The sequence below is a fragment of the Pantoea sp. FN0307 genome (assembly GCF_050113815.1).
Classification (GTDB): Bacteria; Pseudomonadota; Gammaproteobacteria; order Enterobacterales; family Enterobacteriaceae; genus Mixta; species Mixta alhagi.
In genome coordinates this window covers 346,030-461,223 of record NZ_JBNJSO010000004.1, presented here as the reverse complement: position 1 = coordinate 461,223, position 115,194 = coordinate 346,030, and the positions used below count along the sequence as shown (strand labels likewise).

The 115,194-nt window shown below is 53.4% G+C and carries 103 protein-coding genes, 3 tRNA genes and 2 pseudogenes (1 of these 108 only partly in view); 33 read left to right on the top strand and 75 right to left on the bottom strand.

Annotated features, from left to right (window positions below):
* From ACQE3Z_RS14810 to ACQE3Z_RS14800, 3 genes are all read right to left on the bottom strand, one after another.
* Positions 1 to 8,842, bottom strand: an 8,842-nt coding sequence (locus ACQE3Z_RS14810) for a hemagglutinin repeat-containing protein (RefSeq protein WP_426974365.1), incomplete at its 3' end; no start/stop codon positions are given.
* Between the two features lie 46 nt (positions 8,843 to 8,888).
* Positions 8,889 to 10,598 carry a ShlB/FhaC/HecB family hemolysin secretion/activation protein gene (locus tag ACQE3Z_RS14805; RefSeq protein WP_426974364.1) on the bottom strand — a complete coding sequence of 570 codons (1,710 nt, stop codon included), beginning with the start codon at positions 10,596 to 10,598 and terminating at the stop codon, positions 8,889 to 8,891.
* A gap of 576 nt (positions 10,599 to 11,174) precedes the next feature.
* On the bottom strand, positions 11,175 to 11,723 hold the full coding sequence (locus ACQE3Z_RS14800) for a glycine zipper 2TM domain-containing protein (RefSeq protein WP_426974363.1): 549 nt from the start codon (positions 11,721 to 11,723) through the stop codon (positions 11,175 to 11,177).
* 488 nt (positions 11,724 to 12,211) lie between these two features.
* Here ACQE3Z_RS14800 and ACQE3Z_RS14795 point away from each other — a divergent pair.
* A pseudogene (locus tag ACQE3Z_RS14795) lies at positions 12,212 to 12,382 on the top strand (alpha/beta fold hydrolase); the annotation flags it as partial.
* A 59-nt stretch (positions 12,383 to 12,441) separates the two neighbouring features.
* On the opposite strand, the gene ACQE3Z_RS14790 reads toward ACQE3Z_RS14795, so the two are convergent.
* From ACQE3Z_RS14790 to hinT, 7 genes are all read right to left on the bottom strand, one after another.
* On the bottom strand, positions 12,442 to 13,746 hold the full coding sequence (locus tag ACQE3Z_RS14790) for an NAD(P)/FAD-dependent oxidoreductase (RefSeq protein WP_426974362.1): 1,305 nt from the start codon (positions 13,744 to 13,746) through the stop codon (positions 12,442 to 12,444).
* Between the two features lie 221 nt (positions 13,747 to 13,967).
* Positions 13,968 to 14,510 (bottom strand): alpha/beta hydrolase YcfP, encoded by a 543-nt coding sequence (gene ycfP, locus ACQE3Z_RS14785; RefSeq protein WP_426974361.1) that lies wholly within the window; start codon positions 14,508 to 14,510, stop codon positions 13,968 to 13,970.
* 38 nt (positions 14,511 to 14,548) lie between these two features.
* A complete protein-coding gene (nagZ, locus tag ACQE3Z_RS14780) occupies positions 14,549 to 15,586 on the bottom strand; it encodes a beta-N-acetylhexosaminidase (RefSeq protein ID WP_426974359.1) in 1,038 nt (345 codons plus the stop codon).
* A gap of 57 nt (positions 15,587 to 15,643) precedes the next feature.
* The gene (gene thiK, locus ACQE3Z_RS14775; protein ID WP_426974358.1) at positions 15,644 to 16,495 is read right to left on the bottom strand and encodes a thiamine kinase; all 852 of its coding nucleotides are present in this window, start codon (positions 16,493 to 16,495) and stop codon (positions 15,644 to 15,646) included.
* Positions 16,455 to 17,030 (bottom strand): penicillin-binding protein activator LpoB, encoded by a 576-nt coding sequence (gene lpoB, locus ACQE3Z_RS14770; protein ID WP_426974384.1) that lies wholly within the window; start codon positions 17,028 to 17,030, stop codon positions 16,455 to 16,457. The genes thiK and lpoB overlap by 41 nt, the downstream gene beginning before the upstream one ends.
* 41 nt (positions 17,031 to 17,071) lie before the next feature.
* The gene (locus ACQE3Z_RS14765; RefSeq protein WP_426974357.1) at positions 17,072 to 17,440 is read right to left on the bottom strand and encodes a YcfL family protein; all 369 of its coding nucleotides are present in this window, start codon (positions 17,438 to 17,440) and stop codon (positions 17,072 to 17,074) included.
* Positions 17,441 to 17,460: 20 nt separating this feature from the next.
* Complete coding sequence (gene hinT / locus ACQE3Z_RS14760) at positions 17,461 to 17,811, bottom strand: purine nucleoside phosphoramidase (protein WP_085072095.1); 351 nt, start codon at positions 17,809 to 17,811, stop codon at positions 17,461 to 17,463.
* A gap of 363 nt (positions 17,812 to 18,174) precedes the next feature.
* Between hinT and ACQE3Z_RS14755 the strand changes: the two genes are divergently transcribed.
* The 8 genes and pseudogenes from ACQE3Z_RS14755 (at position 18,175) to ACQE3Z_RS14720 (ending at position 25,013) form a co-directional block, all read left to right on the top strand.
* A complete protein-coding gene (locus ACQE3Z_RS14755) occupies positions 18,175 to 19,767 on the top strand; it encodes an MFS transporter (protein WP_426974356.1) in 1,593 nt (530 codons plus the stop codon).
* Positions 19,768 to 19,777: 10 nt separating this feature from the next.
* Complete coding sequence (locus tag ACQE3Z_RS14750) at positions 19,778 to 20,917, top strand: glycoside hydrolase family 88/105 protein (RefSeq protein WP_250652701.1); 1,140 nt, start codon at positions 19,778 to 19,780, stop codon at positions 20,915 to 20,917.
* A gap of 219 nt (positions 20,918 to 21,136) precedes the next feature.
* Positions 21,137 to 21,977: pseudogene (locus ACQE3Z_RS14745) on the top strand (YPO3983 family protein).
* Positions 21,974 to 22,435 carry a DUF943 family protein gene (locus tag ACQE3Z_RS14740; protein ID WP_426974355.1) on the top strand — a complete coding sequence of 154 codons (462 nt, stop codon included), beginning with the start codon at positions 21,974 to 21,976 and terminating at the stop codon, positions 22,433 to 22,435. The pseudogene ACQE3Z_RS14745 and the gene ACQE3Z_RS14740 overlap by 4 nt, the downstream one beginning before the upstream one ends.
* Before the next feature lie 154 nt (positions 22,436 to 22,589).
* A complete protein-coding gene (locus ACQE3Z_RS14735) occupies positions 22,590 to 23,039 on the top strand; it encodes an Hcp family type VI secretion system effector (RefSeq protein WP_426974354.1) in 450 nt (149 codons plus the stop codon).
* A gap of 100 nt (positions 23,040 to 23,139) precedes the next feature.
* Complete coding sequence (locus ACQE3Z_RS14730) at positions 23,140 to 24,021, top strand: YPO3983 family protein (protein WP_426974353.1); 882 nt, start codon at positions 23,140 to 23,142, stop codon at positions 24,019 to 24,021.
* Entirely contained in the window at positions 24,005 to 24,469 is a 465-nt protein-coding gene (locus ACQE3Z_RS14725; RefSeq protein WP_426974352.1) for a DUF943 family protein, read from the top strand. Before ACQE3Z_RS14730 ends, ACQE3Z_RS14725 begins: the two co-directional genes overlap by 17 nt.
* Positions 24,470 to 24,560: 91 nt before the next feature.
* Complete coding sequence (locus ACQE3Z_RS14720; protein WP_426974351.1) at positions 24,561 to 25,013, top strand: Hcp family type VI secretion system effector; 453 nt, start codon at positions 24,561 to 24,563, stop codon at positions 25,011 to 25,013.
* A gap of 111 nt (positions 25,014 to 25,124) precedes the next feature.
* On the opposite strand, the gene ptsG is transcribed toward ACQE3Z_RS14720, so the two are convergent.
* The 14 genes from ptsG to yceD form a co-directional block, all read right to left on the bottom strand.
* Positions 25,125 to 26,558 carry a PTS glucose transporter subunit IIBC gene (gene ptsG / locus ACQE3Z_RS14715; RefSeq protein WP_426974350.1) on the bottom strand — a complete coding sequence of 478 codons (1,434 nt, stop codon included), beginning with the start codon at positions 26,556 to 26,558 and terminating at the stop codon, positions 25,125 to 25,127.
* Positions 26,559 to 26,847: 289 nt separating this feature from the next.
* Complete coding sequence (locus ACQE3Z_RS14710) at positions 26,848 to 27,648, bottom strand: metal-dependent hydrolase (protein WP_426974349.1); 801 nt, start codon at positions 27,646 to 27,648, stop codon at positions 26,848 to 26,850.
* Positions 27,649 to 27,662: 14 nt separating this feature from the next.
* Positions 27,663 to 28,661 (bottom strand): DNA polymerase III subunit delta', encoded by a 999-nt coding sequence (gene holB, locus ACQE3Z_RS14705; protein ID WP_426974348.1) that lies wholly within the window; start codon positions 28,659 to 28,661, stop codon positions 27,663 to 27,665.
* Complete coding sequence (gene tmk, locus ACQE3Z_RS14700; RefSeq protein WP_426974347.1) at positions 28,661 to 29,293, bottom strand: dTMP kinase; 633 nt, start codon at positions 29,291 to 29,293, stop codon at positions 28,661 to 28,663. The genes holB and tmk overlap by 1 nt, the downstream gene beginning before the upstream one ends.
* Positions 29,283 to 30,305, bottom strand: a complete 1,023-nt coding sequence (gene yceG / locus ACQE3Z_RS14695) for a cell division protein YceG (RefSeq protein ID WP_426974346.1) — start codon at positions 30,303 to 30,305, stop codon at positions 29,283 to 29,285. Before yceG ends, tmk begins: the two co-directional genes overlap by 11 nt.
* Before the next feature lie 13 nt (positions 30,306 to 30,318).
* Complete coding sequence (gene pabC, locus ACQE3Z_RS14690; RefSeq protein WP_426974345.1) at positions 30,319 to 31,122, bottom strand: aminodeoxychorismate lyase; 804 nt, start codon at positions 31,120 to 31,122, stop codon at positions 30,319 to 30,321.
* A 132-nt stretch (positions 31,123 to 31,254) separates the two neighbouring features.
* Positions 31,255 to 32,496 carry a beta-ketoacyl-ACP synthase II gene (gene fabF, locus ACQE3Z_RS14685; protein WP_250652371.1) on the bottom strand — a complete coding sequence of 414 codons (1,242 nt, stop codon included), beginning with the start codon at positions 32,494 to 32,496 and terminating at the stop codon, positions 31,255 to 31,257.
* 85 nt (positions 32,497 to 32,581) lie between these two features.
* Positions 32,582 to 32,818 carry an acyl carrier protein gene (gene acpP / locus ACQE3Z_RS14680; RefSeq protein ID WP_085072106.1) on the bottom strand — a complete coding sequence of 79 codons (237 nt, stop codon included), beginning with the start codon at positions 32,816 to 32,818 and terminating at the stop codon, positions 32,582 to 32,584.
* 154 nt (positions 32,819 to 32,972) lie between these two features.
* The gene (gene fabG, locus ACQE3Z_RS14675; RefSeq protein WP_250652370.1) at positions 32,973 to 33,707 is read right to left on the bottom strand and encodes a 3-oxoacyl-ACP reductase FabG; all 735 of its coding nucleotides are present in this window, start codon (positions 33,705 to 33,707) and stop codon (positions 32,973 to 32,975) included.
* Positions 33,708 to 33,719: 12 nt separating this feature from the next.
* Positions 33,720 to 34,649: an ACP S-malonyltransferase gene (fabD, locus tag ACQE3Z_RS14670; protein WP_250652369.1), complete on the bottom strand. Its 930-nt coding sequence runs from the start codon at positions 34,647 to 34,649 to the stop codon at positions 33,720 to 33,722.
* Between the two features lie 15 nt (positions 34,650 to 34,664).
* Positions 34,665 to 35,618, bottom strand: coding sequence for a beta-ketoacyl-ACP synthase III (locus ACQE3Z_RS14665; RefSeq protein WP_426974344.1), 954 nt, complete (start codon positions 35,616 to 35,618; stop codon positions 34,665 to 34,667).
* A 6-nt stretch (positions 35,619 to 35,624) separates the two neighbouring features.
* A complete protein-coding gene (gene plsX / locus ACQE3Z_RS14660; protein ID WP_426974343.1) occupies positions 35,625 to 36,659 on the bottom strand; it encodes a phosphate acyltransferase PlsX in 1,035 nt (344 codons plus the stop codon).
* A 26-nt stretch (positions 36,660 to 36,685) separates the two neighbouring features.
* Positions 36,686 to 36,856, bottom strand: a complete 171-nt coding sequence (gene rpmF, locus ACQE3Z_RS14655) for a 50S ribosomal protein L32 (protein WP_038626789.1) — start codon at positions 36,854 to 36,856, stop codon at positions 36,686 to 36,688.
* 14 nt (positions 36,857 to 36,870) lie between these two features.
* The gene (yceD, locus tag ACQE3Z_RS14650) at positions 36,871 to 37,392 is read right to left on the bottom strand and encodes a 23S rRNA accumulation protein YceD (protein ID WP_426974342.1); all 522 of its coding nucleotides are present in this window, start codon (positions 37,390 to 37,392) and stop codon (positions 36,871 to 36,873) included.
* Positions 37,393 to 37,534: 142 nt separating this feature from the next.
* On the opposite strand from yceD, the gene ACQE3Z_RS14645 reads away from it, so the two are divergent.
* The gene (locus ACQE3Z_RS14645) at positions 37,535 to 38,125 is read left to right on the top strand and encodes a Maf family protein (protein WP_426974341.1); all 591 of its coding nucleotides are present in this window, start codon (positions 37,535 to 37,537) and stop codon (positions 38,123 to 38,125) included.
* 58 nt (positions 38,126 to 38,183) lie between these two features.
* On the opposite strand, the gene rluC is transcribed toward ACQE3Z_RS14645, so the two are convergent.
* Positions 38,184 to 39,137, bottom strand: coding sequence for a 23S rRNA pseudouridine(955/2504/2580) synthase RluC (rluC, locus tag ACQE3Z_RS14640; RefSeq protein WP_426974340.1), 954 nt, complete (start codon positions 39,135 to 39,137; stop codon positions 38,184 to 38,186).
* Between the two features lie 572 nt (positions 39,138 to 39,709).
* On the opposite strand from rluC, the gene rne reads away from it, so the two are divergent.
* Positions 39,710 to 43,102 carry a ribonuclease E gene (gene rne / locus ACQE3Z_RS14635; protein WP_426974339.1) on the top strand — a complete coding sequence of 1,131 codons (3,393 nt, stop codon included), beginning with the start codon at positions 39,710 to 39,712 and terminating at the stop codon, positions 43,100 to 43,102.
* A 371-nt stretch (positions 43,103 to 43,473) separates the two neighbouring features.
* Here rne and flgL read toward each other — a convergent pair whose 3' ends face one another.
* From flgL to flgB, 11 genes are all read right to left on the bottom strand, one after another.
* Complete coding sequence (flgL, locus tag ACQE3Z_RS14630) at positions 43,474 to 44,439, bottom strand: flagellar hook-associated protein FlgL (RefSeq protein WP_426974338.1); 966 nt, start codon at positions 44,437 to 44,439, stop codon at positions 43,474 to 43,476.
* A gap of 25 nt (positions 44,440 to 44,464) precedes the next feature.
* A complete protein-coding gene (gene flgK, locus ACQE3Z_RS14625) occupies positions 44,465 to 46,102 on the bottom strand; it encodes a flagellar hook-associated protein FlgK (protein WP_426974337.1) in 1,638 nt (545 codons plus the stop codon).
* A 125-nt stretch (positions 46,103 to 46,227) separates the two neighbouring features.
* Positions 46,228 to 47,196 carry a flagellar assembly peptidoglycan hydrolase FlgJ gene (gene flgJ, locus ACQE3Z_RS14620; RefSeq protein WP_426974336.1) on the bottom strand — a complete coding sequence of 323 codons (969 nt, stop codon included), beginning with the start codon at positions 47,194 to 47,196 and terminating at the stop codon, positions 46,228 to 46,230.
* The gene (locus ACQE3Z_RS14615) at positions 47,196 to 48,305 is read right to left on the bottom strand and encodes a flagellar basal body P-ring protein FlgI (protein WP_426974335.1); all 1,110 of its coding nucleotides are present in this window, start codon (positions 48,303 to 48,305) and stop codon (positions 47,196 to 47,198) included. Before ACQE3Z_RS14615 ends, flgJ begins: the two co-directional genes overlap by 1 nt.
* A 9-nt stretch (positions 48,306 to 48,314) precedes the next feature.
* A complete protein-coding gene (gene flgH, locus ACQE3Z_RS14610; RefSeq protein ID WP_426974334.1) occupies positions 48,315 to 49,019 on the bottom strand; it encodes a flagellar basal body L-ring protein FlgH in 705 nt (234 codons plus the stop codon).
* 84 nt (positions 49,020 to 49,103) lie between these two features.
* Positions 49,104 to 49,886, bottom strand: a complete 783-nt coding sequence (flgG, locus tag ACQE3Z_RS14605; RefSeq protein ID WP_085072120.1) for a flagellar basal-body rod protein FlgG — start codon at positions 49,884 to 49,886, stop codon at positions 49,104 to 49,106.
* A gap of 17 nt (positions 49,887 to 49,903) precedes the next feature.
* A complete protein-coding gene (locus ACQE3Z_RS14600; RefSeq protein ID WP_426974333.1) occupies positions 49,904 to 50,662 on the bottom strand; it encodes a flagellar basal body rod protein FlgF in 759 nt (252 codons plus the stop codon).
* Positions 50,663 to 50,683: 21 nt separating this feature from the next.
* Positions 50,684 to 51,883: a flagellar hook protein FlgE gene (gene flgE, locus ACQE3Z_RS14595; protein ID WP_426974332.1), complete on the bottom strand. Its 1,200-nt coding sequence runs from the start codon at positions 51,881 to 51,883 to the stop codon at positions 50,684 to 50,686.
* A 29-nt stretch (positions 51,884 to 51,912) separates the two neighbouring features.
* A complete protein-coding gene (gene flgD / locus ACQE3Z_RS14590; protein WP_426974331.1) occupies positions 51,913 to 52,587 on the bottom strand; it encodes a flagellar hook assembly protein FlgD in 675 nt (224 codons plus the stop codon).
* A 12-nt stretch (positions 52,588 to 52,599) separates the two neighbouring features.
* Positions 52,600 to 53,004 (bottom strand): flagellar basal body rod protein FlgC, encoded by a 405-nt coding sequence (flgC, locus tag ACQE3Z_RS14585; RefSeq protein WP_085072124.1) that lies wholly within the window; start codon positions 53,002 to 53,004, stop codon positions 52,600 to 52,602.
* 3 nt (positions 53,005 to 53,007) lie between these two features.
* Positions 53,008 to 53,421: a flagellar basal body rod protein FlgB gene (flgB, locus tag ACQE3Z_RS14580; RefSeq protein ID WP_085072125.1), complete on the bottom strand. Its 414-nt coding sequence runs from the start codon at positions 53,419 to 53,421 to the stop codon at positions 53,008 to 53,010.
* Between the two features lie 156 nt (positions 53,422 to 53,577).
* On the opposite strand from flgB, the gene flgA reads away from it, so the two are divergent.
* From flgA to flgN, 3 genes are all read left to right on the top strand, one after another.
* The gene (gene flgA / locus ACQE3Z_RS14575) at positions 53,578 to 54,237 is read left to right on the top strand and encodes a flagellar basal body P-ring formation chaperone FlgA (RefSeq protein ID WP_426974383.1); all 660 of its coding nucleotides are present in this window, start codon (positions 53,578 to 53,580) and stop codon (positions 54,235 to 54,237) included.
* 102 nt (positions 54,238 to 54,339) lie between these two features.
* Entirely contained in the window at positions 54,340 to 54,642 is a 303-nt protein-coding gene (flgM, locus tag ACQE3Z_RS14570; RefSeq protein WP_426974329.1) for a flagellar biosynthesis anti-sigma factor FlgM, read from the top strand.
* Between the two features lie 5 nt (positions 54,643 to 54,647).
* Positions 54,648 to 55,079 carry a flagellar export chaperone FlgN gene (gene flgN, locus ACQE3Z_RS14565; RefSeq protein ID WP_085072127.1) on the top strand — a complete coding sequence of 144 codons (432 nt, stop codon included), beginning with the start codon at positions 54,648 to 54,650 and terminating at the stop codon, positions 55,077 to 55,079.
* A gap of 99 nt (positions 55,080 to 55,178) precedes the next feature.
* Here the strand turns inward: flgN and murJ are convergent, their stop codons facing one another.
* The 3 genes from murJ to rimJ all read right to left on the bottom strand — a co-directional run bounded on the left by murJ (position 55,179) and on the right by rimJ (position 58,404).
* Positions 55,179 to 56,717 (bottom strand): murein biosynthesis integral membrane protein MurJ, encoded by a 1,539-nt coding sequence (gene murJ / locus ACQE3Z_RS14560; protein WP_426974328.1) that lies wholly within the window; start codon positions 56,715 to 56,717, stop codon positions 55,179 to 55,181.
* 122 nt (positions 56,718 to 56,839) lie between these two features.
* Positions 56,840 to 57,760 carry a Gfo/Idh/MocA family protein gene (locus ACQE3Z_RS14555; RefSeq protein WP_426974327.1) on the bottom strand — a complete coding sequence of 307 codons (921 nt, stop codon included), beginning with the start codon at positions 57,758 to 57,760 and terminating at the stop codon, positions 56,840 to 56,842.
* A gap of 53 nt (positions 57,761 to 57,813) precedes the next feature.
* Positions 57,814 to 58,404, bottom strand: coding sequence for a ribosomal protein S5-alanine N-acetyltransferase (gene rimJ, locus ACQE3Z_RS14550; protein ID WP_426974326.1), 591 nt, complete (start codon positions 58,402 to 58,404; stop codon positions 57,814 to 57,816).
* A 292-nt stretch (positions 58,405 to 58,696) separates the two neighbouring features.
* Here rimJ and mdtH point away from each other — a divergent pair, with 292 nt between their 5' ends.
* The 8 genes from mdtH to solA all read left to right on the top strand — a co-directional run bounded on the left by mdtH (position 58,697) and on the right by solA (position 65,171).
* Positions 58,697 to 59,902: a multidrug efflux MFS transporter MdtH gene (mdtH, locus tag ACQE3Z_RS14545; protein ID WP_426974325.1), complete on the top strand. Its 1,206-nt coding sequence runs from the start codon at positions 58,697 to 58,699 to the stop codon at positions 59,900 to 59,902.
* Positions 59,903 to 60,012: 110 nt separating this feature from the next.
* Positions 60,013 to 60,660: a glutaredoxin 2 gene (grxB, locus tag ACQE3Z_RS14540; RefSeq protein WP_426974324.1), complete on the top strand. Its 648-nt coding sequence runs from the start codon at positions 60,013 to 60,015 to the stop codon at positions 60,658 to 60,660.
* 149 nt (positions 60,661 to 60,809) lie between these two features.
* Positions 60,810 to 61,373: a lipoprotein gene (locus ACQE3Z_RS14535; RefSeq protein WP_426974323.1), complete on the top strand. Its 564-nt coding sequence runs from the start codon at positions 60,810 to 60,812 to the stop codon at positions 61,371 to 61,373.
* A gap of 258 nt (positions 61,374 to 61,631) precedes the next feature.
* Positions 61,632 to 62,675: a dihydroorotase gene (gene pyrC / locus ACQE3Z_RS14530; protein ID WP_426974322.1), complete on the top strand. Its 1,044-nt coding sequence runs from the start codon at positions 61,632 to 61,634 to the stop codon at positions 62,673 to 62,675.
* Positions 62,676 to 62,813: 138 nt separating this feature from the next.
* Positions 62,814 to 63,059 (top strand): DNA damage-inducible protein I, encoded by a 246-nt coding sequence (gene dinI / locus ACQE3Z_RS14525; RefSeq protein ID WP_426974321.1) that lies wholly within the window; start codon positions 62,814 to 62,816, stop codon positions 63,057 to 63,059.
* Positions 63,060 to 63,206: 147 nt separating this feature from the next.
* Positions 63,207 to 63,482 carry a hypothetical protein gene (locus ACQE3Z_RS14520; protein WP_085072136.1) on the top strand — a complete coding sequence of 92 codons (276 nt, stop codon included), beginning with the start codon at positions 63,207 to 63,209 and terminating at the stop codon, positions 63,480 to 63,482.
* Between the two features lie 216 nt (positions 63,483 to 63,698).
* Positions 63,699 to 63,953 (top strand): biofilm formation regulator BssS, encoded by a 255-nt coding sequence (gene bssS, locus ACQE3Z_RS14515; protein WP_084970930.1) that lies wholly within the window; start codon positions 63,699 to 63,701, stop codon positions 63,951 to 63,953.
* 102 nt (positions 63,954 to 64,055) lie between these two features.
* Positions 64,056 to 65,171, top strand: a complete 1,116-nt coding sequence (gene solA, locus ACQE3Z_RS14510; protein ID WP_426974319.1) for an N-methyl-L-tryptophan oxidase — start codon at positions 64,056 to 64,058, stop codon at positions 65,169 to 65,171.
* Positions 65,172 to 65,266: 95 nt separating this feature from the next.
* Here solA and proP read toward each other — a convergent pair whose 3' ends face one another.
* Entirely contained in the window at positions 65,267 to 66,727 is a 1,461-nt protein-coding gene (proP, locus tag ACQE3Z_RS14505) for a glycine betaine/L-proline transporter ProP (RefSeq protein WP_426974318.1), read from the bottom strand.
* A gap of 770 nt (positions 66,728 to 67,497) precedes the next feature.
* Here proP and ACQE3Z_RS14500 point away from each other — a divergent pair.
* On the top strand, positions 67,498 to 68,073 hold the full coding sequence (locus tag ACQE3Z_RS14500) for a cytochrome b (protein ID WP_426974317.1): 576 nt from the start codon (positions 67,498 to 67,500) through the stop codon (positions 68,071 to 68,073).
* 4 nt (positions 68,074 to 68,077) lie between these two features.
* Positions 68,078 to 68,653: a YceI family protein gene (locus tag ACQE3Z_RS14495; protein ID WP_426974382.1), complete on the top strand. Its 576-nt coding sequence runs from the start codon at positions 68,078 to 68,080 to the stop codon at positions 68,651 to 68,653.
* Positions 68,654 to 68,829: 176 nt separating this feature from the next.
* On the opposite strand, the gene ACQE3Z_RS14490 is transcribed toward ACQE3Z_RS14495, so the two are convergent.
* Positions 68,830 to 69,888, bottom strand: a complete 1,059-nt coding sequence (locus ACQE3Z_RS14490) for a rhodanese-related sulfurtransferase (protein WP_426974316.1) — start codon at positions 69,886 to 69,888, stop codon at positions 68,830 to 68,832.
* Between the two features lie 208 nt (positions 69,889 to 70,096).
* Between ACQE3Z_RS14490 and ACQE3Z_RS14485 the strand changes: the two genes are divergently transcribed.
* The 3 genes from ACQE3Z_RS14485 to ACQE3Z_RS14475 all read left to right on the top strand — a co-directional run bounded on the left by ACQE3Z_RS14485 (position 70,097) and on the right by ACQE3Z_RS14475 (position 72,797).
* Positions 70,097 to 71,194, top strand: a complete 1,098-nt coding sequence (locus tag ACQE3Z_RS14485; RefSeq protein WP_426974315.1) for an NADH:flavin oxidoreductase/NADH oxidase — start codon at positions 70,097 to 70,099, stop codon at positions 71,192 to 71,194.
* Between the two features lie 134 nt (positions 71,195 to 71,328).
* The gene (locus ACQE3Z_RS14480) at positions 71,329 to 72,249 is read left to right on the top strand and encodes a Kdo(2)-lipid IV(A) acyltransferase (RefSeq protein WP_426974314.1); all 921 of its coding nucleotides are present in this window, start codon (positions 71,329 to 71,331) and stop codon (positions 72,247 to 72,249) included.
* 146 nt (positions 72,250 to 72,395) lie between these two features.
* A complete protein-coding gene (locus ACQE3Z_RS14475; protein ID WP_085072142.1) occupies positions 72,396 to 72,797 on the top strand; it encodes a MysB family protein in 402 nt (133 codons plus the stop codon).
* Positions 72,798 to 72,805: 8 nt separating this feature from the next.
* Here ACQE3Z_RS14475 and ACQE3Z_RS14470 read toward each other — a convergent pair whose 3' ends face one another.
* From ACQE3Z_RS14470 to mdoG, 3 genes are all read right to left on the bottom strand, one after another.
* A complete protein-coding gene (locus tag ACQE3Z_RS14470; RefSeq protein ID WP_085072143.1) occupies positions 72,806 to 73,045 on the bottom strand; it encodes a YceK/YidQ family lipoprotein in 240 nt (79 codons plus the stop codon).
* Between the two features lie 173 nt (positions 73,046 to 73,218).
* A complete protein-coding gene (gene mdoH / locus ACQE3Z_RS14465; protein ID WP_426974313.1) occupies positions 73,219 to 75,783 on the bottom strand; it encodes a glucans biosynthesis glucosyltransferase MdoH in 2,565 nt (854 codons plus the stop codon).
* Positions 75,776 to 77,311, bottom strand: a complete 1,536-nt coding sequence (gene mdoG / locus ACQE3Z_RS14460) for a glucans biosynthesis protein MdoG (protein WP_426974381.1) — start codon at positions 77,309 to 77,311, stop codon at positions 75,776 to 75,778. Before mdoG ends, mdoH begins: the two co-directional genes overlap by 8 nt.
* A gap of 269 nt (positions 77,312 to 77,580) precedes the next feature.
* Between mdoG and mdoC the strand changes: the two genes are divergently transcribed.
* Positions 77,581 to 78,702, top strand: a complete 1,122-nt coding sequence (mdoC, locus tag ACQE3Z_RS14455) for a glucans biosynthesis protein MdoC (protein WP_426974312.1) — start codon at positions 77,581 to 77,583, stop codon at positions 78,700 to 78,702.
* A 24-nt stretch (positions 78,703 to 78,726) separates the two neighbouring features.
* On the opposite strand, the gene ACQE3Z_RS14450 is transcribed toward mdoC, so the two are convergent.
* Together ACQE3Z_RS14450 and ACQE3Z_RS14445 are read right to left on the bottom strand one after the other, a co-directional pair.
* Entirely contained in the window at positions 78,727 to 80,199 is a 1,473-nt protein-coding gene (locus ACQE3Z_RS14450; protein ID WP_426974311.1) for a phospholipase D-like domain-containing protein, read from the bottom strand.
* Positions 80,200 to 80,230: 31 nt separating this feature from the next.
* A complete protein-coding gene (locus ACQE3Z_RS14445; protein WP_426974310.1) occupies positions 80,231 to 80,782 on the bottom strand; it encodes an O-acetyl-ADP-ribose deacetylase in 552 nt (183 codons plus the stop codon).
* A 105-nt stretch (positions 80,783 to 80,887) separates the two neighbouring features.
* Between ACQE3Z_RS14445 and ACQE3Z_RS14440 the strand changes: the two genes are divergently transcribed.
* Positions 80,888 to 82,048, top strand: a complete 1,161-nt coding sequence (locus ACQE3Z_RS14440; RefSeq protein ID WP_426974309.1) for a beta-glucosidase — start codon at positions 80,888 to 80,890, stop codon at positions 82,046 to 82,048.
* Here ACQE3Z_RS14440 and ACQE3Z_RS14435 read toward each other — a convergent pair.
* The 5 genes from ACQE3Z_RS14435 to ACQE3Z_RS14415 all read right to left on the bottom strand — a co-directional run bounded on the left by ACQE3Z_RS14435 (position 82,045) and on the right by ACQE3Z_RS14415 (position 87,156).
* Complete coding sequence (locus ACQE3Z_RS14435) at positions 82,045 to 82,242, bottom strand: hypothetical protein (protein WP_426974308.1); 198 nt, start codon at positions 82,240 to 82,242, stop codon at positions 82,045 to 82,047. The two genes, ACQE3Z_RS14440 and ACQE3Z_RS14435, sit on opposite strands and share 4 nt — an antisense overlap.
* A gap of 337 nt (positions 82,243 to 82,579) precedes the next feature.
* Positions 82,580 to 83,953, bottom strand: coding sequence for an efflux transporter outer membrane subunit (locus ACQE3Z_RS14430; RefSeq protein WP_426974380.1), 1,374 nt, complete (start codon positions 83,951 to 83,953; stop codon positions 82,580 to 82,582).
* Positions 83,953 to 85,041, bottom strand: a complete 1,089-nt coding sequence (locus ACQE3Z_RS14425; protein ID WP_426974307.1) for an HlyD family secretion protein — start codon at positions 85,039 to 85,041, stop codon at positions 83,953 to 83,955. Before ACQE3Z_RS14425 ends, ACQE3Z_RS14430 begins: the two co-directional genes overlap by 1 nt.
* On the bottom strand, positions 85,038 to 86,723 hold the full coding sequence (locus ACQE3Z_RS14420) for an MFS transporter (protein WP_426974306.1): 1,686 nt from the start codon (positions 86,721 to 86,723) through the stop codon (positions 85,038 to 85,040). The genes ACQE3Z_RS14425 and ACQE3Z_RS14420 overlap by 4 nt, the downstream gene beginning before the upstream one ends.
* 1 nt (position 86,724) lies before the next feature.
* A complete protein-coding gene (locus ACQE3Z_RS14415; RefSeq protein WP_426974379.1) occupies positions 86,725 to 87,156 on the bottom strand; it encodes a MarR family winged helix-turn-helix transcriptional regulator in 432 nt (143 codons plus the stop codon).
* 543 nt (positions 87,157 to 87,699) lie between these two features.
* Between ACQE3Z_RS14415 and ACQE3Z_RS14410 the strand changes: the two genes are divergently transcribed.
* Together ACQE3Z_RS14410 and ACQE3Z_RS14405 are read left to right on the top strand one after the other, a co-directional pair.
* On the top strand, positions 87,700 to 87,963 hold the full coding sequence (locus ACQE3Z_RS14410; RefSeq protein WP_426974305.1) for a biofilm/acid-resistance regulator YmgB/AriR: 264 nt from the start codon (positions 87,700 to 87,702) through the stop codon (positions 87,961 to 87,963).
* Positions 87,964 to 88,185: 222 nt separating this feature from the next.
* Positions 88,186 to 89,688, top strand: coding sequence for a SulP family inorganic anion transporter (locus ACQE3Z_RS14405; RefSeq protein WP_426974304.1), 1,503 nt, complete (start codon positions 88,186 to 88,188; stop codon positions 89,686 to 89,688).
* A 21-nt stretch (positions 89,689 to 89,709) separates the two neighbouring features.
* Here ACQE3Z_RS14405 and ACQE3Z_RS14400 read toward each other — a convergent pair whose 3' ends face one another.
* The 24 genes from ACQE3Z_RS14400 to uvrY form a co-directional block, all read right to left on the bottom strand.
* Positions 89,710 to 90,435 (bottom strand): YoaK family protein, encoded by a 726-nt coding sequence (locus ACQE3Z_RS14400; RefSeq protein WP_426974303.1) that lies wholly within the window; start codon positions 90,433 to 90,435, stop codon positions 89,710 to 89,712.
* Positions 90,436 to 90,804: 369 nt separating this feature from the next.
* Positions 90,805 to 90,891 (bottom strand) — tRNA-Leu (locus tag ACQE3Z_RS14395).
* A gap of 11 nt (positions 90,892 to 90,902) precedes the next feature.
* A tRNA-Cys gene (locus tag ACQE3Z_RS14390) sits at positions 90,903 to 90,976 on the bottom strand.
* Positions 90,977 to 91,330: 354 nt separating this feature from the next.
* The gene (locus ACQE3Z_RS14385; RefSeq protein WP_426974302.1) at positions 91,331 to 92,332 is read right to left on the bottom strand and encodes a hypothetical protein; all 1,002 of its coding nucleotides are present in this window, start codon (positions 92,330 to 92,332) and stop codon (positions 91,331 to 91,333) included.
* Positions 92,333 to 92,339: 7 nt separating this feature from the next.
* The gene (locus ACQE3Z_RS14380) at positions 92,340 to 93,260 is read right to left on the bottom strand and encodes an ACP S-malonyltransferase (protein WP_426974301.1); all 921 of its coding nucleotides are present in this window, start codon (positions 93,258 to 93,260) and stop codon (positions 92,340 to 92,342) included.
* Between the two features lie 9 nt (positions 93,261 to 93,269).
* A complete protein-coding gene (locus ACQE3Z_RS14375; protein WP_426974300.1) occupies positions 93,270 to 94,409 on the bottom strand; it encodes a hypothetical protein in 1,140 nt (379 codons plus the stop codon).
* A gap of 215 nt (positions 94,410 to 94,624) precedes the next feature.
* Entirely contained in the window at positions 94,625 to 95,395 is a 771-nt protein-coding gene (locus ACQE3Z_RS14370; protein WP_426974299.1) for an outer membrane lipoprotein-sorting protein, read from the bottom strand.
* Between the two features lie 10 nt (positions 95,396 to 95,405).
* Complete coding sequence (locus tag ACQE3Z_RS14365) at positions 95,406 to 96,713, bottom strand: ABC transporter permease (protein ID WP_426974298.1); 1,308 nt, start codon at positions 96,711 to 96,713, stop codon at positions 95,406 to 95,408.
* Complete coding sequence (locus tag ACQE3Z_RS14360; RefSeq protein WP_426974296.1) at positions 96,714 to 97,361, bottom strand: hypothetical protein; 648 nt, start codon at positions 97,359 to 97,361, stop codon at positions 96,714 to 96,716.
* Positions 97,348 to 98,046 carry an ABC transporter ATP-binding protein gene (locus ACQE3Z_RS14355; RefSeq protein ID WP_426974295.1) on the bottom strand — a complete coding sequence of 233 codons (699 nt, stop codon included), beginning with the start codon at positions 98,044 to 98,046 and terminating at the stop codon, positions 97,348 to 97,350. Before ACQE3Z_RS14355 ends, ACQE3Z_RS14360 begins: the two co-directional genes overlap by 14 nt.
* A 10-nt stretch (positions 98,047 to 98,056) precedes the next feature.
* Entirely contained in the window at positions 98,057 to 99,037 is a 981-nt protein-coding gene (locus tag ACQE3Z_RS14350) for an ATP-binding protein (RefSeq protein WP_426974294.1), read from the bottom strand.
* On the bottom strand, positions 99,030 to 100,256 hold the full coding sequence (locus ACQE3Z_RS14345; protein WP_426974378.1) for a beta-ketoacyl synthase N-terminal-like domain-containing protein: 1,227 nt from the start codon (positions 100,254 to 100,256) through the stop codon (positions 99,030 to 99,032). The genes ACQE3Z_RS14350 and ACQE3Z_RS14345 overlap by 8 nt, the downstream gene beginning before the upstream one ends.
* The gene (locus tag ACQE3Z_RS14340; RefSeq protein ID WP_426974293.1) at positions 100,249 to 102,819 is read right to left on the bottom strand and encodes a beta-ketoacyl synthase N-terminal-like domain-containing protein; all 2,571 of its coding nucleotides are present in this window, start codon (positions 102,817 to 102,819) and stop codon (positions 100,249 to 100,251) included. The genes ACQE3Z_RS14345 and ACQE3Z_RS14340 overlap by 8 nt, the downstream gene beginning before the upstream one ends.
* 96 nt (positions 102,820 to 102,915) lie before the next feature.
* Positions 102,916 to 104,067 carry an aminomethyltransferase family protein gene (locus tag ACQE3Z_RS14335; RefSeq protein ID WP_426974292.1) on the bottom strand — a complete coding sequence of 384 codons (1,152 nt, stop codon included), beginning with the start codon at positions 104,065 to 104,067 and terminating at the stop codon, positions 102,916 to 102,918.
* Between the two features lie 24 nt (positions 104,068 to 104,091).
* Positions 104,092 to 104,385, bottom strand: coding sequence for an acyl carrier protein (locus ACQE3Z_RS14330; RefSeq protein ID WP_426974291.1), 294 nt, complete (start codon positions 104,383 to 104,385; stop codon positions 104,092 to 104,094).
* A 20-nt stretch (positions 104,386 to 104,405) separates the two neighbouring features.
* Positions 104,406 to 104,954 carry a 3-hydroxyacyl-ACP dehydratase FabZ family protein gene (locus ACQE3Z_RS14325; protein WP_426974290.1) on the bottom strand — a complete coding sequence of 183 codons (549 nt, stop codon included), beginning with the start codon at positions 104,952 to 104,954 and terminating at the stop codon, positions 104,406 to 104,408.
* Positions 104,955 to 104,957: 3 nt separating this feature from the next.
* Positions 104,958 to 105,713, bottom strand: a complete 756-nt coding sequence (locus ACQE3Z_RS14320; RefSeq protein ID WP_426974289.1) for an SDR family oxidoreductase — start codon at positions 105,711 to 105,713, stop codon at positions 104,958 to 104,960.
* A gap of 17 nt (positions 105,714 to 105,730) precedes the next feature.
* On the bottom strand, positions 105,731 to 106,126 hold the full coding sequence (gene acpS / locus ACQE3Z_RS14315) for a holo-ACP synthase (protein WP_426974377.1): 396 nt from the start codon (positions 106,124 to 106,126) through the stop codon (positions 105,731 to 105,733).
* The gene (locus ACQE3Z_RS14310; protein WP_426974288.1) at positions 106,126 to 107,769 is read right to left on the bottom strand and encodes a ShlB/FhaC/HecB family hemolysin secretion/activation protein; all 1,644 of its coding nucleotides are present in this window, start codon (positions 107,767 to 107,769) and stop codon (positions 106,126 to 106,128) included. Before ACQE3Z_RS14310 ends, acpS begins: the two co-directional genes overlap by 1 nt.
* Before the next feature lie 56 nt (positions 107,770 to 107,825).
* Positions 107,826 to 110,492, bottom strand: a complete 2,667-nt coding sequence (locus ACQE3Z_RS14305; RefSeq protein WP_426974287.1) for a filamentous hemagglutinin N-terminal domain-containing protein — start codon at positions 110,490 to 110,492, stop codon at positions 107,826 to 107,828.
* Positions 110,493 to 110,995: 503 nt separating this feature from the next.
* Positions 110,996 to 111,071: transfer RNA gene (locus ACQE3Z_RS14300), tRNA-Gly, on the bottom strand.
* Between the two features lie 144 nt (positions 111,072 to 111,215).
* On the bottom strand, positions 111,216 to 111,764 hold the full coding sequence (gene pgsA, locus ACQE3Z_RS14295) for a CDP-diacylglycerol--glycerol-3-phosphate 3-phosphatidyltransferase (protein ID WP_250652316.1): 549 nt from the start codon (positions 111,762 to 111,764) through the stop codon (positions 111,216 to 111,218).
* A gap of 71 nt (positions 111,765 to 111,835) precedes the next feature.
* Positions 111,836 to 113,668 carry an excinuclease ABC subunit UvrC gene (uvrC, locus tag ACQE3Z_RS14290; protein ID WP_426974286.1) on the bottom strand — a complete coding sequence of 611 codons (1,833 nt, stop codon included), beginning with the start codon at positions 113,666 to 113,668 and terminating at the stop codon, positions 111,836 to 111,838.
* Positions 113,661 to 114,320, bottom strand: coding sequence for a UvrY/SirA/GacA family response regulator transcription factor (uvrY, locus tag ACQE3Z_RS14285; protein WP_426974285.1), 660 nt, complete (start codon positions 114,318 to 114,320; stop codon positions 113,661 to 113,663). Before uvrY ends, uvrC begins: the two co-directional genes overlap by 8 nt.
* A gap of 478 nt (positions 114,321 to 114,798) precedes the next feature.
* Between uvrY and ACQE3Z_RS14280 the strand changes: the two genes are divergently transcribed.
* Together ACQE3Z_RS14280 and ACQE3Z_RS14275 are read left to right on the top strand one after the other, a co-directional pair.
* A complete protein-coding gene (locus tag ACQE3Z_RS14280; RefSeq protein WP_085072161.1) occupies positions 114,799 to 115,023 on the top strand; it encodes a DUF2594 family protein in 225 nt (74 codons plus the stop codon).
* Positions 115,024 to 115,090: 67 nt separating this feature from the next.
* On the top strand, positions 115,091 to 115,194 hold the beginning of the coding sequence (locus ACQE3Z_RS14275; protein ID WP_250652315.1) for a GlpM family protein. It continues 232 nt past the right edge of the window; only the first 104 of its 336 coding nucleotides appear in the window; it begins with the start codon at positions 115,091 to 115,093; its stop codon lies off the right edge, out of view.

Genomic DNA, 115,194 nt, shown 5'->3' with positions numbered 1-115,194 from the left:
GTATCACGAGGCGGCCTTCACCTACCGCCGCTTTCGTCACCGAGTCCGCGCGGCCGCTGCTGTTCAGCCCCGCCAGCATCCCGTTCGCCAGGTTTCCGGCAAACTGACTGCCAATGCTGCCCCCGGTGCTGAGGCCCACGCTCTGATGCTGCGTCTTATAGTCTGCGTGATTATGAATGTCGCTGAAGCCCAGCGTGCCGGTGTCGAGCCGGTTTTTATCCTCCTGCGCCGTCGAGGCCATCACCGCCCCGTCCAGCTGCGTGTGCTGGCCGGTGAGGATATCAAAGCCGCCTTTCCCGGCAAAGACACCCGTCTGCTCCGCCACGCTCTGCCAGTTGCTGTGCATGTTGTCACGGCTCAGGTTCACGCTGGCCGAGACGGTCATTGAGCCAAAGGTAAAGCTGCCGCCCGCGCTGGCGCTCCGCTGTTTGCTGTCGTAACGGTCACCGTCCTGCTCTGAGGCCAGCGTCAGATTGCGCCCGGTCTCCACCTTCACGCTGTCGCCACGCACCTGCGCACCCCGCAGCGTGGTATCGCGTCCGGCCTTCAGGCTCAGCGCCTCGCCCGCCTCCAGCACGCTCTCTGTATGGGTCACACCGTTGCCGTTCTCCCGGCCCCGACTGCCGTTCACGCTGGCCGACACGCTGATGCCCCAGCCGCCGGATCCCGCCGTCAGACCCACACCGAGACTGCCGCCCTGGCTGCTGTTTTTTCCGTCGGTGCGCTCCGTGTTCTCTGCCGACAGCAGGCTCATATCATTCCTCGCCGTCAGCGCCATATCACCGCCCGCCTTCAGCTGGCTGCCCTGCACGCGGATATCGCCCCGGCTCTTCGCGTCTTCTCCCGTGGCGGTTATTTTCATGTGGCCGCCCGCGCCCAGCGTGCTGCCCTGCGCCTGGTGGCTTTCGGTGCGGGTTTCGCTTTTCGACGACTGGCTGCCATAGGAGAGGCTGATGCCCACCGTCTCCGTCGCGCCCTGCTCTGCGCCTTTATCTCCTGGTGCCAGGCCCGCCGCGCTGTTTCCGGCGTTCGCCGCGTCGGTACTGGCCCCATCCATCTGGTACGCCTGTAAGCCCTGGACGCCGGTCAGCGCCATTTTTGTCGCCTGCAGAGCCTTCAGGCGGTCATCGCCACTCTCCTGCAGGGCGTGCGCCATTTGTGTCATGGAATTGAGCGCCGAACCCACCGTGCCGGAGAGGGCCAGCGTCAGCCCGCTCTGCTTCTGTTCGGTTTTTGTCAGCGCCGTGTGGCTGTTTTCCGCCGCGCTTACCGCGACATCGCTGCCACTCAGCGTCAGATCTTTGCCGGCGATAACATCGCTGCCGTGTACCTTAAGTTGATTATTCGCGCTGAGGATCACGCTGCCGTCGCTGCTGCCGACCGCACTGCCTTTGCTGAACGTGCCGGTCGCGTCGGTGGTGCTTTTCTGCGATGCTTTTCCGATGGTGAAGCCGATACCACCGGTCCCCATCAGGCCCGATGTTTTCTCCTCACGCTGATGATTTTCCTCGCGGAATTCTGCGGCGGTGGTTACATGCAGATCACGCCCCGCCACCAGACCAACATCCTGCGTCCCCGTGACGTTGCTGCCCGTGACGGCAATATCCCGCCCCGCCTGCAGCTGTATGCTCTCCCCGCTGAAGGTGGTGCTGATCCCCTGACGATCGCGCAGTGCATCATGGGTTTCCAGGCTGCTGCGCGACAGCAGCCCGCTGCTGCTCTGTTTACTGTGTTCGGTCAGGTCAGTCACGCTGTTGCCCGTGTTCAGCGCAATATCACGCCCGGCAGCGGCACTCAGCGCGCCGTCCACCATGACGTCAGCCGCGTGGGTACGGATGTCGCGTCCGGCGCTGAGCTGCAGATCCCCGGCGGTGGTAATACGCGTTCCCACATCCGTCTGCTGCGTGAGGCGGCGATAGTTGTCGCTTCCCCAGCTATCGTTCTCGCTGTGGCGGGTTGTCAGGGTGTCCAGCGTCAGATCGTTACCTGCCTCGAGCCGGGTGGTGCCGCTTTTCCCGGCATTGCCGAGGTCGCTGGCCGTAAGCGTGATGTTGTTCAGCGCGCTCAGCGTCAGCGCGCCGTCCGGCGCCTGTACATAAATACCCGCCGGGCGATCCATCCAGCGATCGGCACCCTCACCGCGCAGCGTCGCCTGGCTGGTAATATCGCGTCCGGCCAGCAGTGAAACTCGCTTATCGCCGCCAATCGTACCACCTGTATTGATAATATCCTGGCGAGCGGTGAGGCTGACCTGATTGCCACCGATATAGCCGCTGTTAGCCAGCGTCTGCGCAGTGAGCTGCGTCACCTCACGCCCGTGAATGGTGCCGCTGTTGGTCATATCCCGCTGAACATCAAAAGCTACGTCGCCGCCGCCGAGCAACGCGCCGTCGCCGGTCAGATCGCCCTCTTTCACTTTCGCATAGACCTGCGGCACCAGCACAGTCTGCTGCGTACCGTCCGGCAGCGTCACCTTGTGATTAACCAGCCAGACGATGTCGCTGGTCAGCAGCGCCATCTGCGCAGGCGTCAGCGCCACGCCCGGTTCAAGCTGATATCTTTCACCAAAAGCCACGCCGTTATTCATCAGTCCACGGAATTGCTCCTCGTCGCTGTGATAGCCGCTGATATAGCGATTGCCGGTAAGCTGAACGATCTGATCCCGCACCAGGCGCTGTTCATAATAGCCGTCCCCCAACCGCTTGAGGGTCTGGCTGCCGTCCGCTGACAGGGCGTTCTGCATATAGTCGCTGCCCAGCCAGGTCTTCTGATTAACAAAGCGCGGATCGGTTTCCACCAGATAGTGGCTGTCGCTGGCGGGCTGTAGTGCGAACAGGCTGTTATCTGGCAGGTGGATGTTCGGTGAAATAGTGCGGATAACCGGCCTGATGGATTGCCCGTCCGCCACGGTAGCTGGCAGCGTCAGGGAAAACTGCTCTCCCGCGGGTAATACCAGGGGGCGATCTTTGATGCTGTCCAGCGTGGCGGCGCTGCTGTGACGCGGCGAATTTATCACCGGTGAGGTGGCCGGTTCGTTATGGGTCGGCAACGCTACCGCCATTGCCGTCTGCGGCATGTTAACCGCACTGACAGCGCCAGCCTGAGTAGCCACCCCCTGTTGTTGCCGGTTACCGGTCTGGTAACCCGTACCCTGCGCGGTGGTATTCGCCTGCCATGACAGGGTATTAAGATCGATAGTTTGCGTAACTGCCGCCGGGCGATAGTTGCTGGTGCTTTTGCCCTGCGAAGTTTTGGTACCGCCTAATTTCCTTTTCTTTTTTTTGGCATACCAACGTCTTACGGTTCCGTTATCGGTTGTGACGCGCGTTCCTTTAGTGGCCTGATTATCCAGTTCGCCTATCTGACCACCCAGCGTGGCTCCAGCCAGAATTTGACTGTCATGGTTAGCCAGACGATCGGCGGTAAAGAACATATTCCCGCCCGACAGAATTTTGCCCGGATCGCTCTCTTTGACCTGCGTTTCCTGGACAACACGCTGGTAGCTGTATTCATAGAATTCACTGCCGCTGGTACCGTCCGGCATAATGGCTTTGTGAACTCCATACTTGTTTTTATGGCTGGTATCCACTTTTCCCCAGTCGAAACGATCGGCGTGCCCTTTTAATGCCGCCTCGTGATGCCGGGCGTTCTCGGTTGTTACCGTTGTGGTCGTCAGCTGGTTGTTGGAATTGTTTACCTCCGCCATCGCGATAGAGGCATTCCGTCCCGCCTCGATAGTCGCGCCAGCGTTATTAAGCTGCTCTCCCTGCCCGGTGGCGTGATAATGGTTATCCAGCTGCCTGCCGAACTGCATATCTCCCGCACTGTAAATAAGGGCGTGATGACGATTGTTGATGGTGCCGGCAGCGATATCAAAACGCTCGCGCGCGGCGATAACGGCCGCTTTGCCATTTTCACTGAGGTTATTCAGTATGCTGACCGCCATGGCGATATGATCGCCATAAATACGTCCCGTGCCGGTATTATTCAGTACGTTTGCCACCAGATGTGTCAGCGCGCCATCGATCAGTCCGGTATTGTTCAGGTTGTTAGCGGCTTTTACGTGCGTGTCCTGGGCGCTGATCTCGCCCGTCGCTCTGTTGTCGATATTGCGTGCACTGAGAAAAAGCGCCTGCTGAGCGCCGATGGTGCTCTCGTTGGCCACGTCACCTTTTGCCGTGAGTTGCAGCGTACCGTTGGCTTTCACGTCAGCCACATTATGGAAGTCCCCGTTGAGGGTTATGCCCAGATTGCCCTTTGACAGTACCTGCCCATCTCCGCTCAGAGAAGCGGCTCTGATCTGCCCCTCTTTATCAACAATCAACGTTCCCTGGCGGTTGTTGATCTTCAGCGTCTGGCCTTGAGCTGCGTCCTGAACGATTAGCCTCGCTGCGGATGAGATAAGACCATTGACGTTTTCCAGCTCCTGCTGCACGGTCAGTTCCAGTTGATCGGCTGCCCGCAGTGCGCCCTGGCTGTTGTCCAGCTTATTCGTCTGTAGCGTCAGCGCTGCTCCCTCAATGCCTTTACCGTCCAGCCCCGTGTCACGGTTTATTAGCCAGGGCGTGATGATATCCAGCCCCTGACCGCCATGTATGAATCCACCGCTATTATCAAGCTGCTGAGCAAGAACAAGGCGTCCTGTACCGATACTTTGTACTTGCCCCGACTGGTTATCAAGCTGACCCGCCGTCAGTGTCAGCGTGTCCGCAGAAAGCAGCCTGCCGCCCTGGTTGAGCAGCCGGTTCGCGCCGGGGTTCAGCGTCAGATCTTTTCCACTCTGAATCTGCCCCTGTTGGTTATCCAGCAATCCGCTCCCGATATGGGCATCTCCCGATGCGGCAATCAGGCCACGCTGATTAACGAGCCTTTGCCCCGCGGTATCGATCGCAACATCACCCGCCGACTGCAGTTTACCGTCAGTGTTATCCACAGCCTGACCGTTAAAGGTCAGCCCACCGTTGCCCGCCACCTGCCCCAGGACATTATTCAATTTATCCGCTGTCAGTATGGCCCGGTTTCCGGCTGCGATAAAACCGCCCTGATTGTTAATGTCCGCGCTGTGCAAATCAAGATTATTCAGCGCGACAATGCCGCGCTGGTCACCGCTCTGGGTATTGATCAGCGTGTGACCTTGCGTATCAAGCGTCAGATCGCTTCCCGCCTGCAGCAGCCCGCCCTGGTTTTGCATCTCGCCCACCGTCAGCGTCAGCGATCCGGTGCCGCTGGCCAGCGTACCCGCACGGTTGTTAACGTTACCCCCGGTAATGTCGGCCGCGCGCTGACCGGTAAGCCGACCATTTTGATTATCGATTTCTCCCGCATGGATTATCAGCCTGTCACCGCCGATCAGCCGTCCATCCCGGTTGGCCAGGAGGTTGCCATGCGTATCCAACTGGAGCTCCTGAGCAGAGGCAATTTCTCCTGCGCGATTATTCAGCGTACCGCTATTCAGTTGCAGGATGCCCAGAGCACCCAGTTTTCCCTGCTGGTTATCAAAAGCCTGTTGATGGGTATCGATAATGACGTTCTGCCCAAAGATTGCGCCACGGTCGCCGCTGATTTGTCCAGTCGATAGCTGTAGATCGCCACCGGCTATAATACCGCCGGTATCGCCGCTATCGGTATTGATCAACTTCGCGCCTTGCGTATCAAGAGAGAGCTGGCCCCCCGCCTGCAGCAAACCACGCCCGTTATCCAGGCGGTCGGTCACCAACGTCAGCGCCTTATCTGCAGCCAGGATGCCGTCGCTATTGGCCAGCGTACCGCTGTTCAGCTGCATATCCCCCGCTGAGGCCAGCATGCCCGCATCATTATTCAGTTCGCCGCTAGTCAGGATGACATCACCGCCCGCAATAATGCCGCCTTCCGGCCCGCTTTGTTGATTAATCAGGGCCTCGCCGTGGGTATTAAGCTGCATCTCCCCCTCAGCCTGAATACGTCCGGCCTGGTTATTAAACCTGCCGCTGTCCAGCTGTAAGCCCCCTTGCGAGCTGAGCACCCCTTCCTGATGATTAAACGCATGCTGTTGCGTATCGATAACAACATTTCGTCCCTGGATGACCCCTTTACTGCCTTCAATCTGACCGGTTTTCAGGCGCACATCCCCCCGCGCCACAATACCGCCCCGCTCGCCGCTATCCGTATTGTTCAGCGTCTCACCACGGGTATCGAGCGTCAATTTTTCTGCCGACTGTAGCAGGCCGCGCTGGTTATTTAGCGCGCCGGTATCAAGGGTAAGCGCCTGTTCTGAAAGCACCGTGCCATCGGTATTCGTTAGATTGCCACTGGTGAGATGTACAGCATCGGACGCAGCGATCAAGCCACGACGGTTATCAATAGCACCGCTGGTGACGGAGAGCGTGCCGCCGCTCAGAATGCCCGCCTTGCCGCTCTCCGCGTTGACCAGCATCTGACCCTGGGTATCTATCAGCAAATCCTTACCGGACTGAATAAGGCCTGTGGTGTTATCTACCTTACCACCTGTGAAATTCAGGTTCTGTTGCGCCACCAGCTTACCGCTGGCGTTAGTTAACTCGCCCTGCTGTGTATTCACGGCCAGATCGCCGCCCAGCAATATACCGTCACGGTTATTCAGGCCCTGACTCTGAGCCGTCAACTGCCGCGCAGCCTCAATACGTCCCTGGGTATTATCAATCTTCTCCTGGGTCGTCAGACGGGCCTCTCCGTGTGTTGCGGCAACCAGACCTTGCTGGTTTTGCAGCGTGGCGGCGGATAGTTGCAGGTTATTGCCCGCCAGCAGCTTGCCCTGAGCATTGTTCAGATCGCGGCGGGCATGCAGTTGCAGATCGCCTTTGTCCGCCGCCAGCAGCGTGCCACGGCGGTTATTCAGGTTGCCTGACGTCACATTCAGGCTGCCGCCGCTTTCAATACGTCCATTTTGGTTATCCACTGCGTCGGAAAGCGCAAGAACCATCTCTCCTGTGCCCCGCTGACTGAGCAGACCCTGATGGTGATCAAGCGTCTTCCCGGTCAAGGTTAGCGACTCTGCCTGTGTCTGTCCGTGGGATAAATCGAGATGGTCGCCTTTTATGGTCATTGCGCCAGCCGATAATAGGTTGCCCTGCGCGCCCTCAAGCTGACCAGCGTTAACCGTTAATCTCCCGTTGCCCGCCAGCTGTATACTGCCCTGCTGGTTATTTAAGCGCTCTGTATCAAGCGTGAGGGCATGCCCGTTGCCGGCGATCAACCCGCTGCGGTTTTCAATGTCTTGCGCCTGAAGGTGCGTATCACCTTCGTTAACGATCGTTCCCTGATTGTTAAGCAATGATCCGGTATTCAGGATCAGCGTCTCACGATTTTGCTGGCGCAGCAGGCCGCCCTCGTTATCAATATTTTTTGCCGTAACGCTGAGGCTGTCCGAAGCGATCTTGCCTTTCTTATTGGTCAGTTGGGTAGCCGCCTGCACGCGAAAATTTTTCCCCGTTAGCGTGGCAGCCGAGGTGGTAATATCTCCCTGCGTAGAAGTCAGCGCAATATTTCCCGCTGTTGTCTGGCTTCCGCTCAGATCGACCCTGGCTCCCTGAACCAAAATTCCATCACGCGCCAGGTTTTGCCCCTGCGCTTGCAGCTCTCCCTGACTGGTGAGCACCAGATTTCCCGGCTGCGTCAGAGCGCCGCTGTTGTCAACGCCTGCCGCCAACGTTCCTTCGCTGCTACTTTTAATACCCTGTGCTGTGAGTCTGTTATTTCCTGCAGCAATAATCGTCCCGCTGTTATGCAGTGTCCCTTCTGAAGTTAACGTGACATCCTGCTGTGAGCCTATCTTTCCGCTGTTGTGTTGATCGCCCTGGCTGGCGATATGCAGCGCGTCATGGCTGTGCAGCGTGCCGCTGTTCTCCAGCTTGCCATCAAGGGTCAGGCGAAGCTCGCCTACACTTGCACCCAGTTCCCCTGCGTTGCGAACCCCAACGCCCTGCTCAGTGCCGGTCAGGGTAATCTTGTTGGCGTACATGCCGCCAAGCGCTGCCACATCAAGCGCATAAGCAGGCTGGCTGGTGGCATCAGACGCTTTTACGCGGGTCACGCGCCCCTCTGCCGACACCTCATTTCGACCGGTTACGACGTTCAGCTCGCCGGCATGCAATTTAGCATTCACCGTCACCGACTGCGCAATAATCTGGGTATAGTCTGCTGCCGTATCTCGTAAGCCTTTCCCTTCAATATTGATGCGACCGCCGTTGACGTCGAAGCCCTTCAACTGCCCGTTTTCCATTACCGGCTGCCCGGTGGTCAAAGTATTGCGGCTGGCATTGATAAAGCCGCAGCCGTTGCAGGTAATACCAGAGGGATTAGCGATCACTACCGCCGCACGTTTCCCGGCGACCTCAATAAAACCGTTAAGCTGGCTTGGGTTACGGCTGTTCACTTCATTGAGAATGACGCTGGCTTCCTGCTTTGCCAGCCAGGGGTTGGCCGCAACCATGCCGCCCAGTTTGGTTTGGACATTTTTATGGCTGTTATTGAGAATAGCGCCGCGCTTATCGACATCAAGCTGGCTGTATTGGTTGCGCGAAACGCCGTGGCTGTTCGGCGTCTGGATATTGATCTGCGGCAGGCCATTGGCCGTTGACACAACCGTGGGCTGCTGATTTCCGGGCGCACGGCTATCCGCGACAATATTGGCCTGCGTGGGCAGGCTGACCACGCCTGCTGCAAACCACAGAGCGTAACAGAGCGGGTTAATGCGCACCTGCACTTCTGGCATTCTGCGCTGACGGCTGCGGGCAAAGCGGGTATAACCTCCGCGGGCGATGTCGGGCACCACCATCAATATCCCACGAACTTTATTAAAAATAATGCGATAGCAAAGTTTATTCATAATACGCACAGTCCATTGTCAGACAAGATACCCGGTGAGCAGGTTTTCAATAATTCCAGTTCAGGCTAAAGCCGTACGTAACCGGATTGGTTTTAAATCCCTCTGGCTTAGAGAGGGGGATACCGGCAAAAAAGTCATAGCTGATGTTGGCCGGTGCGATCCCGCCGCGTAAGCCTGCTACGCCACCCGCCAGATGGCCGCCGGGCAATCCGCCCTGCGTGGCACGATTGCCGCCAACCTCGCCATAGTCTGCTCCCAGATAAAACTCCTGTGCCGGAACCGGCGTTTGCCAGGCCAGCGTGTTTTGTAGCGTCCAACCCCGGCTGGCGCTCAGGGTTCTTTCACCGTCGAATCCGCGTACCGTCCATCGGTTGCCGATGGCGAATTCATCCTGCGGCGTTAATGGCGTATTGCTCATCTGACGACGATATTGGATGTTGTAACTGAAATTTTGGTTGCCCAGCGAAAAGGGCGTGGTCAGTGCCGCCTGCCAGGTAAGGATTTTCGAGAGCGCGGTGGCCCAGGTATCATCCTCATAGCTTTCTTCCCACGCAGGTAGCGCGCCAAACCAACGAGTTCCACGCTGATAGCTCACCCCCGCGTCCAGCGTCGCCGGGCCAAGGTAGTGCCGATGCGTCAGCCCCAACCGCCATGCGCTTGTACGACGCTGTTGGCTGGCGATTTCAGTGTTATTAATGAAATTTTGCGACGCTTTAACCAGTACATCGTAGCTGGCGGTCGTTTTGGAAGTGGCATTACGGTGCAGTACCCGACTGACCTGCAGATCCAGCAAGCGGCTTTTGCCGGCATACAGCACATCCAGATTGTTGTATCCGGCTACTGTCTGATGGTAATCGTAGTCACTGGCGGTTATCCCGAATTGCCAATAGCCGAACGGCACCGAGTAATGACCAGAAAGATTTTTGCTGCTTTTCCTGCCAGCGAATCTCAGGTCACGGCTGGCAGTGAAATAGAGTAAATCGCTTAACGAGGTGGGATTATCCAGCGCCAGCATTACGCCGCTCTGATAGCGCCCTGTGTTTTCCGTACCAGAATCATCCAGCCAGAACCCCAGGCGCCAGAATCGCTGCTGTTTACGTTCAATGATAATGTCGCTTTCACCCGCTTTGGCGCCAGGGCGTAACGTCATATGCGCCTCCACGCTCGGCAGACGCTGCAAATTTTCCAACCCCTGTTCAATATCCCGCAAATCGAGCAGCGCGCCAGCGTGCGCCGGCATGGTGGGGTAAAGACTGGCATACTGCGCAGAGGATGACGTTAGCGTCACGTTGCGCACTTTACCGGCCACTATCAGCAGCTTAAGCTCCCCAGCGCGCAAATCCTGCTGCGGCGCCAGTACACGCGTTGTCACCCAGCCGTGGTTGATTAGTCGGTTTTGCAGCGTCCCCATCAGCTGATTGATGCCCTGCACACCCAGGCAGTGGCCAGTCGCCCGATCGGCAAGCCGTTGCAGGGGAACCCAGTGAGGTAACGTTTCTTTTCCAGAGAGCGTAACCTGTTTAATGGTAAAACAAGGCGTTTCGTCCGGGAAAACCAGGCGCGAAGGCACGGGTACGGGCTTAGACAGGCGAATATCAGGCGCTTGCGGCATCAATTGTTGTTGGCGGGCTTTTTGCTGTTCTTGCTGATGCTGTATTTGTTCGTCACCCGGCGCGGCCTGAACGACGCCAACAAACAAAGTAACAAGCGCAGCGACAGATGGCGCTGATACGCGTATTTTTTTCTGGCCCTGCATATTAATTCCGGCGGCGTAAAGAGTAAACAAATAGGTATGAAACGCTATTATGCACCCTGATAAAAACAGAAAATAGAATATACGCTTTATTTACGCAGGCTGTTTATGAAATGTTTATAAACAGCATTTCTGGGTACGCGAAATAATGTTATTTAGATCCGGGGACAGGAAAATATAAATTATATCTATTTTAATTATCAGGCAGCGCGCGGAGTTTTAAATTACCTTAAGGCAAATAAAAATAATATAACACTGATTATTTTTAATTATAATCACCCTGTTTAATTAATCAGCATCAATAAATAAGTGCCACATACTCTCCCGTATGTTCCTTTACCTCTGTCCGCAAATTTCGTAACGGCATCATATTATTCTTTCAATTAAATAAAGCGGAGGTTAGCGCGAATACAGCATGTCTGTTGGCGAAAAGAACCGTTATCGGAAGCAGGTAAGTTGATGATACCAACTCAGCGATAAAACTGAAAACGAGCCTCATCACAATAATGAGGCTCGTTATGCAGGTGTGGCCTGTCAGCTCTGGTTGTTGCCCGTACCCAGCCGAAATGCTGTCAGAGCTTATGCCTGATTGCCGTTGCTGTTAAGGATGAGCTGCCCGTTCCGATCCAGCGGAATGCGGGTGCCGGGATCGTTTTCCATACGGATTTTTCCCTGCTGATCGCCAATTTTATAGGTGACGTCATAGCCCAGCATTTTATCCTGCTTATCGTAGACCGTTTTGCAACGCTGTTCAGTGGTGGTGTAAGTATCACGATCCTGCAGACTGCCCTGAACCTGATTACCGGCATAGCCGCCTGCCAGCGCGCCCGCTACTGTTGCCACATCCTTACCGCGCCCGCCGCCAAACTGGTGACCCAGTACCCCGCCAGCCACCGCGCCCAGTACTGAGCCAGCGATACGATTCTCATCCTGTACCGCCCGACGATGGGTAAGCGTCACGTTACGGCACTCCTGCCGTGGGTTCTTGATCGTTTCCTTGATGGGCGTTGCGGAAATAACCTGTGCGTATTGGGGAGCCGGATTAAACACATTCATACTGGCAACGGCAGCCACGCCCAGAGCAGCAACCACACCAATACCCATACCCGCTATCATTGATTTATTCACAGGAAAACCTCCTGACTATGTTACCGCGCAATCCTGCTGCTGCCGGTTCCCTGGCAGTAAGCCCTACTCGGCGTGCGCGACTCGCCGTGGTAATTGATAAAAATTGTGCAGATGCAGACGAAAACCAGCAATCAGATAAAGGGAGGAAAAGCGCTAAAGCCGGATAAACAAAGGCTTTTCAGAGAGTTCTTAGCCACCAGCGCGTTGCCCATAACAATGTTGCCCCTCCCTTTTTTACTTTAACGCCACGCCGGTCACATAAATATTTCACGCCCGCCCGGTTCGTGATTTACGGGCCCGGGAAATTTCTGTCCCGTTGAGGAAACAAAATTTTCTAAATCAATCTTTGCTATGTCGGTAAGCCAGAAAACAGAGGAATTCACTATGGACAATCGCGGATCAAACATCATATCCACGGCTCCGCTTCGTCAGACCAGCGCAGCGATCGTAGCCTTACCGGTTACGACACGCGTTTGCTGGCGGAGTAAGTACCGATGCTGGCTGTCAGCGCTGAATTTGGCTCGATTCCTGATATGGCTACGCCGCTGCGCGCTTTTGCCGAAGAGGTTACCGGAATTTTGGTGCCGCACTGCGGCCATTTTTTACCGGAAGAGCAGCCGCAGGCCGTTGCCAGCGAGCTAAGCGCATTTTTTATTTAACGCAGTATCAGGAAAGAGGCAGCCCGTGTTGAAGCACAGGCTGCCTTAGCTGCGGGAAATTAATGCAGCTTCAGGCGTGGACGGATCACCCGGTTGATGCTGCCCACCAGCATCATCAGACCGGTTTTAAAGTAGCCGTGCAGCGCAATCTGGTGCATACGATAAAGCGAGATGTAGACGAAACGCGCGATACGTCCTTCCACCATCATTGAACCACGCATCAGGTTACCCATCAGGCTGCCTACAGTACTGAACCGGGAGAGCGAAACCAGCGAGCCGTGATCTTTATAAACATAAGGCTTCAGCGGCTGCTGACGCATTTGCGCCAGGATATTTTCCAGCGCCTTCGAAGCCATCTGATGTGCCGACTGCGCACGCGGCGGCACAAATCCGCCGGACGGCAGCGCGCAGGAGGCGCAGTCGCCGATGGCGTAGATATCGTCATCCAGCGTGGTTTGCAGCGTCTCTTTCACCACCAGCTGATTAATACGGTTGGTTTCCAGTCCGCCGATATCTTTCATAAAATCTGGCGCTTTGATGCCCGCTGCCCAGACCATCAGATCCGCTTCGATAAAGTCGCCGCTTTTGGTATGCAGGCCATGTTTATCCGCGCTGGTGACCATGGTTTGCGTCAGCACCTGCACACCCAGTTTGGTCAGTTCCTGATGCGCCGCTGCAGAAATGCGTGCCGGCAGCGCTGGCAGAATGCGTTCGCCCGCTTCGACCAGCGTAACGTTCAGCACTTGATTATCCAGCCCTTTGTAGCCGTAACTGTGCAGCTGTTTAACTGCGTTATGCAGCTCAGCGGAAAGCTCAACGCCCGTTGCGCCGCCGCCAACAATCGCAATATTGATTTTCCCCTGCCGGTCGGCATTGGCGGAATACTTCAGGAACAGGTTAAGCATTTCATTATGGAAACGCTGCGCCTGATGCGGGTTATCGAGGAAGATGCAGTGATCTTTCACGCCCGGCGTACCGAAATCATTCGAGGTGCTGCCCAGCGCCATAACCAGCGTGTCGTAAGGCACTTCACGCGCCGGGACCAGCACTTCGCCCTGCGCATCACGAATTTCCGCCAGCTGTAGCCGCTTGTTTTCCCGATCGATATCGGTGAGCGACCCCAGCTGGAACTGGAAGTGGTGATTACGCGCATGGGCCAGGTAGCTGAGCGCATCGATACCTTCATCCAGCGATCCGGTTGCCACTTCATGCAGCAGCGGTTTCCATAAATGACTATGGTTGCGATCGACCAGCGTAATTTCCGCTTTCTGACGGCGACCCAGCTTGTGCCCCAGCTGCGTTGCCAGCTCCAGACCACCGGCTCCCCCACCAACGATAACAATTTTTTTCAACGGTGTAGTCAAAATGACCCCCTTAAAATGTAAACCAAAAGTTAACCAAAGGTTAACAAAAACCTTAGTTAACATAGGGTTGCGAAGTTAAATCGCGAGCTGGAGTCAGAATAACATGGCGGGGTAAGTTGGTCATACCAAATTTGATACAGATCAATTTTACTGCAATAAGTCGGATTATTGCCCATAAAAAAAGCGGGCGATTGTCGGGCAATCATCCCGCTAAACAGGCATTAGCCGAGAGTTTTAAACGCTTTAATACGCTGTAAGTGGGGAGAAAGGCTGGGGAATTTATGCGGCTGCTTTTCATCCCAGACAATTTCATACCAGGGTTGCAGCGCCTCTGCCGTGCGTTGGTTGTCAAGGATACCGTCGTGGCGCGAAAGCAGCGTCAGGCAGCGGTCGCGGTTTTTCTCGCGGAAATTACTTACGCACTTGGTAGCAATATCAAGATACTCTTCCGGCCGATCGATTTTGCCCGCCATGTTTTCCTGCGGCCAAAGATTAGGGTTAACCATCACCTGGCGAATATCACATAAAAAACCAATGCGCTCAGCCCAGAAGGCTCCCAGACCGACGCCGCAAATCAGTGGCCGTTCATCGACATTCAGCATCAGCATCTTATCGGTCTCTTTCAGCAGATGCTGCATATCATGTTTCGGATGGCGTGTGCTGTAGCTCAGCAGCCGCACATCAGGATCGATAAACTGCAGCTGCAAAACTTTTTCATGGTTACCCGGACTAGTGGAATCGAAACCGTGCAGATAAATAATCATGGCTATCCTCACCGTTACTTAGCCTGCCGGGTTTCCTGTTAGTTACCCGACGCCTTGTGCTCCAGCCAGCGCGCCTGTAATGCGCTCAGCTGTTGGCTGGCGCGTTGCCAACGCGCAGAATCAAGCAACTGCTGGCGGTTAAATGTTCCACGATGATACAGGCGGCTAACCTGCTCTGCTTTGATCGGCGGCAGGTTATCCAGCACGCTAACCGCGCCTTTACGATCGTTGCACACCAGAATCATATCGCAGCCAGCATCCAGCGAGGCGCGCGCGCGCTCCGCGTAGCTGCCCATAATCGCCGCTCCCTCCATCGATAAATCGTCAGAGAAGATAATGCCGTTAAAGCCCAGTTCAGTACGCAGTACCTGCTTCAGCCAGTATGAAGAGCCGCTGGCCGGGCGCGGGTCTACCTGCGCGTAGATAACGTGCGCCGGCATAATCGCGTCCAGCGCGTTCTCATCAATCAACTGCTGAAAAATGGCCATGTCGTGCTGGCGGATAGTGGCCTTATCGCGCTCATCGCGCGGCGTCTCTTTATGTGAGTCAGCGGTGACGGCGCCATGACCGGGAAAGTGTTTGCCGGTGGTTTTCATGCCAGCTTCGTGCATACCCGCAATAAAACAGCGCGCCACACGCAACGCAATAGCGGGATCTTCATGGAAAGCGCGGTCACCAATCGCGGCGCTGACATGTCCAATATCCAGTACCGGCGCAAAGCTGATATCGATATCCATTGCCATCATCTCCGCCGCCATTAGCCAGCCCGCCTCCTGTGCCAGCGTGTCCGCCTGCTCCGGGCTGTTCAGCGCGGCAAAGGACTGCATGGCCGGTAGGTTGGTAAAGCCGTCACGAAAGCGCTGCACCCGCCCGCCTTCCTGATCGACCGCGACCACCAGCCGCGCATGAGATGCGGTGCGGATCTGACGCACCAGTTCACTCAGTTGAGCGGGATCGTGATAGTTACGCGCGAATAAAATCAGCCCGCCCACCAGCGGGTGCGCCAGAATTTCGCGCTCTTCGGCGTCCAGCTCATAGCTTGCCACGTCCAACATTACCGGACCGGGTATCGACATGATGATTCCTCCTGTAAAAACTGGCGCACATCATAGCCGGAATGCAGAAACAGCGCGCTAAATTTGTCGCCAGGCGGCAATGGCCCGTTGATGCAGCGCCGAATCGCCACTCTGCTCCCAGCGCAGCTGATACCAGCTGGCCATCAACAGATGTAGCCAGGGCTGCCAAAGCCTGACCTGCCGCTTAAGCGCCCTGAGATCCAGACGATTACTGCAGGCATAATCAGCCAGAAGCGTCGCGCGTTGCGCAGCGTTCAGCCCGTTGCCGCTGATGATAGCAGCCAGTTCCAGCGCTATATCGCCATCGGCGGCATACTCCCAGTCAATCAGCCGCAAGCCGTCGGGATGGGCCAGCAGGTTGCCCGGATGGATATCCATATGCAGCAGTCCCAGCCGCAGCGGCAGCGGTTCTCCCTGACGCGCCAGCTGACGTAGTCGTCGCAGCCAGCGCGGATTGCGTTGACGGCACTGCTGCCAATAGTGGTGCAATAATGGCAGCAGCTGTAGCCGATAACCGCTAAGCGGCTGATGATGCAACCGTGTTAACAGCGTAACCAGTTCAGACTGACGAGCCAGAAATTCCCCTTCCGCCAGCGTCTCGCCCGGCAGCCACTCCAGCAGCAGCCAGCGCCGATCGATCGCCAGCGCATGGGGCGCCAGTCCGCTGGCGGTTAAACCCCGTAGCAAATGCCATTCACGTCGGCGAGAGATAAAAGGGATCGGCTGATGTGGGATTCGGCGCGCCAGCCAGCATTGCTGGCCGCATACCACTTTTCCGGATAGCCCGGTAAGGCCGTTTAGCGGATAAAAATAACCGGCAGACGAAGCTACCGGTTGGAGGCGTTCAATCAGCGCCTGCAGGGCGGTATCAATGCTGGACGCTGCCATTTCCTGACCAGATGATTTCACCGGTTTGCACCAGCATCAGCTGCATCTGCAGTTCAGGCGCTTTTATGTCGCCCCGCGCATTACTGTAAAGCACATACTGCGCGCCAACGTAGCGCGCCAGGCCGATCGCTTTGCTACGTGAATTCAGGCTGTCTTCAGGCGATAGCCCCAGCGTTTGCCTTGCCTGCATCAGCTGCTGCTGGGTAACCAGCGTAAAGGTATTATTGCTTGCCAGGGCATTTTGCAGCGCCGCTGTTGCTTTCGCGGTTTGCAGGCTGCCATTGGTGCTGTTCTTGATCCGATCCACCAGCAATACGCTGCCGGGCGTGATGCCCTGGGCCTGTAGCATCTGCGCCACCAGCGGCTGTACGCTGGCATCCCAGTTTATGGTTTTTAGCTTCGGCGGTTGCGGCACCGTTTCGCCCGGCTGCGGACTGGTAATCGGCGGCGGCTGTACCACAACCGGCGGCGTCGATGGCTGCACGGGTTCCACCGGTGCCGGTGGTTGTTGCTGTTGATTATTAATACAGCCCGCCAAAACGAATGCCAGCAGCATAACGCCGGAGAGTTTTAAACGCCTGAACACAGTATTTCCCCTTACAAATAAATATAGAGACGAACTTTACTGGCCATCAGATTGCCCATCTGCGAACTGATTTCAACCCGCTGATTTGCGGGAACCACCAGCGTACGGGGCGCTTCAAAAGGCTGGATTTCCAGGCCTTTATCATCATACCAGTAGAAACGATAGTACACGGTAACCGGCGTATCTTGCTGATTCTCCAGCGTGCTTACCGCCCGCTGTTGTCCGGCCTGCTCAGAAAGGGTGGGCTTGCTGGGCAAAATTCCCGCCGAGAGCACGGACGATTCCATAATCAGCGATTGTGACGTATCAATCACCGGTTTATCGCTGCTACAGGCAGTTAGCGTCAGTACCAGCGACAAACTGGTTAGTAAAGCGCGCATGATGGCGTTCCGCACGTTAATTAAAGGCTTAGCATCGGCCCCAGTGGGCAACCACCGACCAGGTGCATATGGATATGATAAACTTCCTGGCCGCCATGACGATTGCAGTTAACAATCAGTCGGTAACCATCCTCAGCAATGCCTTCCTTTTTAGCGATTTTTGCCGCCACGGTGAACATACGTCCCATGGCCTGCTCATGTGCTTCGCTGACATTGTTAGCGGTCGGGATTAAAATATTCGGCACAATCAATACATGGGTTGGCGCTTTGGGAGAAATATCCCGAAAAGCCGTTACCAGTTCATCCTGATAAACAATATCGGCCGGAATTTCACGACGAATAATTTTACTGAAAATAGTTTCTTCAGCCATGATGCATATCCTTAGCAGAGACGTAAGCATGGAGTATGAGCGAGAATTTCGTTTTCTTTCAACCTTCCTGCTGTTTTTCTTTTGTTTCACCTGCCGTAGTGCCACTTTTTTGTACAGACCTGACAGGCGGGCCGATTTTTTGTGCGGCCTTTCGCATTCTCACAGGCTTCTCCTGACAAAAATAAAACACCGTTTTATAAATTAGAGGCAGGGCAGGTTTTCCTTTGTTTTTTTGCCACTCAATGCCTTTTCTTAACTAAAACGCGAAGGTTTGCCCTCTCCCGCCATTCTACCTTCTGGGGTAATCCGTCTGAGCTGTCGGAATCCGTGCGTTTTTTAATGGTTATGACGAGGAGATTAACAATGCCAGTGCGTAAAATTGGTTTACGGCATTACCTGGCTTATGGATCGGGCGACTTCCTGGGTGCCGGCACTACAGCCCTGACAGCAGCGTGGCTGCTCTATTTCTATACCACTTTCTGTGGCCTGACGCCGATTGAAGCAACCTTTATCTTTGCTATGGCGCGCGTGCTGGATGCAGTGGTCAGCCCGCTGATGGGCTTCCTTACCGATAACTTTGGCTCTACCCGACTCGGCAAGCGCTTTGGACGCCGCAAATTCTTTATTCTGCTCGGCATTCCCTGCGTATTCAGCTATAGCCTGATGTGGGTCGGCGATATGAGTTACCTCTACTACCTGCTGACCTATCTGCTGTTTGATATTGTCTACACCATGATTCTGGTGCCTTATGAAACGCTGGTTCCGGAAATGACCGACGATTTCAAAAAGAAAACCAAGTTTTCCGGCGCACGTATCGCACTGGCGCAGCTTTCCGCTATTCTGGCCGCTTTCCTGCCGGGCGTGCTGATCAATCACTTCGGCAAAGATAACGCCGTCTCCTTCTTTTATGCCAGCCTGGTATTTTCGGTGATTTGCGCCATTGTGCTGACGCTGGTGTGGTTTTTCACCTGGGAACGCGCACCAGAAGATTTTTCTGAAGAGTCACGCCGCGCTGAGGCGGAAAAACAGCAGCTGACGCTGGCACAAAGCCTGAAGCGTCTGTATGTCGAACTGGCCTCTACCCTTCGCATCCGTATTTTCCGCCAGCATCTGGGCATGTACCTCGGCGGCTATATTGCACAGGATGTGTTTAATGCAGTCTTTACCTGGTATGTGGTTTTCGTGCTGATGCAGAGCGCGCAGATCGCTTCCAACCTGATGGGTACGATGGCCATTCTGCAATTTATCGCTGTGATGGGCATGATCCCGCTCTGTATTCGCCTTGGACCCGCCCCTTCCTATCGTCTGGTTGTGACGCTGTTTGGTCTGAGCGCCCTCTCTTATGCGGGGCTCTGGTATACCGGCATGAACGATAACATGACGCTGCTGGTGCTGATCTCTGCGCTGGCGGGCCTGGGTCGCGGTGGCATCAACTATGTGCCGTGGAATATCTACACCTACATCGCGGATGTTGACGAGGTGATCACCGGCCAGCGTCGCGAAGGGATTTTCGCCGGCATCATGACGTTAACGCGTAAGGCTTCGCAGGCTGGCGCGGTGATGCTGGTGGGGATTGTCTTACAGCTTTCCGGCTTCGTTTCCGGTCAGGCTAATCAGAGCGATAACGTTCAGCACACCATTCTGTTGATTCTGAGCGTGGGTACGCTGTGCGTACTGGCGATCGGCTTCTTTATCTCTCTGCGCTTTCGCCTGAATCTGCAGACACATTCAGTACTGCGAGAAGAGACCCAAAAAATGCGCCAGGCAGGACGTCCGGTGCCAGAGAGCCTGACGCCTGCAGCGCGTGCGACGGTGGAAACGCTGGCCGGAATGCCTTATGAAAACCTTTGGGGCAACAACAACATAGGCTTTCTTAATCGCCATAAATCCCCGGCACCGCCGCTACGGCCTGCTCAGGCTGTGGGCGTGGTGCAACCACATACGTTAAAACGATAGGATCTGAATGATGACGGTATTTCCTGTAAAGCATAGCGCTCTGCTGCGTCAGCCTGAATTTCTGGTGCCGCGTCCCGAACTGGTAACGCTGATTGAAAAGCTAACCGACAACCTGGTGGCAATCACTGATCAGAGCGGCGAGTTTCTGTTGCGTCTGGACGATGGCCGGGTGATCGATACCAAAGGCTGGGCCGGCTGGGAATGGACACACGGCATCGGGCTGTATGGTATGTATCACTACTATCAGCAAACGGGCGACACAAAAACGCTGGCGATTATTGATGACTGGTTCCGTGAGCGGCTGGCAGAAGGCACGCCAACCAAAAACGTCAATACCGTTTGCCCGCTGTTAACCCTCGCTTATCGCTATGAAGAGACGCGCAATCCTGCGCTGCTGCCGGTGCTGGAGCGTTGGGCTGAATGGGTGATGTATGAAATGCCGCGTACGGAACAGGGCGGCCTGCAGCATATTGTTTATAACAATGAGAATCATCAGCAGCTGTGGGACGATACGCTGATGATGAGTGTGTTGCCGCTGGCGAAGATCGGCAAGCTGCTCAACCGCCCGGAATATGTTGAGGAAGCAAGCTATCAATTTTTATTGCATGTGCAATATCTGATGGATCGCGAAACTGGCCTGTGGTTCCACGGCTGGACCTTTGAAGGCCGCCACAATTTTGCCAAAGCGCGCTGGGCGCGTGGTAATAGCTGGCTCACCATCGTCATCCCGGAGTTTATTGAACTGATGGCATGGCCGGAACAGCACGCCACGCGCCGTTTCCTGCAGCAGGTCCTGGAAAGCCAGGTGGCGGCGCTGCGCCAGTGGCAGCATGAAAGCGGCCTGTGGCATACCCTGCTGGACGATCGTGACAGCTATCTGGAAGCGTCCGCCACTGCTGGCTTCGCCTACGGTATATTAAAGGCAGTGCGTAAGCGTTATCTGTCGCGTGACTATCTGCCAATGGCGGAACAGGCGGTAAAAGGCGTGATGCAGCATATCAACAGCGATGGCGAGCTGACGCAGGTCTCTTTCGGCACCGCAATGGGCAGCGATCTCGACTATTACCGCCAGATACCGCTGACCTCTATGCCCTATGGTCAGGCGATGGCCCTGCTCTGCCTGACAGAATATCTGCGCGTTTATCTTTAAATTCCTGATTAACCAGCGGCCCCGTACGGGGTCGCTCTTCGCTACTTTTCCCTTTCCCGCCTAACGCTGCCGCATTCACAGCCAGCGCAGCCTGCCCTGCTCTCACCTGAAAAAACCAACGTTACGCTTATCAGTAACGCTGTTCATTATTTACACAGATTCTGTTGAGGCATATTATCATTTTGTGACTCAGGAGCGTGACACAAGGAAGGTATCACTATGTCTGCATTACCGTTTCCCTGCCGAATATTTGAAACACAAAAAAGAATGGACGACTATAGCGCCGAAGATATGCGCTACGGCGATCTTACCGAATCGCAGTTAAAAAATGATTTTCACCTGCATGATGTTTCCACCCGCATTGATCCGTACACCCTGACGGAAATTACCCCGCTCAGGCAGCCGCATTCACGATTTTATGGCTCCCGGGGCGCAGGCGCAAAACATTCCGTTGCCGAGTGCGCCGCTATTCTTTTTGATGAAATGCGCCATCTGTCGCAGGCTTTTGCCATTTATGGCCCTTACAAATATCTTATCGAAGAGATGATTACCATATGCAGCAGGGTGAAGGTGCGCCGTTCAGCAGTGAATATCTGAATAGCGCGCTGCGAATGCATATTATGAATGATGAATCATCCGAAAACAGTACACGTCTGCGATTGCAGGAAGTATTGAGCGGTTATATAACACTGAATAAGGGCTATTACCCTGCAGAAAAAGCAGAAGAATTAAAAAAGCCGTTTCAAAAAGTAAACTACCAAAATTTGACCGGTTTCAGGATAATATCAACGATATGGGCATAACCGTACATGATACCTGGGCCACACATATCACTATTGAATCTATTCATGTTAATGCTAGCTATTACCGGGCTGCAGTGAATTATAAAATACAGGATCATTTTGGTCTGGATGCTCACGACATATTAAACGCGAAGTTTAACCTGTTTCGCTTCTTCCGCATCTGGTTTGTGCTGCAACGATACCATCGTTTTGGTTTCAAACCTTTTATAACCCATCTTAACGCTACAATTGAAATCAACGGAGAGATAAAAAAATGATAAAAAACAAAAAAATCACTTGGCCAGTATTAGCTATTACAGCAGTAATTTTGAGTTATATACTCTGGCTTAACCTACGCCCGGTAAATATTATTGCAGTTCATTATGACGGGCATTACAGTGATGTGCTGGTAGACAATTTCCCTGTCACCGCGCGGGGAAAGATAAGCTGGTGGCTGGAAAACAGAGATATTCTTAAGCAGCGTTACGGCATTCCAAAAATATCCTCTTACGGCAGCTATAGCATCGTTTTCTGGTACTTCGGCGACGGCTATATGGAAGAAGGGAAGTATGACAGGCTCTGCTTCAGAGAGATGAAAACAGAAAAAAACTGTATAGAAAAGGATAAAGCATTCACGGTTAGCGATGGCGGCAATAGCGGCCTCTATTTCCTGGCAAACGAAGGTTATTACCAGTTAACCGATAGCGGAAAGATAGTAAAGCGACCTTCCCATTAAATGAAATTTATTACTCTCTTTTTTTCCAGTAAAGCGCAAAAGTTCGCACTTGCAGAAAGTATCAGACCCCGTGTAACAAGAGCCGCCGCTAACAAAGGCGAGGTATCTCATGGAGCCCAGGAGCGTGAACCGGGCATAACAGCAAAGGAAATGTATGGAAAGCATATTTTTAAAAATAGACGGTATTAGCGGTGAGGCAAAGGATGCCGCTCATCAGGGCTGGATTGATGTAAGGAGCTATTCCTGGGGAGTAAGAAGAAACGAAGGCAGAGGGCCAGGAAAAGCCTGCTATCGTAATCTGGCAGCCCACTGTTATATCGATAAAGCTACCTCAGGCGCACTATTATTTGCCTCAAACGGCAACCTGATTAAAAAGGTACAGCTTTCGCTCTGTAAAGCGGGTGACGGAATGATCGAATCGTGCCGGGTAACCCTGGAAAATGTTATTATCTCTGAGGTTAATTTCGAAAACATTAATCGGGTCATGTATGAATTTCAGGCAGACAAGGTGAAGTTCCAGTACTGGGAGCAGACCGCTGCTGGAATTAAAGGTGCGGAAAGCCGTATGGGCTGGGATATTAAAAACTCCTCATCCTGTTTCTGATGGTGAATGGTGGCTCAGCCATTAATCACAGCCATAAAAAAACGAGCCGAAGCCGCTTTTATCCGGTTTTCGCGGTGGGTTGGTATTGACAAAATGACATATGGAAAAAAGATCATACAAGGAGTTGCCAGTGACTGCTTTACGCTTTCCCTGCCGGATATTTGAAACACAAAAAAGAATGGACGACTATAGCGCCGAAGATATGCGCTACGGCGATCTTACCGAATCGCAGTTAAAAAATGATTTTCACCTGCATGATGTTTCCACCCGCATTGATCCATATACCCTGACGGAAATTACCCCGCTCAGGCAGCCGCATTCGCGATTTTATGGCTCCCGGGGCGCAGGCGCAAAACATTCCGTTGCCGAGTGCGCCGCTATTCTTTTTGATGAAATGCGCCATCTGTCGCAGGCTTTTGCCATTTATGGCCCTTACAAATATCTTATCGAAGAGATGATTACCCATATGCAGCAGGGTGAAGGTGCGCCGTTCAGCAGTTTGTCACTGGATAGCGCACTGAAATTGCAGATTATTAATGATTTTTCAGAGGAAAACAGCACGCGCATGCTATTACAAAATATTCTTAACCGAAACATAGACTGGGATAAAGGTTTTTTCCCAACGTCAAACAGAGAGAAGTTAAAAGAAGCCATACTTTCCGGTAAGCTGCCTAAGTTTGACAGAATTCAGGATACTATTAACGGTCTGGGAATTACCGTACATGACACCTGGGCGACCTACATCACTATTAAATCCCTTTATATCCACAGTAACCACTATCGTGCTCAAGTTAATTATAAAGTACAGGATCATTTTGGTCTGGACGCCAACGATATTTTAAATGATAAATTTAATCTTTTCCGATTCTTTCGCATCTGGTTTGTACTGCAGCGATACAACCGCTTCGGCTTTCGACCTTTTATAACCGAGATGGACGCTACAATAAATATCAATGGGATACGTAATGAAAGTGTCAGGTAAAAAGGTGCAATGGGCAATATACATCATCATTACATTATTATGTTTTTTTCTCTGGCGCACTCTTCGTCCAGTGAAAATCATAGCAGTTCATAACAGAAGCAGCGGATTTAGCGACGTACTGGTTGATCATTTCCCTTTGACCGTAAGCGGGAAAATAGCCTGGTGGCAGGAAAACAAAGAGATGCTCAAAAGCCGCTACGGCATACCAGCCCCCGCATTCACCGAAAATTTCAGCATCACCTTCTGGTTATTCGGCGATGGTTACATGGAACCCGATGAAGATGAAAGGCTGTGCTTTACCGACATGAAACCCCAAAAAAAATGCATCGAAAAGAATAAGACTTTTACCGTTGACTACAGTAAAAATACCGGGCTTTTCTTTACAACCTATGCGGGTTATCACCGCATAAATGACAAAGGCGAAATTGTAAAAATGAATTTTAATTAAAAATCATTGCAACTGCCTGTCCCATACAAAGCCTTTGTATGGAAGACACATTCACAGACGCAACGTAGCACTCAGGAAAATAAGGAATCATATGGAAAGCGTATTTCTTAAAATAGCAGGCTTAACCGGTGAATCGCAGGATGCCGCTCATCAGGGCTGGATCAATGTAAAAAGTTACTCCTGGGGCGTTCACAGAAACGGCAACGTCGCCGGGCCAGCTGCATCGCGCTATAAAAATCTGACGGTTCACTGCCCTATAGATAAAGCGACCGCAGCGGTGCTGCTGTTTGCGTCTAATGGCAACCGCATAAAGGCAATCCAGCTTTCGTTCTGTAAAGCGGGCAACGGCATGATTGAGTCCTGCCGGCTGACGCTGGAAAACGTGATTGTCATCGATGCGAATTTAGATCATATCTCTGAGGCCGCGTATGCGTTTCAGGCAGACAAGGTGAAGTTCCAGTACTGGGAGCAGACCGCTGCTGGAATTAAAGGTGCGGAAAGCCGCATGGGCTGGGATATTAAAAATTCCTCATCCTGTTTCTGATAGCGGGCGGATATGCAGCAGCTTCGATCTGACAGGCCGCGATAAAGCCCGCCATAGTCCTTAAACGTAAAAAGGCGAGCCGAAGCTCGCCTTTGCTGTGCGCATCAGTGATTAACTGTTGCGAATATAGTCATCCATCTCGGTTTTCAGGTTATCCGACTTAGTGCCGAAGATAGCCTGTACGCCAGAACCTGCCACTACCACACCGGCAGCGCCCAGTTTTTTCAGGCCAGCCTGGTCCACTTTGGATACGTCGGCCACGCTCACGCGCAGACGGGTAATACAGGCATCCAGGTTCGTGATGTTCTCTTTACCACCGAACGCGGTAACCAGGTTTGCCGCCATTTCGTTGGCTGTACCGGTTGACTGCTCAGTCGTGGTTTCTTCACGGCCCGGCGTTTTCAGGTTCAGCTTGGCGATCAGCACGCGGAAAATGGTGTAGTAAACCAGACCGTAGATGATACCCACAATCGGGAACAGCCAGATTTTGCTGCTGTTGCCGCTCAGCACGATAAAGTCGATCAGACCGTGCGAGAAGCTGGTGCCGTCACGCATGCCAAGCAGGATACAGATCGGGAAGGCCAGGCCTGCCAGAATAGCGTGGATTGCATAGAGAATCGGTGCCACGAACATGAACGAGAACTCGATCGGCTCGGTGATACCGGTCAGGAACGAGGTCAGCGCTGCGGAGATCATGATACCGCCCACTTTCGCACGGTTCTCTGGTTTTGCAGAGTGCCAGATAGCGATAGCGGCTGCCGGCAGACCATACATTTTGAACAGGAAGCCGCCAGAAAGTTTGCCCGCAGTCGGGTCGCCTGCCATATAGCGAGGAATATCACCATGGAAGACCTGTCCTGCGGCGTTGGTGAATTCACCAATCTGCATCTGGAAAGGAACGTTCCAGATATGATGCAGGCCAAACGGCACCAGAGAACGCTCAATCAAACCGTACAGACCAAAGGCCACAACCGGGTTCTGATAGGCCGCCCACTGGGAGAATTCCTGAATCGCGCTGCCAATTGGCGGCCAGATAAAGGAAAGGATAACGCCCAGGATAATCGCCGCCATACCAGAAATAATCGGTACGAAACGTTTACCGGCAAAGAAGCCCAGATATTCAGGCAGTTTGATGCGGTAGAAGCGGTTAAACATGTAGGCGGCGATAGAACCGGCAATGATGCCGCCCAGTACCCCGGTATCCGCCAGGTGTTTAGCGGCAATTTCTTCTGCCGGTAAATGCAGCACCAGCGGTGCGACAACCGCCATGGTTTTCACCATGATGCCGTAAGCAACCACAGCCGCCAGCGCCGAAACGCCGTCGTTATTGGTAAAGCCTAATGCCACACCAATAGCAAAGATCAACGGCATGTTAGCGAACACCGAGCCGCCCGCTTCCGCCATCACATGTGAAACTACGGCAGGCAACCAGGAAAAGTTTGCCGAACCGACACCCAATAAAATACCGGCGATCGGCAGAACCGACACCGGTAGCATGAGCGATTTACCGACCTTTTGCAGGTTTGCAAATGCGTTCTTAAACATATTGTGGAACTCCTGAGTATGAGTGCTTTTAATCGCGTGGTACGCGTGGCAAAAGAGGGAGGATCTTCTGCCTTTGGAGCTTGTTAAGGCTCTCTGGATTTATTACGAAGAGTAAAATAAATCTGTTCAGTTTTGTTTGATACCTGTCACGTTTCGCCCATCAGGCGGCTAACATTTAGGATATTTTTTATTGTTTTGCCAACTTTTGTACAGAAAAAATCGTCAGTGCAGCGTTTTTGGCGCTGCACTTTACGATCTTAACGGATTAATTACGAGCTCTAAAAAAAAGTCATGCAGGCGTATCGGTCAACCGTGAAAGCGGAACATGAAACAGGTCAGAAAAGTTTTGCGTAGTGGCCTGAGCCAGCGTTTCTAAATCAACCCCTTTAAGCACGGCCATATACTCCGCTACATCGCGGGTAAAGGCAGGCTGGTTCTCTTTTCCGCGATGCGGCACGGGCGCAAGATAGGGTGAATCGGTCTCCACCAGCAAGCGATCCAGCGGAACATAGCGTGCAGCTTCGCGTAACGCTTCTGCATTGCGAAAGGTAACGATGCCGGAAAACGAGATGTAAAAGCCCATATCCAGTAGCTTAGCTGCGGTTTCACGATCCTCGGTAAAGCAGTGCAGTACGCCACTACACTCCTCTGCCCCTTCTTCCCGCAGAATCGCCAGCGTATCTTCCCGCGCATCGCGTGTATGTACGATAATGGGTTTGTTCAGTTGGCGGCCCACGCGAATATGCTCACGGAAAGAAGCCTGCTGACGCGCCCTGGTTTCCGGCTGATAGTGGTAATCCAGCCCGGTTTCGCCCATGGCAATAACGCGAGGATCGTCAGCCAGCTGCGCCAGCTCAGCGAAATCCCATTCCTCTTGCTGATTCAAAGGATGTACGCCGCAGGACCAGGCAACATTCGGGCGGTCACCCAGCAGTTGCGCCATGGCTTTGAACCCTGGCAACGTGGTAGCAACCGCCAGCATAAATTTGACATCGCGCGCGGCAGCTTTCGCCAGCACATCATCCACGTCTTTATGCAATGTCTCATAATTCAGACCATCAAGATGGCAGTGTGAATCAACTAAAAACATAACAACTCTCTTGGTTAATCAGCCAGCGATGTCGCCGCTGGTCTGAGTAAGGTTTCCCAGTTTAATAACTGTTCGGTTAGCAATAATTCCCGGTTGACCGCAACAATATGCATCAGGCGTTCCCGACACAGCAGCCATTGACGCAGGCTTTTATCCAGCGCGGCGGCCGGTAGACGCTGTGCCAGTTGAGTAATCAGCGCGGGTTGATCGACATTGGCGATAAACTGGTCGCCGCTGTGTTGCCATTTCAGCGCATCCGTCAGCAGTGAAGCCAGCCAGCTAATTCTTTCGGCGACATTATCATGATTGAGCTGCGGCAACAGCGTAAGCACATCGCCTGTCAGAGCGCTGGCCAGCGTAGCGCACAGCGTCTGACGCTGTTCCCAGCTTTGCTTATTAAGCAGCGCCAGCGCGGCAGCAGGTGCGCCGCTGCTGAGGCGGAGCGCAGTTAGCATCGCTTCATGAGAACCCGCATTTTGCTTTTGTAACCACGCAAGGCTGTGCGCCTCGTCAGGCGGTGCCAGATGCAGCTTCAGACAACGGCTGCGTAGCGTAGGCAACAGCCTTGACGGCTCTGCACTGCTCAAAAAAAACCAGCTGTTCTGCGGCGGCTCTTCCAGCGTTTTCAACAGGGCGTTAGCGGCTGCCTCAGTGAGCTGTCCGGCATCGGGTAGCCACACTACTTTTGCGCCGCCCTGCTGAGCATGGTGATACAGCGTCTCGTTCACATCGCGTACTGCATCAATCCCCAACGCGCTTTTCCCTTTTTCCGCCGTCAGTGGATGCCAGTCAGGATGGGTACCCGCCATCATTAACTGGCAACCGTGACAGTGACCGCAGCTTTTTTGTCCATCGCGTCGTTGGCATAACAGCCAGCGGCTTACTGCCCAGATTAGCGCAGCGTCGCCCATACCCGGCAATGCCTGTACCAGCACAGCATGGTGCGCCCGCCCAGCCTGATGCTGAGCTATAAGCTGACGATAAACAGGATTAAGCCACGGATACCAGTTCATTATTTTTGCTCCGCCAGCCAGGCTTGCAGAATAGCTTTAAGTGACGTTGTCACTTGTTCCAGCGACTGGCTGGCATCAATGGTTTTAATGGAATCATCGCAGGCTGCCAGGGCCTGATAACGCTCACGGGTGCGCATAAAGAAATTCAGCGACTCCTGTTCAATACGATCGAGTTCGCCGCGTGCGCGTGCACGCTGTAAACCGATTTCCGGCGTAACATCCAGGTAGAGCGTTAAGTGAGGACGAAAGTCGCCCAGCACCGCATCGCGCAGCGTCTGCATCAACTGTTGGTCGATACCGCGTCCGCCGCCCTGATACGCCTGTGAAGAGAGATCGTGGCGATCGCCCACCACCCAGGCACCACGCGCCAGCGCTGGTTTGATTACCGTCTCCACCAGCTGTACACGGGCGGCATACAGCATCAGCAGTTCGGCTTTATCGGTTATCTTTTCTCCTTCCAGCCCCTGCTTAATAAGATCGCGCAGCTGCTCTGCCAGCGGGGTACCGCCCGGCTCACGGGTAAAGACGATATCGGTAATGCCCTGCTCGTGCAGCTGTTCAACAATGCAGTCGCGTGCGGTGGTTTTCCCGGCACCCTCCAGCCCTTCAATCACAATAAACTTAGCGTTCATTTTTTTCCTTCATGGTCGTGCGCCATGCCTGCACGGCCCGATTATGGCTGGCCAGGTTGGTGGTAAAGGTATGCCCGCCCTTACCGTCGGCGACAAAATAGAGATAATTGCTTTTTACCGGATGGGCAGCGGCTTCAAGCGAGGCTTTACCCGGCAAGGCGATGGGTCCCGGCGGCAGGCCGTTGATGGTATAGGTGTTATAAGCCGTCGGCGCCTCCAGATCTTTACGCGTCAGGGTGCCATTATACTTCTCGCCCATCCCGTAAATCACCGTGGGATCGGTTTGCAAACGCATACCCACCCGCAGGCGGTTAATAAATACCGAGGCGACCTTTGTTCGTTCATTGCTGACCGCCGTCTCTTTTTCAATGATAGAGGCCATGGTCACTAACTCATTGGGCGTTTTATAAGGCAAATCAGGCATACGGTTCTGCCAGATTTTTGCCACTTCCTCTTTCATGCGCTGATGCGCGCGTTTCAGTAACGCGACGTCGCTGGTATTGGCGGTATAGAGCCAGGTATCCGGCCAGAGCCAGCCCTCCAGGTTTTCACCCTCTTTCAGCCCCAGCGCCGCTGCGACCGTTTCTGGCCGGTCATCTTTCAACGTATGTTTGATCCAGGGCGAGCTACGTAACGCCTGCAGAACATCCTGCAGACGTGTGCCTTCGGTAAAGCGTACCGGGAACTGCGCCTCTTTGCCGCTGGCCAACAGCGCCAGCAGCTGACGCACATTCATGCCAGCGTCCAGGCGATAGGTGCCCGCCTTGAATTTTGCCAGTTCCGGCTCCAGCTTCAGCAGCACACCAAACCACGGTGACGGCGTAATGATATGCTGGCTTTCCAGCTGCGCTTCAAGAGCAAGGCGGCCCGTACCGGCCGGCAGCGTGAATATTTTTTCCTGGCTAATGGTTAATGGCGACGCAGCAAACTGACGCACCTGCCAGTAACAAACAGCAGCAGCGGCAGCTAACAGCAGCGCCACAGCAGCCAAAATTTTTATTTTTCGGGTCATGATTAATCCAATATTAACAATCTGGCAGCAGTCGTTGATAAAGCGTACGGGATTGATAGTGCCAGCTATCAATCTGCCTTACTGGCAGTAACGGCATCAGAGCGTTAGAGATAAAAACCTCATCCGCATCCGCCAGCGTCTGCGGCTCTTCCCGCACCACCTGACAGACATAACCGTGCTGCCGCGCCAGCGCAATGATGCGCCGACGCATAATCCCGTCAACGCCTGCGCCGCTAACAGCGGGCGTATAGAGCTGATTTCTTTTGCGCCAGAATAAATTAGCCGCACAGCATTCCACCAGCTTGCCCTCAGTGTCAAGCACCAGCGCCTCATCAGCACCGCTCTGCTCAAGCTGTGTGCGGATCAGCACCTGCTCCAGCCGGTTAAGATGTTTGATTCCGGCAAGCTGAGGGTTAATGCCAAGGCGCACCGGGCTGGTCATCAGGCGAACGCCGCTTTCACTCAGTGCGGCATAATGTCCCGGCGCGGCAAACAGCATAATGATACGTACCGGTTGATGGCATCCGGTACCGCTATAGCCTCGCCCGCCTGAGCCACGTGACAGAATGACCTTCAGAACGCCGTCGTCCTGCTGCCAGCTGGCTGCAGCGATCTCCATCTCCTGTTTTAACCCAGGCCAGTCAACGTCGCGGATCATTAGTACAGAAGCCGCTTCCTGCAGGCGCTGAAGATGTGCCTCCAGCCAGGCTATTTTGCCCTGTTGCAGACGCGCGGTGGTAAAACAGCCATCGCCGTAGTGTAAGGCGCGATCGCTGACCGCTATCTGCTGCTGCTGCTCGCCGTTAATCCAAATCATTTGCTCACTCGTTTGCTGAAGCTGCCAACTTAAGCTTACCGCTATGACGCTCAGGTTACAGCCCTGAGCCGTTCAGAATAGTCCAGATGTAAAAAAGGCCCGCAAAGCGGGCCTTAAATAGCAATGATATCGTTAAACGCGACGGAAGATCAGCGATCCGTTGGTACCGCCGAAACCGAAGGAGTTACACAGCGCATATTCCAGCCCCTTAACCTGACGTGCGGTATGAGGAACGAAATCGAGATCGCAGCCTTCATCCGGGTTATCAAGGTTAATGGTCGGTGGAATCGCCTGGTCGCGTAGCGCAAGAATCGAGTAAATAGATTCTACCGCGCCTGCTGCACCCAGCAGGTGACCCGTCATTGACTTGGTCGAGCTGACCATCACGCTGGAGGCCGCTGCGCCAAACACTGACTTAACCGCCTGCGCTTCGGCCTTATCGCCAGCCGGCGTTGAGGTTCCGTGAGCGTTAACGTAGCCAACCTGCTCTGGCGTCAGCTGCGCATCTTTCAGCGCATTGATCATCGCCAGTGCAGCACCAGCACCATCTTCCGGCGGAGAAGTCATATGGTAAGCATCGCTGCTCATACCAAAGCCAACCAGCTCGGCATAGATTTTCGCGCCGCGCTTTTTAGCATGCTCATACTCTTCCAGCATGATAATGCCTGCGCCATCACCCAACACAAAACCATCGCGATCTTTATCCCACGGACGGCTGGCCGCCTGCGGATTATCGTTACGCGTGGAGAGTGCGCGCGCCGCGCCAAAGCCGCCTACGCCCAAAGGCGTACTGGCTTTTTCCGCACCGCCAGCCAGCATCGCATCCGCGTCGCCGTAGGCAATCATACGAGCCGCATGGCCGATGTTATGCACGCCTGTTGTACAGGCGGTCGCAACGGAAATGCTTGGCCCACGCAGACCATACATAATGGTCAGGTGACCGGCCACCATATTAACGATGGTAGAAGGCACAAAGAACGGACTGATTTTACGCGGGCCGCCTTTTACCAGCGACGCGTGGTTTTCCTCAATCAGCCCTAACCCGCCAATGCCTGAACCGATAGCAGCGCCGATGCGAGTCGCGTTTTCTTCGGTAACAACCAGGCCGGAATCCTGCATGGCCTGTACGCCAGCGACAATTCCATATTGAATGAAGGCATCCATCTTGCGCTGTTCTTTGCGCGAGATGATCTCTTCACAGTTAAAATCCTTTACTAAGCCAGCAAAACGCGTTGCGTAGGCACTAGTATCGAAATGGTCGATCAGGCTGATGCCACTCTGCCCGGCAAGGAGAGCACTCCAGGTTGACTCTACGGTATTGCCGACAGGAGACAACATGCCAAGACCGGTCACAACTACACGACGCTTAGACACGTTCGTCCTCCAGGGAGGGAAAGATTGACACTATGTGGGACGGATAAAAACTCAGGCGGTCGAGTGACCGCCTGATGGTAGTTCATTAGGCCTGATGGCTATTGATGTAATCAATGGCAGCCTGAACGGTAGTGATCTTCTCAGCTTCTTCGTCCGGAATCTCAGTATCAAACTCTTCTTCCAGAGCCATTACCAGCTCAACGGTATCAAGAGAATCAGCGCCAAGATCTTCAACGAAAGATTTTTCGTTGGTGACTTCTTCCTGCTTAACGCCAAGCTGCTCGGAGATGATTTTCTTAACGCGTTCTTCGATAGTGCTCATACTATTAAATTTCCTATCAAAACTCGCTTTCGCGATGGTTTTCGTAGTGTATAAAAAGTTGGAAAAGATGCAACTCAATCCCGGCTGGTCCAACCACGATTTCACGCTATTTTGCGGCTATTACCGCAATTAACGCAAATAATTTTCGTAATTATCAGACCATGTACATTCCGCCATTGACATGCAGCGTCTCACCAGTGATGTACGCTGCCTCGTCAGAGGCTAAAAATGCAACGGCATTGGCGATTTCCTGCGCGTCGCCAAGACGACCTGCAGGAACTTCGGCCAGGATGCCAGCGCGCTGATCTTCGCTCAACGCACGCGTCATGTCGGTTTCAATGAAACCAGGAGCCACGACGTTAACGGTAATACCACGTGACGCAACTTCGCGCGCCAGTGACTTGCTGAAGCCGATCAAACCCGCTTTTGCTGCCGCGTAGTTTGCCTGGCCTGCATTACCCATGGTACCAACAACGGAACCGATGGTAATGATACGGCCCACACGTTTTTTCATCATGGCACGCATTACCGCTTTAGATAAGCGGAAAACGGAGGTCAGATTGGTATCCACAATGGATTGCCACTCTTCATCCTTCATGCGCATCAGGAGATTATCACGCGTAATGCCAGCATTATTGACTAAAATATCCACCTCGCCAAATTCGGCACGGATATTTTCCAGTACGCTTTCAATTGACGCGGGATCGGTAACGTTCAGCAGAAAGCCTTTACCGCTCTCTCCCAGGTAAGCGCTGATCGCATCTGCGCCGCTCTGGCTGGTTGCCGTGCCGATCACTTTCGCACCGCGTGCCACCAGCGTTTCCGCAATAGCGCGACCAATACCACGACTGGCACCGGTTACCAGGGCAATTTTTCCTTCGAAGCTCATTTTTATCCTCTGTTATTGTTCAAGCGCCGCTGCCAGGCTGGCGGGATCATTTACCGCCGAGGCTGTCAGGGTGTCAACAATACGTTTCGTCAGGCCCGTCAGGACTTTACCCGGACCGACTTCCAGCAGCGAGGTCACGCCCTGCGCCGCCATAAATTCTACGCATTCCGTCCAGCGTACCGGGCTGTAGAGCTGACGTACCAGCGCGCTGCGAATCGCTTCTGGCGAGGTTTCGCATTTTACATCAACATTATTAACTACCGGTAAGGCTGGCGCGTTAAAAGTCATATTTTCCAGCGCAACCGCCAGTTTATCTGCGGCAGGCTTCATCAGCGCACAGTGAGACGGCACACTTACCGGCAGCGGCAGCGCACGTTTCGCGCCAGCAGCTTTACAGGCTGCGCCCGCACGTTCAACCGCGTCTTTGTGTCCAGCAATCACAACCTGGCCCGGCGAGTTAAAGTTTACCGGCGATACCACTTCTCCCTGCGCAGCCTCTTCACAGGCCTGCTGGATAGCGGCATCATCAAGGCCGATAATCGCCTGCATCGCGCCGGTACCGGCCGGTACCGCTTCCTGCATCAGTTTCCCACGCAGCTCAACCAGTTTGATCGCTTCGGCAAAATCCAGCACACCTGCGCATACCAGCGCAGAATATTCGCCCAGACTGTGACCAGCCATCATCGCAGGCGTTTTACCGCCCTTCTGCTGCCACAGGCGAAACAGCGCAACCGAGGCAGCCAGCAGCGCAGGCTGCGTTTGCCAGGTTTTGTTTAATTCTTCCGCTGGCCCCTGCTGCGTCAGTTGCCAAAGATCGTAACCCAACGCGTCGGAAGCCTCTTTAAAGGTTGCTTCGACAATCGGGTTGTCCGCTGCCAGCTCAGCCAGCATGCCAACGGTTTGCGAACCCTGACCTGGGAAAACCATTGCAAATTGCGTCATCTTTTGTTCCTTCGATTAAAAACGAACCAGAGCCGAGCCCCAGGTGAATCCACCACCAAAGGCCTCCAGCAGAACCAACTGGCCCGGCTTAATACGTCCATCGCGCACCGCTTCATCCAGCGCAGCCGGTACGGAAGCAGCAGAAGTATTGCCATGACGGTCAAGCGTAACGACAACTTTATCCATGCCCATACCCAGCTTTTTCGCGGTGGCATTAATAATCCGCAGGTTAGCCTGATGCGGCACCAGCCAGTCGATTTCAGCGCGTTCAAGGTTATTGGCCGCCAGCGTCTCATCAACGATATGCGCCAGTTCGGTTACCGCGACTTTGAACACTTCATTACCGGACATGGTGAGATAAGCCGGTTGATCCTGCTGCGCACGGTTATGATAAGGCAGCGTCAGCAACTGACCGTAACGGCCATCGGCATGCAGATGAGTAGAAATAATGCCAGGTTCTTCGCTGGCGGAAAGCACGACGGCGCCTGCGCCATCGCCAAACAGAATAATGGTGCCGCGATCGTTGGGATCGAGCGTGCGCGCCAGCACATCCGCGCCAATCACCAGCGCATGTTTTACCGCGCCGTTTTTAATGTATTGGTCGGCAACGCTCAGCCCATAGGTAAAGCCGGCACAGGCGGCGGCCAGATCGAAAGCCGCGCAGTCTTTGATCTCCAGCATATTCTGGATCATACAGGCTGAGCTGGGGAATGCATGGCTGCCTGACGTGGTGGCAACGATAATCAGTCCGATATCGTCTTTACTAACGCCAGCCATTTCCAGCGCGCGCTCAGCGGCCTGAAACCCCATCGTCGCAACGGTTTCATCAGGCGCGGCAATACGTCGCTCACGAATGCCGGTACGAGTGACAATCCACTCATCCGACGTATCCACCATTTTTTCCAGATCGGCGTTAGTCCGCACCTGAGCAGGCAGATAGCTGCCCGTACCGATAATTTTGGTATACATGTCCGCTCAATCACTCCTGGCTAATACAGCCTTTAGGCGCGCGGCAATCCGCTCCGGGACTTGCCGCCGCACCGCCTGCTCTGCCTGTTCAATTGCTGCGGCAAAAGCACGTTGATTTGCTGCACCGTGGCTCTTGATAACCAAGCCTCGCAATCCTAACAGACAGGCGCCATTGTACTGGTCGGGGTTTAAATGACCGAAACGCTTAGCCAGCCGTTTTTTAATCCAGCGCTCCAGCAGTTTCATCCACCACGCCCGTTTTTTGCCTTCGCCAGATGATTTCAACAGCGAAAGAAACATCCTTACCACGCCTTCCAGGGTTTTCAGCGTGACATTGCCCACGAAACCGTCGCAAACCAGCACATCAGTTTTGCCTGTCAGCAGATCGTTGCCTTCAAGGTAGCCGATATAATTAATTTGCGGCGATGCCCTGAGCTGCTCCGCCGCTTCACGAATCGAATTCAGCCCTTTGGTTTCTTCCTGGCCGATATTCAGCAATGCCACACGCGGTTTTTCAATGGCTAAGACTTCTTCCGCCATCACCGCACCCATAATGGCAAACTGCACCAGCATGGCACTGTCAGATTCAACGTTAGCGCCTAAATCCAGCACTACCGTGTTACCGCCTGGCTGATTCGGCAACACGGTAGTTAACGCCGGGCGCTCAATGCCGTCCAGCGGTTTTAATAACAGTTTTGCCAGCCCCATTAAGGCACCGGTATTCCCGGCGCTAATGCAAGCCCGCGCCTTTCCCTCTTTGACCAACTCAAGCGCGATGCGCATAGAGCTACCGCGACTGTGGCGGATAGCCTGAGAAGGTTTGGCATCACTGGCGATAACCGATTCGGCAGGGATAACCTGCAGACGCCGTTGTACAGCGGAATCAGCTTTAGCAAGTAATGGCGTGATAGCGGCGGGATCGCCGATCAGAAGAAGCTGTAATTGCGAATGTAAGGCCAGTGCCTGCAAAGCTGCAGGCACTGTCACGCAGGGACCGAAGTCCCCGCCCATAGCATCGATGGCCAGGGTCAAACGTGTCAAAGTATCGCCTTGCGTTGCCGCAAGTATTACTTAACGATGACCTTGCGACCGCGGTAGTAGCCATCCGCAGTGATGTGGTGACGCAGATGAGTTTCGCCAGAAACTTTATCTACGGACAGAGTGGAAGTGGTCAGCGCATCGTGAGAACGACGCATGCCACGTTTGGAACGGGTTGGTTTATTCTGTTGTACGGCCATGGACCTTACTCCTATTACTTACGCTTTAAACTGGCTAATACGGCGAATGGGTTTGGTTTCTCCGCCTCTTCAGGCAGTTTGCCAAAGACCATGTCCGCGTCGGACACTTCACAGTGTTCAGAATCATGCACCGGAACTACAGGCAGGGCGAGGATAATTTCATCTTCAACCACCGCCAGCAGATCGATCTCACCGAAGTCGTTGACTTCGATCGGCTCGTAGGCTTCCGGCAACGCATCAGCCTGCGCATCATCTGCGACGGGACTGAAGCAATACGTTACGTGAACCTGATGTGCAAATGGCTTGTTGCAGCGCTGGCAGCTCAGCGTGACGCTAACGTCAGCGGTTCCTTTCAGAACAGCCAGACGCTGGTTATCAACGGCAAACGACATAACGCATTGTACATCACTGTCCACACTAACAACGGTATCGGCTACGCGCTCCACCTGTTGAGGCGTATAGACGCCCGCATAATCAAGGCGTTTTTGAGCGGCGCGAACCGGATCGATTGTCAGGGGTAATTTTACCTTTTGCATAGGGCGCGCATATTAACTTTGTAACGACAGAGAGTCAAAGAAAAAGGCTGTTTAACAGCATCTTTCACTTGGTATTCGCATCCAATGCGGCGGACAGTTTAAAATGTCTGCATCCGATTCGCTATATTTTAACTGAAAAAATATGACACAGCTGATTTTAGCTTCAACCTCTCCCTTTCGTCAGGCGCTGTTAAATAAACTCGGCCTCTCTTTTATTACCGCTGCGCCGGAGGTGGATGAGACGCCGCTGCCGGATGAAAAGGCGCCGCAGCTGGTAGAACGGCTGGCGCAGGCCAAGGCCCAGGCGCTGGCGGCGCATTATCCGCACGGCTGGATTATTGGCTCCGATCAGGTTTGCGTACTGGAAGGCAAAATAACCGGCAAGCCGCATACGGTAGAAAATGCACGCGCGCAGTTACGCGCCGCCAGCGGAAAAGTTATTACCTTTTATACCGGACTGGCGCTTTATTGCGCTGAGAAGAAGCACCTGCTCTCTCTTTATGAAACATTCCATGTCGGTTTCCGCTCATTAAGCGAAGCAGAAATTCATGCTTATGTGGCCATTGAGCAGCCGTTACAGTGTGCCGGCAGTTTTAAAAGCGAAGGGTTAGGTATTACATTATTCGATCGGCTGGAAGGACGCGATCCTAATACGCTGGTGGGACTGCCGCTGATCGCACTGTGCGATATGCTGCGTGAGGTGGGGATCAATCCTTTAACCACGGGGCGCTAAACAGCGAATGCGATAGCCTGATGCGACGCGCCGCATCAGGTTTTCTTATATAAAGACGTTACGACGGTTTACGCAACACCGCCAGGCATTGTTTCAGTTCATCATCCAGCGGCGCTTCAATGCGCATTCTGTCGCCGCTGTGGGGATGATTAAAGCTGAGCGCCGCTGCATGCAGGAACAGACGACGCAGGCCGGTAGCGCTTAACTGCTTATCAAACTCCCGCTCGCCATAGCGATCGTCAAAGGCGATGGGGTGACCGGCATGCAGGGTATGAACACGAATCTGATGCGTACGGCCGGTTACCGGGCTGGCTTTCACCAGCGTAGCGAACGTATAGCGCTCCTCTACCTTAAAGCGCGTCTCAGAGGGTTTCCCTTCGCTGCTCACGCGGACAATACGTTCACCGCTCTGCAGAATATTTTTCAGCAGCGGCGCCTGCACCGTTTTTATATGCGAAGGCCACTGCCCGCGCACCAATGCCAGATAATCCTTCTGCATGCCTTTTTCACGCAGCTGCTCATGCAGCGAACGCAGCGCGGAGCGCCTTTTCGCCACCAGCAGCACGCCAGAAGTATCGCGGTCAAGACGATGCACAAGTTCAAGGAAGCGAGCTTCCGGGCGCAGCGCGCGCAGCCCTTCGATCACGCCGAAGCTTAAGCCGCTGCCGCCATGCACCGCCGTACCGGATGGTTTATTCAGTATCAGAATGTATTCATCTTCATAAAGAATCGCATCCTTCAGGCTGGCTACGCGCTCAAGCTTCGGCGAAATAGCGGCTTCCTCGCGCTCTGCCACGCGTACCGGCGGAATGCGAACCTCATCCCCGGCCTGCAGTTTATATTCAGGCTTGATGCGTTTTTTATTCACGCGCACTTCGCCCTTACGCAAAATGCGATAAATCATGCTTTTCGGCACGCCTTTAAGCTGCGTGCGCAAAAAATTGTCGATGCGCTGTCCCGCTTCTTCAGCGGAAATGGCGACGATTTGTACCGATGGCGTATTCATATTCATGGGCGGCGATTCTAATGAGTGGCGGATAATAGCGCCACTTCTTTTTCTGTGCTTAACTGACAACGTACCGCCAATTTTGCGGTCTGTTTCATACTTTTCCACAGTGCTGGTGAAAAAGCCTGCAAAATGAATGCGTAATGCTGCAAGAAAGTTTATCAGTAATGAAAAGTCACCTTGCTATAACAAGGTTAGCAATGGAATAATGGCCCGGTCTCCTGAGCGCCTACCGTCAGGAAACCATAAATAGCGAATTAAGAAATTTTGCCGGATAGCACATACACGCAGCAATGGCGTAAGACGTATTGTGAAATCAGGCATTTAGCGGGCTGCGGGTTGCAGCCTGGACGATAAGACGGGATTGACTCTCTCTGGTAAATTCAGTGGCGGTTCCCTCATCCGAGCGCTGTTTTTCCTTATAAAAACAGGCTACCGAGATTTTTGCGCCCCTTGAGCGACCGACAACCGTGAGGTTGACGATGAAGCGATAAGACACGGGGCCGTCGGTTATTCTTCGTCCAGTGTTACTTAGCCCGCAGCTTAGTCACTCACGTAAGAATAACGAGTACGTTACGATGAAAAGAATGTTAATAAACGCAACTCAACAGGAGGAGTTGCGTGTCGCCTTAGTAGATGGACAACGTCTGTACGACCTGGATATTGAAAGCCCCGGACACGAACAGAAAAAGGCGAATATCTATAAAGGCAAGATCACCCGCATTGAGCCAAGTCTGGAAGCAGCATTTGTTGATTACGGCGCTGAACGACACGGTTTCCTTCCGCTTAAAGAGATTTCCCGCGAATATTTCCCTGCCAGTTACAACGCTCATGGCCGCCCCAATATCAAAGATGTATTGCGCGAAGGTCAGGAAGTCATTGTTCAGATCGATAAAGAAGAGCGCGGCAACAAAGGCGCGGCTCTGACTACCTTTATCAGCCTGGCAGGCAGCTATCTGGTGCTGATGCCGAATAACCCACGCGCAGGCGGCATTTCACGCCGTATTGAAGGCGATGACCGCACCGAGCTGAAAGAAGCGCTTTCGTCGCTTGAGCTGCCGGACGGCATGGGCTTAATCGTGCGTACCGCAGGCGTGGGCAAATCAGCCGAAGCGCTGCAGTGGGATCTGAGCTTCCGTCTGAAGCACTGGGAAGCGATCAAAAAAGCGGCGGAAAATCGTCCGGCACCCTTCCTGATCCATCAGGAAAGCAATGTGATTGTTCGCGCCTTCCGCGACTACCTGCGCCCTGACATCGGCGAAATCCTGATTGATAACCCGAAAGTCCTCGATCTGGCGCGTCAGCATATCGCCGCCCTTGGTCGTCCTGATTTCAGCAGCAAAATCAAACTGTATACTGGTGAGATTCCGCTGTTCAGCCATTACCAGATTGAATCCCAGATCGAATCGGCCTTCCAGCGTGAAGTGCGTCTGCCTTCCGGCGGCTCGATTGTGATCGACAGCACTGAAGCGCTGACCGCGATCGATATCAACTCAGCACGCGCCACGCGCGGCGGCGATATCGAAGAGACAGCGTTTAACACCAATCTTGAAGCTGCCGACGAAATTGCGCGTCAGCTGCGCCTGCGCGACCTTGGCGGCCTGATCGTTATCGACTTTATCGATATGACGCCGGTGCGCCATCAGCGTGCAGTAGAAAACCGTCTGCGCGAGTCCGTTCGTCAGGATCGCGCCCGTATCCAGATCAGTCATATCTCCCGCTTCGGCCTGCTGGAGATGTCGCGTCAGCGTCTTAGCCCATCGCTGGGCGAATCGAGCCATCATGTTTGCCCGCGCTGTAGCGGAACCGGCACCGTTCGTGATAACGAATCGCTGTCGCTCTCTATTCTGCGTCTGATTGAAGAAGAAGCGCTGAAAGAGAACACCAAAGAAGTGCACGCCATTGTACCGGTGCCGATCGCCTCTTATCTGCTGAACGAAAAACGCGACGCCGTTAACGCCATTGAAAAACGTCAGGGCGGCGTGCGTGCGATTATCGTTCCGAACGATCAGATGCAGACGCCGCACTACTCGGTACTGCGCGTACGCAGCGGTGAAGAGACACAAACGCTCAGCTATCACCTGCCGAAACTGCATGAAGCTGAGATGGCGCTGCCCTCTGAAAATGAGCAGGCTGAACGTCGTCGTCCTGAGCAGCCTGCACTGGCCGCCTTTGTGATGCCTGATGCACCGCCTGCCCCGCAGGAAACCGCCGTTGAAAGCAATAAACCTGCTCAGCCCGCCGCGCCGCAGCAGGCCGCAGCGGAGCCTGCTGCGTCGACCGGTATTATCGGACGCCTGTTTGGCGGCCTGAAAAAGCTGTTTGCCTCTGAGCCGGCTGCGCCAGCCACAGCCGAGCAGCCGCAGCAGGATAAAGCTGCTGATGATGAGTCTGAACCAACCCAGCAGCGTGAACGCCGTCAGGGCAACAACCGCCGCAACAACAACAATAACCGCCGCGATCGTAACCGTGACCGCAACGGGGAAAACGCCCCGCAGCAGGCGCGCGATAATCGTGAAACCCGTGAAGAACCGCGTCGTAACAACAAACGCCAGCAGGCCAATGCTGAAGTGCGTGAAGAGACGCAAAACACACTGACTGACGAAGCACGCGCGCAACGTGAAGAGCAGCAGCAGCAGCGTCGTGAGCAGCGTGCCGAACGTCAGCGTCGCCGTCAGGAAGAGCGTCGTCAGCAGCAGGAAGCCGCCAAAGCCGCCGCTCAGCAAGAGCAGCAGCCGGTAGCCAGCGTCGTTGAAGAGAGCGAAGAAAACCCGGCGGAAGAGCGCGTGCAGGTCATGCCGCGTCGTAAGCCGCGTCAGCTGGCGCAGAAAGTGCGCGTGGTCAGCGCTGAAACAGTGTCGGAAACGCAGCCTGCCGTTGATGAAGTGAAAGCGGCTCCAGCAGAGACGCCACAGTTCGAAGCCGCCGCACCAGAAGCGCAGACGCAGCCTGAAGATCAGCAGGAAGAGCAGGAGAACCGCGATAACGGCAATATGCCGCGCCGCTCACGCCGCTCTCCGCGTCATCTGCGCGTCAGCGGTCAGCGCCGTCGCCGTTACCGCGATGAGCGTTATCCAACGCAGTCTCCGATGCCTATCGCCTGTGCTGCTGCCTCGCCGGAAATGGCTTCAGGTAAAGTTTGGGTTCGCTATCCGGTCGCGCAGGCCAGCCAGGAGACCGTTCAGGCAGCTGATGTGCAGCATGAAACGCCGGACTACAGCCGCGTTGAAACCGCTGCCGCCGTTGCTTTGCCAGTTGCCGCTAGCGAAGCCGCCGTTGAGACCTCTTCCGCTCAGCCGACAGAAGCTGAACAGCAAACGGCGCAGGATGCAGTACATGAAGCGCCGCAGCAGTTTGATGCGCCGATAACGCCGGTTGATACGCATGACACTTCAGCTATTGAAGTGCCGGTAAATGAAGAGCCTTCTGTGATTCCGGCCGCTGCTGAAGCACGTGCCGCTCAGGTTGCCGCTCAGGCGCAGCCGGCAGACGACGTGGTTAACGCGTCAGTAGAAGCCGCTGAGCCAGAAGCTGCGCCGGTGGAAACCGCAGCAGCAGAAGTCGCTCAGGCAGCATCGGTGCCGGTTGAAAGCGCGCAGCAGAACGTTGAAGCCACGCCGTCCGTAACGGATGAGCAGCAGGCCAGCGCCAGCGACGTTAGCGCTGATACGGCGGCCCAGGTCGAGCAGGTGCTGAATGCGCCAGCAATCGAGCCGGAAGAGGTATTACCGGTTCGCGAACCGCATGCGCCGGTTCCGGCTCGTGATCAAGCGCCTGCAGCCAGTCAGTCCTTGCTGGCCGGTAAATACCATGCCAGCGCGCCGATGACGAAAGCACCGGCTCCGGCATGGCAGCCAGAAGCGCCGCGTCATAGCGACTGGGTACGTCCGCCCTTCCAGTTTGAAGGCAAAGGCGCAGCCGGTGGCCACAGCGCGACACATCAGGCAACGGCTCCGGCCACCAAGCCCTGATTGCGCTTAATAAGCTCTCTCAACCCCGGCTCAGGCCGGGGTTTTTTATGGCTTAGGCAGACGCAATCCTGTTCCATGCCGGGCGTCAGCCCGCTGCTGGCCTCTGGTTCCACTACCGTTAGCTATCCGCTGCTGCTACCTGTTTATCCAAGGCTACCGTCAGACTGCCCGCTGCTGCTGCCGACCTAACTGCTACCGTCTGGTTATCCGCAGCTGGCTGCCCTGCTTCGCCCCGCTTCACTGCATTCCGCCCATTATTGTTAAATCAGGCTCACCGTTTTCAGAGCAAAAAAAACCCGTCAGCGACGATAAGCCATCGGTGACGGGTAAAAACGAACGCGCCCGGTTTAAGCACGCCCAAAACTAAAGTTTTATCTATTCATCTGAAACAGAGACATCTGTGACATATCGCTGAAGGTCTTATAAGAAGCCTGTAGCGCCTGCTGCTGCATGGTATATGTTGAAATTGCGCTGGTATAATCCACGTTTACCAGTGCGCTCATTCTTACTTCCTGCAGCGTGCTGCGATCGTCGCCCAGGCTATCCAGTTTTTCCAGCTCATCAAGCTGCGTACCCAGTTCTGAGCGCACCGCCAGCACGTTGTTCAGTGAGTTACTCAGGCCACGCGTGGTTTTGTCCAGCGCCTCTTTAGAAAGCGCTTTCGTGGCATCATCCGTGTTCTGAATCGGCTGTTTCAGCGCGTTGATGGCGATATCCAGCGTCTCAAAAATATTTGTTTCGCTTGCTGACCCATCCGGCTCTTTTACCGCGTTGCTGGTGATAGACATAAACACCTGCGCACCGGTATGGCTGGTGGTCATGGTACGGCTGGCATCCACTTTCTGCGTGATCGCATCGGTGCCACCGTTGTAAACAATGCTGCCGTTGGCATCTTCGGTAAAGGGCGCGCTGCCGCTGTTGTAACCAGCAAAAATATAGCGTCCATTGCCGTCGGTGCTGTTCGCCAGGTTGAGTAGCTGAGCGCGAAGCCCTTCCAGCTGCGTCGCGTAAGAGGCACGGTCATCATCAGAAAGCGAACCATTGCCTGCAGAAATAACTACCGACTGTGCATTCATTACTGCATCGGTAACGTTTTGCAGCGTACTTTCTTCCAGCGACACGCTTTGCGTCGCGAAATCACGCGCCAGCTTGTACTGCTTGTTCTCGGCCTGCGCCTGGGAAAGCACGACCGCTTGCGCGGCGGCCAGCGGATCGTCCGACGGGTTAATAACCCGCTTGCCGGTAGAGAGCTGCTCGCCCGCTTTCAGCCAGCTTGACTGGGCATTGGTTACGCCACGAGTCTGCTGGTCATACATCATGCTGGTACTGAGTCGCATGGTGGTTATTCCTTCATCAATTCAATTAGCCACGGATGCTGATTAAGGCATCGAAAATTGCTGATGCTGTCTGCAGAACCTGCGCATTCGCCATGTAATATTGCTGATAGCGCTGCAGGTTCACGTACTCTTCATCAAGGTTAACGCCTGATACCGACTGCTGACGGCTGGTGAGCTGATTCACCACGTTGGTCTGCGTCTCGCTGGTGGTTTTCAGCGTATTGGTTTTGTTACCAATATCACTCACCAGGCTGGCATAGCCCTGAGCCAGCGTGGCGTTGCCGTTGACCAGGTTTTTGCTCTGCAGGTCCAGCAGCTTCTGCGCATTACGGTTATCGCTTTTACCACCCGCAGCGCCTGCGGCGGCAACCTGTGCCTCATTGGTGACTACGACATCCATATTCACAATCGCATTGCTGACCGGCTTGACGATAAAGTTGTCATTGGCAGCAGGCGTGCCGGACGGCGTAACCTGCAAACCGTCGAAATTAAGCTGGCCGTTAGCGTCCAGTGACGCGCTGACGCTGGTATTGTCAGAGAGACGCTTAACGTTCCAGTTGCTGCCGTCCCAGCTCACTTTATAATCTGTTGCCTGCGCTTTGCTGGTGTCGCTCCAGCTGGCGGTCAGCGTGACGCCGGAAGCGTTTTTGCTGTTGCCGACCACGGTCGGGCCGCCGATTGCAAAGAAATCAGTACCGGCGTTGCCTTCACTGTCGAAGCCCGCTTTATGCTGCGTGTTAAAGTTATCGGCGAAGTTCAGCGCCAGCTGATTCAGTTTATTGCGCGCCGAATCGAGATCTTCGGTACGGAACTTCAGCAGACCGCCTAATGAGCCAGTGCTTACCAGGCTTTCAGGGATCTCGACGTTGCCGGCGGTTTTATCCACATAGCCAATGGTGGTGCGGGTCGGATCGTTGCTGGCGGTCATGGCCACCAGCTGACGCGTATCCGCGCCGTTAACCAGCGCCAGGCCGTTAGACATAGAAACGATATAGCTGCCATCCTGTTTCGAGACGCTTACGCCTACCAGGTCGTTCAGTTTATTGACCAGCGCGTCACGCTGATCCAACAAAGTGTTAGGATCGGCACCGGCACCTGCCGCCTGCAGTTTGCCAATCTGGGTATTCAGGCCAGCAATCTGGCTGGCATAGCTGTTAATCTGCGCCACGGAAGAGGAGATGCTGGTGTTAATGCTGGCATCCATATTCCGCAGATATTGATCGGTAACCTTAAACTGGTTAACCAGACCTTCCGCCTTGCCCAGCAGGGTCTGACGCGCTGAAGGGTCATTCGCGTTGCTCACCACGTTCTGAACGTTGGTAAAAAAATCCGAGAGCGTGGTAGAGAGGCTGTTCGATGATGAAGAGAGCAAGTCATCGATGTTAGAGATCTGATTGTACTGGGTAGTTATACCGCTGTTTTGCGCCGAGGCGCTGCGCAGCTGCCCGGTAATAAACTCATCATATTCGCGGTGAACGCTGCTGATTGTTACGCCATTACCGTAATAGTTGCCGCCGTTCAGGGTACTGGGCAGCGAGTTCAGTACCGCCGTCTGACGTGAATAACCCGCCACATTATAATTGCTGATGTTGCTGCTGGTGGTATTCAGCGCAGCCTGCGCCGCGCTCAGCCCGCTCATTGCGGAGTTAATTAAGCTGGACATGTCGGTTCCTTTTTGCGCCGGTACGCACCGGGCGGCATTCAACGAATCGGGTGCCGCAAGCGTAACGGGACGCTTTCTGGCCTGTTTTGGTTATCGGCGTGCTTAAGTGAAACTTGAGTAAAAAATCAGAACAGATCGCCTAGCTCATTGCCGTAAGCTTTAGCGACTTTTTCACCCAGGTCTTTGAACTGCTGAATCATACCGACCAGTTTTTTGGCATATTTCGGATCGGTCGCGTAGCCCGCAGCCTGCAGCGCATGCGCGCCCTCTTCCGCCGTCTTTGCCGTCGTGACTTTGGCATAGCGCGAATTCTTACTCAGCAGGTTGGCGTAGTCCGCTAATGCATCGATATAGGAGTCATAGACGCGGAACGCCGCCTTCACTTTTTTCGCCACGCCGTTTTCATATTCGGTGGTGGTGATTTCCGTGGTCTTGCCTTGCCAGCTGCCGGTGGCCTTAATGCCGAACAGGTTGTAGCTCGGCTTGCCATCTTCGGTCAGGATCTGGCGTTTCCCCCAGCCCGATTCCAGCGCCGCCTGGGCAAGGATCAGCTGATGGGGAATGCCGGTCTGCTGGCTGGCAAGCTGCGCCGGCTGCGTGAGTTTGGCAATAAAGTCGCTGCTGTCGCCGCTCAGCGGCGCGACAGCCGTGGGCTGCGGCAGTTTTGGCATGGCGCGCTGCACCATTTGCGCCATCTGCGTCTGCATCTGCTCCATCTGGCGCGGCAGCAACGTATTAATAACCACTGAACGATCGAGCGGCATCGGTACGGTGCCCGCACGCTCGTCCGGTGCCTGGGCTGGCATCATCTGTTTTACGATAACGTCTGCCAGCCCCAGCCCTTTATTCCCCATCTCCTGCGCAATCTGCTGGTCGTACATAGAGGTGAACATGCGTGTCTGTTCGGTGCTGAGCAGACCGTCCTGCGGCAGCGCCTGTCGCATGCTCTTCAGCATCATCTGTACAAACATGCCCTCTACCTGCTTCGCCACCTGCAACGCCTGTCCTTGCGGATCGTTGCCTGCCTGACGTTTCAGACTATTAAGCGCCTGGCTGTCATAAGCCGCGCTCATTACAGATTGCGTATCATTCATCAGATAATTTCCAGTTTGGCGCGCAGACAGCCGGCGCTCTGCATTGACTGAAGGATCGACATCAGGTCCATCGGCGTTGCACCAAGCGCGTTCAGCGCACGCACCACGCTATTCAGGTTGGCGCTGGCGTTAACACGCTGCAGCGCGCCGCCTTCCTGACGCATATCGATCTGGGTTTGCGGCGTGACCACGGTTTGACCGCCGGCCAGCGGCGTATCCGGCTGGTTAACGTTTTGCTGCTGATTGATCGTTACCGACAGGTTGCCCTGCGCTACCGCACACGAGCTGAGCGTCACTTCGCGGTTCATCACCACCGAACCGGTGCGCGAGTTGATGATCACTTTTGCATCCTGAATCGGTACGGAAACATCGATATTCTGAATATCCGCCAGCAGACGCACCTGGGAACTGTTGTTCATTGGCATGCGTACCTGAACGGTACGGGCATCCAGCGCCTGTGCCGAGCCGTAGCCGCGTCCGTTAATGGCATCGCTGATGCGCTGCGCCATGCTGAAATCTTCTTCGTTCAGCTGCAGATTGATGGTGCCCTGCGTCCCGAAGTTGCTCTGCATTTCGCGTTCAATGGTCGCGCCGCCGGTAATGCGTCCGCCGTTGAGTTGGTTAACCTGAACGCTGGCACCGCCCGCCGCTGCGCCTGCACCGCCAACCAGGATATTCCCCTGCGCCAGCGCGTAAACCTGGTTATCGACGCCTTTCAGCGGCGTCATAATCAGCGTGCCGCCGCGCAGGCTTTTGGCGTTACCCAGCGAGGAAACCACCACGTCAATCTGCTGTCCCTGACGACCAAAGGCTGGCAGGTTGGCGGTCACCATGACCGCCGCCACGTTTTTCAGCTGCATATTGGTGCCGGCGGGTACGGTAATGCCCAGCTGTGACAGCATGTTGTTCAGCGACTGGGTAGTAAACGGCGTTTGCGCCGTCTGGTCACCGGTGCCATCCAGCCCAACCACCAGACCATAGCCGATCAGCTGGTTGTCACGAACGCCCTGGATCGTGGTGAGATCGCGGATGCGATCGGCGCTTGCCAGCGTGCTGATGCTCAGCAGCAGCAGAGAGAGCGCCATATGAATAATGCGTAACTGTGACATAAAAGCCTCTTACATCGGTGAGATGTTCAGGAAGAAGCGCTGCAGCCAACCCATGTTCTGCGCTTCATTGATATAACCGTTACCGACATATTCGATACGGGCATCTGCCACCTGCGTGGAGACCACGCTATTGTTGCCGCTGATGGTGCGCGGGTTGACCACGCCAGAGAAGCGAATAAATTCGGTGCCCTGGTTAATCTCAATCTGTTTCTCACCGACCACATTCAGGTTGCCGTTGGGCAGTACCTGATTCACGGTAACGGTAATCGTACCGGTAAAGGTGTTATTGGCCGAAGCACCTCCTTTCCCGGCAAAATCATTTTTCCCTGCGCCGCTCATTGTGGTTTTATCGCCGCCCAGCAGGCCTTCAAGGGCGCGCGGCACAGCGGTGAGGCCAAGGCTGGCGCTGCCGTCGCGGCTGGCGTTAGCTGAAGAGCTTTTGCTGGCGCTGACGTTTTCCTGCAATACGATAGTCAGGGTGTCGCCGATATTGCGCGGACGACGATCCTCAAACAGAGGCTGATAGCCGTAGTTCATCGGCATCACCCCCTGGAAAATAGAGCCGTTAACCACGGGCGGCGAAGCGGGCATCGGCTGAGCCGTTGTCGGGCCGGTGACCAGCGGTGTACGGGGAACAAGGGCGCAACCGTTAAGAGTCATCAGCATCGCTGCGATAACCCAATGTCCAGGCTTTAAAGTGAATTGCTTCGCCACGACGTGTATACCTTTCTGCATTATTTAACTTGATTTGGCGGAGCCGAAACTCCGCCTGTCCGCGACTAAGCGCGCTTACTGCCCTTATACCTGCGTCAGTTTCTGCAACATCTGATCGGAGGTAGTAATAGCTTTACTGTTGATTTCATAAGCGCGTTGCGTCTGGATCATGCTGACCAGCTCTTCCGCCACGTTGACGTTAGAGGTTTCAACATAACCCTGATACAGCAGGCCGGCGCCGTTCAGGCCAGGCGTGCTGTCGGTAGGTGCGCCGGAAGCCTGAGTTTCCTTGTAGAGGTTTTCACCCATGCTTTCGAGGCCGGTATCATTCATAAAGGTGCTCAGCGTCAGCTGCCCCACCTGTACCGGCTGCGCCTGACCCTGTTGGGTCACGCTCACCACGCCGTCACGCCCGATAGTGATGCTCAGGGAGTTAGCGGGAATGGTGATGCCGGGCTGTACCGGGAAACCCGCATTGGTTACCAGCTGGCCGTTCTGATCGACCTGGAACGAGCCGTCACGGGTATACGCTGCGGTGCCATCCGGCATCTGCACCTGGAAAAAGCCCTGTCCGTTAATCGCCACATCTTTCGAGTTGTCGGTTTTAGACAGGTTGCCCTGGGTGTGCAGACGTTCGGTGGAAACCGGACGTACACCGGTACCGATCTGCAGGCCAGACGGCAGCGTGGTTTGCTCAGAAGACTGAGCGCCCGGCTGACGCATGGTCTGATACATCAAATCTTCAAATACCGCACGTGAACGTTTAAAGCCGTTGGTGCTGACGTTTGCCAGGTTGTTGGAAATGACGTCCATATTGGTTTGCTGGGCGTCAAGACCGGTTTTGGCGATCCATAAGGAACTGATCATGCTGTTTTCCTCTTGCCTTAGCTGGTCATATTGAGCAGCTGGTTGGCGCGTTGTTCGTTTTCATCGACGCTGGAGATGACTTTCATCTGCATCTCGAAGCGGCGGGCGTTGGCAATCATGTCAACCATGGTTTCGACCGGGTTTACGTTACTGCCTTCCAGCACCCCGGGCATCACCTGCACCGTCGGGTCGTTTTGCAGTACCGCGCCGCGCTGGGCCTGTGCCGTCGCATTCAGACGAAACAGTCCGTCATCACCACGTATCACTTCCTGCCCCGTCGCCTTCACCAGCTTTAAACGCCCCAGCTGTACCGTCGCGTTGGGCTCATCGCCCGGATTCAACGCGGTAATGGTACCGTCAGCCGCAATCGTGATTTCTGCCGCCTGAGGCACCGCTATCGGGCCGCCGTCACCCATCACCGGGCGACCCTGAATGGTCAACTCGCCGGTGGGGCTAATCTGCATATTGCCGTTGCGGGTATAAGCTTCAGTGCCATCTGCCGTTTGTACCGCCAGCCAGCCATTTTGCTGTACCGCAACGTCAAGCGAGCGCTGCGTATAATTGAGCGTACCCGGCGTCATATCGGAACCTGGCGTCGAGGCGGTAACCAGCGTACGCGTCGGCAGCGTTAAGCCTTCTACCGGCACCGCGCGCAGCGCATGAAGCTGGGCACGAAAGCCCGGCGTTGAGGCGTTAGCCAGGTTGCTGGCCGTAACCGCCTGCATATTGAGCGTCTGGCTTGCCGCGCCCATGGCGGTATAAATAGCGTGATCCATAGCGCTCTCCCGTCAGCCGTATTAACGCAGGTTAACCAGCGTGTTAAGGATCTGATCCTGTGTTTTGATGGTCTGCGCGTTCGACTGATAGTTACGCTGCGCCACAATCATGTTTACCAGCTCTTTACTCAGATCGACGTTAGAAGACTCCAGTGCGCCTGCGGTCAGGGTACCGAGGTTACCGGTGCCTGCCAGGCCTACCAGCGGCTGGCCAGAAGAGGCTGTGGAGGACCAGACGTTGTTGCCTTCAGATTTCAGGCCTTCGGCGTTAGCGAAGTTCGCCAGAACGATCTGTCCCAGTACCTGCGTTTTTTCGTTGGAGTAGTTACCTACTACCGTGCCGTCTCCATTAATCTGGTAGCTCACCAGGTCGCCCGGCTTGTAACCATCCTGCGTCGGGTTACCGAAGGTATTAGCGCCGGTGTTCTGCTGCATGCTACCGGTAAGGTCCAGCGCAAAGGTCTGTGCGTTAGAGCCGTTCAGGGCGCCCATAGAGATGGTCTGGTCGGTAGCTGAGGTCAACACGCCGTTGGCGTTAAAGCTCATAGTAAACGGCGCAGTAGTGGTGCCGCTGCTGGAGTCGATCGGGTGTACGCTCCAGCTGTTATCCGCCGTTTTCACGAAGTACAGATCGATGATGTGCGTGTTACCCAGTGAATCAAAGGTGGTCATTGAAGACTTGGCGTTGTAGCTGGTAGCGTCGGTGCTATCGAAATTCGCATCAACTTTAGTGCCGTCAGATGAATTCAGGTTTGCAACCAGCGAACCCGTGGTGGTTGCGCGTGCGGTCATCTGCGTGGTCGGTACGCTGAGCGCTACCGGGTTAGCGCCGGTCTGCACGGTCGGCGGGGTGCCCGCTACCGGATAGCCGGTCAGCTTCATGCCCTGCATGTTGACGATGTTGCGGTTCTCATCCAGCGTGAACTGGCCGTTACGGCTGTAGTAAATCGCGCCGCTGTCATTCGCCATGCGGAAAAAGCCCTGCTGGCTGATAGCCACATCAAGACCACGGCTGGTGGTGGTGGTAGTGCCGTCGTTAAAGTCCTGAATCACGCCCGCAACTTTTACACCCATGCCCACTTTGGAACCGGCATACATGTCGGCAAAAGAGACGGTGCTGGATTTAAAGCCCGCAGTCGCAGAGTTGGAAATGTTGTTGCCGATAACGTCGAGGTTACTGGAGGCCGCGTTTAAACCGCTGACCGCTTGTGAAAAGCCCATGTGTTACTCCTGAATAAATGAGTGTCGAATCAGAGAATCTGACGAATTTTATCGAGCGTGGAAGTGCCCATCGTCCCGAGGTCGAGTATTGCCCCGCTGGAATCGGTGGTCACACCGTTCACTAAGGCGTAATTCAGTGGCTGCGCCACCAGTTGCTCCGTCCCGTTGCTGGCGGCAATGGTGACGTTATATTTGCCATCCGGTGCAGTGGTGCCATCCGTTAAGGTGCCATTCCACGCAAAGGTATGAACGCCAGCGGTCAGGCCGCCAAGATCGATCGTACGCATCACTTTGCCGCTGCCGTCGGTAATGGTGGCGGTCGTGGAGGTTGACGCACGTGTCAGTTCTACGCCAAACGGCGTGGTCTCGCCTTTCCCGGTCAGGATCTGGCTGCCCGGCACCATAACGCCATGGCCGATCAGGGTAGAAGCCTGTACTGACTGGTTGCTGTTGAGCTGACCAGAAATCGAACCCAGCGTGGTGTTCAGTTTCTCAATACCGCTCACGGTATTGATCTGCGCCAGCTGCGTGGTCAGTTCGTTGTTTTCCATTGGATTGGTGGGATCCTGGTTTTTTAACTGCGCCACCAGCAATGTCAAAAAGTTACTCTGTAGATCGGTTGCGCTGCTGCTGCCCGATGCGCCAGTGGTACTGGTCAATACACTGGGATCGATCCTTTCATTTACGCCAACGGCTAAGCCCATGGTTATTCTCCGTTATTGACCAATGGTCAGGGTTTTCATCATCATTGACTTGACGGTGTTCAGCACTTCAACGTTCGCCTGATAGCTGCGCGACGCCGCCATGCTGTTTACCGTCTCGCTGACCACGTCGACATTAGGCATCTTGACGTAGCCCTTGGCGTCCGCCAGCGGATTGCCCGGATCGAATACCAGCTTCGCCGGACTTTGATCTTCCACGACCTGCGCAACGCGCACGCCGCCGGTAGCCTGTCCCGGAGCGGCATCCACCTGGAATACCACCTGTTTAGCGACATAAGGCTGACCGTCAGGACCGGTAACGCTGTCGGCGTTAGCCAGGTTACTGGCGGCCACGTTTAAACGCTGTGACTGTGCAGCCATCGCCGAACCGGCGATATCAAAAATATTAAGCAGTGCCATCGGTTATTGTCCCTGCAGCACGTTCATCATGCCTTTAATCTGGCTACTGATAAGCGTGAGGTCGGTTTGGTATTTCAGGCTGTTATCTGCAAACTGCGTACGCTCACGGTCCATATCGACCGTGTTGCCATCCATCGACGGCTGATCGGGAATGCGATACAGCAGGTCCATTGATGGCGGCGTCGCGGTTTGCGCAGGAATGTGGCGTGCCGACGTCACCGCCAGCGACAGGCCAGAGCCCTGCGCCCGCCCTTTCTCCAGCGCGCGGTTAAGCTCGCTGGCAAAATCGATATCGCGGGCCTGGTAGCCTGGCGTATCAGCGTTAGCGATGTTGGATGCCAGGATTTCCTGACGCTGAGCCCGCAGATTGAGCGCTTCGGTGCCGAATTGCAGAGCTGCATCCAGTTTGTCGAGCATGCTTTCCTCCGGAAGTGAAATTTTGAGTTGTCAGCATAATCGGGCGCTGCAAAAGCTATCGCTGGAATAGCGCTAAAAAGCATCGCTATTTTTTGCCTTGAAAAGTTGCGCGCACGGGTAGAATCAGCCCCATGAGTCAGGACGGGGATAAACATGATGCGGATAGTGACGTGGTGGCTGGGTGCGATGCTGACCTTACTGGTAATGCCGGTACGGGCAGACGATCTTAGCGCTCAGCTTAACCAGTTCTTTAAAACGCGCGATCCGCTGCATGCCGCCGGAATGAATGTAGTGGTACGCACTCCGCAACAGCAATGGCCCACATGCGCCGCGCCGCAGCTTAGCCTGCCGGGCAACAGCCGCTTGTGGGGAAACATGAGCGTGGCGGCGACCTGTGACCGGGAGCGGCGTTTTCTGCAGGTAGAAGTACAGGTAACCGGCGACTATGTGGTCGCCAGTCGCCAAATCCCACGCGGCACCGCGTTAACGCCCGATGATTTCAGGATCAAGCAGGGCCGGCTTGATACCCTGCCCGCACGGGCGGTGCTGGATCCTCAACAAATAACAGAAGCCATAAGCGTCCGCGATATTTCACCGGGTCAGCCGTTAACGCTCTCAATGGTGCGCCAGGCCTGGCGTGTGAAGGCCGGCCAGCCGGTGATCGTTATCGCTCAGGGCGACGGTTTTAACATTAGTAGCGAAGGACGTGCGCTGAATAACGCCACGGCGATGCAACGGGTTCGGGTGCGCATGGGAAATGGGCAAATAGTGAGTGGCAACGTGAGTGCGGATGGGAATATTCTTATATCTCTATAAACTGCTAAAGATGAGTGTTGAGTTGCCGATAGTGGGATCAACATACATTGTACTCTTTGCCTCTCAGGCTGCCCTAACGCCTGAACCTACTGGAGCCAGATTATGAGCATCGACAAAACTAAAGCTACGCAGCCTGTCAGCACTGTTCAGCCACGTGAAACCAATGATAACAGCGGCGCTGCAAAGGCTCGTCAGACCTCCAGCCCGGCAACGCCAGCCAGCGCAGCGCAGGTTAGCCTGAGCGGCGCACAGTCTCAGCTGATGACCTCGGACGGAAAAGATATTAATACTGCCCGCGTTGAGCAACTGAAAACCGCCATTCGCAATGGCGAACTGAAAATGGATACCGGCAAAATCGCCGATGCCCTGATTCAGGAAGCGAAATCTTATTTACAGGATAAATAACCGCTATGAATAGCCTGATTACCGCGCTGGATAAAATGCAGGAAGTGCTTGGTTCGCTGAGCACAATAATGAAGGAAGAAAACGAGCAGCTCTCTGCCGGCCTCATTAACAGCAGCCTGCTACAGCGTATTACCGAGGATAAAAGTTCACTGCTGACCACGCTGAACTATCTTGACGGTATCCGGCGGGAATCAGAAAAGCAGTACCGTATTCAGGCGCCCTATCGCGCTCAGCCGGAGCTGGCTCGTCGCTGGCAGGCGATTGAGCAGCGCACCCGTCAGCTACGCGACAACAATACCCATAACGGGATGCTGTTAAATAAGCAGATGGACTATAACGATAAGGCACTGGCACTGCTAAAACCGCATCAGACTCAGGCCTTTTACGGTCCGGATGGTCAGGCGACGTCAGGCGGCTTTAACTCGCGGCGGGTTTAAGGCCACCGCACTTAACCCGCCGGATTTGCTGCCGGCGGGTTTAAGGCCACCCTACTTAACCCACCGGATTTGCTGCCGGCGGGTTTCGTCTGTCTGTTATCAGGCTACCGAGCGGCGTGCGAAGTCTTTCGGTCGGAATCCTAACAGGCCCAGCACCACAAAATAAGCGCCGCCGCCCACAGCGCAGATCGCTGCCAGACGGGCTAGCCGATACGGCATACCGCCCATATCCCAGGCAGGCATCACCATCATCATGCCAGTCAGCACACCCGCCATCACCACTACCGCCAGAATCAGACGCAGTAAAAATCCTGTCCAGCCCGGCTGCGGCTGAAAAATTTGCTGCTTACGCAGTTGCCAGTAAAGCAGCGCACCGTTCAGACAGGCTCCCAGCCCAATCGAGAGCGCCAGCCCGGCATGTTTCAGCGGCCCGATAAAGGCCAGGTTCATCAACTGCGTCATAATCAGCGTCACGATAGCGATTTTGACTGGCGTCTTAATGTCCTGACGGGAGTAAAAACCGGGTGCCAGTACCTTAACCACGATCAGCCCCATCAGTCCGACCGAATAGGCGATCAGCGCCCGCTGCGTCATGGCGGCGTCAAAAGCGGAAAACTTCCCATACTGAAACAGCGCCACGGTGAGCGGGCCAGACAGAATCCCCAGCGCTACCGCGCTCGGCAGTGCCAGCAGAAAACAGAGACGCAGCCCCCAGTCCATCAGACGCGAATATTCCGCCTGATTGCCGCTGGCGAAGCTGCGCGACAGCGACGGCAGTAAAATCGTGCCTAACGCCACGCCCAGTACGCCAGAAGGAAACTCCATCAGACGGTCGGCATAGTACATCCAGGAGACAGAGCCAGAGACCAGAAAGGAGGCAAAAATTGTATTGATAATCAGCGAGATCTGGCTAACGGAAACCCCGAGAATAGCCGGGCCCATTTGGCGCAGCACGCGCCAGACGCCCGCATCTTTGAAGTTCAGACGCGGCAGTACCAGCATGCCAATTTTCTTCAGGTGCGGCAGCTGATAGCCAAGCTGAAGCACGCCGCCGACCACCACCGCCCAGGCCAGCGCCAGCACCGGCGGGTTAAAATGGGGCGCGCCAAACAGCGCGAAGCCGATCATACTGATATTTAACAGCGTGGGCGCAAAGGCCGGTACCGAAAAACGGTTCCAGGTATTCAGAATCGCCCCCACCAGCGAAGCGAGCGAAATCAGGAAAATATAGGGAAAAGTGATGCGCAGCAGGCTACTGGTCAGCGCAAACTTATCGGCAGTATCGGCAAAGCCTGGCGCGGTGATCATAATCACCCAGGGGGCGGCAAGCATGCCCAGAAAGGTGATTAACGCCAGCGCCAGCGTTAACAGGCCTGAGATATATGCGACGAAAACACGCGTCGCCTCTTCCCCCTGCTTGCTTTTATATTCCGCCAGGATCGGCACAAAAGCCTGAGAAAACGCGCCTTCGGCAAAAATACGGCGCAGCAAGTTGGGAAGTTTAAAGGCGACGAAAAAGGCATCGGTAGCCATCCCGGCGCCGAATACTCTTGCCACGATCGCATCACGGGCAAAGCCCAGCACGCGGGAAAACAGCGTCATTGAGCTGACCGCTGCCAGGGATTTCAACAAATTCATGGTTAACTGCGCATCCTGAATATTCAATCCGGTTAACAGACAATAGCGGACCGACAGCGGTCGATCCGGCGGTTAGTCTACCGATACGCAGCGAAATAACCACAAAGGATTGTTACTGCAGGTTATTCCCGCTCAAGGTCACGCCAGATTTTTTCCACGATACGCTGGGCTTTCAGCGCCTGCTCGCCGCTGGTTTCCGGCATTGTCTGATTTTGCACGCAGGCAATAAAGTGGCGGGCCGCGCCATCGAAACCGCGTTGAACCTGAGTGGTTTGCCAGGCGGGAACCGCTTCTGTTAGCGTTTGACCATTGTGCTCATATCGCCATTCGCGCATCTCATCCAGCTGCCAGACGCCGCCATCAGCAATTGCCGAGACCGATTCGCGCTGCGTCCCGGCACGCCGGTGCATACTGGTGGTGATCTGCGCATTGCCCACGCTAAAATGATGCTCGCCGTAGAGCATCTCTCCCGCCTCGGTGGTCTGAATATAGCCGTGACGCAAGGTGACTTTCCCTTCCACCAGCCACAGTGCGGTATCCACCACGTGCAGATAATCATCCAGCAGCGTAAAACGCAGATCGTGCGGCCCGACGCTGTCGCTGCGATGTTTCTCCATGCGGATGGAGGCGGGCTGCTGTAAGGCCGCTTTAAGCTGCTGATAGCGCGGGGCAAAACGTCGGTTAAAGCCTACCATCAGCTTGCGCCCGCGTTTATGCGCCAGCTCCACCAGCGCCTCAGCCTCGCTCAGGGTTTCCGCCAGCGGTTTATCCACGCAAACATCCACGCCCTGCTCCAGCAGCGTTCGCACCACCTGATAATGACTGGCGGTGCTGCTGTGAACAAATACCGCATCACAGTCGGCGGCCAGCGCGTCAAGCTGTGAATAGCAGCGCATCCGCCAGCTGTCGCAAATTAGCTGCGCTTTCTGTTGGTTAGGCGAAAAACCGCCCATCAGCGTCCAGCTGTCGGCATGCGCCAGCACCGGCAGCCAGGCTTTTTGCGCAATACCGCCTAATCCCACCACTCCAATCTTTACTGTCATCACAGACTCCCGCGCCGCGGTCTCTGGCGGTGCATAAAGTGAAAAATCGACGCTTAGCCACGCCGCTCCGGCGTCCACTCCTGACTGGTGAGCGCGGTCAGCACATGATCTTGCCAGCGGCCATTAATAAGCAGGTAATCTTTCGCATAGCCTTCTTTCTCAAACCCGAGCCGCGCCAGCAGGTTGCCGCTGCGCTGGTTGTGCGGCATGTAGTTCGCCATAATACGATGCATCCGCTGCTGTCGCTGCATATAGCGAATCGCCGTCTGCAGCGCTTCGAACATCATGCCCTGTCCCTGCCATTTTTCACCAAGCGAATAACCGAGATAGCAGGCGTGAAACGAGCCGCGCAACACGTTGCTAAAGTTAGCCACGCCGCGCACTTCCTTCTCTTCAGGATCCATCACGATAAAATAGAAGGCGCTGCCCTGCTTATGCATATCGGTAATCAACCCAAGACGCGCCTGCCAGCCAGAAGGATAGCAGTGGCTCTCATCACGGACCGGCTCCCAGGGTTTAAGGAAAGCACGGTTTTCCGTGTAATAATCAGCCAGTCGCCATGCATCGCGTTCATGAACAAGGCGGACCACCAACCGAGCGGTGGTCAGACGCACTTTCGGTGCGGCGGAACGGTAGCCAAACATCTCTTCTCCTGAAAGCCATGGCTGATAAACAAAATTTATTGATGCCTGTCGCGCTAAAAATCAACGCAGCCCGATTATTAACAGCGACGCCGCTGCCCGGCCCCGATTAGCGCCGGTAAAACTGCGTGGCGATAATGCCGCGGCAGGCATCATTACTCCGCTGAAATTACAGCACATTTTGCCAAAGATCGATAAAAAAATATCATTCTGCACTTGCTGTTAAATTAAACAGTTAACGCGCAAAATAATATCCCTAAAAAGTAATTATATTTAGCATCGCTAAGGAAACAGCATGGCTGGAGTTGCGCGCGCCCGACGTCTTGGTCGGGTTTTTCTGTTGGTAGATAACATGCTGGTGGTGCTGGGATTCTTTGTGGTGTTCCCGTTGATCTCAATCCGCTTCGTTGATCAGCTGGGCTGGGCGGCGATGATCGTCGGGATCGCGCTGGGTTTGCGCCAGCTGGTGCAGCAGGGACTGGGCGTATTTGGCGGCGCGATTGCCGATCGCTTCGGTGCCAAGCCGATGATTATCAGCGGCATGTTGCTGCGTGCGGCTGGTTTTGCTGCAATGGCGGTGGCACACGAGCCGTGGGTATTGTGGTTTTCCTGTCTGCTTTCCGGCATTGGCGGCACGCTGTTCGATCCGCCGCGTACCGCGCTGGTGGTGAAGCTGATTCGTCCCGAGGCGCGTGGCCGTTTCTTTTCGCTGTTGATGATGCAGGACAGCGCTGGCGCAGTGCTGGGCGCGCTGATTGGCAGCTGGCTGCTGGCGTGGGATTTCCGCCTGGTTTGCTGGGTGGGCGCGCTGGTTTTTGTACTGGCCGCGCTGTTTAACGCGCTGCTGCTGCCAGCCTGGCGTATTTCTACCGTGCCTACCCCGCTGCGCGAAGGACTGGGACGGGTGCTGAAAGATCGCCGTTTTTGCACCTATGTGCTGACCTTAACCGGCTATTACATTCTGGCGGTTCAGGTCATGCTGATGCTGCCGATTATGGTAAACCAGATTGCCGGAACCGCCAGTGCGGTCAAATGGATGTATGCCATTGAGGCTGCGCTGTCGCTGTCGCTGCTTTATCCGATTGCCCGCTGGAGCGAAAAGCGCTTTCGTCTGGAGCACCGTTTAATGGCAGGCCTGTTGCTGATGACGCTGAGCCTGCTGCCGATTGGCCTGACCGATTCCTTACAGCAGCTGTTTATTTTGATCTGCCTGTTCTATATCGGGGCAATTATTGCCGAGCCGGCGCGTGAAACCCTGAGCGCGGAGCTGGCCAGTTCACGGGCGCGCGGCAGCTATCTTGGCTTTAGTCGCCTGGGTCTGGCGCTGGGCGGCGCGCTGGGTTATACCGGCGGCGGCTGGATGTTTGATACCGGACGCGAGCTGGATTTACCGGAGCTGCCGTGGCTGATGCTGGGCTGCACCGGCGCAATTACCCTGCTGGCGCTGTGGTGGCAATTTCAGCCGCGCGCCGCAGCGCCCGCCATATTGCGTGGCGGCTAACATGCCGCTGCGGTTTGCCCTTCCCGGGGATCTCTTCCATACTTTTTAAGCATATTCAAATAATTGCTGACGGCAGCCTGCTGTTGGCAATATGAGTAAGGAGAGATGCGGTGAAACTCTATATTTACGATCATTGTCCGTTTTGCGTTAAAGCACGCATGATTTTTGGTCTGAAAAATCTGCCGGTAGAACTGGTGATAATGCTTAACGATGATGAGGAGACACCAACCCGTTTGATTGGTCAGAAAATGGCGCCGATTCTGCAAAAAGAGGATGGCAGCTGCATGCCGGAGAGCCTTGATATTGTGCGCTATGTCGATCAGCTGGATGGCGAACCGCTACTGACCGGTAAAACCAATCCCGCTATTAACGACTGGCTGCGCAACGTGGGCAGCTATGTGAATAAGCTGCTACTGCCGCGCGTTGCTGAAGGCGCGTTTGCCGAGTTCGCCACGCCGCAGGCACGCAGCTATTTCAAAAATAAAAAGGAAGCCAATATTGGCGACTTTGCTGAATTAAAACAGCATGCAAACGGGCTGATCAAGAAGATCTCTAACGATATGCGCGATCTCGATAAGCTGATCGTGAAGCCGAACGCCGTTAACGGCGAACTGAGCCTGGATGATATTAATCTGTTTCCTCTGCTGCGTTCGCTGACGCTAATAGCGGGTATTAACTGGCCCAGCCGGGTTGCGGAGTATCGCGATAATATGGCCAAGCAGACGCAGGTCAATTTGTTGAGTTCGGTTGCGGGTTAATTTTTTAAGGGCGGCGTTTCGCCGCCTGCTGCCCTTCTTCCCGCGTTTTACCTTTCTTTTCCTGTTTTCCTGGTGACTCACGAGGGTGATTGCGGCAAGCTTAGCCTCCTGAAAAGGAGACTTTCTCCGCATTACTTTCGAGGATTGTCATGAACAAGGCGTTTTTGGCGCTCTGCGCCCTTGTGCTGGCCGGTCTGTTGACCGCCTGTAATCAGCTTACCCAGTACACAATTTCCGAGCAGGAGATCAATCAGGCTCTGCAGAAACATAATAATTATCAGAAAGACATTGGCGTGTCCGGACTGGTTAACGCCCATATCGTGCTGAATAACCTCAGCAGCCAGATTGGCCGCGAGGAAGCCGGTAAGGTGACGCTTTCCGGCAATGCGAAAGTGAATATCACTTCGCTGCTGGGGCCGCAGCAGGCGGATATGCAGCTGAAGATGAAGGCTCAGCCATTCTTTGATAAACAGAAAGGCGCGATTTTTCTGAAGGATCTGGAGATCGTGGAGGCCAACGTGCAGCCGGAAAAAATGCAGCCGATCCTGCATACCCTCACCCCCTATCTTAACCAGTCGCTGAAAAGCTATTTCGATCGCGAACCGGCTTATCTTCTGAGCGAAAATCGCAGCAAAGCGGAAGCGATGGCAAAAAAACTGGCGAAAGGAATTGAGGTAAAACCGGGTGAGCTGGTGATCCCTTTTATCGACTGACCACGGCCGCCCGCGCTGTTTTTTGCGGCGCGGGCTATTTACCTTTAATCGCTTTGCGATTCCAGGCTATCCGGGCGTGATGGGCTGCATTCCTGCCGCAAGACAGCGGACGCGCTGGCGCTATTTGCACCACTTCTCCTGTTTCTCCAGACTTTTTTCGCGCGGCCGACATAAAGCAAGTGCAATCGGTTGCCTTTATCCTTATGCTTGATACCCGGCTAAAAACTGCCTTGATTTCCCACCGCCGGAGCCTAATTCATGACTGCACAACCTCAGCAACTGATCATTCGCCGCCCTGACGACTGGCATATCCATCTGCGTGACGATGAGATGCTGCGCGCCGTATTGCCTTTTACCAGCGCCGTGTGCGGCCGTGCCATTGTGATGCCTAATCTGGTGCCGCCCGTCACCAGCGTGGAGGCGGCAAGCGCCTATCGCGCACGTATTCTGGCCGCGTTGCCGGAAGGACATGCTTTCCAGCCGTTAATGACCTGCTACCTTACCGATTCGCTTCAGCCTGATGAGGTGGAAAAAGGCTTTAAGGCTGGCGTATTTACCGCAGCCAAGCTTTATCCCGCTCACGCCACCACCAACTCCAGTCATGGCGTAACCAGTATTGACGCTATCGCCACGGTGCTGGAGCGTATGCAACGCATCGGCATGCCGCTGCTTATTCATGGCGAAGTGACCGATGCGCATATCGATATTTTCGATCGCGAGGCGCGCTTTATCGAAACGGTTATGGAGCCGCTGCGTCAGCGCTACCCTGAACTGAAAGTGGTGTTTGAACATATCACCACCAAAGAAGCCGCACAGTATGTCGAGGCGGGCAATGACCTGCTGGCTGCGACAATCACGCCACAGCATTTGATGTTTAACCGTAACCATATGCTGGTGGGCGGCGTGCGCCCGCATCTCTATTGCCTGCCGATCCTGAAGCGCAATGTCCATCAGGAGGCGCTGCGCAAGGTCATCGCCAGCGGTAATCGTCGCTTCTTCCTCGGCACCGATACCGCACCGCATTTACGTCATCGCAAAGAGGCCAGCTGTGGCTGCGCCGGGGTGTTTAATGCGCCGACCGCGCTGCCCGCTTACGCTACGGTTTTTGAAGAGATGGATGCGCTACAGCATTTTGAAGCCTTCTGTTCGGAAAACGGCCCGAACTTTTACGGTCTGCCGCTGAATGAAGGAACGATTCGCCTGGTGCGTGAACCCTGGACTGTCGACGAAAGCATTGCGGCGGCGGGCGATACGCTGGTGCCTTTCCTCGCCGGTGAAACCCTGAACTGGCGCATTGCCTGATGATCCCCTGCGGCTGATGTTTCGCCATCAGCCGCTTCTGTGATTCCCTGCATTTTTTCATCGACGTCCTGCTCGCTTTTCGTTGCTTTGCTACCGTGTTGACTGTATAAATAGCCAGTACTCACAGCGGAGGCAGATATGCGTGTTGAAGTAACCATAGCGAAAACCACTCAGCTCCCTGCCGGCGCTATCGATGCGCTGACGCAGGAACTGTCAAAACGAATCGATAAAGAATTTCCGGAAATGACCAACCATATTTCGGTGCGCTACGCCAGCGCCAATAACCTGACCGTGATGGGCAGTGGTAAAGATGCCAAAGATCGTGTGACCGAGATCCTGCAGGAAACCTGGGAGAGCGCCGACGACTGGTTTATCACTGACTAACTTTCTTTTTGTGCCGTTGTTTGCCGGATATCGCCATCCGGCTTTTTTTTATCTTTACCACCTCGCCGCCCTTCCAACGCGGTTATAGACTGTTGTAAGCCGATGACATATTCTGGCGTCCGTCATGACTTACAGGAGGTGTTAACCATGACCGCTGATAAACCTGAAGAGGCGATGACCTTTGGTGAACTGCTGGCGTTAATTGGTGAACAGCAGCGTCGTCTTACCGTGTTGGAAAACGCATTTTCCTATCTTGCCTTTTGTCTGGACGATAAATCTAATCAGTTATTGATTCATAGCCTGCGGCTGGAAGCGCAAAACCAAAATCATGATGAGGGAATGCAGCAGCATTTTGCTCGTCTTGCGGCTGAGCTGGAAAAACGTCACGCCCCGGTTAAAATTCAACCCGACACCACTCTTTGATTTTTATAAACTCCTGCATTATGCAGGAGTTCTTTTCCTGCTAAGAATAATCAGAATTCTGTTCAAATATTATTCGCCGTAGATTAATTACGCTATTCGAGCATTTTTCGTGCCGCTTAAATCTGTAACACTGTTATAATCACTCTGCTCTGTGAAAAAAAGCCGCATTGAAACCTCAAATAATCACTTCGTTCTACGAGTAATAAGGGGGTTATAATGGACAGTAATAAAGAGATTATTCAGACACATCCCCTCGTTGGATGGGATATCAGTACCGTGGACTCGTATGATGCGATGATGATTCGTCTGCATTCGCTTTCATCTAATGAGCAACAGCCTGATGAAGCCGACGTAGGGCCGACTTACTGGCTGACTACGGACGTTGCCAGACAGTTTATCTCCATTCTGGAAGCAGGTATCGCTAAAATAGAAGCCAGCGAAATCCTTGCCCGAGACTACAAAAAGCATTAACCAGTAACGTTGGTTAACCAGGCACCCTGCGGGGTGCCTTTTTATTATCTGCACGCTTTTGCTATGCTGCTAAGCCTTCGCAGCATCAGGAGAAGTTGGCTAATGGTTTATGATCTTATCGTTATTGGCAGTGGTTCCGTCGGGGCCGCTGCAGGCTGGTACGCGACGCGTGCCGGGCTCAAGGTGCTGATGATTGACAGCGCGCACCCGCCCCATCAGGAAGGCAGCCACCACGGCGCGACGCGTCTGATTCGTCACGCCTATGGCGAGGGCGCTCGCTATGTTCCACTGGTTTTGCGCGCTCAGCAATTGTGGGATGAGCTGGAGCAGCAGAGCGGTGAACGGATTATGCACCGCAGCGGCATCATTAACCTTTCTCCTGCCGGCTCGCCGTTTATTAACAACGTGATAGAAAGCGCACGCCAGTTTCAGCTGGAGATTGAAGTATTATCGCCAGAGCAGATACGCCAACGCTGGCCAGATATTGCGATACCGGAAGGCTACACAGGCGTTTTTGAACCGCGCTCCGGCTATCTGAAATCAGAGGTGGCGATTCGCAGCTGGATTCGCCTGGCGCGCGAAGCGGGCTGCGCTCAGCTGTTTAACTGTGGGGTATCCGCCCTCGCCCGCGAAGATGAGCTGCAGCGCGTGACCACGGCTGACGGCGACTACTATGGCCGCAAACTGTTACTCAGCGTCGGCACCGCCGTTAAGCAGTTCTGTCCTGATGTACCGGTTACGCCAGTACGCAAAGTGTTTGCCTGGTATCAGGCCGACGGGCGCTACAGCGAAAATAATAAGTTTCCCGGCTTCACCGTGGAAATGGCCGATGGCAGCCAGTATTACGGCTTTCCCGCAGATAATAACGAGCTAAAAATAGGCCGACATGATGGTGGTCAGCCAATGCAGAGCGCACAGGATCGCAAACCTTTTGGCGCTTATGCCAGCGATGGCAACGAGGTTTTTAATTTCCTCCGCCGCTTCTTGCCAGGCGTAGGGGTTTGTTTGCACGGTGCCGCCTGCGCTTATGATAATTCTCCCGACGAAGATTTTATTATCGATACGCTGCCGGAAGATAATAATCGCATGATAATAACCGGGCTCAGCGGCCACGGTTTTAAATTCGCCAGCGTATTAGGTGAAATAGCCAGCGCCTTTGCCAGCAATAAATCATGTGAATTTGATTTATCGCCGTTTTCTTTGTCCCGTTTTAAATAAAACAGTAAAGGCACAATAAAATTGTGCCTTATTATTTCTGCGATAATTATTATCGCTTTGATTGTTTAATATTCCCCGTTCGGCTTTGCCGCTAATTATTGCATCGCCCTGTTCTCTTTTTGGCGACGCAGCTTGAGTTTTTTCACCAGTTTTACCGCTTCCGCTTCTGAACCCACCGCCGGCGCTGAACCATGCAGCGGCTTACGCGCCGTTTCGCGCATAAAGAATACGGTAATCAAGCCGATAACCCCCGCTCCCATCAGGTAATAAGCTGGCATCAGCAGATTCTGGAATTTATCCACCAGCCAGGCGGTCATCAGCGGCGTGGTGCCGCCAAACAGCGATACGGAAATATTAAAACCGATAGCCAACGCACTATAGCGCACATCGGTGGCAAACAGCGCTGGCAGCGCCGAAGGCATGGTGCCGCTAAAGCAGCTATGCAGCACGCCAAGGATCATCAGGCCAATGAAAACAAATACCAGGTTGCCGGTCGCCACCAGCATCAGGCAGGGAATGGAGAATACCAGCAGCCCCACCGCGCCCAGCGCAATCACCGGACGACGTCCCAGGCGATCGTTCCAGTGCCCCCAGAACAGCGTGAGCGGCATCATAACAAACATTACCACCAGCACCAGCATCAGGCCGCTTAGCTCGCTCAGACCCAGCACGCCGGTGAGATAGCTGGGCATATAAGAGGTCAGCATATAGTTGGAGACATTAAACAGCAGTACCAGACCAATACATTTCAGCATCTGTGCCCGATATTTACGCAGCATTTGCCACAGGGTTAGCCGTGGTTTGCTGTGTTCCAGCGCTTCCTGTTTTTCCACATGCTTCTGAAACGCCGGTGTCTCTTCCAGCTTCAGACGAATATAAAGGCCAAACAGTCCCAGCGGTGCAGCAATGAAGAAAGGAATACGCCAGCCCCAGATAAGTAGCTGATCGGCAGAGAGCAGCGCCGTCAGCGCGGTGACCAGCCCCGCGCCCAACAGATACCCGCCCAGCGTGCCGAATTCCAGCCAGCTTCCCATAAAGCCGCGACGTTTGTCGGTTGAGTATTCAGCAATAAAGGTCGCCGCGCCGCCATATTCACCGCCGGTGGAAAAACCTTGCACCAGTCGCGCCAGCAGCAGCAGTAACGGTGCAGCAATACCGATGCTGTTATAGCCGGGGATCAGTCCAATACAAAAGGTTCCGATTGCCATCATGATCATGGTGATGGCCAGGACTTTTTGCCGACCAATACGATCGCCCAGCGGGCCGAAAAAGAGCCCGCCAATGGGACGCACCAGAAAAGCGGCGGCGAAAGCGCCAAAGGTGGCAATCAGCTGTGCGGCCGGACTGCCGCCGGGGAAGAACACTTTACCAATGGTAACAGCCAGATAGCTGTATACGCCAAAGTCAAACCACTCCATGGCGTTGCCGAGCGCGGCTGCGCCCACAGCGCGTTTCAGCATGGCATTATCGACAATGGTAATATCATCGACGGTAAGTTCTTGTTGGCTTTTTTTCTGCCAGAAATGTTTTTTAGATGAGCCTGTAGCGACGTTCATATCGTTTCCTCACGGATTACGCGATGACGGTAGGCAGCACCATAGCTTTCATAGCCAGCAGCGGCTGATGGTAAGGAAAGCTATAACGCAGCATGAATACACTCAAAAGAATGAGAGCTGCATCACGTTTATTGACACAGATTTACTTTATCGATTGTAAAGGCAAAATGCAAATTTGATGAAATATTAAACTACCAGTAGTGCTTAAGTTGGTACGGGATCTCATACTTTCGCCAGATAATAGTTTTTATGACCATAAAAACAGAATGGATATGACCATAAAAACAGAAGGGATTTTCAGCTCAGCGCCGTATAAAAACGGCAAAACCGAGTGACCGACCAGATATTATAAAAAAGTTAATTTTTATCTCCATGCTGCGCACAGGCACCTGCTAAACGCAGTCGCCGCATTGACAAAAACTGACTAAATACCAACAAAAGTCGATATTTGATTCAAATTTATTGAAATTATTATTCTTAACAGACGCCTTTTTTCATGGTTATTACCTGGCTGACCGACAGGCTGGCTTACACATTATTTTACTAACGTTATGCTTGTTTTAGTGCCAGAACGCTTCCCCAATCTCTCGCTGAAAAAATCATTTTGCTAAGGCCACCGCCTTTTCAGGCGATAAAACTGATAATAACCACCTTTAAACAATCAATTAATTTGAAAAAAATTAAAAAGGCAGAGTAGTCAGCGCTTTTTTGTTGATTTTCTGTTTCAGCTTGTACAGTCTCATGTCAAAACATTGAGCAGAGATATGGCAATGGCATGGAAAAATAGCGGCGACGGATATGGTCATTTTAGCTTATTGCTCCACTGGCTGGTGGCACTGGCCGTGTACGGCATGTTCGCGCTGGGTTTGTGGATGGTTTCGCTGGGCTACTACGACACCTGGTATCATAAGGCGCCGGAACTGCATAAAAGCATCGGCATGGTGCTGTTTGCCGTCATGATTTTACGGGTGATCTGGCGCTTTGTTTCTCCGCCCCCTGCTCCGCTCGCCAGCTACTCTCCGCTGGTGCGCTATTCTGCCGTAGCGGTCCACCTGTTGCTCTATTTATTGCTGTTTGCCATTTTTATCAGCGGCTATCTGATATCAACTGCAGAAGGCAAACCCATCGACGTCTTCGGCGTGTTGCCTGTTCCGGCTACCTTTAGCGGCTACGGCGCGCAGGCCGATCTGGCGGGCGATATTCACCTGTGGCTGGCCTGGCTGGTAGTGGTTATATCACTGCTGCACGGACTGGCTGCATTAAAGCATCACTTTATCGATCGCGATATTACCCTGAAACGCATGCTGGGCTACCGCATCACTTCATCTGTTAAAACGGAGAAATAATATGTTGAAAAAAACGCTTTGCGCGCTGACCGCAGCTACGCTGCTGCTGGGTGCTCAGGCTGCCACCGCGGCGGAATATAAAATTGATAAAGAGGGGCAGCACGCCTTTATTCAGTTCCGCATTAAGCACTTAGGCTACAGCTGGCTGTACGGCACCTTTAAGGATTTTGACGGCGGCTTTAACTTTGATGAGAAAAACCCTGCGGCTGATAAAGTAAACGTAACGATTAATACCAGCAGCGTTGATACCAACCATGCTGAACGCGATAAGCATCTGCGCAGCGCCGATTTTCTCAACGTCAGCAAATTCCCGCAGGCAACCTTTGTTTCTACCGGCGTGAAAAAGGATGGCGACGAACTGGATATTACCGGCAATCTGACGCTGAACGGCGTAACCAAACCGATTACGCTGGAAGCGAAACTGCTGGGCCAGGGCGACGATCCCTGGGGCGGCTACCGGGCTGGCTTTGAGGCGGAAGGCAAACTGGCACTGAAGGATTTTAATATCACTAAAGACCTTGGTCCGGCCTCGCAGGAGGTTGAGCTGATCATCTCCGTGGAAGGCGTGCGCCAGAAGTAGGCCATACAGACTCTAACAGGCTAACGCTAAACTCAAGGCGCGGGGGTGTCTCGGCAGAAGAGTAAGCGTCCCGCGGCCTGGGATGGCGCGGGCGCATATTAACCTTTACGATCTCCCCCGAGCATTTTTTTGCAATTTCCCTGATCGAGAGTGTTTTCCCTTCTTCCAGGCAGCGGTTATTTGTTATCGGTCGGTGCCGGGATCGTCAGCGTGGCAGTTAACAGGCCGCGCGATTTATTAAAGATCTTGTTGCTGGTTTCACGTCCGGCGCGACGAGCGCGCTGCTCTTCTGGCGGCAAGGCCGCTTCTTCCATGCACATCGGGCTGCAGCAATGCTGAAACTTCTCGGCGCAGGATGGGCACTGAATAAACAGCAGATGGCAACCATCGTTCACGCAGTTAACGTGCGTATCGCACGGCGCGCCGCACTGATGGCAATGAGCAATCACATCATCTGAAATGCGTTCGCCCATGCGTTCGTCAAAGACAAAGTTTTTGCCTTTGAAACGCACCGGCAGGCCCTGCTCGCGCGCACGGCGCGCATATTCAATAATGCCGCCTTCAACGTGATAAACCTGTTCGAAACCGTTATGCAGCATCCAGGCGCTGGCTTTTTCACAGCGGATCCCGCCGGTGCAGTACATAACAATCTTTTTGTCTTTCTTATCCTGCAGCATCTCTACCGCCATCGGCAGCTGATCGCGGAAAGTATCGGCAGGAATTTCCAGCGCCTTGTCAAAATGCCCCACTTCATATTCATAGTGGTTGCGCATATCGACAAACACCGCATCGGGATCATCCAGCATAGCGTTGACTTCATCCGCTTTCAGATACGCACCCACCTGACTGGCATCGAAACTTTCATCCTCAATGCCGTCAGCGACGATGCGATCGCGCACCTTCAGCCGCAGCACCCAGAACGATTTGCCGTCATCATCCAGCGCGATATTCATGCGCAGATTATTCAGCGCCGGATCAAAGCCGTATAGCGTTTGCTGCATGCGCGCATAGAGGCTGGCCGGCACGCTGACCTGCGCGTTGATCCCTTCATGGGCCACGTAGATACGTCCAAAAACTTTCAGCTCGGTCAGCGCAAGATAAAGCGCATCACGAAACGCTTTGGGATCGGCGATATGAAAATATTTATAAAAAGAGACTGTAGTGCGCGGCTCGGTTTCGGCCAGCATGCGCGCTTTCAGCTCTTTGTTTGAAACAAGGTTATGTAACACTGGCATGGTGTTCTTTCCCGGTAGTGAGCTCTTTTTTGCGGGCGACATCATACCTGATTTAACAGTGAAGCAAAGCTTTGCAGCATTTTTTCCACATTTGACGATCCCTCCTTACCGCACATACTGACAATTAACCGCTCTGCCAATTGAGATAAGCCGTGTTATACCATTAGCGACCTTACTATCACTCAGGTGATAACAGATGGAGAAAAACATGAGTCAGCTTTTTACGCCGCTGCAGTTGGGCAAATTATCGCTCAGCAATCGTATTATCATTGCGCCGATGTGTCAGTATTCGGCAGAACAGGGCAAAGCGACACCCTGGCATCGCATTCATCTGGGACATTTATCCCTCTCCGGCGCCGGACTGCTGATTATCGAAGCCACCGCCATTGAACCCGCCGGGCGCATTACGCCGCAGGATCTCGGCCTGTGGAATGATGAAACGGAGCAGGCGCTGGCGGAAACCATCAATGATGTAAAACGCCATGCAACCATGCCGCTGGGGATCCAGCTGGGCCACGCCGGGCGCAAGGCCTCCTGCGACGTTCCCTGGCGCGGCGGCGGCTTTTTAACGCCGCAGCAGGGCGGCTGGCAAACCTCCGCCCCTTCAGCACTGCCCTACAGCGAAAAAGACGGCACCCCACTGGCGCTGACAAAAGCCCGCATCGACGAGATCAAACAGGCCTTTATCGACAGTGCCATTCGCGCCGATCGGCTGGGCTTTGAGCTGGTAGAAATCCATGCCGCGCATGGTTATCTGCTGCATCAGTTCCTTTCACCTTTATCCAACCAGCGTGACGATGAATATGGTGGTTCACTGGAAAATCGCATGCGCCTGGTGCTGGAAATTTTTGATGAGGTGCGCCGTGTCTTCCCGCGTGATAAGGCGGTTGGTGTGCGTATTTCCGCCTCTGACTGGGTAGAAGGCGGCTGGGATGAAGCGCAATCCATTGCGCTGAGCAAGGCGCTGGAAGCTGCCGGCTGTGACTATATTCATGTTTCCAGCGGCGGTCTGTCGCCCCAGCAGCAGATCAGCGTTGGCCCGAACTATCAGGTGCCTTTCGCCGCAGGAATTAAAGCAGCCCTGACCACCATGCCGGTGATTGCCGTAGGATTGATTACCGAACCGCAGCAGGCGGAAGCGGTGCTGGTCAACGGTGAAGCCGATGCTGTCGCCCTGGCCCGCGCCATGCTTTACGATCCACGCTGGCCGTGGCACGCCGCCGCCGAACTGGGCGAAAAAGTGCAGGCGCCGCCTCAATACTGGCGCTGCGAGCCGCACGAAGTGAAAGGGTTGTTTAATCTTTAAATGCTTTCCGGCAGCGCAGTGAATGCGCTGCCGGACATCCTGGTTTCAGCAATAAGTAAAAAAGTGGCACAATACACCCTTCAAATTGGACACTGCGGCGTTTTTTACCCGCCGCAACGAATAACTGGAAGAACATGACTCAGTTGCCTCAATTTTCACGCGATCTGCTTCATCCGCGTTACTGGTTCCTCTGGCTTGGTATTGGCCTGCTTTATTTGGTGGTGTTGTTGCCCTACCCGGTGCTTTACCATCTCGGTTGTGGTTTAGGTCGTCTTTCGATGCGCGTGATGAAACGACGCGCGGCGATCGCCCAACGTAACATTGAGCTCTGCTTTCCTCAAATGCCGCCCGCCGAGCGCGATGCGCTGCTGAAGCGCAATTTTGAGTCGGTCGGCATGGGTTTTCTGGAGACCGGCATCGCCTGGTTCTGGCCGGACTGGCGGGTGCGGAAATGGTTTACCGGTATCGGTGATGAGCATATTCAGCAGGCAAAGCGCGAGCAGAAAGGTATTCTGCTGATCGGGATGCATTTTCTTTCCCTGGAGCTGGGCGCACGCATGTTCGGCTTGCTGAACCCCGGCATCGGCGTTTATCGGCCGAATGACAACCCGCTGATCGACTGGCTGCAAACCTGGGGCCGGATGCGCTCAAACAAGAGCATGATCGATCGTAAAGATCTCAAAGGCATGATCCGTGCGCTGAAGGCGGGCGAGATCATCTGGTATGCGCCCGATCATGATTACGGCCCCAAAAGCAGCGTCTTTGTTCCCTTTTTCGCTGTGCCGGATGCCGCCTCGACTAAAGGCAGCTATATGCTGATCCGCACCGCGAAACCCGCCGTGATCCCTTTCCTGCCGCGTCGTCTGCCGCACGGTAAAGGTTATGAGCTGATCGTCTTGCCTGACGTGAAAGATGTGCCGACCGATAACGAGGAAGCCACCGCAAGGCGGATGAACCAGATCGTTGAGGAAGCGGTACTGATGGCCCCGGAGCAGTATATGTGGCTGCACCGTCGTTTTAAAACGCGTCCGCCTGGCAAAGAGAAACTTTACTAACCCCTTCTTTTCCCTTTCGTTCCGCTACGGAGCGGAAGGGTCTGATTTCCGCTCATCCAGACAGTTTTTTTAGCGCTGACGCTATGAGTGCTGAAACTTCGTCTATTCTTTCCTGAAACCATCCTTGAGGAGATTAGGAGAGACTAATGAGCATGTTTAGCACACTGGAAGAAGCTATCGATAGCGCCCGTGAAGAGTTCCTGGCGAATAACCCAGAGCTGGATGAAGATGAGGTTTCAGTAGGGCAATTCAATCTGCAAAAATATGTGATGCAGGATGGCGAAATCATGTGGCAGGCGGAGTTTCTCGCTGATGAAAGCGATGACGGCGAGTTGCTGCCTCTCCGCACCGGTGAAGCTGCGCAGGCTATTTTCGAGGGTGACTTCGATGAGGTGGAGCTGCGCCAGGAATGGATGCCGGAAAACACGCTGCACGAATGGGATGAAGGTGAATTCCAGCTGGAAGCGCCGCTGGATACCGAAGAAGGCGAAGCGGTAGCCCAGGAATGGGAAGACAGCGGCAGCAATAACGAATCAGACCGCTGGTAACCCTGTTTTTATTCATAGGGCCCGTGCTGCGCATCGACCGGTAACAGCAGCGTATCCAGCAGGGCCGACAGCGGCACGTCGAGAATGGTGAGAAAACGCCACGGCGTGTCGCGCACGTCCCACTGTACGCCAGGATAATATTGATTGCCGTGCCCCTGTCCGGGTACGGTGCGGCTGATAATGCTGCCGCAGCCGGTTAACAGCAACACCAGCGTCAGCAATGCTGCGCTACGTAATCCTTTTTTCAATCCTTTACCTCTCTTTGAGTCGGCCTGATATTGGCTGTCCGGCGTTTGTCCGCCCTCTGTTTAAAAATAGCCTACTGCCAGCCGGGAATAAAAAAGCGGCCCGAAGGCCGCTCTTGCAATATGCTCATCACACTATGGCTGCGCTGGCCCGCAAAACAGGCCAGGCATCCCGCTTATTTCGCAGGCGTTAGCGCCAGCGGATTCAGCTGCAGCGTACGGTAGTAGTCCTGCCACTCATGGTACTTTTCTGCATCCTGCCACAGACGATAATGCAGGCGCGCCAGCGTTACCGGATCGCTAATCAGCGCCAGGCGCTCATCGCGACTCAGCTTCGACGGCGCATCGCTTAAGGCATGCTCTACCCGACGGTCGCGCGCATAGTCCAGCAGATCGCTTTTCAGGTGACGCGAGGTCGCCAGCGCGGTCGCCAGCGCGTTAAACGACGGATGAAACAGCGCATGCATAAAGCCCTGCTTCAGCGCACGTTCGCGGTTCAGCTGCAGATAGGTATCGGTATCTACCAGCTCTTTCGGCGGCGCATACTCTTCCGGGATCAGGAACAGCTTCGCGCGGCGGGTCGCCAGTCCATTGCTGGTGCGGCTGGAAATTACCGACACAAACGGCGACAGGATCAGCGAGAACACAATCGGCGACAGCCACCAGAGGAAGTTCAGATCCAGCCAGCCCATGCCCACCGCCCAGACGATACCCAGCAGCATCTGTGAACCATGACGACGGAACGCTTCGCTCCAGGGCGTAGCATCATCGTCACGCTGCGGTGAGTTCCACACCACTTCCCAACCCAGGAAGGCGCTGACCACAAATACCGTATGGAACAGCATACGCACCGGCGCCAGCAACACCGAGAACAGCATTTCCAGCAGCATTGAGGCCAGCAGACGCAGCGCGCCGCCATAGCCTTTCGCGCCTTTAAACCAGATCAGCACTACGCTCAGCAGCTTCGGCAGGAACAGCAGCACCAGCGTGGTAGAGAACAGCGCAATAGCCAGCTCCGGACGCCACTGCGGCCACACCGGGAAGAGCTGGCGCGGTTGCAGGAAGTACTGCGGCTCCATCAGCGTATGCACCACCTGCAAGGCAGTAGAGAGCGCGAGGAACAGGAACCACAGCGGCGCGGAAAGATAAGACATCACGCCGGTCAGGAACACCGCGCGGTGCACCGGGTGCATGCCTTTAACCAGGAACAGCCTGAAGTTCATCAGGTTGCCGTGACACCAGCGACGGTCACGCTTCAGCTCATCCAGCAGGTTAGGCGGCAGCTCTTCATACGAGCCAGGCAGATCGTAGGCAATCCACACGCCCCAGCCGGCGCGACGCATTAGCGCAGCCTCGACAAAGTCATGGGAGAGAATCGACCCGGCAAACGAGCCTTCGCCCGGCAGCGGTGCCAGCGCACAGTGCTCGATAAAGGGCTTCACGCGGATAATGGCGTTATGTCCCCAATAGTGCGACTCGCCCAGCTGCCAGAAGTGCAGTCCGGCGGTAAACAGCGGCCCGTAAACGCGTGTGGCAAACTGCTGGCAACGCGCATAGAGCGTATCCATCCCGGATGCCTTTGGTGAAGACTGGATGATACCGGCATTCGGGTTCGCTTCCATCATGCGTACCAGGCCGGTCAGACATTCACCGCTCATTACGCTATCCGCATCCAGCACCACCATATAGCTGTACTGGCTGCCCCAGCGGCGGCAGAAGTCATCGATGTTGCCGCTTTTACGCTTCACGCGGCGGCGGCGGCGGCGATAAAAGATCTTCCCTGCCCCGCCCACGTCACGAACCAGCTCCATCCAGGCTTTCTGTTCCGCCACGGCGATATCCGCATCATAGCTGTCGCTAAGAATATAGACATCAAAATGCTGACTCTCTCCGCTGCGCACGACCGATTCCCAGGTGGCGCGCAAACCGGCAAAGACGCGTTCCACGTCTTCGTTACAGATTGGCATAATCAACGCGGTGCGATGAGTGGGATCGATCGGCTCATTACCGGTAAGCGTATACGAGATACTGTACTTATCGCGGCCAATCAGCAGCTGCAGAAAGCCCATCAGCGCCGTCCAGAAACCGGCGGAGACCCAACAGAACAGAATGGCGAACAGGAACAGAATCCCGGTCTGCAACACATAAGGCAGCAGTTGCAGCAGCGATTGCTGCCAGTTCTGGTTGAGCATATCCATTGGGTCGATCAGCGCCCAGCCCTGGTAAGGCAGAATGGTCTTCATATACCAGGTGGCGATCACCGTCTGGAAAATCGTCAGGATCAACAGAATATAACGACGAATGGAGCCGACGTGACGCCATTTGTCTTCCTGACGCTGTTCTTCCGCCGAGGCGTAGCGCGGGGTGGATTTGCGTCCGCGCAGCGAATCCCAGGCGCGCGCCAGCGGGTTAGTCCGCCAGGCTTCCGGGAACATCAGCGAACGCTTTACCGGCGGCATCGCCTTCAGCGTGGTACGTCCGAGATAATCCTCGCTGAACTGTTTGCCCTCATCCAGCGAGTCCGGCCAGCTCATTTCAATACGTGACTTTACCGAGCTCAGCGGCGCGTCGTCGGCTCGCGCTTCGGCCGGGCCATTCTGGCCCAGCTGCTGATGCAGTGTGCTGTAAACCTCACCGCCCGCCTCCGGAGCGGGCAGATTTGTCGCCAGCGCCGCTTTGCCGTCCGGCGACAGCGGCAGCGCGTCGATATAGTCAGCGGGAGTTAGGATTGATTTATTCATTGGCAGGCAACTGATAGCTCCATGTTTCCGTCAGCGTTTTATCACCGTTAACCAGTGCGGCACGCATTTCGGTCGGCTGCTTATTGTCTTTAACGCGAATGCGCAGCATTAAACGCCAGCCTTTGTTCACCGGGTTATAGCGCACGCTCTGTTCAACAATCTCACCGTTATTGCCGATGCTAACCTGAGGCGTAACCGGCGTGTTATCCGGCATCGCACTCATATCCTGACCGACAAAGTCCACCACAAAAGCGAGGGTGCCGTCTGGCTGGCGCACCAGGTTTGACTGTTTTACATCGCCGGTAGAACGCAGCGTGTTTTTCACCCATGCGGTATCTGGCGAATGCAGCTGGTCTTCATCACGGGTAAAATGCAAACGATATTTAAAGTTCATTTCCTTGCCCGGCTCCGGCAGATTCTCCGGCGTCCAGAAGGCAACGATATTATCGTTGGTTTCATCCGCTGTTGGGATCTCAACCAGCTCTACGCGACCTTTACCCCAGTCGCCCTGCGGCTCGATCCAGCCGCTTGGGCGCAGATCGTAACGATCGTCGAGATCCTGATACTGATTGAACTCGCGTCCGCGTTGTAGCAGGCCAAAACCTTTCGGGCTTTCCACGGTAAAAGTGCTCACCGCCAGATGTTTCGGATTGTTCAGCGGACGCCAGATCCATTCGCCGTTACCGGCATGAATTGACAGACCGTTGGAATCATGCAGAGAAGGACGATAGTTGACTATCGGAGAAGGCTGATTCGGACCATAGAGGAACATGCTGGTCAGCGGCGCAACGCCCAGCTTGCCCACTTTGTCGCGCAGATAGACTTTTGACTGCACATCCACATTGGTGTCTTTACCTGGACGCAGTACAAAGCGGTAAGCACCGGTAGCACGCGGAGAATCCAGCAGCGCATAGATTACCAGCTGTTTATCCTGCGGTTTCGGACGTTCAATCCAGAATTCGCGAAAACGTGGGAACTCTTCACCAGAAGGCAGCGCGGTATCGATCGCCAGCCCACGCGACGAGAGGCCATAAACCTGGCCGCCGCCAATCACGCGGAAATAGCTGGCACCGAGGAAACTGGTGATTTCGTCATCTTTATCTTTGGCGTTTAACGGATAAAGCACTTTAAAACCTGCAAAACCCAGGTTCTTAATGGTTTCCGGATCGTGCTGAACATTGCCAAAATTAAAATTTTCCGGGCTGTATTTGATTTCCCGTACCGTGTTGGCGGTGACTTCATGCAGTTTTACCGGGGTATCGAAATACATGCCCTGATGATAAAACTCCAGCTTGAATGGCGTTTTCAGTTTATGCCAATAGGCTTTATCGTGATTAAACTGAATCTGTTGATAGTCAGCATATTTCATGTCACGAAACTGAGAGGGCAAATTGCTCTTCGGCGCTTCAAAACTTTTTCCCGCTAACGACTTTGCCTCTTTGGCGACATCATCAATGCTAAAAGCCCAACCGGTGTTGGTATACAAGGCAAACAGAACTGCCGCACTGACCCAGCGCGTTTTTTTCAGTCCCGATTTATTTTTGTTAGTAATCAGCACATCCCCCCCTTTCGTGTGCTTAAATCAATCCCATCCATATTAATGGATTATTCGGTTTTCCGACAGTATACCCGCCGTTTTGTTCCTGTATTCTCTGCTCTCAGGGCTTTTCTCTGCGTTGATCGTCTGTTACAGAATCGGCTGATATTATATGGATTCCCGTTCCGGTAAAGTAAAGCGCTTACTTTTGTCACGTTCAGGGCGAGCCGGTATATAAAACGTACTAAAACTGGATAACTATGCGTACTAAATCTCATCAGCGTGAATATTTTTTTGATTCTATTCGCGCCTGGCTGATGCTTCTTGGCGTTCCTTTTCATGTTTCACTTATTTATTCCAGCCACCAGTGGTCTGTTAACAGCGCGGAACCGTCGCTGTGGTTAACCGTGTTCAATGACTTTATTCATGCTTTCCGCATGCAGGTGTTTTTCGTCATATCTGGTTACTTTTCTTTTATGCTCTGGTTGCGTTATGCCCCGCGCGAATGGTGGAAAGTGCGCGTGGAACGCGTTGGCATTCCGATGCTCAGCGCCATTCCGCTAATTACCCTGCCCCAGTTTTTTATACTGAAAGAGTGGACGGGTAAGATCACCGGCTGGCCGCAGTTTTCCGCGTATGAAAAATATAACACCCTGGTCTGGGAGCTCACCTCCCACCTGTGGTTTCTGCTGGTGCTGGTTATTTTCACCTCGCTGGGGCTGGTGCTGTTTCGCCGCCTGCATGCGGCGGAGCAAAACCAGACCACCGCGCCCGGCTGGCTGATACTTACTCTGGCCGTGCTGTTTTACAGCCTGTGCTGGGGCGCTTTTCGCCGTCTGATTTTTATCTTTCAGCCTGCGCTGCTGACCGATGGGCTTTTCAACTTTGCCATTATGCAAACCCTGTTTTATCTGCCTTTCTTCTGGCTTGGCGCGCTGGCCTGGCGCAATCCGGCGCTGAAGGCGCGCTTTGTGCGCTTTAATCCGTGGACGCTGATCGGCTCGGCGCTGGCATTCTTCGCCTATATGGCCAACCAGCGCTACAGCAGCGGCGAAGGCTGGATGTATGAAATCGATGCGGTGGTGTCAATGCTGATGGGTCTGTGGATGGTCAACGTAGTATTTTCCTTTGGGCATCGCTTCCTGAATGCCCATTCGGCGCGTATTACCTGGCTGGTAAATGCTTCTCTGTTTATTTATCTGGTGCATCATCCGCTGACGCTACTGTACGGCATCTTTATTACGCCGCATATTCATAATAATGCGCTGGGTTTTATTGCTGGCCTGTTGTTTGTCTTCGGCATCGCCTTTGTGCTGTATGAAATTCATCTGCGCATTCCGCTGCTGCGTTTCCTGTTTTCCGGGCGAAAAGCCCGCCCCTGAGTTACAGACGGGCATGGATGCCCGCTATAGCAACCACTCTACCGGCAGACGCCAGACCAGGCGCACCAGCAGGCGCTGGTAAAAGCGGGTTTTCGGCTCATGCTTATGCACGATTTCCTCCGGTTCACCTTCATATTCCACCCAGTTAACCCGTCCCCATTTATCCAGCCGCAGCGTCCAGGCGCGCTCGCGCATCTCCTCGACAAATCGCTGATGAATATTGCTGGCCAGCGTTTCGCTCTCGATCAGCAGCCCCATTTCGGTATTCAGCACTGCCGAACGCGGATCGAAGTTAAAGGAGCCGATAAACACCTTCTGGTTATCGACGCTGAAGGTTTTGGCATGCAGGCTGGAACCGGAGTTGCCGGTAAGTCCGCGATCGTGCGGCTTCTCTTCGCTATCGGCCTGCGGCTTTAGTTCATACAGTTTAACACCATGACGCAGCAGCTTTTTACGCCATTTGGCGTAGCCGGCATGCACCACCGATACATCGTTAGCCGCCAGCGAGTTGGTGAGGATAGCGATTTTAACGCCGCTGCGCACCAGCGCCAGCAGCTGCGCGACGCCCGCGCGCGTCGGAACAAAATAGGCGGAAATAATATCGAACTGGTGTTGCGGGCGACCAATGATTTCGATCATCCGCTGCGGCAGCAGCGTGGCGCGCCGCGCTTTGCCCAGCCCTTTACGCGGGTCGTCGCTCAACAGACGCGCCGGTGCCCAGGTCATCTTTAATTCGCCGCTGTCCAGCTGCGACATATAGCCGCATGACTGCAGGCGCTGCATATAGCGCTGCACCTGTTCGCTGTCACGCCAGGCCTCTGGGAGCGTCACCTCCGCGCGGGAATCGTCCGGCGCCTCATCCACCACTGCGGAAAAAGCGGTCACCGCCTTGCTTTGCCAGTAGCGTTCAAAGTCAGCCGCCACCTCTTCCACCACTGGCCCGATCGCCATAACATCAAGATCGGAAAACAGCGGCTGTTTGCCTGCGCCAAAGTATTCATCACCAATATTACGCCCGCCGACAATGGTAACCATGTCATCAACGGTCAGGCTTTTGTTGTGCATGCGTCGGTTCAGGCGGGCAAAGTCGCTAAGATAACCCAGCGCCCGCAGAGTGCGAAACGAGAACGGATTAAACAAGCGGATCTCGATATTGGGATGACGATTCAATTCGCTCAGCGTTTTGTCCAGTCCCATGGTGTTGTTGTCATCCAGCAGCAAACGGACCTGGACGCCCCGGTCAGCGGCCTCCAGCAGCGCGCTGAACAGCAGCCGCCCGGACATATCGTTTTGCCAGATATAGTACTGAATATCGATGCGTTCTTCCGCCATCGATAACAGCTGATAACGGGCGGCGAAGGCATCCAGTCCGTTGCTCAATGAATGGATACCGCTGTGCTGTGGATGTTGAACGGTACGGGGTTTAACTGCCCTGGCGAGGCGGGTACGGCTGTCTGCAGGCGTCACGTTATCCTGCGGGTAAAGCGCTTCAGCCATTATTTTTCCTTTTTTCTAAACCTGATTGTTATTATTCACCGGCCGCAGCTCCACCGTCATCGACCTGTTCTGAATGCTGGCGATAAAGACGATAACTTTCTTCGTCAAAACAGACCACCCAGACCTGCTGAGGATAGTCGTGCTGCTGCAAAAACTGGCTAATTGTTCGCAAGGCGATCGCCGCCGCCGCCGCTTTCGGGTAGCCATAAATGCCGGTGCTGATGGCGGGAAAGGCGATGGTAGCGAAGCGATGCTCTGCAGCCAGCTGCAAACTATTATTATAGGCGCTGGCCAGCAGCTCCGCTTCGCCCTGGCCACCACCACGCCAGACCGGGCCCACGGTATGAATCACTGCACGCGCCGGTAAGTTGCCGGCTCCGGTCAGCACCGCCTCTCCGGTCGGGCAGCCGCCCCGACTCGCTGCCAGCTGGCGACACTCGGCCAACAACGCCGGTCCCGCTGCGCGATGAATTGCGCCGTCAACCCCGCCGCCGCCCAGTAAGCTGCTGTTTGCAGCGTTAACAATCACGTCTACCTGCTGACGCGTAATATCGCCCTGAATAATACGTAGCCGGCTATGCATGTTTTCTCCTCGCAATATCAATGGTGAAAATCGGGTCGGGGATGCCATTTAGTCTAGACTTAGCGAAACGTTCCGCGCCTGCCTTTTTTACAGGAGAAGAACCGCATGCGAGTTACCTCATCAACCGTGCCATCGCAGCGCCACCAGCCGTCTCTGTTCCACAGCTTTTTTCAGGGCAGCTTCCCCTGCTCAACCGCCTGCCGCAGAGAGGGTAAACGTCTGGATATGATTATCAGCAGCGGCCACGATATGCTGATCCATAAAGATTATGCCGCGCTGGTGGAGCACCGTTTGCTGACCGCACGCGACGGCGCACGCTGGTACCTGATCGAAAAAACGCCTGGCGAATATGACTGGTCCTCTTTTCTGCCGATGGTGCATGCCGCCAACCAGCACGGAATTCAGGTGATCTGGGAAGTGGCGCACTTTGGTTATCCGGATCATCTCGATATCTGGTCATCCGGCTTTGTTGATGCCTTCGCCCGTTTTGCCCGCGCCATGGCGGAAGTGATGCGCAACGAGGGTATTGAGCAACCCTTTTTCACCCCGATCAATCAGATCTCCTTTTGGTCGTGGGCGGGCGCGGAAGTGGCCTGGCTTAACCCCTACGCCAGCGGACGCGGCCCGGCCCTGAAGAAACAGCTGGTGCGCGCCAGCCTGGCGGCGATCGCCGCGATACGCGAGATCTATCCGCAGGCGCGCTTTGTTCTGACGGATCCGCTGGTGCATGTTGCACCCGTTGACCACAGCGCGGCGGCGCGTGAAGAGGCGCAGCGTCAGCACCTTTCACAGTTTGACGCCTGGGATATGCTATGCGGCAAGCAATGCCCGGAGCTGGGCGGCAGCCCGGAGACGCTGGATATTATCGGTCTGAACTACTATCCCGATAATCAGTGGTTCAGTAACGGTTCGCCTTTAAACGCAACGCACGCCGCCTGGCGTCCGCTGCATCTGCTGCTTGAGGAGGTCTGGCAACGTTATCAGCGCCCAATGCTGTTAGCGGAAACCGGTGCGGAAGGCGAAGCACGGGCCAACTGGCTGAACATTGTTGCTGATGAAGTGGAACTGGCGCTGGAACAGGGAGTGGCCGTGGAAGGCATTTCCCTCTATCCGATAGTGGAGTATCCGGCCTGGGCAGACGACCGTCGCTCGCCCGGCCCGCTGTTTGGCCTGCCCGATCCCAATGGCAGCCGCACGCTCTATGAGCCGCTGGCGCTGGCGTTACGCAGCCAGCAAATCAAATTACAAAATCGTGCAAAAGGTTAAGGCGTCGGGGAAGCTTCGGCGGGCTGAGCGGCGGGTTCTGCAGGCGGCATGGTGCAGGTCTGCACTTCAAACGCGTCGGATGAGGGACGACGAATGTCGGTCAGCCAGGTCGTGGTAAAGATAACCACGATGCCGATCAGACTGGCAGCGAGTAAACCAATTAACGCGATAAGTTTATCGTCACGGTTCTCCATCACTGATCTCCTTATTTAACCATCGGATCTTTTGCAGTGTGCAATTATGACATCCATAGGGTCACAATGAGAACAAAGAATATCAGAGTAAAAGAGGTTAATAACAGGACTACAATGGCAAATTGCGCATCGTCGAGTTGCGGCAGTTCATCTCTTTCTGGAGGCTCAGGCGGCAAAATTTCATTCATTTTTTGTCATCATCACAGCGGACATCATCGATAAACAAGATACCGCTCTGTTTCTGCCATGCGGTTTTACAGTGTAGCACGGCTGATTGAAATCGTAACCGCCTGCTTAGCGCGCCGAATCTTAGCGTTCCGGCGCGCTAAGCAGGCTCTTAAGGTTGCCAGCCGCCGCCCAACGCCCGATAAAGATCGATTTGCGCCAGTAGCAGATTGCTTTTCAACTGAACCACGTTCAGCTGCGCGCTGAATAGCGTACGCTGTGCATCCAGCTCGTCAAGATAGGAAGCGTAGCCGTTTTGATAGCGGTTGCGGGCAATACGTAGCGTGTCGGCGGCGATCTCCTGCTGCTTTTCTACCTCCTGCAGCTGCGCCTGGGTCTGCTGAATCGCATCCAGCGCATCATTTACTTCACTAAAAGCGTTTCGCACTACTTTCTCATAGCCGTACAGCGCCTGATTGCGCGATGCCATCGAAACATCTACCTGTGCCGTTAGCGCCTCCCGATTCAGCAAGGGTGCCAGCACGCTGCCGCCAATGCTCCACAGACGGAACGGATTATCCACCAGTTGATGCAGCACCGAGGATTGCAGGGTGCCAGAGGCAGTCAGATTAAGCGAGGGCAGCAATTGGGCCTGAGAAGAGACCAGCGTCTGGTCCGCCGCCAGCAGCAGCCGCTGGGCCTGAACAATATCTGGTCGACGCTGCAGCAACTCTGATGGTAACAGCGACGGTAACCGCTGCGGCATCACCTGCGTAAAGTTTGACTGGCGAGCAATGCGACGCGGATTCATGCCAACTAAAATACTCAGCGCGTTTTCCTGCTGATGGATTTGATGTTCAAGCTGGGGAATTTGCGCTTTGGCCGCCTGATATTCCGATGCTGCCTGCATCCACTCCAGCCGCGAGGTATAACCTGCGGCGAACTGACGCTGCGCCAGATTGAGCGAGTTTTCTCGCGTTGCCAGCGTCGCCTGGGTCACGCGCAGCTGCTCGTCCAGCGCCAGCAAGGAAATATAGCCGGAGGCGACCGAGGTGGCGATGGTCAGTTCAGCCGCAGCCGCAGCGGCCTGCTGCGCCGCCAGCGACGCACGAGCGGCATTGATACTGCTACTGCGCGATCCCCACAGATCCACGTCATAGTTTGCCTGCAGCAATCCCTGATAAACGTTGCCCTCGCGCGGTTGCCCGGTAACGGCCGACAGCGAGCGCGCACGCGTTGCGCCTACGCCGACATCCAGCGTGGGAAAATTATCTCCGGCGGCGGCGCGCAGTTGCGCCCGATACTGATCCACGCGCGAACGGGCGGTCAGAATATCGGGATTATTGCGCAGGGCCTGTTCCACCAGCCGGTTCAGATTGGAATCGGCAAAGGTTCGCCACCAGTTCGCTTCCGGCGCGGCGGACGGCCCCACCTGATAACGCCACTGCGGCGGGATCGGCAACGACGACGGTGCCTTGTCAACGTCACGGGCACAGCCGATTAACAATGGGATCATTAGCGCCAGCGCCTGCGGTTTCCAGCGCATCATGACCGTGGCTCCTCTGCGCCGGAGGTGTCGATATTCACCTCTACCGACATCCCGGGACGCAGCCGCGCCTGCGTATCATCCGTGATCCTGATACGTACCGGAATACGCTGCGCTATTTTCACAAAGTTGCCGGTCGCGTTATCCGGTGAGATTGCGCTGAACTCCGAGCCTGCAGCCGGAGAGATAAATTCCACCACGCCGTGAAACTCAGCGCCGTTCAAAGCATCCACGGTAAAGGTAACCGGCAAACCGGGGCGTACGTGCGTCATCTGCGTCTCTTTCATGTTGGCGATCACCCATTTTTTCGCCGGCACCAGCGACGTGAGCCGCGTACCCGCAGAGACATAGGCGCCGCGCCGCACTGAGATCTGCCCCAGCTGCCCCTCTTCCGGCGCAATAATGCGCGTGTTGTCTAAATCGATCTGTGCCAGCTGTAACGTCGCCTGCGCATTGGCGACATCCGCCTCCAGCGAGGCGCGGTTAACGATTACCGTTTGCCGATCCTGACGTGACACTTCCAGCGTCGCCTTCGCCTGCTGCACGGCGGTTACCGCCGCGCTATTCGCCGCACGCGCCGCGTCACGCTCACGAATTGACAACGAGCCGTCTGCCACCAGGTTTTCCACGCGTTTTAAATCGAAGCCGCTTTTTGCCGCCTGTGCACGGGCATTTTCCAGCGCCGCCTGGTTACGTACGATCACCGCTTCGGCGCTGAGCCGCTGCTGCTGATTATTGGCTAACGCCGCCTGCTTCATCGCCAGCTGCGCTTTCGCCTGTTCAACCCGCTGACGATAGATACGATCGTCAATGGTCATCAGCACGTCACCCTTATGAACCGGCTGTAGATCCTGCACATTAACGGCGGTGATATAGCCACTGACCTGCGGGCTGATAAAGGTGATCTGCCCTCGTACATAGGCATTTTCCGTGCTCTGCACCGCGCTGGTAAAGGGCCATAGCTGCCAGGCGTAAAGGATAACCAGTACGCCAACCAGAGCTATACCGCTGCCAACGGCAATGGAGAGGATCCGAAATTTATTATTACGCTCGCGCTCGGCGGCTTTGACTTCTTCCTGCTGGCTCATTGTTTCTCCATGCTGGCTGATGTTGCCGAAATTGATTGAGCAGCGGCGGCCTCACGCTGCTGCTGACGTCGGGTGATAATACGCTGGCGCGTCAGGCGATAAAGCACCCAGACCAGGGTACAAAAGGCCATCCCGGCGGTCAGTAAATAGGTATCGTTCCATGCCAGTACGTTGGCCTGCAGCGTGGAGACGCTTTGCAACTGCGCTACCGCCTGCGCGCTAAGTAGTGCACTGTCGCCCAGCTGGCTATTAAACAGCGCGCTGTACTGACTAAGACGCTCGGTTACGTTGGGATCGAGCAGTGAAAGCTGGTCACCCAGCAGACTGGAGTGATATTTTTCCCGCCATACCTGAAAGGTGCCGAGCATGGCAGCGCCAATCAAACCGCCTAAATTCTGACTCATGCCGAACAGCACCACGAAGCTCACCAGGTTTTTCGGCTGAGTTACCACGCTGCCGATGCCCAGTAACATGGCAGGCGCCATAAAGAAAGCGCTGCTGAAGCCCAGCAGAAACTGGCTGAAATACATATTGTGCGGCCGCGTCAGCGGATTAGAGTGGCTGTCCATAAATGACGCAATCATCATGATCAGCAATGAGGTGACGATCGGCCAGCTAAAGTGTGCAGGTTTCAAGGTCAGCGCGCTGGCAGTGATCCCCAGCACCACGCCAGCAATAATCGCCAGCGCCAGGCCACGCAGCTGATCGTTCTGCAGGCCAACCTGCTGCAAAAAGCCGATGGCTCCGCTGTTCTGTTCCGCCAGCACCACGCGCATCATGATCATTACGATACCCAACCGGATAATGGCTCCGCTGCCCAGCCAGCGCGTATTGATCAGCGGATTTTTACGGTTATGCTCTACCACCACCGCGCTGATGATCAGTACCACAGCCAGTGCCAGGCAGATACCGAGCCACGGCGTACTGAACCACCATTCGATGCGTCCCAGTGACAGCACACCACACAGCAGCGCCATCCCCGGTGCCATTAAAATGAAGGTGACGAAATCCATTTTTTCAAACACCTTGCTGCGATCGCTTGGCGGCAGCTTCAGCATCAGTACGCACCCCAGCGCCACCATCGCCAGCCCCAGCTCAAACAGATAAAGCCCGCGCCACTCCTCCAGTTGCAGCAGCTCAGAAGAGAATAGCCGTGCCAGTGGAATGGCCAACTGTGAGGCGCTGATGCCGATCGCTAACGCCTTAAGGCGATGCTTTGCCGGCCACGCCTGAATCTGATAGTAAATGCCCAGAGAACTTAGCGCGGCCGCCACCATACCGTGCGCGGTACGGACAATAATCGCCGAGCTGAGATCGTTAACGAACAGGTGAAAAAAGGCCACCAGCACATACAGCAGCAAAAAAGCTTCGGTAAAGATACGCAGGCCAAACTGCTGGCGAAACTTCACCAGCAGCAGGTTAATAGAGATATTTCCCATTACGTAAACCGCCGGGAGCCAGGCGATCTCGTTAGAATAAGCGCCAAAGGTGCCCTGAAGGTTGGTCAGATTAGCCGTTACCAGCGCATTGCTCAGCGCGCCCGTCAGGGTAATCAGCAGGCCAACCAGCCCAAAAGCGATACGTTTTTTGGTGGGATGAATCGGTGTTGAAGGTGAACCAGGCAGCATTGGCTTTTCATGTGGCTGCCACTGGCGCGGAGCATAAGGATTCGATTTCGCCACGTCAGAGCGTTCCTGTCTTATCCAGCAATTGCTGCAGTACACGCTGGGCTATCGCTAACTCGTCGCGATCGATATCCGTTAACAGCTCGCCGCGTAAACGATCTGCTTCTACTTTGACTTTTTCAAAAACCGCCCAGCCTTCGGCAGTGACAATAAGCAGGCGCTTACGTCGATCTTCTTCTGGCTGCAGACGCTCTATCAGCCGTTGCGCCACCAGCCGGTCGATTAGCGGCACCATGCTGGCCTCTTCCAGCCCCAGCACCTGCGCCAGCGCTTTCTGCGTCATGGGTTCACTTTCACTGGCCAGCGTGGCAATAGCCAGCCAGCTATTCATGCTGAGGCCGCTCTCTTTTAGTCGGCGGTCGATAGCCAGTCGCCAGGCGTGCGCCGTGAGCTGCAGCAGACGAGGAAAGCGCTGAGAGGAATCCAAAATATAGGCACCTAATGATTAGACTTCTATGTATATAACCATTGGTAAGTATAGGCGCTGGAGAAAGGGGTTGTGAAGAATCTTGCCGGCTTATTATGGTGCAAAAAATGGCATTCCCGAGAACGGCAAAAAACGCCCATTCACTGCCTACAGCCTGGTTTTAAAGTTACCTTTAGAATAAATGTTACAAGCGAAACGTTTTTATCGCGATTTTGTATAGCTTTTGTATAATTATTTATCTTTTTAATTATTTGATTATTAAGCAATAGCACTTTTTGTTTAATCATTGTTTGTACAGCTTTGCTTTTTTTGTATAGCTTTACCTTCGCTGAGCTAAATCATGCTCTGTAACGAATGATGCATTTGCGTCGCCTCTGAAGGTGTTTAACTCGGATTTCCACCTTCAGAGGTTTTTTTTCGCCTGAAGGATGTATTGCATTCTGCTCACGACATCATTGGTTTTTGACCATAAACATTAGAACCCGGTCATTTCTGACCGATCCCTTAAGCCTTGACGCGCTACCAGCCGCGTTAAAGAGGACGAACATGCAGACGACTACCTCGCAAACCGACAAGGATATTACCGACTATTTTAACCTGCAGGAGCAGGGCGCCGTTAACGAAGGCGAAGTTCTGGGTGCCGTCGTGGCTGAGATTCTGCAGGCAGGACAGCCCGTAACCAATAAAGCGATTATCTCACGCCTTATCCAGCGTCTTGAGCTGGAAAGCGATGTGGTTATGTTGGATGTTTATCGTCGTGTTCTGGAGCTGGTGGTTAACAAAACGGAAGACGATATTATCGGTTATTAACCTCTTTAGTTGGCTATATCGCCAGTTAAAGCGGCCAGAGTAGTGATGTCATTGCGTCTCAGACCGGCACTTTCCTGCAGAGGGAAATCCGGTCTGAAACTGGTATCAACAGACAATTACAGGTAACATGCGCCTCTTGCCCTGTATGGGCAACTCAAACCTTTCAGATCCATGATGCACACTGCTGCATCTGACATTAAGACAATAAGAGCCTGCATTATTATGACCACCTCTTCCGAGGCGAACGCTGAAAAGCATGCCGCCAGCGAGCTAACCGTTGCCCGCGTGTTACGCTCGCCCAAATTATTCACGCGCGAATGCCTGGCTGGCGTAATTACCGCGCTGGCGTTGATTCCTGAAGTTATCTCATTTTCCGTGATTGCCGGCGTTGATCCTAAGGTCAGCCTGATTGCCTCGGTGGTGCTGGCGCTTACGCTGTCTCTGCTGGGCGGTCGTCCGGCAATGGTGACCGCCGCCGCCGGTTCGGTTGCGCTGGTCATTGGCCCGATGGTGCGTGCGCACGGCGTGGAATACATTATGCCCGCCGTGCTGATGGGCGGCGTAATACAGATCCTGTTCGGAATCGCCGGGCTGGCGCGAATGATGCGCTATATTCCCCGTTCGGTGATGCTGGGCTTTGTTAACGCGCTGGGCGTACTCATTTTCTTTGCTCAGGTACCGCACGTTTGGGGTCAGTCGCTGCCGGTGTGGCTGCTGTTTGCCCTGACGCTGATTATCGTGCTGTTGCTGCCGCGCGTATTAAAGAGTGTCCCTTCCCCGCTGGTCGCGATCGTGGTGATTACCGCCATTGCCGTTTACTGTGGACTGCATGTACCAAACGTTGGCGATGAAGGTCCGATGCAGGCTGGTCTGCCAGGACTGAATCAGCTGGCCGTGCCGCTTAATCTGGCGACGCTGCAAATTGTCTGGCCGACGGCGCTGAGCATTGCGCTGGTAGGCATTATGGAATCCTTGTTGACGGCGAAACTGGTTGACGATCTTACCGATACGCCATCCAGCAAACGTCGTGAATGTTGGGGACTGGGTATCGGCAATATCTTTGCAGGCTTTTACGGCGGCATTGCCGGCTGCGCCATGATTGGCCAGACCATCGTTAATGTGGAATTAGGCAAGGCGCGCACACGTATCTCTACTGTGGCAGCCGCTCTGGTTCTGCTGCTGCTGGTCACCGGACTCAGCGCGCTGATGGCGCAGATCCCAATGGTGGTGCTGGCGGGCATTATGATGATCGTTGCGCTGAAAACCATTAACTGGCACAGCCTGCAGCCCGCTACTCTGAAACGCATTCCCCTGTCGGAAACGGCAATCATGGTGCTGACAGTTGTCATGACCGTCTGGACCGGTAACCTGGCCATAGGCGTGGTTGGCGGCGTTGTTTTCGCTATTTTGCTGTTTGCCCGTCGCGTCGCGCACGTTATCCATGCGGAGCGGCAGCTCAGCGCCGACGGTGAATCGGTGCGCTATGTGGTGCGCGGCCCGCTGTTTTTTGGCAGCAGCAACGACCTGTTTGAGCATTTCGACTATGCGCACGACCCGCAGGATGTCACCATTGATTTAACACATGCGCAGATTTGGGATGCCTCCAGCGTGGCGGCGCTTGATGCGATTGAAAACCGCTACCAGCGCTATGATGCGCGGGTAAAAATCGTTGGGCTGGATACGCGCAGCAGCGATTTTCATCGTCGTCTGAGCGGCACGCTATAACCCAAACGGCCCGTTACGTTTTTATTTGCCCGCCGTAATCCGGCGGGCTTTAAAAAGATAGCCCAGCGCCAGCAGCGTTAAAAACAGGCCAATCACCAACAGGAAGCCGTTTCCCATCATTCTGTAGAGCCAAACCCCGCCTACGCCACCCACCAGAAAGGCCGTTATGGTTGAGCCATGCAGCATCAGCCGTTGCAGATAGACTGGGGTGTACTCTGTAGATTCCCGACGCCGCAAAATATCCAGCAGCATAGCTAACTCTATGCCGATATCGGTTGCCGTTCCGGAAACATGGGTTGTACGCACACGTGCATTGGAAATCCGCGTAACCACCGCATTTTGTAGCCCCATTAAAAAGCTCAGGCTGAGGATCATCAGGAGGCCGCCTGCTACCTGCGGGAAAAAGATCTCCGTAACGCCCAGCAGCAGCAACAGCATCCCCTCCAGCAGAATATTAATGACGTAAACGGCGCTAATGCTGTGGCGACGGCCATGATTAATCAGCAGGGTTGAAAAGGTGGAGCCGAGAATAAACAGACAAACAATCTCAAAAAAGAACAGCGCGATCGGCAGCTCAGCGCGCGCCAGTCGCTCGGAGAGTGATGAGACATTGCCGGTCATATTGGCAGAGAAAAAACCCACCGCCTCAAAGGCAGCGGTATTTAACGCGCCGGCAACCAGTGCAAGCGTTGCGGCCAGACGGCTGTCGGTAATAAAGGTTCTGGCCTCATCCTGACGAATTAACATAGTAAGTGGTGATATTGCGAAGTAAGTGAGGCGCTATTATGCGCTTTTTTGTCTGCATCCCTTTGTGGTTTATCAAAAACCGCTCTGCAGTTGCTGCTTTCTCCTGCCAGGCCATTAATGGCTCGGTGCCTGCTGCAACTTTAAGCATCATAATAGCATGTTGTAACTAAATACTGGTGTGGTGTTATTATCCTGCATTAGGATTTGGTGCCCATGCCCGGGCTGGCTGATTACCCGATAGTTGGCAGGCAGAATAAGGGAATCATGACAGAGGTTGATATCAGGAAACCGAAGACAAAAACAAAAAAACCGCCCTTGGGCGGTTACGACATTACTGCTTATTGCTTTGATTTTATTCGGTATTCATTATGGTGCCCGGGGCGGGACTTGAACCCGCACAGCCATACAGCCGAGGGATTTTAAATCCCTTGTGTCTACCGATTTCACCACCCGGGCAGGGTGTAAAGTGGAGGCGCGTCCCGGAGTCGAACCGAGGTGGACGGATTTGCAATCCGCTGCATGGCCACTCTGCCAACGCGCCTTTATTCCGTTTGATCGTCCGAATTCGAACCATCTAATTCTTAACTGAAGCTGCATCTATGCTCAGATGCTAACTCATTGATTCGAGAAGTTTTTTCGCGTTCCCTCATCAGATGGACGGCATTATGGACTAACTTCCCGCGGTTGGCAACCCCCCAAAGTTAAATTTTTTAAGAAGCTTTTCCATAAAACACAAGGCTGTATGAATCATCGACGCTTTCTGTTCTGTTTTTATCCTTCGCGATTAAAGCGTCACCAGCAGCCCGCCATCCGTTAGCGGACCGCTATAAGTTATAGACCGATTTTTGCCGTAGCGACAGTTCTGTGATGAATCCGTGGATAGCCCAGACGCGAATTACCAGAGCGTGGCCCGCTTATCGATCTCAATACAGCGCAGATACATGTCACAGGCGGTTAGGTAGTCTGTATGCCATCGCCAGTAGAGATGCAAAAAATAGCAGCCGCTTGCTGGCAGATAGCAAACGAAAAAGTAAAGGCTAAACGGCAGGCTCCAGGCCAGCCAGGCCAATAGCGCATTAATGAAAATTATCCACAGTAGCTGTAAGGCAGCAAAAACAGTTACCCGCACTGCCAGCGGTTTTGCCTGCAGCGCCGCGCAGGGCACCGCAGTGGAAAAGGAAAAGTCAATTTCCTGCATGAGCAACTTACCGAGAAAAATATACTTTTTTGACAGGCGGGCAAAAAGCAAACTGAGGGTTAACACCACCAGACAGAGGATAAACATCGCCACCATAAGCGCAGGCGACTGCCATCCGTGGTTCAGGGAAAAGTCGGGATTATTTTTCAGCGGGCTGACGGTCAACATATTCAACGCGCTATTTATCAGCATGAAATAGCTTACATAGTGATAAAGCCTACGATGTTGCGCCTTTTGTGGCGTAAAATTAGCCAGTTGTCTGATATAAACCGACCGCACGCCTCTGAACATCCAATAAACCAGTAAAGGCAGCAAACTATACAAGCCTAAAACGGCATACCGATCTCCCAGCAGCGCGAATCCGCCTTTGACCAGCAGCCAGCAGGCCAGCGCGCTGAAGGCGCACGCCACCAGCGGACGGGATAAAAACCTTTCCGCCCGGGAGGGGGTTTTACCGTTAAAGCAGGTGAGATCGACATTTTTGATTGCGCCTTTGTACATCCAGTATGCTTTTAAATCATAAATAAGATGGAACAGTACAATGGCCAGAATAGCGCTAACAGCGCCCGCCTCCTGCTGGGTAAGCGAGCAGGCGTTATTTTTCCATAAAAAACCTAACAGCATCAATAGGATAAAGTAAACAAACGGGATTAACCTTCTGTCCTGATAGCGGATAAAAACTGCATAATCGGGGATCATAATAGTCTCACTGACCTGACAGGAATGTTCTGCAATGGAATAGCCGCTCCGGCAAAAAATCGGCATAATCGCTTAGCAATGGTACCAGCCAGGCCTTATGACTGATGTCAATGAGTAACGGTGAGTTCTCCGCGCTTAAAAGCCGCGCCATGCTCGCAGTCCACTTTACGGTATGGGTTAAATGCTGCGCCAGGTTCTCCCGAATGGTTCCGGGATGCGATTCCGCCTGACCGCTGACATTCATCAATACGTTATGTTGCGGCGGCTGAATAGTTACCCTGGCCAGAAAATCCCGCATTGGCTGAACGCCCTCCTGCATCAGGCGAGTGTGCCAGGCTCCGCTTACCGCTAACTTAACGCTCTGGCAGCAGGCACGACGCGCAAAATCGCTTAGCGCAGAGGTTGGGCCTCCAATCACCTGTTGTCGGCAGCTGTTATCACAGCTGATATCCAGTTCAGCGCCATAAGCCGCAATCAGATCGCGTACAGCCAGATAGTTCATTCCTCTCACTGCCAGCATGGAGCCTTTATGTTTTTTGCTTAGCTCATGCATGGTAGCTGCGCGAAATTGAATAAGAGAAAACAGCGCCTCCAGCGTTATTGCGCCTGCGGCATACAAGGCGCTGTATTCACCTACGCTATGCCCACAGGATGCAGAAATATTTATCCCTTTTTCCCGTAGTAGCGTATATAAGCTGATATTGACTGCCGTAACAGCAAGCTGCTGTGCTGAGGTGTGTACCAGCTTATTTAGCGGACCTTTTAAACAAATATGCCGAATATCAATGCCTGAAATATCACTGGCGCAGTCCCAAATTTTGCGGGTATGCGCATTAACGTCCCAAAGCTCGGCTCCCATACCAATAGCCGGATTCCCCTGCCCGGCAAAAAGCAGGGCCACCGTTCGGTGTTGATGATTACTATCCATGTTCATCTCTTAAAAATAATATTTAAATCCGCAATAAACGCCCACCATTTTGCCAAACAGGCCAAACTCACTATTGCTGCTTCCCTGCGTGCTATAGACGCCGCTGTAAAAATCGATATTTTCTTGCGCCAGCGGCTGATTAAAATGCAACCCCAGCATTATGCTTTTATCTAAAAGATTAACGATGCTGTATGCGCGCAGGTTGGCGCTATCGGCGGTGATTAGCGTGGCATAGCTGTTCAGATAATGCTTTCCCTGTAGATTGCCTTTATTGGCAATGTTATCTATTTCCGCTGCCATTAAATATTTATACGCATCATGAGCGCGATCGATATGAGCAAAACCCGTACGCTGATTCAGGTAGCGAATGAAGTTTATCTGGTTGCGCCACTGCTGGCGGGAATAGCCTTCGCTCTGGAAATAATACTCCACACCAAAATGGCTGAAGCTCTGCGTGGTGTATTGCCCTGACAATGCCAGTTCTATGCCGCTCTGACGGCCACGCTGAAAAAGCGCAGAGGGAAAGAGATAATTTTGTACCTGTGCCGCGCGCTGCTCAACAAAATGACGCCACTGTTGATTACCATGCCAGGCCAGTTCAGCGTTAAACATCCACTGCGGCGCAGGATGAAAGCTGTCCGCCACGGCCAGCGTTCTGCTTTCGCCAGCGCGCAAACTCACCGAAAGCGTATGATCAGGTCGCCGGTAATCGCTGTAAGAGAGCAGATAGCGCGCGCTGGCGTTGGAGCGCTCAAGTGCAGGCCAGTCGCCGGAAGATTCATAGCGTCGCCTAATCTGCGTTAGCTGCGGCACAACCGTTAACGACCAGGCATAATGAAGTGCATCTGCGGATAACTGAATGCCCCAAAAGGATTCGGCGTAGATCGCCTGCAGAACGGGATCGTAAATTCTGCCTGGTTTAAAACCTGAATAGTAAGTATGCAGCAAATCTGCCGGCGACTTTAAATAAAACCGTCCCGGTTTCGCGCTGAATTTACCCAGCGTAAAAAGCAGCGTTTCTGACGGTTGATAAGCGAAACTCAGCCGGTGCAACATTAACCGCGTGTGATTTTTCTCTGTTTCAAAAGCGCCGGGCGTTTGCCACGGGTAATAAGCCATCCCCACCAGCGATAAATCCGCACTAAGCATGTTCGCCTTAAGCTCGCAGCGGTTATCGTATCTGATGGCTATATCACTGACGCTACTGTTATCCCGGTAAGAATTTTTCTGATCTATTTGCCAACGAGCCGTTTCCCTGTGCCGCCACGCCTGCTGGGCATAAAGCTGAATATCCGCCTCTGGCAGGCACTCCGCTAAAAGGCGTAGCGGGAAAAATAGCAGCAGCAACCTGATAACCCGCGCCATCAGTTGCCACTCCGCTGAATATACTCTTTGGTGAAGTGAGAAAGAGGAAGCGATTCCAGCCGAATATCGCTGTACTCCATTACGGAATATCTCTTGCCGTGGCGCAAATCTTCCACCACGATCCTGGTCGGCCTTGCTTTACCTAACACCGGCAGATAGTTCTGATAAAGAACCTGCTTAACCAGCTTATCATCCAGTGAATAGTAGGCTGCTTTCCAGGGCCGGTAATCACCACCTTTTTCCACCCAGTAAATGATCTTCGGCCAGGTCGCGGCGGGAGACTTTCGCTTTAGCGCCAGCCGGTAGCAATGGGTTTCTCCACAGGGTGCCTCCCCCAACAGTTCGGCATGATAGGCATACTCAAAGTTCGTCACGATGACATCGCCATTGGAGATTTGCCCCAGCAGCCTCTGCTGAGGCAAAATGGGGATCGGCCGCCGCAGCTCCGGCGTATAAAACCACAGTTCATACCAGTCCGACAGCATCATCTTTCCCCTGTCGCGCGGTGGCCAGACAAAGCGCACCAGAGAGCGCGCATCCGCCTGCCCGCCCTTTTCCGGCTTAATAAAGCGCATCGAGATATCCAGGATCTGTTTGCTGACAGGCTGCTGCTGCCCCGATTGATATTCCTGTATGGTTACCCTGTAGCGAAAAGGCTTGTTGGGCGAGCGCACTTCATCCGCCAGCCGAATGATTTCCAGCGCCTGCGGCGAGGCCGCGGCTGCTGCGCTGGCAAAAAACAGAACCAAGGCTTTCCCTGCCCTTTTCATCGTTCTTCCTTTAGCTGAATTTAAACGCGTCCGCGATATTTAAACGGGATGCCCGGAGCGAGGGCAAAATAGCGGCCAGCGCCGAGGTCAGCACCGGCAATAAAAACGTAACGGCCCACAGCTCAACGCTGTCCGTCTTGATAAACGCGGTGTAACCGTGGGTTTGCCCGGGCGAAGGCGGCATGGCAATGCCCTGCAGGTTAACGATCCCGGCCAGGGCAAAGCCCGCCAGAAGGCTGCCTGCGCCGCCCAGAACACCAATAACTATTCCTTCCAGCAAAAACAGGCGGATAATATGAGTGGGTTTAAGGCCAATGGCGCGTAAGGTGGTGATCTCACGGGTGCGCTCCACGATATTCATTGCCATCGCATTGCTAATCATAAAAATAACAATGACCGCCACCATTACCTGAATAAAGAGATAGATCCCGGAGAGCAAGCTTTCCACCTGTTGATAAAACAGCGATATCTCTTTCCAGCTACGAATGGTTAACGGCAGGTTTTTCTCATTGATAAATTGCTGAAGCTTCGCCCTGAACAGCGGAAGATCGGCATCATCTTTCAACAAAATTAAAACTTTACTGACGCCACGGGTATCCATCATGCGCTGAGCGGTAACCAGCGGAACCTTTATGGCTACATCATCGTAATCTTTGATGCCGGAGGAAAAAATGCCGCGCAGTTTTAATGAGATCGCTCCCTGCCCGCCGCGGCTATTCACCACCATTAAATCCAGCCAGTCCGCGTAATGCGCGTTAAGCGTGGTTGCCAGACCGTTGCCCAGCGTCATCTCCTCTTTTCTGACGCGCGATAAATCACTCCCGGATAGCATCTTCTCGAAAGCGCCCAGTTTAAGCGCCGGTACAGGCTCGATGCCCACTCCAGAAAAATAGCTTGAGGTTTCATTTTCATAATGTGAAATGATGCCGGTAAACTCCAGCTGCCCGGAAAGCGTGGCAATATACGCAGCCAGGTCGGGATGGCTTTCTATTTCTGCTTTCAGCGTTTGATAATCGTTAATAAGGCTCAGGTTTTTATTCGATGTCTGAAACCAGAGCGGATTATAAAGCTGGATATGGCCCACATTCATACGGACCGTTTGCTCTTTCAGGATCCAGAAAGCGTGATGAATAAAGCCGCCCCAGCTAAAAATGGCTACGCCGCCGATAACGATCGCCATCAGAGTGGAAAATGAACGCCGTTTATGCCTGAAAAGATTCAACAGCGCAAACAGGGCGATCTCTCTGCTGCACAAAAGACAGTAAACAACAAAACCGCTAATAAGCGCTGCGGCGATAAGGCTTCCGGTAGCGATCATCTATTTATCCCCGGCTAAAGGAAGAACGATCTGCGTGGCTTCGCTTATTTCCCATTCAGGCGCGGCATTCAGCGCTAACGAGAGAGATTTTAAATGCGGGCGTGCCTGCTTTAACCGGGCCAGCAAAGCCGCTGCCTGATTGATTTCTCCACAGCTGTGTAAGGCGCGATAGCGCATATATTTAACGTTATCCAGAATATCGCTTTCGAACGTTACGCTTGATTGCTGGATAAACTGCGTGTCGCTGAGAGCAATAACACAGCGGCCAGAGGCGGCGGGCAGAAAGGCGTCGATTCTGGCCCTTAAATAACGTACGCGCGGGTCGTTTTCATACAGCTCAGCGGCTTCGTCCAGATAAAAAAAGCCCGTTCTGGCATATTCCGCAGCCTTAATCACATCGTTTTCTACAGCCAGCTGCTCCGCCAGCTTTAGCATGCCGTAGGAGTAGAAAATTAATGAGGTAATATTTTTTTGCTGTTGATATTCCGTAAACAGCGCTTCCGTTAAAACCTGCAGCGATTCCCGACGCTCTGGAAACGAGTGCTGGATAATCCTTGCCACCATCGGTGGCGCAACGGCGCTTACGGCCTGCATCGTTAAGCTCGCCAGCAAAATAGCGCAGCGTAGCCAGCCGCTAACCCTCATCAATTTGCCCATCCCTGATTTCGATAATACGCCCGGCCCGCTCTTTCAGCTGCGCCGAGTGCGTTGAGATAATAAAAGTGGTGCCCGTTTCCTGATTGATTTTTGTTAGCAGATCTAAAATCGCCCCACCGGTGGTGGAATCGAGGTTGCCTGTGGGCTCATCCGCTACCACCAGCTTCGGCTGATGAGCCAGCGCCCTGGCAATGGCAACCCGTTGTTGCTGTCCTCCCGAAAGCTGTGCCGGTTTACGATGCGCCAGGTGAACCAGCCCAACGCTGTTGAGATAATCCAGGGCACGTTCTCTGGCCTCTTTTTTCCGATAGCGACCATTCAGCAGCAGCGGATAACAGACATTATCCAGCGCGGTCAGCACCGGCATCAGATTGAAAAACTGAAAAATAAAGCCCAACTGCTGGCTTCTGATAATGGAAAGCTGTTTTTCGTTTAGCGAATCAAGCATCTTGCCGAAAAATATCACCGTTCCGCTGGTTGGCCTATCGATACCAGATAATATGTTCAGCAGCGTGCTTTTCCCGCTGCCTGAAGGACCGCACAGCGCCACAAAATCGCCGTGCGCAATCTCCATATTTACCGCTTTCAACGCATCAACTTTACTTTCATTACGGCCATAGCTTTTATTCACCTCGCTTAACGATATCGCTGGCAATTCCCTGACATTACTGGTCATCCCTGCTCCCTTAAGGCTGATATCGGGTGTCGAAATAGTGATAGCTGCCCATTGCGCCAGGCATGACCGTGCGCATTTTTCCCGATCGGCAGCGGTGCCGCTCAAGGTAAAGCCAGCTCAGCGCTGGCGAAAGGCAGCCGCTGTCGCCATACTTTTCGCTCAGGCGAATAATTTCCGCTGCCGATGCGCCTGGTTTATTCGCACTACCCCGTTCAGGCAGGGTATAACTTAATCCGGCAATGGCCAGCCGTTCGATATCGGCGTCATCACATAATCTGTCCAGAGTTAAGAGGTTACTGTCGGGAAAGATATAGCTGCCGCACGCTACCTGAAAAGCGCTTTCCTGCTGACTGAAAATAAAACAGCCTGCACGCTCCACGGAAAAATTCATTTTTATATCAGGGTTTTCTCCCTGCGCCGTGTTTTCCGCCGTGGAAAAAACCAACGGCGGAATGGCGCGATATGCAGCACTAATCACGACAAAATCGAAGATATCCCAGCTAAGGTAATCCTGCGCCATTCTCAGCGCCTGCATAAAGGCGTGCTGTTCACCCCGCACTTTGCAGGTGAACTCTTTTACTGAAAATTTCTTCAACAAGTTTTTCGGCAGGCTATCAAGCATGGTCACATGCAGAGCGCTGGTTATATTTTCAAATAGCCCTGACTCGCCCCATGCATCAACACAGATAAAGGCGGTGCGCGACTTCCTTAAACGCATGCGTTCTTTAGCCGCTAGCTGTTGTAACGCCTGGTCGGCCGCCTGCTCTGTGGCTTCGATATAATCAATGCAGGCTGGCTTGCGGATCATCTCGCGGGCGTAGAGCGCTTTATCACAGCCAAACCGCTTAAAAAACCATCCCTGCGCGTTGGTGGCTTTTATTGCCCGGTTATAAAGGTGTGATTCCCAGACGTTTAACCAGCTCGGATGATAGCGATAAAAGCGATCGTCCGGCTCGATCACCGCAAATGAAGACAAATAGCAGTTACTCATTGCTGGCTTCCTGGCGCTCATCCGACGCCACTACCGCGATCAGCGCCCCATCCACGCTCACGCCTGTTTTTAACAGATGCTGCTGCCGGTGCTTTACCGCTTCTGCGCCAATAAGCAGATACGGCGCCAGCTCTTTGATAATGGCATCGTTCCTTCGTGCCGGGATCAGCTCCCGCCGGGTTAACGCATAGTAAGCAATGATTAAATCAACGATGCCGGAGCCAGTGGCGGTATAGCCCGTCTGTCCTTTATAGGCCAGTATGGGCACCGGAACGTCGTTCAATAACAGCGCGAGCGCCTGCGCCTCGGCTTTATCACTGGCTGCAGCGCCATTGCCATGGGGAATGATCGCGCACAGTTCGTTAAGCGCAACGCCTGCGTGAAGCAATGCTTTTTTCATCAGCCGGTGCAGACTGGCGGTCAGATAAGCCGCATCATGATTTCTGTTGGCACCGATCTGGTTATAAACCGAGCGTAACCGCACGCCAGCCGCCACCTGCCGGGCAACCCGATGACGACGACTCTCCAGCAGCATGACGCATAAACCTTCAGCAACCAGCACGCTTTGACTCTGTGCGCCAAAGGGCTGTACCACACCGCCATTCAGCATCTGCTGGTTCTCAAGGAACCAAAAATCCTGTGTTTTAATCTCTGAGCAGCTGATCACCAGCACCAGATCGATTTCTCCTTTTTCTATCGCCTGACAACCAATATGTACCGCCGCCAGTGAGGCGTTGCTGGCGCAGTTAAGATTAGGCGGCAGATATTTCAGACGGTATTTTTGCGCCAGCTGATACGCCAGCCCATCCTGCGACATATTGGCTATCTGTAGCTGTGCTACCGATGTTGTCAGCTTGATATCCTCGATATCGTTACAGTCATAGAAAGATTTATAGGCCTTCGCATCCACTCTTGGCCCCACGCCCGCCAGATAAACCCTGACCTTTTCTCCGCTCAGGCAGCGTTTATCCAGGCAAGCCTGTTCAACGGCGTCGTCAACCAGTCGCGACAGCCGTTCACACAGGCTTTCTGCGCCCGGCGGCAGACGCGCAAAATGCCTGTTGCTTTTGAATCCACCTTTTATCGCCTGCTCATCGGAAGCAAACCAGCCGCAGGTCTCCACCTGCTTCCCCTGTCGCAAATGGGCGATCAGTTGATGGCTGCTTCTGGCGAACGGCAAACAGAGACTGTGGCCGGCAATAATCGCTGCGTTATCCAGGCTGTGCTCCTTTGATGACTATTGCATAGTAATTTCCGGCTTCGTTGGCCCCCAGCAGCAGAGCATGCTGAAGCGGCATCGTCTGTGGTTCACGAACAAAATTAAGGCGCTCATCGCAGAACCGCTCGGTATGGGGAATCGCAGGAACCCGCTGCTGCCTGAAGCAGTCAATCAGCACCGCCAGATTCAGCAGACCGGCGCAGGAGGCTACAAAGCCAAAGAAAGCGTTATAGTTCACTATCGGTACCTGCGGCTTTTCCTGGCAGAAGGTCTGCCAGATCGCCTCTGTTTCTACCTGGGAATGTTGCTGGCTGCCGTTGCTGGTGCCGCAGACCAGATCGATATCGTTGGCCGTCAGCCCGGCATGCCGCAGCGCCCGGCCGATCGCCAGCATCATCGCCTGCGCTTTCTCGCTGAGCCGATCCGCCGCAAAATAGCTGTTGCTGCATGACTTGCCATAACCCACAATCTCCGCCAGAACGTCTGCGCCTCTCGCCCCGGCGGCCTCTGGCGCTTCCAGCAGCAGCATGCAGGCCCCCTCACCCGGAACAAACCCCTGCGGCGCGTTAGCATAAATCTGATAATCCTGCGCCTCTGCGGTCATATGCAGCTTTTGCGTAAGGGCATCCATATACAGCGCCATAGAGGGAAAGTGTTCATCCGCACCGCCAATAATCACCTGCGACTGCAGCTGCTGGCGAATGATTTCATAGCCATAGGTCAATGCGCCCAGCGCGGCGTTTTCACCAGTAGCCAGCGTAGTGGTATAGCCCTTGATGCCTTCCGAGATGCCACAAAAGGTGGCGATGGAATTCATTAACGAGCCGGGAAACTCAGAGGTGCGCACCTTACGCGGATCGGGCTGCAGGCTTTGCAGGTATTTCCAGGTTGTCTCCTGCGGACCACGCGACATGCCCATAATCAGGCCGGTCTCGTCACCCTCTTTTTTGATTTTACGCCTGGCGCTGGTTAATGCCGCTGCGAGCGCAATCAGCGCAAAGGTTCCGCCGCGCGTCGCCTTGCGCCGATCGTAACGGCGCAGATGTTTGCGTGCATCCAGCCCGGTAATCTGAAAGGTTTTAAAGTTCCGGGCATGCTCCGGCAAAAGCGGCGCGATCTCTGCGAGACTGCGCCCCAGCACGGTTTCGAACTGCCGGGTAGCGCGCAGGACATCAAGCAGCTCCCTGACTTCCGCCAGTGTATCCGGATGAAACACCACCGGCTGCAGCGCGACCGGCTTTTGGTATGACCAGATTGCTTCCAGCATTTCGTTGATGGTATGCCCCAGCGCGGTCACCGCGCCTATGCCTGAAATCGCCACGCGCTTCTCCTGATAGGCGCTGACGGGCACCGATGCGGGCTGCGTACTGATCACCAGGCTGCAATTATTGCCGCCAAAAGCATAGTTGTTTTTAACGAATATATTGACCGCTTTCTGGCGAAAGTGGTTGGCCACATAATCCAGATCGCAGTTAGCACGGGGTGAGCCGAAATTGAGCGTTGGCAAAATTTTCTGCGCGGGCAGCGTCACCAGGCAGGCGATTAACTCCACCACGCCCGCCGCGCCAATCGTATGACCAAAATAGGATTTGGTGGCGCTAACGGGCAGGCTGGCGCTCTGCGGGAACACTTTTTTCATCGCCAGCGTCTCAATGCGATCGTTAGCTTCGGTTCCGGTACCGTGAAGGTTGACATAATCAACCTGCTGCGGCGCAACAGCAGCATTATCCAGCGCTTTTATCATCACCCGTACGGCTCCGCTCGCACGCGGATCCGGGCCGGTTTCATGATACGCATCGCACGAGGTGGCGTATGAAAGGATTTCCCCATAGAGCGTTGCGCCACGGTCAACGGCATGCTGGTACTCTTCCAGCACCAGAGCGCCAGCGCCTTCGCCGATGGACATTCCCGGCGTGCCGGAAAAAGGGGTACAGGATTCTGTATGCATCACGTTAAGCGCATAAAACCCGGCGAAGGTAGGCAAATAGATTGGCTCGGTACCTGCGGCCAGCATGACCGGGCTTTTCCCATTCTGGATAGCGTCAAATGCCATGCCGATGGCATTCGGGCTGGCAGTGCAGGCCGTGGCTACCAGCTCAACGCCGCCCTTCAACCCCAGCAGGCTGGAAACGCTGGAGCAGCAGGCAGAGAAGCCGCCGGAGAAAATGGCTTTTGCCAGCGAAAAATCCTGCATGCGCCGCTCAAACAGCGGTAAAAAAGCCTCGGTGCCGGCCGATGAGACGCCAATAACTAACCCGGCTTCTTCAAGAGTGGCCCGCTGATTTATCAGCCCGGCCTGTGCCAGCGCATCCTTACCCACCTTATAGGCCCAGAGCGCAGCGTTATCGAGCGACTGGACAATCTCGTGCGGAAGCTCCGGAAAATCCTCGCAATAGAGAATTTCCGCAGCGCGGGCATGGTTAAACCACCGCGAGAAGCGCTGGCTGTCGGCCACCGCGCATTGTCTGTTAAATAATGCCTGACGAAAGTCAGCAATATTATCCGCCAGCGGTGACAAAATCCCCATACCGGTGATAACCACTCTTTTTCTGTTCTTCATCATCATCCCTGCTGCAACTATCTGCCCCTGGCGAAGCGTGAATGCCTCAGCATCCAGCCAACCTGCCTGCGTTAAAGTTTAATGCTGCTCTTTTGCCTGTTATTCGGCGTGGCGCGGTTTCGTGGCATCAATAAAACTGTGTTCCGTTGGGCTTACCCGCATACTGAGGTTGTAGAGGAAAGGCAGATTGTGCGTCATGGCTGCGATATCGCCGTGCGCGGTTTGCAGGATGAATCCCGGAATATCAGAGTAAGCCCAGGCTGCGTCGATCATCGCCAGGGCAATAAATGAGTGGCGGGCGGGCGAATAAACGCTTTTTATAATTTCACCCACCACTTTTTTATCAACCAGCACCTTATCATTCGTGCTAATTTCTGCGCCCGGAGCCAGCGGAATAATGCCGACAAGCTTACGCGTAACGCCATTGTGCGATATCGCTTCAACCGCCGATTTACCGATAAAATCCTCTTTACCGTATTCAATGGCCCATTGCAGCTGCAGCTCAACGGGATTACGTGAAGCGTCCAGCACATCCCAGCAGGGATTTTCAACCCTGACGATATGCTGATAATCCAGGCCGCCCGCTTTCAGCTGAAATTTCTCACCGGTTTCCAGCAGTTTCAACCACAGCTCCGCCAGCGCGGCCTGCTCGCCCACCATTAAATAGGCATATTCGCCATGTTTACCGCAGCGGAGAAGTATCAGTTCCTCTGAGGTCTGCATAAATTCATGATAAGGCAGCCCGACGACATCAAAACCATACCGTTCCGCCAGTATTTCCCAGGCATAAGGCCCTTCCAGCAGCATCGCGCCCCACCCGGCATCATCCAGCACGTGGATTTCCGGCGTCTCCTGGATATCCAGCTCCTCAGCTTTCCCTAACGCCTGCTGTAAACAGGCAACCACTTCCGTGGAGGTCATGTTCTCTGTTAACAGATAATAGCCCTCTTCCGCGCAAAGAATATAAACATCGCCACGCAAAAAACCGGCTTCATTGAGTATCAGCGAATAGAGTGCCTGCTCATCACGCAGGGTGGCGACATCGGCGGACACGCAGTAATTAACCAGTGCCCAGGCATCTTCGCCTGTTACGCTGACAATGGACATATGTGAGTAATCAACCAACAACGCATTTTCTCTCACGGCCTGATACTCAACGGCAGGCGCGTAATAAGAAGCAGGCAGCGTTTTATTATTGTATTGGCCCATTTTCGCCTGGTGAGCCAAATGCACATCATGAAGCACGTTCATCGTCTTTTCCCTGGTCGCTTTTTGTTATGGACGCTCGGCGGCTCTGTTCTTTTGAAGAATAAAAGAGGCAAGATTATTTATGGTGCGCATATAAGCAGGATCGTCGCCTTCGCTCACCTGAACATTGAAAACTTTATCCAGCAACACCAAAATTTCTGTGGCATCCACCGAATCAAGTTTCAGACCGTTGCCAAACAGCGCGGTGTCATCATCTATCTGTCCGGGTTCCCGCTGAATATTCAACCGCTGAATTAACTCTGTTTTAATGGTGAGCAGGATCGCTTTGCGCTCTGCTATATTCTCTCGCATCGTATCCATGATGAGACTCCCTGTTTTAATTATTTCACTTCGCGATAGTTAATTATGGTTCCTTTGCTGATCTCTTTTTTTCCAATATGAGCGCAAACGGAATAGTGCTTAAAGCCGTTATTATCTGAAAAGGCTAGCTGGCTGGTTACTTCAAGCGTATCCCCTGGATACGCGATACCTTTAAATTTAATATTCTGTGCGGCCAGCACGCCCTGCACCTGAGCACGGTGCGCCCGAACAACCTCAAGAAAGTCGTCATCTTCTATCTTGCTACAAATATCTCGCAACGATCGCAGACTAATACCGTAACGTTCCTGATATATCTCGCATATATCGGTCAAAAAAGAGAGATATTCGCTGGCCTGACCAAAAATTTCAGAAATAATCGCACCGGGCATAATGGGATTATCGGGAAAATGCCCTGGGATATAGGGTTCATTATAGGTGACATGCTTGATAACCTGAATAAAACCTTTTTCGCCATATTGATAGTTACTGATTCGGTCAACCATTAGCAACGGCTGCCGCCAGCTGCCCATTTCCAGAAAAATGTGCGGCGGAATAAATAGTTTATTCATAGATCACCGCATCACCAGACCGCCATCTATAACCAGCGTCTGCCCCACAATATAACTTGATGCGGAGGAACTTAAGTAGACAATCGCGTTGGCGACCTCTTCACAGCGCCCCAGACGTTTCAGCGGAATGGTATTAATTACCTCTCTGACAACCGTACGCGAGACTTTTTTAACCATTCTGGATTCAATCATACCTGGCGCTACCGCATTGACACGAACGCCTCTTGGTGCCATTTCAGCGGCCAGCGTGCGCGTAAAGCCAAGAATGCCGCTTTTTGACGCACTATAGTTAATCTGCCCAGGGCTGGGCACCAGCGCCGCGATCGAAGCGACGTTGATAATTACCGGTTTCTCAGAGGCCCTCAGCAGCATCAGCGCCTCTTTGGTCAGCCTGAAGAGGCTCAACAGGTTCGTCTCTATCACGCTAGTGAATGCTTCAAAACTCATAGCGGCAAACAGGCTGTCTTTAACTATACCCGCGTTATTCACCAGAACATCAATGTTGCCTGCCGTGTTCGCCAGCCAGAGACAGAGTTGTTTTACCGCTTCGGCATCGGCTAAATCACATTGTTGAATATGAAGCTGCTCACCCTGAGGATGACGCTTTTTTAATTCCGCCAGCTCATCGCCGTGCGAATTATACAGCGCATAGACCTGGCACTGTTGCTGTAGAAACTGGATACAGATAGCCAGCCCAATATCACCGCTGGCTCCCGTTACCAATACGCTCTTATTGCAAAGATCGTTATACCTATACATATCCACGCTCTGTCAGATTAATTATGTGTAACCACAGCAACAACGGCAATAGCATATGTTCTACAATGCGATATCGTTAAAGAGATTTGTGCGCGGCCTTTTTCATTGAATAGTGCTTTTGCTGAGCCATGCAGTATGATTTGTGGGCAACCGTATTGATTATGTTCGACCTCAATATCATGAAAACGGATCCCTTGACGAAAACCGATACCCAGCGCTTTTACCATTGACTCTTTTGCCGCCCAAAAACCAGCCGCCCTTTCATAGTCTGGGTTTTCTGCATTGATTTTATTTATTTCCGCCGGGGTAAAAACCCGTTGAAGAAAATCCATTTTCCATCCCGATATTGCTCTCCTGATTCTTTCTACTTCAACAATATCAGTGCCAACAAAAAGCCTAATTCCTGCGTGCATCATAGTTGATAAAATAAGTTAACATTTATTGTGAATTTATCGGTTTGCAGTTGCGCTGGGCTAAGCAGTGGAACAGAGAGCGATAGATCATAGCCCAGCGATTTAACGCTGCCTTTTAAACCTGTTGTCGCGCCCATTAATCTTTGGGTCTTATTCTGCTGTTGAAACGAATGAGACATTGCCGCTTCGCCATAATCGAGACCGCAATAATATTCAGCGCCGCTTAAACCGGTAAGAATATTAAGGGTGTTTTGCAGGTAAAATCCCTTATCACCGTAAAGTCCGGTGCTGTTTTCAAACCCTCTGACGCTCCAGCGATTACCAATAGAGAACTGATCCTGTAATACTAAAGCTTCGGGCGTATACTGCATCCCCACATTTAGCTCATAAAACCCCTGCAAAGCGCGATATTCCAACGGTTTCAGGTAATTAATATCCAGGCTGAGTAACTGACTCCTTGAGCTGACATCGCCCGCCGCCATATCGGGTGAGAGATCCCCCCCAGCCCCACGGGTAAAACGTTGATATGCCAGGGTGCTGTTCAGCATGGCGGCGGCATAATTCTGTTTATAGTTAATACCCAGGCGGCCGTTGCTCATATCACGTTTTTGCAGCGTCAGTGTGATATCGCCCAGTTGATAATCAGATTTTCTTCTTAAAACCTCCATAAATGCAGTAACTTTCTTATCTCTGTCACGATAGATCGTTCTGGAGGCTTTAACGCTGGCATAGTGATTCTTCCCGCTATAATCAGGATTCAGCGTATCAAGATCGATTTTCTGATGGGACGCGCTATAGCTGTAAAAAAATTCATACTCCCAGTAACCCAACGGAAAAGAATAATAGCTGCTAATACTGTTATATCCTCCTGATACGCTTCGGGTGCCTGAGAGATAAAAGATATCGTTCAGATGCGCCAGATTCCAGACATAGCCTGATACGCTGGCCAAATTTTTCCCGGTACTTTTATCACCCCAGTTATTAGCGGAGGCGCGGAAATTCCATTTTTGTTGGCGGTTGCTATAGATGATGACGCGACTGTATCCATCTCGCTCCCCTGGCTCGATGTTTATTTTCACTTCTGTCCCCGGCGTTCGCTGTAAATTCTCCAGTCCCTGCTCTATGTCCCTGATGTTAAGAATATCTTCTTCAGCAAAGGGCAAAATAACCCGGGCTACAGAGTGGTTTTCAACGCTTATGGTTTCAATTTTTCCTGGCAGAATATTTAGTGTCAATACGCCAGAGGATAAATCCTGCGGCGGAATATCAACGCGGGTAGTAATATAACCCGCATTGATAAACCCGTCCTGAATATTATGAGCCAGTTTAATTACGCCTCGCTTTCCCAGGCAGCGTCCTTCAATGTTTTTTTTGAGTTTCCCCGCCGCTGACTTTTCAAGAAAATCATTATTTATGATAATTTTCTTTATCCTGAAACAGAGAGTTTCATCAGGAAACTCGATTTTACCTGTTTTTTTATTCCCAACGGTTGAAAAGATATCTTTTTTTGTTATCCGGCTTTGCTGACGAACCGTATTATCATTATTTTTCTGCTCCTTAATCAACTGACTCACATTGTTCTGCGCTACAACAGGAAAATGACACAAACTGAAAAAAAACAGGGCTACAACTTTCTTGTTCATTAATCAACTCAATACATAAAAGCGGCAAACCCTGCCGCCTTTATTGCATGCCTTAATTACAACCCAATAAAATTACCGCTATTTGAAATAACGCCCGCTTTCAGCTCCAGCCCTGCAAAGCCGCCCAGATAAGCATTGCTTCCGCTATTAGAAATATTTTTTACGCTGACAGCAGCCTGCCCATCCGTTAATATATTACTATAATTATAGAGGTTTCTGCCTGCCCTAATGGTTAACTGATCATTGCTGACAATGTTACCTTCATTATACAGGTCCCCTTTGATATCAATCGTTGTGGTTGATGCTCCCTGAATATTACTGCCCGAACTGTTTTTTACATCAGACTCGCTTTTGAGTATGATTTGGTTACCGGCCGCCATATCTTTATAATTATACAGTCGGCTTTTTGTGGTGATTTTTAAATCCTGCGCGGCGCTAAGGGTATTACGGTTAGAAAGGATACCTTGCACCGTAACGGAAGCATTCTGGTTGCCATTTATCCAGCCGTAGTTAGTAAAAGTGCTGCCCAGGTTAACCTGCAAATCTTTATCGGCGGAAATGATGCCGGTTGCATTATTATCAGCAATGCTGCCTGAACTGTAATTAGAGAGAAAACCGCTATCAACAGTCAGGCTGCCGCCGCTGTTTATCGTGGCATAATCATTATAGATAGCCTGTGTTTTCAGCAACGAAAGTCCTGAAGCTGCCATGATGTGGCCGTAGGTGTTGTTAATATGATCCCTGGCCTGGATGGTTAACTGACCCAACTCCGAAACAATACGGCCACTATCATTGTTTACGCGACCAGTGTTAATGGTGATGCTTTCTCTGCCAATCAGACCACCCTTTTGGTTGGGCATTGCTAAATAAACGCCATAAAAATCAGCAAAATCCTGAGCTTTGCTGTTATCCAGCATGTCAGCGGCCGTTATCGTCATGTTTTTATTAGCAACCATTAGCGCGGCGCTGTTATCCACTGAGGTTTTGGCATTGATATTCATATCCTGACCAACGAACAATCCTCCTTTGTTACTAACGCGCCTCGCCTGTAGCTCGATATTGCCTTCGCCAGCACTGATAATGCCGATACTGTTGTAAAAATCTTCCGAGAGATCAATATGAATATTGCCCGAGGTGCTTATCCCCGCCTGGCCATTTAGCAGAGATGCGGCTTTAATGTAAAGTTCTTTGCTGCTGTTTAACTTTCCCTGGAAGTTGTCAACAGCAGAGGTGGTAGTTATAGCGATATTACCTTTTGAGGCGATTTGACCGGTGCGACTGTTCAGCACATCGGCTTTGATCTGAATCCCGCCTTCACCAGCGATGATACCCTGGGAATCCTGACTAAAAGTGTCTGCTGTGCGCGTACTGCCGTTATTGATGCTGCCCCTGACCGCATCAAGATGGATATGCCCTACAGTAGAACGGAGAAGGCCCTGCCGGTTTTCAATATTCCCGTTACTGCTGATGTCCATGTCACCTGTAGCTTCGATGGTGCCAGAAGTATTATTAACTCTGTTCGCCCCAACGCCGACATAGCCGCCTTTGATCAGGCCATTGATATTATCCAGCATGCCCGTTTGCAGGGCCACGGCCCCGGCATGAATACCCACGGAATTGCCTTTCCCTGTATTGGTCATGATTTTATTATGGGTGTTTACGCCCAGCGTGCCGCCAGCAGATATTTTCCCATTGACGTTATTAAAAGTGCCGCTGTCAATATAGATATCTTTCCTGGCGGCGATATGACCCGCCTGGTTATTATTGATGATGCTTTTATTAGTATCTATATGAATAGTATTCTCGCTATTTATTTTTCCGGTGATATTTTCCAGCCCTTGCTGTGCTTTGATGTTAATCAGTCCAGCTGATTTTATTTGGCCATGGCTGTTAACAAGTTTACCGCTGCTATCAATTTGTATATTCTCCGTTCCGGCAATAATGCCGCTATTGCGTACCCCCACGCCTTTTTCGCTGCTGATCAGGCTTATTTTATTGGCGTACATTCCGCCAATAGTGGCAACGTCAATTCCATAGCCCTGCCGTCTTCCCTGAGCCTTCACCGTACCGGTAATTTTGCCATTTATGTCAACATAATTGTTGCCGGCTACCATTGACAGCTCCTCAGCATAGAGTTTGTCATTGACTACAATGGATCGCGCTAATATTTCAGTTGGCGAGGCACTTTCCAGATGTGAAAGCGTAACGCTGCCGCCATTTACCTGGTATCCTTTTAGCATACCGTTCTGCATATCTGGTTTGCCGGTGGTGACAGTAACTTTTTCTGCGTTAATAAAGCCACATCCCTGGCAACTGATACCGTTTGGATTAGCAACGATGACATGCGCTTTATTTCCTGCCACCTCCAGCCAACCCTGTAAGGCACTATGATTTTTAGAAATAACCTCGTTAAGAATAACTTTCGCTGCACCTGAGCTCAGGTTGCTGTTCCCTTTTATCTCTCCAGCCAGCCTGGTGCTGATGGCATTCTGGCTGTTGTTTAAGATCAACCCTTTTTTATCAACATTAAATTTGTCATATAGGTTATGTGAAATGCCGCGATCGTTCGCTTTGTTGATATCAATGACCGTTACACCCTTTACAACTGAAGAGGTCATATTTCTGTTATTAGCCGCTTGCGTCACGCTGGCTAAGGAAAGCAAAATACATGCCGCTACAGGATGATATTTGACGCGCGCATGCCCGATTTTTCTATTTCTCATATTCTTTTACCTGTTATAACTATCATTGTTTTCCATGCTGAAAGAACTGGTGCATAGAATGAAACAACAGATGTCCGCCGCTTCAGTTACTTATCACCTCTTTCAGGCGCAAATTTAATGGCCGCCATTAAATTTGATGTGCAATATTCCATTTGCTAACAGTAAATCAAACCACAGCTGTTAATATGCGCTAAACAGGCGCAGACTATTCACATCAGGTAAAACTTATAAAAGGATTTTTTATAAAGCACGCGTATCCAGAAAAAGACTGCCGACTCTCCGTTGCTTTAATAAGAATAATGTTTAAACGATACTCTTTTGTTCTGGCAGGGGTAAATCGTAAATCATATTAAAAATGAGTATTATTTTGCAGAAGTACAAAGGGATCAGACGCTGTCGGCCCAAAAGAAGAGAAGAGTGAGTGTGTGTGGTTTTGTAACGAAAAAAGGGCCTTACGGCCCTTTTCGGAGAATTGCAGAAAATGCTTTCTACAATTTAAAATCTGGAGCGGGAAACGAGACTCGAACTCGCGACCCCGACCTTGGCAAGGTCGTGCTCTACCAACTGAGCTATTCCCGCATTCATCAGCAACAAAGCACTGATTTTTTCCTCATTCGGCAAATCTATTACCGTCCGATGCGCTGCATTCTACTGCGCTGAACATCTGAGTCAACCAGATTATCTTTATGCGCTAGTCATTTGCTGTTTTTTGCACCATATCGATCAGTGTTCAAACAGATCGTTGCGCGCCGCGCTTAAATATTGAAACATCGACCAGAAAGTCAGCACTGCAGCAATATAGAGCGCCACCACGCCGACCGCTGAAACCAGCTGATTGGGATGCCACAGCAGCGCAACCAATGCCAGCATCTGGGCCGTGGTTTTGACTTTACCGATCCAGGAAACGGCAACGCTGCTGCGCTTACCAATTTCCGCCATCCACTCGCGCAATGCAGAGATAATAATTTCGCGGGCAATCATGGTCGCCGCCGGCAAGGTAATCCACCAGGCGTGAAACTGTTCAGCCACCAGCACCAACGCCATCGCGACCATCACCTTATCCGCTACCGGATCGAGAAAGGCGCCGAAGCGGGTCGATTGCTTCCAGCGGCGGGCCAGAAAACCATCAAACCAGTCAGTAATCGCTGCTATCACAAAAATGATAGCGCAAACCATCGGCCCCCAATGAAATGGCAGATAGAATGCCAGCACAAAAAAAGGGATCAGCACAACACGAAACAGGGTGAGCCACGTCGGTATATTCAATTGCATAAGGTACGCTAACTGTCTGGCATGAGTAGGGTTTACCCGTATGTTGCTACATTGCCACAAGGGATTCAATGTTAGTGTTTTAACGAGTAAAAAATTTTCTCCGCCAGGGCGTGAGAAATGCCAGGCACTTTGGCGATTTCTTCAACCGAGGCGTTCATCAATGGCTGTAGGCCGCCCATATATTTTAACAGCTGCTGACGCCGTTTGGGCCCAACGCCTTCGATACTTTCCAGCGAGCTGGTATTTTTGACCTTTGCCCGCTTATTGCGATGCCCGGTTATCGCATGATTATGGGAATCATCGCGAATATGCTGAATAACATGCAGTGCCGGTGAGTCAGGCGGTAAGGAGAATCCCTCGCCTTCAGGCTCCAGAAAGAGCGTTTCCAGACCGGCCTTACGATCGCTGCCTTTGGCCACGCCCAGTAAAAGCGGATGATGTTTATCCCAGCTGACTTCCAGCTCGGAGAAAACCTGCTTCGCCTGCCCCAGCTGCCCTTTACCGCCGTCAATCAGGATCACGTCCGGCACCTTTTCCGGCTCCAGCTCTTTACCGTAACGTCGACGCAGCACCTGATTCATCGCCGCATAGTCATCTCCCGGCGTGATGCCGCTGATATTATAGCGGCGATATTCAGCACGCACCGGCCCGTTACTGTCGAAAACCACGCAGGAGGCGACCGTTTGTTCGCCCATGGTATGGCTGATATCAAAGCATTCCATACGGTTGATACGCGGTAATTTAAGCACCCCGGCTAACGCCGCCAGCCGCTGATGGATCGTTGATTGCTGGGTGAGTTTTGTTACCAACGCTGTCGCGGCGTTGGTACGCGCCAGTTTCAGATAGCGAGCGCGATCGCCACGCGGCTTACTCTGAATATGAATACGGCGTCCTGCCAGCTCACTAAGAGAATCTGCCAGCAGCTCGCGTTCCGTCAGATTAAAATCCAGCAGGATTTCACCCGGTAAGGTACGCGACTCGCTGCCCTGCAGATAGAACTGACCCACAAAGGTTTGCACCACTTCCGCCAGCTCGGTGCCGCCGGGAATTTTTGGGAAATAGCTGCGGCTGCCTAATACCTTGCCCTGGCGAATAAAAAGCACATGCAGACAAGCCATACCGGCATCGTAAGAGACGCCAATGACATCAAGGTCATCGCCCTGATTGGAAACAAATTGCTTTTCGGTAACCCGCCGCACCGCCTGAATCTGATCGCGCAGACGGGCAGCTTCTTCAAAGCGCAACGCCTGGCTGGCCTGTTCCATACGGCTGACCAGCATGTTTAGCACCTGGTCATCTTTACCGGCGAGAAACAGCCGCACATACTCGGTTTGCTGAGCATATTCCTCTTCGCTGACCAGACCTGCGACGCAAGGCCCCAGACAACGCCCAATCTGATATTGCAGACAGGGGCGCGTGCGGTTGCGATAAACGCTGTTTTCACACTGCCGCACCGGGAATATTTTTTGCAGCAGCGCCAGGGTTTCACGCACCGCATAGCCATTGGGGAATGGACCGAAATATTCGCCCTTTGCATGTTTAGCGCCGCGATGGATAGCCAGCCGGGGATGAGGATCGCCACTTAAGAAGATATAGGGATAGGACTTATCGTCACGCAGCAGCACGTTGTAGCGCGGCTGATAAAGCTTGATGTAGTTATGTTCAAGCAGCAGCGCTTCTGTTTCAGTGTGGGTGACGGTGACATCAATATGATCGATATTGGCCACTAACGCTTCGGTTTTACGGCTGGCAAGATTGCTGCGGAAATAGCTACTGAGGCGCTTTTTCAGATCTTTTGCTTTACCGACGTAAATAACCGTACCGCCACTGTCATACATCCGGTAGACGCCCGGCTGGCTGGTGACGGTTTTCAGAAAGTATTTTGCATCAAAAACTTCACTCACTACTGATCAACGACTCCGCATTAAACAGGCCATGTCGGATGGCCAGATGCGTCAACTCTACGTCGCCATTAATATTCAGTTTACTAAACATACGATAGCGGTAGCTGTTAACGGTTTTCGGGCTCAGATTAAGCTGTTCAGAAATATCTGTGACTTTCTGCCCTTTGGTAATCATCAGCATAATCTGCAATTCCCGTTCCGACAAACAGCTGAAAGGAGATTCTCCCTTTTCTGGTTCAATCTGGCTCAGCGCCATCTGCTGCGCTATATCAGAGGCGATATAACGTTGGCCCGAGTGAACCGAACGAATCGCACTGATGACCTCCTGCGGCGCGGCTCCTTTACTGAGGTAGCCGGAAGCGCCCGCCTGCATCACTTTTGCCGGCAGCGGATTTTCCGTATGGATAGTCAACATAATAATTTTAGCATCGGGGTTAAATCGTACGATCTTGCGCGTCGCCTCCAGGCCGCCGATGCCCGGCATGTTCATATCCATCAGGATTACATCAACCTGGTTGGTTCGACACCACTTAACAGCATCCTCACCGCAGCATGTCTCGCCGGTTACCTGAATACCTTTGATATCTTCCAGTATGCGACGGATCCCTGCGCGTACCAGTTCGTGGTCATCCACAAGAAGAATGCTGATCAAAAGAGGATTTCTCCGGAATGGTGATGTTTATGGGCGACACTTTAATTAACCGGCTTAATGTTACTCTCTTTCGTGACAGGTTTGAACATAATTCAGCGTTTTTTTGGGCGGTTAATTGCTCGCTCAGCCCACCGTTATTCTACCCGCAGCGCAACTATTTCCCCCTACCGATAATAAAGCGTTAAATCCGTTAAAAAATAAGCAGAAAATCATTTAAAATTTTAAAATTCTTTATATACAATGAGTTAAATTAAAACCACTGGGCACTTTTGCGTGACGAAATAAGGCTCTTTTGACCATTTCCATCCAGGCTAAATAGTGCAGATTTTTTATTTACCTTTGCGTTCTGAACAACATTTTATTGTTTACCCTGCATGCTCAACTGAGAAAACAGTCTCATAATTTATGTTATACTTTCCTGCTATCGCTGATTTGAGCAGTAGTTCAAATGTTTGTACCATTTTATCAAGGAGTAGCTATGGGTTATAACGATTTTAACACCTCGCATGAAGCAGAGAAGTTGGCGAATGAAGTTGCCTGCCTGAAGGCGATGGTCACGATGATGCTGAAAGGCATGGGGCAGGCCGATGCAGGTAAAGTGATTATCAATATGGAACGGCTTATAGCTCAGTTAGACGATCCAAAGCAGGCTGAAACTTTCGCTGATACCATTGGCCAAATCAAAGCTGGCTACCGTCGCTAAAAACTTCAAACCCATTGATTTGATGCTGTTATTCACGCATGTTATGGATTTTGCCGTGGAGTGAACAATGGGTTTGCTGTTAAAAGCGTTAATCGGCGCACTGGTGGTGGTCGCGATCGGCATACTGGCGAAGAGTAAAAATTACTATATCGCGGGCTTGTTGCCTCTGTT

Coding starts and splice junctions, on each gene's coding strand:
- flgL (WP_426974338.1), bottom strand. CDS start 44,439: ATGCGACTCAGTACCAGCATGATGTATGACCAGCAGACTCGTGGCGTA.
- flgC (WP_085072124.1), bottom strand. CDS start 53,004: ATGGCACTGCTTAATATTTTTGATATCGCCGGTTCGGCGATGGCTGCA.
- flgJ (WP_426974336.1), bottom strand. CDS start 47,196: ATGAATGATACGCAATCTGTAATGAGCGCGGCTTATGACAGCCAGGCG.
- ACQE3Z_RS14740 (WP_426974355.1), top strand. CDS start 21,974: ATGATAAAAAACAAAAAAATCACTTGGCCAGTATTAGCTATTACAGCA.
- ACQE3Z_RS14375 (WP_426974300.1), bottom strand. CDS start 94,409: ATGCTTAGTGCGGATTTATCGCTGGTGGGGATGGCTTATTACCCGTGG.
- ACQE3Z_RS14490 (WP_426974316.1), bottom strand. CDS start 69,888: ATGCCAGTGTTACATAACCTTGTTTCAAACAAAGAGCTGAAAGCGCGC.
- ACQE3Z_RS14500 (WP_426974317.1), top strand. CDS start 67,498: ATGGCATGGAAAAATAGCGGCGACGGATATGGTCATTTTAGCTTATTG.
- ACQE3Z_RS14305 (WP_426974287.1), bottom strand. CDS start 110,492: ATGAGAAATAGAAAAATCGGGCATGCGCGCGTCAAATATCATCCTGTA.
- ACQE3Z_RS14330 (WP_426974291.1), bottom strand. CDS start 104,385: ATGGATACGATGCGAGAGAATATAGCAGAGCGCAAAGCGATCCTGCTC.
- rne (WP_426974339.1), top strand. CDS start 39,710: ATGAAAAGAATGTTAATAAACGCAACTCAACAGGAGGAGTTGCGTGTC.
- pgsA (WP_250652316.1), bottom strand. CDS start 111,764: ATGCAATTGAATATACCGACGTGGCTCACCCTGTTTCGTGTTGTGCTG.
- ACQE3Z_RS14445 (WP_426974310.1), bottom strand. CDS start 80,782: ATGCATAGCCGGCTACGTATTATTCAGGGCGATATTACGCGTCAGCAG.
- ACQE3Z_RS14710 (WP_426974349.1), bottom strand. CDS start 27,648: ATGTTTTTAGTTGATTCACACTGCCATCTTGATGGTCTGAATTATGAG.
- ACQE3Z_RS14405 (WP_426974304.1), top strand. CDS start 88,186: ATGACCACCTCTTCCGAGGCGAACGCTGAAAAGCATGCCGCCAGCGAG.
- flgG (WP_085072120.1), bottom strand. CDS start 49,886: ATGATCAGTTCCTTATGGATCGCCAAAACCGGTCTTGACGCCCAGCAA.
- dinI (WP_426974321.1), top strand. CDS start 62,814: ATGCGTGTTGAAGTAACCATAGCGAAAACCACTCAGCTCCCTGCCGGC.
- rpmF (WP_038626789.1), bottom strand. CDS start 36,856: ATGGCCGTACAACAGAATAAACCAACCCGTTCCAAACGTGGCATGCGT.
- ACQE3Z_RS14425 (WP_426974307.1), bottom strand. CDS start 85,041: ATGAGCCAGCAGGAAGAAGTCAAAGCCGCCGAGCGCGAGCGTAATAAT.
- acpS (WP_426974377.1), bottom strand. CDS start 106,126: ATGCACGCAGGAATTAGGCTTTTTGTTGGCACTGATATTGTTGAAGTA.
- ACQE3Z_RS14340 (WP_426974293.1), bottom strand. CDS start 102,819: ATGATGAAGAACAGAAAAAGAGTGGTTATCACCGGTATGGGGATTTTG.
- ACQE3Z_RS14355 (WP_426974295.1), bottom strand. CDS start 98,046: ATGACCAGTAATGTCAGGGAATTGCCAGCGATATCGTTAAGCGAGGTG.
- ptsG (WP_426974350.1), bottom strand. CDS start 26,558: ATGTTTAAGAACGCATTTGCAAACCTGCAAAAGGTCGGTAAATCGCTC.
- ACQE3Z_RS14730 (WP_426974353.1), top strand. CDS start 23,140: ATGGAAAAAAGATCATACAAGGAGTTGCCAGTGACTGCTTTACGCTTT.
- ACQE3Z_RS14370 (WP_426974299.1), bottom strand. CDS start 95,395: ATGAAAAGGGCAGGGAAAGCCTTGGTTCTGTTTTTTGCCAGCGCAGCA.
- mdoH (WP_426974313.1), bottom strand. CDS start 75,783: ATGAATAAATCAATCCTAACTCCCGCTGACTATATCGACGCGCTGCCG.
- ACQE3Z_RS14400 (WP_426974303.1), bottom strand. CDS start 90,435: ATGTTAATTCGTCAGGATGAGGCCAGAACCTTTATTACCGACAGCCGT.
- acpP (WP_085072106.1), bottom strand. CDS start 32,818: ATGAGCACTATCGAAGAACGCGTTAAGAAAATCATCTCCGAGCAGCTT.
- ACQE3Z_RS14600 (WP_426974333.1), bottom strand. CDS start 50,662: ATGGATCACGCTATTTATACCGCCATGGGCGCGGCAAGCCAGACGCTC.
- fabD (WP_250652369.1), bottom strand. CDS start 34,649: ATGACGCAATTTGCAATGGTTTTCCCAGGTCAGGGTTCGCAAACCGTT.
- ACQE3Z_RS14520 (WP_085072136.1), top strand. CDS start 63,207: ATGACCGCTGATAAACCTGAAGAGGCGATGACCTTTGGTGAACTGCTG.
- ACQE3Z_RS14335 (WP_426974292.1), bottom strand. CDS start 104,067: ATGAACGTGCTTCATGATGTGCATTTGGCTCACCAGGCGAAAATGGGC.
- flgK (WP_426974337.1), bottom strand. CDS start 46,102: ATGTCCAGCTTAATTAACTCCGCAATGAGCGGGCTGAGCGCGGCGCAG.
- ACQE3Z_RS14645 (WP_426974341.1), top strand. CDS start 37,535: ATGACACAGCTGATTTTAGCTTCAACCTCTCCCTTTCGTCAGGCGCTG.
- fabG (WP_250652370.1), bottom strand. CDS start 33,707: ATGAGCTTCGAAGGAAAAATTGCCCTGGTAACCGGTGCCAGTCGTGGT.
- nagZ (WP_426974359.1), bottom strand. CDS start 15,586: ATGTCGATACCCGGTCCGGTAATGTTGGACGTGGCAAGCTATGAGCTG.
- proP (WP_426974318.1), bottom strand. CDS start 66,727: ATGAACGTCGCTACAGGCTCATCTAAAAAACATTTCTGGCAGAAAAAA.
- rimJ (WP_426974326.1), bottom strand. CDS start 58,404: ATGTTTGGCTACCGTTCCGCCGCACCGAAAGTGCGTCTGACCACCGCT.
- ACQE3Z_RS14755 (WP_426974356.1), top strand. CDS start 18,175: ATGCCAGTGCGTAAAATTGGTTTACGGCATTACCTGGCTTATGGATCG.
- ycfP (WP_426974361.1), bottom strand. CDS start 14,510: ATGATTATTTATCTGCACGGTTTCGATTCCACTAGTCCGGGTAACCAT.
- flgB (WP_085072125.1), bottom strand. CDS start 53,421: ATGCTCGACAAACTGGATGCAGCTCTGCAATTCGGCACCGAAGCGCTC.
- ACQE3Z_RS14310 (WP_426974288.1), bottom strand. CDS start 107,769: ATGAACAAGAAAGTTGTAGCCCTGTTTTTTTTCAGTTTGTGTCATTTT.
- yceG (WP_426974346.1), bottom strand. CDS start 30,305: ATGACCCGAAAAATAAAAATTTTGGCTGCTGTGGCGCTGCTGTTAGCT.
- ACQE3Z_RS14385 (WP_426974302.1), bottom strand. CDS start 92,332: ATGATCCCCGATTATGCAGTTTTTATCCGCTATCAGGACAGAAGGTTA.
- ACQE3Z_RS14765 (WP_426974357.1), bottom strand. CDS start 17,440: ATGCGCGCTTTACTAACCAGTTTGTCGCTGGTACTGACGCTAACTGCC.
- ACQE3Z_RS14365 (WP_426974298.1), bottom strand. CDS start 96,713: ATGATCGCTACCGGAAGCCTTATCGCCGCAGCGCTTATTAGCGGTTTT.
- ACQE3Z_RS14450 (WP_426974311.1), bottom strand. CDS start 80,199: ATGGCTGAAGCGCTTTACCCGCAGGATAACGTGACGCCTGCAGACAGC.
- ACQE3Z_RS14440 (WP_426974309.1), top strand. CDS start 80,888: ATGCGAGTTACCTCATCAACCGTGCCATCGCAGCGCCACCAGCCGTCT.
- flgE (WP_426974332.1), bottom strand. CDS start 51,883: ATGGGCTTTTCACAAGCGGTCAGCGGTTTAAACGCGGCCTCCAGTAAC.
- ACQE3Z_RS14350 (WP_426974294.1), bottom strand. CDS start 99,037: ATGAGTAACTGCTATTTGTCTTCATTTGCGGTGATCGAGCCGGACGAT.
- ACQE3Z_RS14485 (WP_426974315.1), top strand. CDS start 70,097: ATGAGTCAGCTTTTTACGCCGCTGCAGTTGGGCAAATTATCGCTCAGC.
- solA (WP_426974319.1), top strand. CDS start 64,056: ATGGTTTATGATCTTATCGTTATTGGCAGTGGTTCCGTCGGGGCCGCT.
- flgM (WP_426974329.1), top strand. CDS start 54,340: ATGAGCATCGACAAAACTAAAGCTACGCAGCCTGTCAGCACTGTTCAG.
- ACQE3Z_RS14735 (WP_426974354.1), top strand. CDS start 22,590: ATGGAAAGCATATTTTTAAAAATAGACGGTATTAGCGGTGAGGCAAAG.
- holB (WP_426974348.1), bottom strand. CDS start 28,661: ATGAACTGGTATCCGTGGCTTAATCCTGTTTATCGTCAGCTTATAGCT.
- bssS (WP_084970930.1), top strand. CDS start 63,699: ATGGACAGTAATAAAGAGATTATTCAGACACATCCCCTCGTTGGATGG.
- ACQE3Z_RS14535 (WP_426974323.1), top strand. CDS start 60,810: ATGAACAAGGCGTTTTTGGCGCTCTGCGCCCTTGTGCTGGCCGGTCTG.
- mdoC (WP_426974312.1), top strand. CDS start 77,581: ATGCGTACTAAATCTCATCAGCGTGAATATTTTTTTGATTCTATTCGC.
- murJ (WP_426974328.1), bottom strand. CDS start 56,717: ATGAATTTGTTGAAATCCCTGGCAGCGGTCAGCTCAATGACGCTGTTT.
- ACQE3Z_RS14280 (WP_085072161.1), top strand. CDS start 114,799: ATGGGTTATAACGATTTTAACACCTCGCATGAAGCAGAGAAGTTGGCG.
- ACQE3Z_RS14750 (WP_250652701.1), top strand. CDS start 19,778: ATGACGGTATTTCCTGTAAAGCATAGCGCTCTGCTGCGTCAGCCTGAA.
- ACQE3Z_RS14725 (WP_426974352.1), top strand. CDS start 24,005: ATGAAAGTGTCAGGTAAAAAGGTGCAATGGGCAATATACATCATCATT.
- flgN (WP_085072127.1), top strand. CDS start 54,648: ATGAATAGCCTGATTACCGCGCTGGATAAAATGCAGGAAGTGCTTGGT.
- ACQE3Z_RS14555 (WP_426974327.1), bottom strand. CDS start 57,760: ATGACAGTAAAGATTGGAGTGGTGGGATTAGGCGGTATTGCGCAAAAA.
- ACQE3Z_RS14805 (WP_426974364.1), bottom strand. CDS start 10,598: ATGCAGGGCCAGAAAAAAATACGCGTATCAGCGCCATCTGTCGCTGCG.
- ACQE3Z_RS14665 (WP_426974344.1), bottom strand. CDS start 35,618: ATGTATACCAAAATTATCGGTACGGGCAGCTATCTGCCTGCTCAGGTG.
- hinT (WP_085072095.1), bottom strand. CDS start 17,811: ATGGCTGAAGAAACTATTTTCAGTAAAATTATTCGTCGTGAAATTCCG.
- ACQE3Z_RS14430 (WP_426974380.1), bottom strand. CDS start 83,953: ATGCGCTGGAAACCGCAGGCGCTGGCGCTAATGATCCCATTGTTAATC.
- tmk (WP_426974347.1), bottom strand. CDS start 29,293: ATGAACGCTAAGTTTATTGTGATTGAAGGGCTGGAGGGTGCCGGGAAA.
- yceD (WP_426974342.1), bottom strand. CDS start 37,392: ATGCAAAAGGTAAAATTACCCCTGACAATCGATCCGGTTCGCGCCGCT.
- flgA (WP_426974383.1), top strand. CDS start 53,578: ATGCGGATAGTGACGTGGTGGCTGGGTGCGATGCTGACCTTACTGGTA.
- flgD (WP_426974331.1), bottom strand. CDS start 52,587: ATGGGCTTAGCCGTTGGCGTAAATGAAAGGATCGATCCCAGTGTATTG.
- ACQE3Z_RS14320 (WP_426974289.1), bottom strand. CDS start 105,713: ATGTATAGGTATAACGATCTTTGCAATAAGAGCGTATTGGTAACGGGA.
- ACQE3Z_RS14480 (WP_426974314.1), top strand. CDS start 71,329: ATGACTCAGTTGCCTCAATTTTCACGCGATCTGCTTCATCCGCGTTAC.
- ACQE3Z_RS14615 (WP_426974335.1), bottom strand. CDS start 48,305: ATGTCACAGTTACGCATTATTCATATGGCGCTCTCTCTGCTGCTGCTG.
- ACQE3Z_RS14410 (WP_426974305.1), top strand. CDS start 87,700: ATGCAGACGACTACCTCGCAAACCGACAAGGATATTACCGACTATTTT.
- ACQE3Z_RS14475 (WP_085072142.1), top strand. CDS start 72,396: ATGAGCATGTTTAGCACACTGGAAGAAGCTATCGATAGCGCCCGTGAA.
- lpoB (WP_426974384.1), bottom strand. CDS start 17,030: ATGCTGCTGGCATTCGTTTTGGCGGGCTGTATTAATAATCAACAGCAA.
- rluC (WP_426974340.1), bottom strand. CDS start 39,137: ATGAATATGAATACGCCATCGGTACAAATCGTCGCCATTTCCGCTGAA.
- ACQE3Z_RS14435 (WP_426974308.1), bottom strand. CDS start 82,242: ATGGAGAACCGTGACGATAAACTTATCGCGTTAATTGGTTTACTCGCT.
- mdtH (WP_426974325.1), top strand. CDS start 58,697: ATGGCTGGAGTTGCGCGCGCCCGACGTCTTGGTCGGGTTTTTCTGTTG.
- ACQE3Z_RS14325 (WP_426974290.1), bottom strand. CDS start 104,954: ATGAATAAACTATTTATTCCGCCGCACATTTTTCTGGAAATGGGCAGC.
- pyrC (WP_426974322.1), top strand. CDS start 61,632: ATGACTGCACAACCTCAGCAACTGATCATTCGCCGCCCTGACGACTGG.
- pabC (WP_426974345.1), bottom strand. CDS start 31,122: ATGATTTGGATTAACGGCGAGCAGCAGCAGCAGATAGCGGTCAGCGAT.
- ACQE3Z_RS14720 (WP_426974351.1), top strand. CDS start 24,561: ATGGAAAGCGTATTTCTTAAAATAGCAGGCTTAACCGGTGAATCGCAG.
- ACQE3Z_RS14380 (WP_426974301.1), bottom strand. CDS start 93,260: ATGGATAGTAATCATCAACACCGAACGGTGGCCCTGCTTTTTGCCGGG.